This window comes from Nocardia sp. NPDC088792, assembly GCF_044750615.1.
GTDB lineage: Bacteria > Actinomycetota > Actinomycetes > Mycobacteriales > Mycobacteriaceae > Nocardia.
In genome coordinates, this window is the sequence record NZ_JBIVKC010000010.1 from 57,672 (window position 1) to 173,014 (window position 115,343).

Here is a 115,343-nt window from a genome sequence, read left to right on the forward strand (position 1 = left end):
CGGTCAGATCGGACACGATCGGGATGCGGGGCGCGGCGTAGGTCAGCCGCGCGGCCACGCGCCGGAATTCGTCGAGCATCGGGTCCATGCGATGCGAGTGGAAGGCGTGACTCACCGTGAGCCGCTTGGTCTTCCGATCCGTGAACCGCCCGGCGATCGCGGCCACGGCGTCCTCGTCCCCGGAGACGACGACGGCGTCCGGCCCGTTGATCGCCGCGAGGCCGGCCCGGTCGGTGAGCAACGGCGTGATCTCGTCCTCGCTCGCCGCGATGGCGGTCATGGCGCCGCCGGTGGGCAGTGCCTGCATCAGGCGGGCGCGCGCCGCGACGAGGGTGCAGGCGTCGGCGAGGGTGAGCACTCCGGCGACATGCGCGGCGGCCAGTTCGCCGATGGAGTGGCCGAGCAGGAAGTCCGGGACGATCCCCCAGTGTTCGAACAGCCGGAACAGCGCTACCTCGACGGCGAACAGGGCGGGCTGGGTGAACTCGGTTCGATCGAGTAGGGCGCCGTCGCCGAAGAGCACCGCACGCACCGCGGGATCGAACTGCTCGCACACCGCGTCCAGGGCGGCGGCGAAAACCGGGTAGTGCGTGTGCAGTTCGCGGCCCATGCCGATGCGCTGACTGCCTTGCCCGGCGAAGAGGAAGGCGAGCCCGCCCTCGTTCACCACCGCGCTTGTCACTCCGGGCGCGGCGGCGCCGTCGGCGAGCGCGGCCAGCCCGTCCCGCAAGGCGTCGCGGTCCGCGGCCACCACGGCGGCCCGGTGCTCGAAGGCGGTCCGAGTGGTGGCCAGCGCAAAGGCCAGATCGGGCAGCGTGGCGTCCGGGTGGGTGTCCACATGGGTGCGCAGCCGGTCGGCCTGGGCCCGCAGCGCGGGGACCGACCGGCCGGAGACCACGAACGGAAGCACCTGTGGCACAGTGACTTCCACATCAGGGACCGGGATGTCCTCGGCTTGTTCCACGATGACGTGCGCATTGGTGCCCGAGACACCGAAGGAGGAGATTCCCGCACGGCGCGGCGCACCGGTCTCGGGCCAGGGCCGGTGTTCGGTGAGCAGCGAGACCGCCCCCGCCGACCAGTCCACGTGCGGGGTCGGGGCGTCGACGTGCAGGGTGCGCGGCAGTTCGCCGTGCCGGATGGCCATGATCATCTTGATCAGGCCGGCCGCGCCGGCGGCGGCCTGGGTGTGCCCGATATTGGACTTCACCGACCCCAGCCACAGCGGTCGCTCACGATCCTGCCCGTAGGTGGCGAGCAGAGCCTGCGCCTCGATCGGATCACCGAGTCTCGTTCCCGTGCCGTGTGCCTCGACCGCGTCGATATCGGCGGCGCCCAGGCGGGCGTCGGCCAGTGCGGCCCGGATGACCCGCTGCTGGGAGGGGCCGTTGGGGGCGGTGAGCCCGTTGGACGCGCCGTCCTGGTTCACCGCGGAGCCGCGTACCACCGCCAGCACCTGATGGCCGTTGCGGCGGGCCTCCGAAAGTCGTTCCACCAGCAGCACTCCCGCGCCTTCACCCCAGCCGGCGCCGTCGGCGCCGGCCGCGAAGGCCTTGCTGCGGCCATCGGCGGCCATGCCACCCTGGCGGGAGAATTCGACGAAGATGGTCGGGGTCGACATGACGGTGACGCCGCCGACCAGCGCCATCGAACATTCGTCGCGCCGTAGCGATTCCGCCGCCAGATGCAGCGCCACCAGCGATGACGAGCAGGCGGTGTCGACGGTGAGGGCGGGCCCTTCGAAGCCGAACGAGTAGGAGATGCGCCCCGACAGCACCGCGGCGGCCGTGGCGGTGGCCAGATAGCCCTCGGTGGTCTGCGGCACGGCCGCCAGCAGGCCGGCGTAGTCCTGCCCGTTGGTGCCGGCGAACACGCCGATCCGCTGGCCGCGCAAGGCCTCCGGGTCGATTCCGGCGCGTTCGAAGGCTTCCCGCGAGACTTCGAGCAGCATCCGCTGCTGTGGGTCCATGACCAGCGCCTCGCGCGGCGAGATCTTGAACAGGCCCGGATCGAAGGCGCCGGCATCGTGGACGAACGCGCCTTCGCGGGCATCGGATCGGCCCAGGCGGGCCGGGTCGGTGTCGTACAGCGCGTCGAGGTCCCAGCCGCGATCGGCGGGGAATTCGCCGACGGCGTCGCGCCCGGCGGCCAGCAGCTCCCACAGGTCTTCGGGAGTGCGCACGCCACCGGGGAACCGGCAGCTCATGGCGACGACCGCGATCGGTTCCCGCTGGCGATCCTCGACCTCGCGCAGTCGCTGGTGGGCCTGGCGCAGTTCGGCGGTCGCCCACCGTAGGTTCTCGAGCAGTTTGTTTTCATCCGTCATTGCAGGTCACCCACTGACTTCCCGAATTCCTTGTGGAGAATGTCGAACAGTTCTTCCGCTGTGGCGGATTCGATTTCCTCGCCCGCGGCCTCGGCGGGCGGTCGCTCGTGCTGCTTACAGGTCGCGAGCAGCGCCTCGAGCCGGGTCGTGAGCGCGGCGGCCGTGTCCGGACCGGTCGCGGCCAGGATGGCTTCCAGTCGTTCGAGTTCGGCGATTCCCGCCGCGGCCGGATCGGCCGGTGCGGGAACCAGTTCCGCACGCAGGCTGGTGGCCAGCGATTGCGGGGTCGGGTAGTCGAAGACCGCGGTCACGGGTAGCCGGATACCGGTCGCGGCGGCGAGCCGGTTGCGGAATTCGACGGCGGTCACCGAGTCGAATCCGAAGTCGCTGAACGAGCTTCCCGATTCGATCCCGGCGATGTCGCCATGCCCGAGCACGGTCGCCACCTGGGTGCGAATCAAGTGCACCAGCACCCGCTGCTGTTCGGCTTCTCCGGCTCCGGCGAGCTGTTCGGTCAGGGCCGAGGCGACGGGTTCATCGTCGCCGCCCGCCCGCGCGAGCCGGGCGGCCTCGGGCAGGTCGGCCAGCAGCGGGCTGGGGCGGGTGGCGGTGAACGCCACATAGAAGCGGTCCCAGTCGATCTCGGCGACGGTCAGTGCGTGCTCGCCGTGCTCGAGTACCTGGCGCAGGGCGCTGATGGCGCGCTGGGGAGCCATTTCCGGTACTCCGTGGCGCCGGGCGGTTTCGCCGACACCGCGTTCGGCCATGCCGCCGCCGGCCCACGGACCCCACGCGACGGCGGTCGCGGGCAGGCCCTGTGCGCGGCGGTGTTCCGCCAGTGCGTCCAGATAGGCATTGCCGGGCGCGTAGTTGCCCTGCCCGGGTGTGCCGACCACACCGGCCAGCGACGAGAACACCACGAACGCTTTCAGATTCATGGCCATGGTGAGCTCGTGCAGGTCCCACGCGGCCCGGGCCTTGACCCGCAGTACTCGATCGACCTGCTCGAGGGTCAAGGCGTCGATCACACCGTCCTCGAGTACCGCTGCCGTGTGCACGACGGCGTCGAGTGCGGGCAGGCTCGCGATCAGTTCGGCCAGCGCCGCTCGATCGGCCACATCGCAGGCACGCACCGTGACTTCGGTACCGAGCGCGCGCAATTCGGCCGCCAATTGCGTGGCACCGTCGGCCTCGGGCCCGTGCCGGCTCACCAGCACCACGTGCTCGGCTCCCTCGGCGGCCAGCCAGCGGGCCGTATGCGCTCCGAGAGCACCGGTTCCGCCGGTGATCAGCACGGTTCCCGAGGGCGTCCAACCCTCGAATCCGTTGCGGCCCAGGTGTGCGTGGACGAGTCTGCGGCCGAAGACTCCGTCCGGTCGCACCGCGACCTGGTCCTCGGTTCCGATCAGGACGTTCGCGACGCGTTCCGGGGTCTGCGCGTCCCACTGCTGCGGCAGGTCGATCAGCCCGCCCCAGCGGTCGGGAAGTTCCAGTGCCGCAACCCTGCCCAGGCCCCACAGCAAGGCTTGGTCGGGCCGCATGGCCTCGCCGGAGACCGACACCGCGCCACGCGTCACGCACCACAGCGGAACGTCGATTCCGGTGCTGCCCAGCGCCTGTACCAGTGCCAAGCTCGTCGCGTAGCCACGCGGCACCGCCGCATGCTCCGGGTGCGGCAGATCATCGAGCGCCAGCAACGACAGCACGCCGCTGAAGGGCGTCTTCGGCAGGCGTCGCGCGAGGGCGTCGCGGTCGGCGCCCGCCGTTTCGAGTTCGACGATCGCGGCACCGTGCGAGGCCAGAGCATCCACGATCGCGCGGCGATCGGTACCCGGCGCCGAGACCACCAGCCACGTTCCCGCCAATCGCGGGAACTCACTGTGCGCCAGCGGTTTCCAGTCCACGCGGTAGCTCCACGAGTCGACGATCGACCGGTCCCGCAGGCCGCGCCGCCACGACGACAACGCGGGCAGCACATCGCTCAGTGGTCGATCCGCCGCGAGGTTCAGGGCCGACTCCAGGAAGGTCAGATCCTGCTGTTCCACCGCCTCCCAGAAGCGGGCGTCCACCGGATCCGCGTTACGGCGGGTCTCGAGCCAGAATCGTTGCCGCTGGAAGGGATACGTCGGCAGCTCGACGGGTGCGGCGGCGGGCAGGATCGGTGTCCAGTCCACCGCCGCCCCGCGCACGAAGGCCTCGGCCAGCGAGGTGAGGAAGCGAGTCATCCCGCCGTCCGCGCGGCGCAGCGAGCCCACCGTCACCGCATCGGGGGCGGTGTCGGAGACTGCGGCGGTGAGCACCGGATGTGCGCTCGTCTCGACGAAGATCCCGTATCCGTCCGCAGCCAGCGTGCGGATCGCCTCTTCGAAGCGCACGGTCTCACGCAGGTTGCGGTACCAGTAGTCCCCGGTCAATTCGGTGGTGTCGATGGCCTTTCCGGTGAGCGCGGACACGAACGTGATGTCCGAGGGCCGCGGAGTGACCGGCGCGAGCGCGGTCGCCAGTTCCGCCTGGATCGCCTCCACCTGGGCGGAGTGCGAGGCGTAGTCGACCGGAATCAGGCGGGCGCGCACACCTTCGGCGGTGAGTTCGGCGAGCAATGTGTCCAAAGCGTCCGGGGCGCCGGACACTACGACGGCATTCGGCCCGTTCACCGCGGCGAGCGACAGGCTCGTACCCAGCCGGTCCTGAATGTCGTTCGCGGACAGGGCCACCGACATCATGCCGCCGCGCCCGGACAGCGCCAGCAGCGCCTTGCTCCGCAGCGCCACGACTCGTGCGCCGTCCTCCAGCGACAGTCCACCCGCGACACAGGCCGCGGCGATCTCGCCCTGGGAGTGTCCCGCCACGGCGGCGGGGCGCACACCGAAGGACTGCCACAGCGCGGCCAGCGAGACCATGACGGCCCACAGCGCGGGCTGCACGACGTCGACACGCTCCAGCAGTTGCTCGTCGCCGAGCGCGTCGGTCAGCGTCCAGTCGGTGAAGGGCCGCAGACTCTGCGCGCAGTCCGCCATGCGGGCCGCGAAAACCGGTGCGGAGTCGAGTAATTCGAGTGCCATGCCCGCCCATTGCGAGCCCTGGCCGGGGAAGACGAACGCGGTCCTGCCCGGGACGGCGGTGGCCGTGCCGAGGACGACATGTGCCGCCGATTCGCCGCGCGCCAGCGCGTCCAGACCGGCCCGGAATCCCGTCTCGTCCGCCGCGATCACCACCGCGCGCCGATCCAGCAGGGACCGGGTCGTCGTCAGCGAGTACCCGATCTCCGCGCTCGATGCGCCATGCGGGTGGTCCGAAAGCCGCTGCGCCGCCGCCCTGATCGCCTGATCGGTCTTCGCCGAGATGATCCACGGCAGGCTCGCCGATACCGGACCCCGGCCCTTGTCCGGTGCCGCGGAGCCGTCGGCGAGCGTGTGCGGATTCGGGACCGGCACCGCGTCCGAGGGTTGCGGGGCCTGCTCGAGGATCGTATGCGCGTTGGTGCCGCTCATCCCGAACGCCGATACCGCGGCTCGGCGGGGCCGTCCGGTCTCCGGCCACGGAATCTGTTCGGTGAGCAGCGACACCGTGCCCGCCGACCAGTCCACGTGCGGGGTGGGTTCGCCGATGTGGAGGGTGCGGGGCAGTACCGCGTGGCGCAGTGCCAGCACTGTCTTGATGATTCCGCTCATGCCGGCGGCAGCTTGTGCGTGGCCGATGTTCGATTTCACCGAGCCCAGCCACAGCGGTCGCTCGCGGTCCTGCCCGTAGGTGGCGAGCAGGGCCTGCGCCTCGATCGGATCACCGAGTTTCGTTCCCGTGCCGTGTGCTTCGACGGCATCGATATCGGCGGTGCCGAGTTGGGCGTCGGCCAGTGCGGCCCGGATGACTCGCTGCTGGGCGGGACCGTTGGGGGCGGTGAGCCCGTTCGACGCGCCGTCCTGGTTGATGGCCGAACCCCGCACCACCGCCAGCACCCGGTGCCCGTTGCGGCGTGCGTCCGAAAGTCGTTCCACCAGCACCATACCGACGCCTTCGGACCAGCCGGTGCCGTCCGCGGCCGCCGAGAACGCCTTGCAGCGGCCGTCGTCCGCGAGCCCGCCCTGCCGGGCGAAGTCGATGAACGCACCGGGCTGCGACATCACCGCGACACCGCCGACCAGCGCCATCGAGCATTCGCCGTGGCGCAGCGAGCGACCGGCCAGGTGCAGAGCGACGAGCGAAGACGAACACGCCGTGTCGAGCGTGACCGCGGGTCCCTCCAGCCCGAAGGTGTAGGCGATGCGGCCCGAGGCGACCGCGGTGACGCTGCCGGTCAGCGCGTACCCCTCGGCGCTGTCCGCGGCCCCGGTGAGGCCGGGCCCGTATTCCGAATTCGCGGCGCCGATGAACACGCCCGCTTGGCTGCCACGCACCGAGACCGGGTCGATGCCGGCTCGCTCGAACACCTCCCACGCGGCCTCGAGCAGCAGGCGCTGCTGCGGATCCATCGTCAGCGCCTCGCGCGGCGAGATGCCGAAGAAGGCGGCGTCGAAATCGGTGGCGTCGCGCACGAATCCACCCGCCCGCGGTTCGGCCGGCATGGACCGCAGATCCCAGCCGCGATCGGCGGGGAACTCCGAGAGCACGTCCACGCCGTCGCGGACCACCTGCCACAGGTCCTCGGGAGAGGCGATCCCGCCCGGGAACCGACAACTCATTCCGATGATCGCGATCGGGTCATCGTCCACGGCCACCGTCGCGGGCGCGGCGGGCACCGACGATCGTCCGCCGTGAAGTGTCGCGGAAAGGTATTCGGCGACCGAGACGGGAGTCGGGTGGTCGAAGACCAGTGTCGCCGGCAGCGCCAGCCCGGTATCCGCGCTGAGCCGATCCCGCAGTTCGACGGCGGTGAGCGAGTCGAAACCTATGTCGTGGAAGGACCGTCCGGGTTCGACGGCCTGCGCGCCGGTATGGCCGACGACCTCGGCGACCCGGGCACAGACCAGGTCCAGCAATGCCGTCGCGTCCAGCAGCGCCGTATCGTCCACGGCCAGCGGCTCATCCGTCCGCACGGGACCGGCGGGTTCCGGGGCGGGACCGGCCTCCGGGATACCGGCGAGCATCGGGCTGGGACGTTCGAGGGTGAACAGTCGCGCGAATCGCGCCCAGTCCACATCGGCGACGGCCACGAAGGTCTCGTCATGGTCGAGCGCCTGCTGCAGGGCGGCGATGGCTCGCGTGGGCGCGAGCACCGGAACTCCGCGCCGCCGCAAGGGATCCCGTTCACCCTGCGCCTCGACCATGCCGCCGTCGTCCCACGGTCCCCACGCGATGGAGGTCGCCGTGAGCCCGCGGGCCCGGCGGTGCTGTGCCAGCGCGTCCAGGTAGGCGTTGCCGGCCGCGTACGCGCCCAGGCCGCCCACACCCCAGACCGCGGAGACGGACGAGAACAGTACGAAGGCATCGAGTTCGCGGTCACCGAGCAGTTCGTCGAGATGCTGTGCGCCGAGCAGCTTTCCGGCCGCGATCTCGGCGATCTCCTCCGGCGTGGTGACGGACAACGGCGCAATGTGACTCAGTCCGGCGGCGTGCACCACGGCGTCGACCGGATGGTCCGCCAGGACGGCCGCCAGAGCTGCACGATCCGCGACGTCGCACGCGACGACGGTGGCTCTCGTGCCCAATGCGGTGAGCTCGGCGACCAGTTCGATTGCGCCGGGCGCGGATGCGCCGCGACGGGAGGTGAGCACCAACTGCTCGGCGCCATTGCGCGCCAGCCAGCGGGCGACGTGCGCGCCCAGCGCACCGGTCCCGCCGGTGATGAGCACGGTGCCGCGCGGCCGCCAGGTCCTGGCGGCCAATGTCTTCCGGATCGCGCGAGTCAGACGGCGCCCGTACAGACCCGACGGTCGCACCGCGACCTGATCGTCACCGGCCGCTCCGGAGAGCACCTGGACCAGGCGGGCCTGCGCGTGTTCGTCGAACACCTCGGGCAGGTCGATCAGACCGCCCCACCGCGCCGGGAATTCCACCGCCGCCACGCGGCCGAGGCCCCAAACCTGCGCTTGTGCAGGACTTTCCAGCACATCCGCGGCGCCGATGGAGACCGCGCCCCGGGTGACGCACCACAGCCGCGCGCCGACCTCGGAATTCAGCAGGGCGAGAGTGTCCGCGAGCGCCCGGGTTTCGTCCAGCGCGAGGAGCGACAGCACGCCGTCGGCGTCGGTGCCGCGCGCCTCGGCGAGGTCCGTCACGCGGCGGACCGTGGCGCCGTGGCGGGCCAGCGCTGCCGTACAAGCATCGACGAGGTCGTGGTCCGCGGGTCCGGCCACCAGCCAGGTGCCGGAGAGCGCGGGCGGGTCCGTCTCGGCAAGCGGCCACCAATCGATTCCGTACAGCAGCGAGTCGAGACCGGATTCCGTGAGTTCGGGCCAGTAGCGCTGCCGTTGGAACGCATAGGTCGGCAACGCCACGGTGCGCGCACCCGGGAACATGGCCGCCCAGTCCGGGCTGATCCCCCGCGTATACAGCTGTGCCACTGCGGATATCACCGTTTCGGGCTCGGTCCGGCCCTTGCGCAGCATGGGCGCGAATCCGGCCTCGGGCAGACAGGCGCGGCCCATCGCGGCCAGCGTGCCGTCGGGGCCCAGCTCCAGGAAGGTGTGTACGCCCAGCTCGGCCAGGCACCCCATGCCGTCGGCGAACCGCACCGCGTCCCGTACGTGCCGCACCCAGTACTCGGCGTCGTAGCGTTCGATCGGCTGCCCGGTCACGTTGGATACCAGCGGGATTCGCGGCTGTTGATAGGACAGGCCGGAGGCCACCTGCCGGAACTCGTCGAGCATCGGTTCCATGCGCGCCGAGTGGAAGGCGTGCGAAACCCGCAGCTGCTTGGCTTTCCGGTCACCGATCACCGAGCGCACCGCGTCCTCGTCACCGGACAGCACGACGGCATTCGGGCCGTTGACCGCGGCGATACTCACTCCGTCGACGAGCAGCGGCCGCAGTTCCGCCTCCGGCGCCAGTACCGCGACCATCACGCCGCCGAGGGGCAGCGCCTGCATCAACCGGCCGCGCGCCGTCACCAGTACGGCCGCGTCGGACAGTGAGAGCACGCCCGCGACATGTGCGGCCGCCAGCTCGCCGATGGAATGGCCGAGCAAGAAGTCCGGATGCAGACCCCAGCCTTCCAGCAACCGGAACAGCGCCACCTCGACCGCGAACAGCCCGGATTGCGCGTAGTCGGTGCGATTCAACGGCTCCGGATCGTCGCCCCAGATCACTTGCCGCAGTGGCAGATCCAATGCCGCGCAAACCTCGTCGAAGGCGTTCGCGAACCCGGAGAAGGCTTCGTACAGTTCGCGGCCCATGCCCAATCGCTGTGCACCCTGGCCGGAGAACAGGAATGCCAGTTTGCCCTCGGTCGCCGTTCCTTCGATGACTCTCGTCGAGGGGGTTCCGTGGGCCAGTGCGCGCAGGCCTGCGAGGAGCTCGGCCCGGCTCGTGCCCAGCACGACCGCGCGGTCCTCGACGGCGGCGCGCGTGGTCGCCAGCGAGAACGCCACATCCAGCAGGTGCGGCTCCCCGGATTCCACAGCGTCCGCCAAGCGGGCCGCCTGCGCCCGCAAGGCGTGCTGACCCTTACCTGAGAGCACCCAAGGCACAACCTCGCGCCCGGCCACGCCGGACACCTGGGAGCGGCCTACATCGGCGACCAGTGCGCCCGTGGCCTCCGGATCCGCCCCATCCCCGCGAACGGGATCGAGTGCTCCCGCGGTGGCGTCCGCTTCGAGGACGACGTGCGCGTTGGTGCCGCTGATGCCGAACGACGAGATCCCCGCGCGGCGCGGGCGATTCACCTCCGGCCAGGCGCGTGATTCGGTCAGCAGCTCGACCGCGCCCGACGACCAGTCCACGTGCGGCGTAGGCGCCTCGGCATGCAGCGTGGCGGGCAGGATGCCGTGCCGCATGGCCATGACCATCTTGATCACCCCCGCCACACCGGCGGCGGCCTGCGTGTGACCGATGTTCGACTTGATCGAACCCAGCCACAGCGGGTGCTCACGGTCCTGCCCGTAGGTGGCGAGCAGGGCCTGCGCCTCGATGGGGTCGCCCAATGTCGTTCCGGTGCCGTGCGCCTCGACCGCGTCGACGTCGCGCGCCGACAGTCCGGCGCCGGTCAGCGCCTGGCGGATCACTCGTTGCTGCGCCGGTCCGTTCGGCGCGGTGAGGCCGTTGGAGGCGCCGTCCTGGTTCACGGCCGAGCCGCGCACCACCGCCAGCACCGGATGCCCGTTGCGGTGCGCATCCGAAAGTCGTTCCACGATCAGCACACCCACGCCCTCACCCCAGGCGGTGCCGTCCGCGTCGGCGGAGAACGCCTTGCAGCGGCCGTCGGGAGCGAGTCCGCCCTGGCGGGAGAATTCGACGAACAGATCCGGGGTGGACATCACCGTCACGCCGCCGGCGACCGCCAGCGAGCAATCGCCCTTGCGCAGCGATTCGGCCGCCAGGTGCAAGGCGACCAGTGCGGACGAGCAGGCGGTGTCGACGGTGACCGCGGGGCCTTCGAACCCGAATGCGTAGGCCACCCGCCCGGACAGCACCGCCGCCGAGGTGCCGGTGGCCAGGTAGCCGTCGAACCGCTCGCCGCCGTCCGCGCGCAGCACCGAGGCGTAGTCCTGTCCGTTCGTGCCCGCGTACACGCCGACCGCGTCACCACGCAGCGCGCTCGGATCGATACCCGCCCGTTCGAAGGCTTCCCAGGTGGTCTCCAGCAGCAGCCGCTGCTGCGGATCCATCGCGACGGCCTCGCGTGGCATGACGCCGAAGAATCCGGCGTCGAATTCCATTGCGTCGTAGAGGAATGCGCCCTGGCGGGTGGCGAGGCGACCGGACTCGGCCAGTTTGCCCGCGTCCCAGCCACGGTCGGCCGGGAAGCCGGAGACGACATCCTTCCCGTCGACGACCAGACGCCACAGTTCTTCCGGTGACCGCACTCCCCCGGGGAACCGGCAGGCCATCCCGACGATGGCGATCGGCTCGTCCTCGGCGGCCGCCGTTGTGGGCCGCTCTGTCGTTTCGGCTGTGCCGCTGAGGAATTCGGCGAGTGCGTGCGCGGTGGGATAGTCGTAGACCGCCGTGGCGGACAGCCGCTGCCCGGTCGCCGCGACGAGCCGGTTGCGCAGGTCCACCGCGGTCACCGAGTCGAGTCCCAGGTCCTTGAACGCCTTTCCGGCGGGTACCGACTCGGCGTCGGCGTAGCCCAGCACGGTCGCGGCCTGCTGTCGTACGACATGCAGCAGCGACCGTGCGTCGCGTTCGTCGGCGACAGGTGCCTCGACGGCGGGGATCAACTCAGTCAGCAGGGGGCTGGGCCGGGTGGCGGTGAAGGCGACGCCGAAGCGGTCCCAGTCGATATCGGCCACCAGCGCGCCGGATTCGTCGGATTCGAGGATCTGCCGCAGCGCGGTCACCGCCGCCGCGGGCCGCATCATCGGCACCCCGTGACGGCGAGCGACCGCCCCGAATTCGCCGCGTCCCATGCCTTCTCCGGCCCAGGGCCCCCATGCGATCGCCGTGGCCGGCAATCCCAGCGACCGGCGATGCAGCGCCAGCGCGTCCAGATACGCGTTGCCGGGTGCGTAGTTGCCCTGCCCGGGTGTGCCGACCACACCGGCCAGCGACGAGAACACCACGAACGCTTTCAGATTCCTGGTTTCGGTCAGCTCGTGCAGATCCCACGCGGCTCGCGCCTTGACCCGCAGGACCCGGTCGACCTGCTCGAGGCTCAATGCGTCGATCACACCGTCGTCGAGCACCGCCGCCGTATGCACGACCGCATCCAGAGCGGGCAGGCTCGCGACCAACTCGGCCAACGCAACTCGATCGGCGATATCGCAGGCACGCACGGTGACTTCGGTACCAAGCTCACGCAATTCGGCCACGAGTTCCGGGACGCCCTCGGCCTGCGGCCCACGCCGGCTCACCAGCACCACGTGCTCGGCCCCGCCGGCGGCCAGCCATCGGGCCGTATGCGCTCCGAGGGCACCGGTTCCGCCGGTGATCAGCACGGTTCCCGACGGCGTCCAACCCTCGAAACCGGTGCGGCCCATGGGAGCACGCACGAGCCTGCGTCCGAACACTGCGTCCGGACGCACCGCGACCTGGTCCTCAGTCCCGGTCAGGACGCTCACCATGCGTTGCGGAATTCGCTCGTCCCAGTGCTGCGGCAGGTCGATCAGTCCGCCCCAGCGGTCGGGAAGTTCCAGTGCCGCAACCCTGCCCAGGCCCCACAGCAAGGCTTGGTCGGGCCGGACGGTCTCGCCGGAGACCGATACCGCGCCACGCGTCACGCACCACAGCGGCGCGTCGATGCCGGCCATGCCGAGGGCTTGGATGAGTGCGAGGGTCATCGCGTATCCACGCGGCACGGCGGGGTAGTCCGGGTGCGGCGCGTCGTCGGCGGCCAACAGCGACAGCACGCCGTCGATCGAGCCGATTCCGGCGAGCTTCGCGGCCACATCGTCGCCGGGCACGAGCCGCAGCACCTTGGCCCCGCGCTCAGCGAGCTGGGCGGTGAGTTCGGTTTCCTCGGGCGTGGCTACGACGAGCCAGGTCCCCGGCAGCAGTATCTGCGGATCGGGAGCACCGGTGGCCGGCGCCTGCGCATCCGATGCGCTCGGCCAGGATGGCTGGGTATCGCTGTGCGCCAATGCTTTCCAGGACACCTGGTACCGCCACGAGTCCGCAGTGGACCGGTCCCGAAGGTCTCGGCGCCACGAGGACAGCGCGGGCAGGAACTCGCTCAGCGGCCGATCCGGCGCGATGCGCAGGGCCGACTCGAGATAGGCCAAGTCTTGCTGTTCCACGGCCACCCAGAACCGGGCGTCGACCGGATCGGCCGCGCGTTCCGGGTGCAACCAGTACCGTTGCCGCTGGAAGGGATACGTCGGCAGGTCCACTCGCCGCGTGCCTGGGAACAGCGTCGCCCATCGCACCGACACCCCGCCGGCGAACGCCTCCCCCAGCGAGGTCAGGAATCGGCGCAGGTCTCCCTCATCGCGGCGCAGCGATCCGGTGACGAGCCCGTCGCTGTCCGTGGCGTCGAGGGATTCCTGGACCGCCGCCGCGAGGACCGGGTGCGCGCTCGTCTCGATGAACACCCGATGCCCGTCGGCGATCAACGCTCTCGTGACGCGCTCGAATTGCACCGTCTCGCGCAGGTTCCGGTACCAGTACTCGGCATCGAGTTCGGCCGTATCCATCGGCGCGCCGGTGACGGCGGAGTAGAACGGGATCGCGGCGCTACGGGGCCGCACCGGCGACAGCAGGTCGGCCAATTCCGCGCGGATCTCCTCGACATGCGCGGAATGCGACGCGTAATCCACCGGAATACGCCGTGCGCGTATACCTTCCGCCGCGCACCGCGCCTGCAAGGCGTCGAGTGCGTCCGGGTCCCCGGACACCACCACCGACTCCGGCCCGTTCACCGCCGCGAGGGACAGGCGCTCCCCCAGTCGGTCGCGGATCGCATCAGCGGGCAGCGACACCGACAGCATTCCGCCACGACCGGACAGTGCCAGCAGGGCCCGGCTACGCAATGCGACGATGCGTGCGCCATCGGCTAGAGAAAGCCCACCGGCCACGACTGCAGCCGCGATCTCACCCTGCGAATGTCCCACTACCGCAGCGGGTTCGACACCATTGGAGCGCCACAGCGCCGCCAGCGACACCATGACCGCCCACAGCGCGGGCTGCACCACGTCGACCCGTTCCAGCGCGGCCTCGTCGGCGAGCACGTCCACCAGCGACCAGTCGACGAATTCACTCAGCGCCGAGCCACATTCGCGCAGTCGCTCGGCGAATACCGGCGCCTGCGCTGCCAATTCCAGCGCCATGCCCGGCCACTGCGAACCCTGACCGGGGAAGACGAACACGACCTCGCCCCTGTCGCCTGCCGTAGCGACGGTGATCGGGTCCTCGGCGAGCGCGGCCAGGCCCGACAGCATCTCGGCACGATTCGCGGCGATCACGACCGCACGTGTGTCGAAGACCGATCCCGTGGCCAGCGTCCGGCCCGCGTCCGCGAGATCGAGATCGGGTTCCCGCTCGGCGAGCGAGCGCAGCTGATCTGCTCGAACACGCAGTGCCGCATCGGTCTTCGCCGAGAGCACCCACGGCACAACCGGCGATCCCGCATCGGCGGATACGTCGGCAGCGGCGGTGGGCTCTTCGATGATGAGGTGCGCGTTGGTGCCGCTGATACCGAAGGAGGAGACACCGGCCCGGCGCGGGCGGGTCGTCCGCGGCCACGGTGTCGGCGCGGTCAGCAGCTCGACGGCGCCCGCCGTCCAATCCACGTGCGGCGAAGGGGCATCCACGTGCAGGGTCTTCGGCAGCATCCCGTGCTGGAGCGCCAGCACCATCTTGATCACGCCCGCGACACCGGCGGCGGCCTGCGTATGTCCGATATTGGACTTCAACGAGCCCAGCCACAGCGGATGATCGCGATCCTGGCCGTAGGTCGCCAGCACGGCCTGCGCCTCGATCGGATCACCCAGCGTGGTCCCGGTACCGTGCGCCTCGACCGCATCCACCTCACCGGCCGAGAGACCGGCATTGGCCAGCGCCTGCCGGATGACCCGCTGCTGCGACGGCCCGTTCGGCGCGGTCAGGCCATTGGACGCGCCGTCCTGATTGATCGCCGAGCCGCGTACCACGGCCAGCACTCGGTGACCGTTGCGCTGTGCGTCCGAAAGTCGTTCCAGTACAAGCAGTCCGGCGCCTTCACTCCATCCCGTGCCGTCGGCCGCGGCGGCGAACGCCTTGCAGCGTCCGTCCGGCGAAAGTCCGCGCTGCCGCGAGAACTCCACGAACATGCCCGGGTTGGCCATCACCGTGACACCGCCCGCGAGCGCCAGCGAGGACTCGCCTTGGCGCAGCGATTGGCACGCCAGATGCAGGGCCAGCAGCGAGGACGAGCACGCGGTGTCCACCGTGACCGCCGGCCCCTCCAGGCCGTAGGTGTAGGCCAGTCGCCCCGAGGCGACCGAGGTCAGGTTGCCGGTCAGCAGGAAGCCGTCGGAGGTCGCCTCGTGCAGGCGCGGACCGTAGTCCTGCGCCATCGCACCGATGAACACACCGGTTCGTGTGCCGCGCAGGGCCACCGGATCGATCCCGGCCCGCTCGAGGGCCTCCCACGAGAGCTCCAGCAGCACCCGCTGCTGCGGGTCCATCGCGAGCGCCTCGCGCGGTGAGATCCCGAAGAAGGCGGGATCGAATTCTGCTGCGCCGTCGAGAAATCCGCCGAATCGGGGGTGGTCCGTGCCCGCATTCTCTGGGTCGGGGTCGTACGGTCCGGCCCCATCCCAGCCGCGATCGGCGGGGAACTCACCGATGACGTCGCCGCCCTCGGCGACCAATCGCCACAGTTCCTCGGGCGAATCGACGCCGCCGGGCAACCGGCAGCTCATCGCGACGATCGCGATCGGATCGAGCGCGACCGCCGACCGCGATTCCGGGGCAACGACTTGGGTGTGCTCGCCGGAGCTCTCCTCCTGCAGGAAGGCGGCCACCGCCGTACAGGTGGGGTAGTCGAACAGCAAGGTCGCGGGCAGGGCGAGCCCCGTCTCGGCGCTCAGCCGATTGCGCAGTTCGACCGCGAGATGCGAGTCGATGCCCAGGTCCTGGAACGGCAGCCCGGCATCGATCTCCTCCGGCGCCGTCTGCCCGAGCACGGCCGCGGCATGCGCGCGCACCAGGTCGAGCTCTCCGCCCGGCGCGCGGACGGCGGACGGAACCTGTTCGGCGACAAGGCCTTCGGCTTCATCGAACCAGTAGCGCCGACGTTGAAAGGCGTAGGTCGGCAGCTCCACCGGCCGGGCCCCGGTCCCGGCGAACACCGCCTTCGCATCGACCTCGACGCCGTGCGCCCACGCCTGTGCCAGCGAGGTCAGGAATCGCCGCCGGCCGCCGTCGTCTCGTCGCAGGGATTCGACCACGACGGCATCCGCGGAAGTCTCCTGAATCCCGGTGGCCAGCACCGGATGCGGAGCGGCTTCGATGAACACCCGCCGTCCGGTGCCGGTGAGCGCCCGCACGGCGGTGTCGAGCCGGACGGGTTCACGCAGATTCCGGTACCAGTACTCGGCATCCAGCGCCGTGCCCTCGGCCCATTCTCCGGTCACGGTCGAAAGCATCGGAATTCGGACCTGCCGCGGGCGAATAGCGGCGAGCTCGGCCAGTAGCCCGGCCCGGATCGGTTCGACCTCCGCCGAGTGCGACGCATAGTCCACCGCGATCCGCCGCGCGCGCACGCCCACGGCCTGATACCGGCTCACCACCGCGTCCACCGCAGCGGACTCGCCCGACACGACAACCGCATTGGGCCCGTTGATCGCCGCGATCGACAGCCCGTCGCCCGGCTCGACCCGGTCGGCGGGAATCGCGATCGAGGCCATTGCCCCGCTCCCCGCCACCGTGGACAGCAGCCTGCTGCGCACCGCCACGATGCGCGCCGCGTCGGTGAGCGACAGCGCGCCCGCCACACAGGCGGCGGCGATCTCGCCCTGTGAGTGCCCGATCACCGCGGACGGCCTGACACCGAGCGATTGCCACAGCTCCGCCAGCGACACCATGACCGCCCACAGCGCGGGCTGCACGACATCGACCCGCTCGAGCGCCTCCGCGTCCTGCAGCACCTCCGTGAGCGACCAGTCGACATGCGGCGCCAGTGCGTCGGCGCAGTCCCGCATCCGATCCGCGAAGACCGTGGAGTACGAGGCCAGTTCGACCCCCATACCCGCCCATTGCGAGCCCTGCCCGGGGAACACGAATACCGCTGTACCGTCTCCCGCCACGCCACGCACCAGATCCGGCACGGGCGCGCCGTCGGCGAAGGCGTCCAGCAGCGCCCGCGGATCGTGCCCGACCAGCGCGGCGCGATGCTCGAAGGCCGTACGCGTCGCGGCCAGCGAGTAGCCGATGTCCGCCACATCCAGATCCGGATGCGTCTGCAAGTGTGCTCGCAGTGATTCCGCTTGTCCTCGAACAGCTTTCGCATCCCGCCCGGACAGCATCCACGCCACCGGCGCGACCGCCGGCGGGTGCTGCTCCCGTTGGCTCTCCGCGGCGATGTGCTCGGCCAGTACGACATGGCAATTCGTGCCGCCGACACCGAAGGAACTGACTCCGGCCACTCGTGGCTGCTCGGTGTTCCAGGGTGTCGTGGATTGCTGGACGCGCAGGTTCAGCGCGTCCAGCGGGATGCTCGGGTTGGGGGTCTCGAAGTTGAGGCTGGCGGGCAGGGCGCGATGATGAATGCTGAGAACTGTCTTCAGCAGTCCGGCGATGCCGGCCGCGCCTTCCAGATGGCCGATATTGGTTTTCACCGAACCCACGGCGAGCGGCTCGCCGTCCGGCCTGGCCGTGCCGATCACCGCGCCCAGCGCCGCGGCCTCGACCGGATCACCGACCTTGGTTCCGGTGCCGTGCAGTTCGACGTAGTCGACCAGGGCCGGGTCCACGCCGGCCTCGCGATAGGCGAGCCGCAGCAGTTCCTGCTGCGCGATCTCGTTCGGTGCGGTCAGGTTGGCCCCGCCACCGTCGTTGTTGACGGCGCTACCGCGGATGACGCAGTAGATGCGATCACCATCGTCGAGAGCGTCGGCAAGCCGCTTGAGCACGACCAGTCCGCCGCCCTCGCCGCGGACGAAACCGTTGGCGCGCGCATCGAACACGAAGCAGCGCCCGTCCGGTGACAGTCCGCCGAAGCGGTCCGCGCGCAGCGTGCTCTGCGCTGAGAGGTTCAGCTGCACGCCGCCGGCCAGCGCGAGGCCGGTCTCGCCGCGCCGCAGGCTTTCCACCGCCAGATGCACCGCCACCAGCGAAGAAGCCTGGGCCGCATCGATCGTCATGCTCGGCCCGCGCAGGCCGAGCACATACGACAACCGGTTGGCGATCAGTCCCCGGTTGGTCCCGGTCAGGGAGTGCTGGGTGATGGCGTCGTGCTGCTGTGTCAGGGTGGCGTAGTCATCGGAGATCGCGCCGACGAAGACACCGGTCGCGGTATCGGTCAGCCGGGCGGGGATGATCCGCGCGTCTTCCAGCGCCTCCCAGCCCAGTTCGAGCATCAGCCGCTGCTGGGGGTCCATGGCGGCGGCTTCGCGGGCGGAGATTCCGAAGAATTCCGCGTCGAATTCGCCTGTGTCCGTGAGGAATCCGCCACGCATCCCGAAACTGGCGGGGTTGCGGCGGTCGGCCGGAGTGTCGGTTACCGCGTCGCCGCCGTCATGCAGCAGACGCCAGAATTCCGCCGGTCGTGCGGCTCCCGGAAAACGGCAGGAGGCACCGACGACCGCAATGGGGTCGGAGAGCATTTGTTTGTGACCTCGTCTAGAACGCTTCGATCAGCGCGGGTGTCCGGATTCAGGAATCGGAGCGAGTGACGGGTATGACGCGTGCGTCGAAATCGATGTGGTGTCCCTGTATCCACATCAATGATCTGCCACCGTCTTTGGCGGTCTTGCCGAGCATGACGGGCATTATCAGATCCCGTATGAAGCGGCCGATCGCGCCGGGTGGCTCGGGGTTGCGGCCGTGCTTGACGATCTTCGTCACGCGGTCACGGCGCAGGGCGTCGAAAGTGGTGAGCGCGGAGGGCAGGTCGGGACAGTCGCGCAGGCATTGCGCGAGCACGACCGCATCCTCGATGGCGAGGGCGAGGCCCTGACCGGCGGTGGGCGAGGTGACGTGCGCGGCGTCGCCGATGATCACCATGTTGCGGCCGTCGTGCCAGCGGGAGGCCACGGGCATGGCGTAGCTGGACCAGGCGAGCAGCGGTGCCGGTGCGGCGTCGACGATGTCGTGAGCGGGCCCGATTTCACCGGCCATCAGCTCATGGAGCCGGCGCCGCAGCGCGGCGTCATCGGTCTCCGAATCGACACTGTGGATGTCCCTGGGCGGGTTGGCGAACCAGGCGGTGCCGCCATCGGAGGTGCGCAGCCAGGCGAAGGAGCAGCGCATCCCGAGATGGACGTGCAGATCTCGATCGGGCGCGTCGACGGTGAAGTCGGGGATGTAGCCGCCGGTGGTGAGCACGGCGACCGGGCTGGGCGCGGGTGCGTGCGGGTCGATCAGGCTACGCACGGTGGAATGCACACCGTCGCAACCGATCAGCAAGTCGCCGTCGGCGGTGGTGCCGTCGGCGAACACTGCCTGCACGCCCCCGCCGGGTAGTCGTACCGCGTCGATGAGCCGCTTGCCGTGTTCCACGGCGATGCCGCGTTCCCGGGCGGCGCCAGCGAGTGTTTCGTTCAGGGCCGTACGCGGCACCATCATCGATTTCAGGCCATCGGGCCGGACGGGAATCGGCATCCGTCCCAGCGTCCGCCCGCTGCTATTGGCGAAACTCATGGTGTCGACCTCGTACCCGAGTTTCTCCACCGCTCCCGCGGCGTCGATAGCCCGCAGGGCGTCGATCCCGTTGGCGGACTGGAAGTTCAGCCAGGACCCATCTTCCGCGGCCCCTGCCGCATCGCCTTCGAAGATGCTGGATTCGATGCCTGCCTGCTGTAAGGCCATCGATAACACCGGGCCGGCGACGCCGGCCCCGATGATCAGTGCGCGGGGCATACGCGCTCCTAACGGGAATGCGGTCGAACATGTGGACGCCGTGTTCCATGGCAGCTTGTGGCCACCATCCGCCTACCGAATTGCCCTGGTGTGGAACATGATTCGTCAGCGGTTAGGATCACCCGCTCAGCGCACGTCAGCACGCTCGAACGTTTGAGCCGTGCGAACAGACGAAGAGCCTAGCCACCACATTCGAAGCGTGTCAATCAATTCCGTCACCACTGAACAATATGCGCAGAACGAGTTCTCAGCTTCGGTTACCCCGAAGCAGAATGATCAAACCGACCACCCGGCCGCCGCCACCGTGCTCAACCCGTATCCGATCAAGAAGACTGCACCACAACGCATTTCACAGACAATCCGGTAGCCGTTCGATTGCCGATACACGGACCCCTGCCTACAGGTTGCCATGGACATTTCTTCTACGCCGACATCTCCAGCCTCCATACGCCGCCGGAGACGATTCCCCGGGCCTGTCTCGCCGAACTCCATAAGCACCCCATACCGGCTGGTACGGTCATTTTCAATGGCGGCGATCGGGAGAAGCAGGTGACAGCGCGGACCGTGCGCGGTGATATCGCGCGGACCGTGCCGATCGATTTCGTGCGGGCCGTCGTGGCGATGGCAAGTCGGCGGGGCGTGGACGCCGAACAGCTGCTGGGTTCGGTAGGGGTGGCCCCTGAGTTGATCGTGCAGGAGCGTGCCCGGGTGACCGTTGCGCAGATGACCAGCACTGTGCAGCAGCTGTGGCGGATCAGTGACGATGAGATGTTCGGGCTGGGTCCGCGGCCGGTTCCGCGTGGGACATTGCGGCTGATCTGTTTCGGTTTGCTGGCATGCCCGGATCTCGGGGCGGCGTTGGCTCGGTTCAACGAGTATCAGCGGTTGACGCCCGGTTTGCCGCCGATGGTTGTGGTGACCGAGCGGGCCCGTACTCGATTCACCATCGATACCTCGGTGCTCGAGGATCCCGAGCATCTGATGACCTCTTTTCTGCTGGCGGCGGCGCATCGCATCATGGCGTGGGGAATCGGGCGCCGAATTCCGTTGCGGCAGGTAGAATTTCCGTTTCCGAAGCCTCGCAACATCCAGGATTACGACCTGTTGTTCGCGGCACCGCTGGTTTTCGGCGCGGGGACCGCCGCACTTGTTTTCGACAGTGCGGTGTTGTTCTCCCCGCTCACCCGGACCGAGGAAGCGCTCATCGCTTGGATGCGCGATGCGCCCGCCGATCTGCTGTCGCGGCGCGAGTACGGCACGTCGCTGTCGGAGCAGGTGCGGCGGATACTCGCGCGTGGTCTGAGCGGCGAGTGGCCCGGCGCCGATGAGGTCGCACATCGGCTGGCCATGAGCCCGCAGACGGTGCGGCGCAAGCTGGGCGAGGAAGACACCTCGATCACCAGGATCCGCGAGGACATTCTGCGCGACGCCGCCATCGCCAGTCTGGTGCGCGGTGCGGAGACCGTGGAGGAACTCTCGGCGCGTCTGGGATTCTCCGAACCCAGCGCCTTCCGCCGCGCTTTCCGGCGCTGGACGGGCAGCCCACCCGGGTCCTACCGCTCCGGCGCGTAATCGCCACTCCCCCAACGCGGCCGAGACGCTGTGGTCGACCATAGGAGTTTCCGCGGCGCCGCGGAATGACCGCATCTCTCACAAAATATGACCGCAGCGCTCAATTCGGAAATTGTGCCGTCTGCCCTGGTCAACGCCTGCAAAGAATGTTTAGGCTCACTGCTGCGACGGATCCGTCTGGGACGGTCGCGCCTCGAGTTTCTTCATTCATTCGGAAAGGCAGTCAGGATGAACGTGCGCAGAGTCGGGCGCGTCCTCGCAGTGGGCCTCATCGCCGTGATGACGCCCTGGGTGACAACGGTTTCGGTCCAGGCGGCGCCGATCGAGCGGGCCGATGTCCAGATCGAACCGGCGCCGGCACTGACCCTGCCACCGGAGCTGGACGACTTCTATCGCCCGGCCGCCGGCGCGGTCACCGCGGCACAGCCCGGCGAGATTCTGCGCGTGCGCCGGATCAACCCGGCCTTCTTCGGTCTGCTGCAACTGAATGTCGATGCCTGGCAGCTGCTCTACCGCACGACCAACAGCCACGGCGAGGCCATCGCCACCGTGACCACGGTGCTGAAGCCGCGCGGCGCAGCGCCCGCGGGTGGTCGCAAACTGCTGTCCTACCAGATCGCCGAGGACAGCGGAGCACAGTATTGCGCACCGTCGTATGTGATCCAATCCGGTGCCATCCCAGCCGATTACGTCAATGCGGCCGAAACGCTCATCCCCCTCGCCGCCGGCGTCGGCCAGGGCTGGACGGTCGCGCTGCCCGACTACGAGGGAGCGAATTCCGCCTACGGCGCCTCGCGAATGAATGCGCAGGCCACCCTGGACGGAATTCGCGCCGTCGAGAATTTCGAGCCCGCACAATTGAGCGGTGCGAGCACTCCGGCCGCGCTGTGGGGTTATTCGGGCGGCACGATCCCCACCTCGTTCGCCGCCGAGATCAAGGACAGCTACGCGCCGGAACTGAATATCGTGGGCACCGCATCCGGTGGCACGGCGCCCACCGATTACGCGGCGGTGGTGCGGCACAACAACAATGGCGTCTACGCGGGGCTGATCTCGGCCGCGTTCGTCGGATTGGCCACCGAATACCCCGATATGGCACAGGTACTGCGGGACCGGGTGGATCTGCTCGGTCAGCTGGTATTGGGGTCGAAGAAGGTGTTGTGCCATCCGCAAGGGGCGGCACTGTTCCCGGGATTCAACTATCTGGGCACCTTCCAGGGGGCCGATCCGCTTGCGCTACCGGCGATTCGCGACGCTATCGCGGACAACTCACTGGGACAGCACACGCCTTCGCTGCCGGTGTACTTCTATCACGCGCAGAACGATGAATTGCTCCCGATCGCCGGGACCGACGCTGTGGTCGACAAGTACTGCCACGACGGCGCACCCAGCGTCACCTACGTGCGCGAATTCGCCGCCGAACATATCTCCGGCGTCGTCACGCACCTGCCCGGCGCCTTCCACTGGCTGCGTGATCGGCTCGATGGCGTGCCCGCACCCACCGGATGCACCATCACCGATCCGACGACCACCCTGACCGATCCCGCATTCGGTCAGGCTTTGGGCGAAATACTGCCACCCATGGCGCAGGCCCTCGTCGGACAGGCCATCGGACAGCAGTAGAGCCGCACCGAACCCGAACCATCCTGCGAGCCAACGGGTTCGCGACGATCGACAGGTGAGCGATGAAGATGGCCAACGTCTCCGGCGGCTCGACGGCGCGCGACACGAGCGCCTTACCCCGGACGACCACACGAAGGTTCTGCAAGGCCACCGGCATCGCGGCGATGGTCGTCGCGGCGATGCTGTCGACGGCCGTCCCCGCGAACGCCGACCCGCAACCCGGCAATGCATTCCCGAAAGCCAATGCCCGCACCGGATTACCGGACGGCTGGAATCCCGGACCGGAGAGTTACGGTGTCGGCGAGCACAAGAATGTGGAAATCCCGATGGCGGACGGAGTGGTACTGCGCGCCGACGTCCGCTATCCCACCGACGCCTCCGGCGCACCCGCACCGGGACCGTTCCCGATCGTCATGACCCAGACCGCCTACGGCAAGGACAGCGCCGGATTCCTGCGGTTACTGTCCTATGACGGCGTCGGTCCGGCGCTGCAGAACGCGCTGCCATCGGTCATCGACGTGGCCAAGCAGATCACCGACGCGGCCGGCTATGGCGACTACTTCGTCAAACGCGGCTATATCAGCGTCATCGTCGATATCCGCGGCACCGGATCCTCCGGCGGGCAGTGGAGCATTCTGCAGCCGCAGGAACGCGAGGATTCCAAACGGGTCGTGCAATGGGCTGCGGGACTGCCCGATTCGACCGGCGAGATCGGCCTGTGGGGGCTGTCGTACCTCGGCATGAGCGAACTGCTCACCGCCGGGGTGATGGAACCCGGTTCGCCGATCAAGGCCTTGTTCCCACTCATGCCGGGCAACAATATGTTCCAGGATCTGCTGGACCATGACGGGTTCCTCAATATCGCGTTCCTCTCCTCGATCCTCGCGGTTCCGGTCACCGCACTGCCGCAGATCGACCCGATTCTGGGCCTGTACCAGCAACCGGACAAGATGCTCAGCGTCTTCGTCGACCATCTGATCTCACATTTCCGTGACGACGGCACCTGGCCGTCGATCATCAACGCGCTCATGGACGGCGACAAGCTGTACAACAGCCCGTACTGGGAATCGCGCGCCATCGACAATGTGGTCGACAAGATCGCCGCCAATGACATCCCCACCTATCTCATCTCCGGACAGTACGACCTGCTGCAAGACGGCACCCCGCGCACCTTCGCCGGATTGCAGAACGCCTACGCCGGCCGCTCACACAATGGCCCGATGCCCGCGGACGCACCGTCGAGCGGGCGCTACCAAATGCTCACCGGCCCCTGGTTCCACATTCAGCCCGGCAGCCAGCGCAACACCAATGATGTCGATATGCACGCGATCGAACTGGCCTGGTTCGACCGCTGGCTCAAGAACGACCACAATGGAATCGACGAGACCGGGACGCCGCTGCACGCCATCGACGTCAACGGCAATGTCCTCGAAAGCGCCACCTACCCGATGCGCGAAACTCCGGCCCAGCGACTGTATCTCGCAGCGGGCGGCCAGCTTTCGACCGGCAAGCCCGCCGACGCGACGGGATCGGACCGCGTCGATTTCACCCCGGTCAACGCGGGCACCATCTGCAATGCGTCCTTCTCCCGCAACTTCTCCGGCGTCTTCCAGCTGCTGACCTCCCTCATCGGTGTCGACGATCCGTGCGCACGATTCCCCGCGAACCCGAGTGTGCCTCCGCTACTGGTGAATCCGACCTACACGACCGACGCCTTCACCGAACCGACCGTGCTGGGCGGCCCCCTCGGCGCCACCCTCTACGCCGTCTCCGACAAACCGGCCTCGGCCTTCAACGTGACCGTGCAGGACATCGCCCCCGACGGCACCGTCACCGCCCTGACCGACGGCCAACTGGCCGGTAATTACCGTGCGCTGGACGAGGACCGGACCTGGCGCGCTCCCGACGGCAGCGTGCAGGGCCCATTCCACCCCGGCAGCCGCGAATCCCTGCTGCCCGTGGTGCCCGGCGCGGTGACCGAATACAACATCAAGGTGCGCCCCGCCTTCCACGTCTTCGCACCCGGCCACCGCCTCCAGATCACCATCGGCACAGGCGATTTCCCCACCCATATCCTCAACCCGAAGGACTATCCGGCCCTGCTGGGCAGCTCCTACGACATCGAACGCAATGCCGACGCGGCCTCGTTTCTCACGGTACCGCTGGCGGGGGTGTCCCAGATTCGGCGCTGAAGGTGTTCAGGTACACCACGAGGTCGCGAGGCAGGCCGTGGGTGTCGTGCAGGTAGCGGTAGTCGTCCTCGCTCAAGGGCCCGCTGAAACGCCTGTGCGACAACACCTGTCGTCCCCGTTGTAGTAACAGCCCGAATTTGCGCTCCTCGTCGAGCAGGACGGTGCGCACTTCGTGCGGATCACGCGACTGCCGAAAGTGCCCGAGAGTGTGTTCGATCAGTTCCATCGGCAGATCGGACAGTGTGCGGGTCGGACCATCGCGCCACAATGTGGTCAGCACACGACGGATCAGGCGGCGCAGCACATAGCCGCGTCCGGTCGCGGAGGGCATGATTTCGTCGCCGAGAACAACGATGCTGGAACGTAAGTGATCGGACAGCAGCCGCAGCGACGGCTCATCCAAGGATCCCCAGAGTCGCGGCAGTGTGGTGAGCCACGGCTGGAAAAGGTCGATCTCGAAGACGGAGGGCGTGTCTTGCAGAATCCGCACCAGCCGCTCCACACCCAGGCCGGTGTCGACGTTGGGCCGGCTCAACGGCTCGAGGCTGCCGTCGGAATACCGGACGTATCGCATCATGACGTGATTCCACACCTCCACCCACCTGTCATCGGAAGTCGGTGTGCCCTGCGGTATTTCGGGCCCGGTCCAGACGAAGATCTCCGAATCGGGCCCGCACAGTCCGGTGGGACCGTTGGACCACCAGTTCTCGTGAGTCGTCGGTTCGACCGGCACACCGAGCTCCTCCCACGTTTGCCACGATTCGCGGTCAGGCCCGACATGTTCGTCTCCGCCGAAGACCGTGACGTGGATCCGCCCGGGATCGATGCCGAAGCCGTCACGCAAAAGCTCCCACCCCCACCGCAGACTCTGCGAGCCGCCATAGTCGCCGAGCGACCACGAGCCGAGCATCTCGAAGACGGTCAGATGGGTAGTGTCGCCGACCTCGTCCAGATCGGTGGTGCGCAGACACCGTTGCGTACCGGTCAGCCGCCGCCCCAAAGGATGTGGGCGGCCCAGCAGATACGGGGTCAACGGGTGCATGCCGGAGGTCGTGAACAACACCGGATCCCCCGGCGGCGAAACGAGCGACTCGCTCGGCACAAGTTCATGACCGCGCTCGCGGAAGAACTCGAGGAACGTACGAACGGTTTGATCGGTGGTCATCATGGCGTTACTCCATCGAGGTGAAATCGACCGGAAGCGACCGCACATGGCAAGTCTCGCAAGAAGACCGACGCACACCGGCGGACCGTTTCCGGTCGCCGGCTGGGAAAGAGGTCAGGCGGCAGCGACCGGCGAGCGGTGAGCTCGCGCGGCAGCGGCGGCAGTACGTGGATAGACCTCCATGGGCTTCACGGTAGCAACGAGGCCGGCCGGAGCACGACCGATTATCAAGTCACCCATGGCAGGTTCCGCTCCGCGCCGGCCAGGGTGACGACGGCGCAATTCATCCACACCAGCGCCACCACGGTCGCCCCGAGCAACGCGACCCCGGGCGCCGCCCCCGAATTCACCCACCGCAGCAACACCGACACCCTCACTCCTCGACCCGACCTTCCCGGCACATCACCCCGCTAACGGTACTATGACACTTGTGCTATATCTGGAGTGGAATGCCGCCGCATTCCGCCGGCAGCGGATCTGATTCCGACACAGAAGGACTCACCCATGTCATTCGGCGATCGACCCAACATCCTCTGGATCGTCAGCGAAGACTGCCCGCCGCGTTTCGGCTGCTACGGCGACTCGCTGGCCGAAACCCCGAACCTCGACCGGCTCGCCCGGGACGGGGTGGTGTTCGATCACGCCTTCAGTGTCGCACCGGTCTGCGCGCCCTCCCGGTTCGCCTTGTTGACCGGACTGGGCCCGGAAAGCCACGCACCGGCCAACCACATGCGGGCCGACGCGCCGATGCCCCCGTGGCTGCGCACCTACCCGGAAATCCTGCGTGAACGCGGCTATTACTGCACCAACAACGCCAAGACCGACTACAACGCCGATGTCGATCCCGACGCGATCTGGGCCGAATCCTCACGGAACGCGCACTGGCGCAACCGAAGCCCCGGCGACCCGTTCCTCGCGGTCTTCAATTTCGACGGCACCCACGAGAGCTCGGTGTTCCCGCGCACGAAGCCCAGCCTCGATCCGGCGCTCGTCCGGATACCCGCTTACCTGCCGGACACTCCCGAGATCAGAGCCGATATCGCCCGCTACTACGACCGAATCGCCGAAATGGATGCGTTCGTGGGAAGCCTGCTGGCGCAACTGGACGAGGACGGCCTCACCGATTCCACGATCGTCATCCAGACCTCCGACCACGGCGGCGTCAACCCGCGCTCGAAACGCTTCTGCTACGACGAAGGACTCCGCGTCCCGCTCATCATCAGAGCCCCGCAGCGCTACGCAGAACTGTTCCCGCCCACGGGCTCCCGGGTACAGGCCGCCGTCACCACCGACCGCATCCCCGCCACGCTGATCGAACTGGCCGGAGCGTCGCCCCCGGCGCACCTGCACGGCCGCAGCCTCACGCACGCCGACCTCGACCCGGCCACCTCACTGGCCTTCGGCGGCCGCGGCCGGATGGACGAGCGCTACGACCTCATTCGTACCGTTCGCGACCAGCGCTACCGCTACATCCGCAACTACCTTCCGCACCGGCCCTACGGACAACACCAGCCGTTCGCGTGGCTGGCCGCCGGTTATCAGTCGTGGGAGACGGAACACCTCGCCGGACGACTGAACGAGGCCCAGTCGGCGTTCTGGAACACCAAGCCGGGCGTGGAGCTGTACGACCTGCACACCGATCCGGACGAGGTGCACAACCTGGCCGGCAATCCCGACTACGCCGACGTGGAGAAGCGGCTCGCCGGGGCACTGCGCACACACATACTTGCCGTGCACGACAACGGATTCCTGCCCGAAGGCTCACCGCACGAAGGATACGACGCGAGTCGTGAACCGGGCGTCTACCCGCTGGATCGCGTACTGGATATCGCGGACGCGGTGGCCCAGCAAGAACCCGGCAGCGTGGCGGCATTCCACACCGCCCTCGCCGACACGGACGCCACAGTGCGCCGCTGGGCAGCGATCGGCATCCTCGCTTCCGGCGCGAGCGACGACACGACCCTCACCCTGCTGGACGCCGTCACCGCCACCGAGCCCGACCCGTTCGTCATGATCCCCTGCGCGGAAGCCCTTGCGCGCCACAGGAACAACCCTGATGACGTCCGCCGACTCGTCGACTTCGCCGATCCCGCTCAGCCACGACCGATTCGGCTCGAGGCCCTCGCCGCTCTCACCGCACTGCCGATCGCCCGGCTCCACGAACACCGCGCGGCCATCGCTGCTTCGGCAGACCCCAACGGTGGGTACGTCTCCGGCGCGGCGCGATATCTCCTGGCTCGCATCGACGGCACCTATACCCCGAGCATGATCCTGTTCACCGCTCCACCCGAAATGCTGAAGCACGCAGCCCAATTCGGCCCTGCCGCAAGCCAGATGCTCGCCCGGCTGCAGGGAGCGACGCCCGACCCGGCACAGTAAGCCGGGCCGCGTCCTTTCCGGCGGCCGGCCCAGCAGGGCCGGCCGGCGGTGCGTTGCTATCGCACGTCCACAGTGACGGGTTCGCCGAGATCGTTCACATGCGAGCCGGCGTGCACCGCGAAGGTGCCGGGTTCGCTTACCCAGGTGTGCCGCTCGATCGACCAGTGTTGCAGAGCACGGGGTTCGACGAGGATCGCCGCGCGCACTGTCGCACCTGGATCGGCGTGAACCACAGCGAACCCGGCCAGCCAGCGCACCGGCCGATCCACCGCCGAGTCGGATTCCCGCGAAAGATACACCTGTACAACATGTTTGCCGTAGCGCGCACCGGCGTTTGCGACGTCGACCGAGACATTCAGTGATCCGTCCGCATTCGCCGTGACTTCCGGGGCGCCGACGGCCCATTCCGTGTACCCGAGGCCGAAGCCGAACGGAATCGCCGGTGCCGGGCCATCGGCGCGGCGCAACCAGGCGCGGTAGCCGACATGGATGCCCTCGGTGTAGTCCAGCCGCCCATCGACCGGTTCGACCTGCCATACCGGGACATCCGCCTCGCGGACCGGCCAAGTGGTCGGGATACGCCCGCCCGGTTCGCGGGCGCCGCTGAGGACATCCGCAAGGGCCGCACCGAATTCCTGGCCGGGGAACCAGGTCAGCAATGTGGCGGGCACCTCGTTCAGCCACGGCATCAGCACGGGGCCACCGGAATTCACCACGACGACGGTGCGCGGGTTGGCGGCGAGCACGCGGCGCACCAGCTCGTCCTGTCCATCGGGCAGCGCCAACGTCGGCCGATCGAAGCCCTCGGACTCCAGATTCTCCGTGGTACCGACCACGACAACGGCGACGTCGCTATCGGCCGCCAAGGCCACCGCACGCTCGAATTCCGTTGCCGTATCCTCGAATACATCCTCCACACCCAGCGTGAACCGGGCCAGCGGATACCTGCCGAGCAACTCCGCACGGAACTCCACCCGCAGCTCGACCGGGCGGTCGGCCGCGAGATCGAGGTCGAACACCCGCGACGGCGGCCGCAGGATCGCCTGGATCGGGTTGTCGCTCTCCGAAACCACGGTCTCGGCGGTGAGCACCCGGCCGTCCACGGCGAAGACCACACTGCCGAGCCCGGCGAAGCCGAGACGATGTCGTCCGCCCTCAGCGGGTGTGAAGCGGGCGAGAATCTCGAGAGATGTTGCGCGAGCCAGCCGTTCGTCACCCAGCCAGCCGAACATTCCGGCGGGAAAAACCTCTTCGTCGAAAACAGCGCCGTCGGCGTCGAGATAACGCAGCCGAGCTCCCGGCACGCCGGTGACCGGGTCGGTGAGATCGCCACGCTCGAAGGCATGCAACTCCGGTGCGGGCACCAGCCCGGCCGCATAGCGCACCGCACCCTGCCCGTAGGCGGCGCGGATGCCGGCGAGCGGGGAAACCACCGCCTTGGGGAACACCATCGCGGACCCGCCACCTTGATTGCGACCCCGGCGCGCGTGCGGCCCGATGACGGCGACGCGCGGCGCGGTCTCGGGTGTGATCGGCAGCAGCCCGTCATTGCGAACCAGCACCATGCCGTCCGCGGCGACCTCGCGCACCAACGCCCGGACCTCCTCGTCGGACCACTGGGCGGGCGCGGGCGCGGCAGCCGTGACATCCTCGAGCGCACCCACCCGGGCGGCCAAGCGCAACAGCCGCAACACCTTGTCGTCGATCGCGTCCTCGCTGACCCGCCCGGCCCGCACCGACGCGAGCAGGGCGTCACCCCAGAACGCTTCGGGTCCGGGCATAGCGAGGTCCTGGCCCGAGGCGCCGGAGGCGTCGGTATCGCGCACGGCCGTCCAGTCGGAGACGACGACGCCATCGAAGCCCCATTCGTCCTTGAGCGGATCGCGCAGCAGCGGGTTGGCGCTCATGGTCGCGCCGTTGACCCCGTTGTAGGACGACATGACCAGCCACGCGCCGCCCTCGGCGACCATACGCTCGAAGGGTGCGAGATATACCTCCCGCAGTGTGCGCTCGTCGACTCGCACGTCGACGGTCATGCGGTCGGTCTCGCTGTCATTGGCGACATAGTGTTTGGCGGTGGCGGCCACGCCGTGGGCCTGCACACCGCGTACATAGGCGGTGCCGATGACGCCCGACAGCCACGGGTCCTCACTGAACGCCTCGAAATGTCTTCCGCCGCGCGGAGATCGGTGCAGATTCACGGTCGGGCCGAGCACCACATCGACGTGTTTCGCGCGGGCCTGCGCGGCGATCAGCTCGCCCAGCCGCCCGATCTTGTCCAGGTCCCAGGTCGCGGCCACCGCCGTGGCCGACGGCAGACTCGCGGAGGGATCGCGATCGTCGGCGGCCGTGCCGCGCACGCCGGACGGGCCGTCGGACATGACGATCGGCCGCAGCCCGATCGCGGGCTCCTCGTGCAGCGACCACACCGACGCGCCGCTGAGCAGCCGGACCTTCTGTTCGAGGCTCAGTTTCCCGGCCAGATCGGCCAGCTGCGATTCGGGATCGGGTACGTGGCGGGCAGTCATTCGGACTCCTTCGTCTTCGCGGTCCGCAGGGTCGCCATCGATTGACGACCACTCGAGTATGCCACTAGTCACATACCCACGCATTCCACTAGTCATATAGTGAAGAGGTACCCACCCGGAAAGGAGATCGCACAGTGAAGGCGATCATGGTCATGTTCGACAGCCTCAATCGGCGGCTGCTCCCGCCCTACGGAGGCGACTGGACACACGCCCCGAACTTCGCACGCCTGGCACAGCGAGCGGCCACCTTCGACAACGCCTGGGCAGGTTCGATGCCGTGCATGCCCGCCCGGCGCGAAATCCACACGGGCCGGTACAACTTCCTGCACCGCAGCTGGGGACCCCTGGAACCGTTCGACGACTCCATGCCGGAACTGTTGCGGCAGAACGGAATCCACACCCACCTGGCCAGCGACCACCCGCACTACTGGGAGGACGGCGGCGCGACCTACCACGGCCGCTACTCCACCTGGGAATTCTTCCGGGGCCAGGAGGGCGACCCATGGAAGGGCCACGTCGTACCGCCGGAGACCCCCGAGGACGATTTGCACACCCAGCGGATGCCGCACTACTTCCAGGACTGGGTCAACCGGCAGTACATGACCACCGAGGACCGACACCCCCAGACGCGGACCTTCGACGCCGGACTCGAGTTCATCAATACCAATGCCGCCGCGGACAATTGGTTCGTCCAGATCGAAACCTTCGATCCACACGAGCCGTTCTTCAGCCACAAGACCTACAAGGACCTCTACCCGCACGAGTACGACGGCCCGCACGGCGACTGGCCCGACTACAAACGAGTCACCGAGACGCCGGAACAGGTCCAGCACATGCGCTACGAATACGCCGCGCTGCTCTCGATGTGCGACCACTCCCTGGGCCGGGTGCTCGACACCATGGACGAGCTGAACCTGTGGGACGACACCATGCTGATCGTCAACACCGACCACGGGTTTCTGCTCGGAGAAAAGGGCTGGTGGGCAAAGGGCGTCATGCCCTGGTACAACGAACTCGTCCACCTGCCGCTGTTCGCCTGGGACCCGCGCCACCCACAGGCCGCCGACACCCGGCGGCAATCGCTGGTGCAGACCATCGACCTGGCGCCGACCCTGCTGGACTGGTTCGGCGTCGCCATCCCCACCGACGTCCAGGGCGCACCGCTCCCGATCGAGGACGATGCACCCGTCCGCACCGCGGGCCTGTTCGGGATGCACGGCGGCCATGTCAATATCACCGACGGCCGCTACGTGTACATGCGCGCGCCCGCCACCGCGAGCAACACGCCGCTACAGGAACACACCCTCATGCCCACCCACATGCGAGGCCGTTTCACTCCACAGGAACTCGCCGACCTGACGCTGGCCGAACCGTTCGGATTCACCAAAGGCGTTCGCACCCTGCAGATGCCGGGCCGCAACTTCTTCAACCCGTACACCCACGGCACCCTGCTGTTCGATCTGTCCACCGACCCCGAACAGCTCGCCCCGATCGTCGACGACGCGGCCGAGTTGCGCATGGCGACACTGATGGTCGAGCTGATGCGCACCAACGAGGCCCCGCCCAGCCAATACGAGCGACTCGGGCTCCCCGCGGAGGGACCGGTCGAGGAGAAGCATCTACTGGTGCGCGCCCAGCGTTCACAGGCGGAGTCCGCCGTCACCACACTGCCCCCCGAGAGCGAATTCCCTTCGGGCCGTTTGTCCGTGCACACCCCGATCCAGGGTCTACTGGCCGACCCGGCCGCCCTCGAGATCCTCCGCCGGCACCTGCCGGGCATCGCGGATACGGAGTTGCTACAGCTGGTCGGTCCCATTCCGCTGTACCGGGTCGCCGCCTCGGCCGGCGGTATGGTCCCGGTCGCGGCACTGCGCAAGGTCGCCGAGGAACTGGCCGCACTCTGAGATCCGCGACGCCCGAAGCCCCCGCCGGCACCTCGATCCGCCGGCGGGGGTCTTTCCGTTGTCCGAATCGGGCGGCCCGCCCGGCGCTTTCGCGTGGCCGGGCCGCCCGGGTGTTACGGGTCAGTGCTTTCCACTGCCGCTGCTACTGCCGCCGCTGGAGCCCGAGGGCAGCCTGGGCACTCGCAGCAGCGAGTCGGGGACACCGGCCTGGTCGGTGCCGAATCCGTCCTTCGCATAGGGGCTCTGCCCCGGCGGGGCGGTCAAGGTGCCGAGGTAGTTCCCCGCCGCCCAGGCCGCCACGGACCCGCCGATCAGGACCGTTCCCGCCAGGGCGCCGCCGCCGGCGAAGACGCCGATGATCGGCAATCCGGTCACCAGGCAGCCCACCGCCAGCACGGCACACGAGGCCAGCGCCACCACCACACCGACGAGTGCTCCCGCGACCGCGCCGACGAGCGGGCCGACCGCCGCGGCGAGACCGAACTTGCCGAGGCCGTCGTTGGCCGCGAGCGAATTCTCGAGCGGGGAGGCGACGGGCTGCGCGGAGGCGAGGTCCGGTGCCAGGCGCACCGTCCGGCCGTCGTCCGAAATGGACTGCTGGATGCCGTATCTCAGGCCGGCGAGGGCGAATGCCAAAGGTATTTCGCCCACTTGCCGGCCCGCGTCGTCGGTGACCACGATCGATGTGCCGCCGGGTGTGCCGGTGAAGCGCCCGGTGTCGATGGTCGTGACCACCGCGTCGCCGGAAACCACTGCGTGGTAACCGACTTCCGGATGCTGCCCGTCCTGCGGGGCAGCGTTCGCGGTGCTCGTCCCACAGGCCACGGCGAGCGTCACGCTTGCGCCGGTGGCGAGGGCGACGAGGCCGACGCGCGCCCTCATCGACCGGCCGCCGGGCTCGGCGTCGCGGGATTCGCGAGCGCGGGGATCTGACTGGCGTACGGGCTCTGGCCCGCGGGCGCGGTGAGGGTCCGGTAGTAGTTCCACACCCCCACCGCGAGACCGGGACCGCCGCCGCCGATCAAGCCCAGCAGACCGCCGAAGGTGCCCATCAGGGTCACGATCGGGACCACCGCCAGCACGCACCCGATCGACAGCACGACACAGGAGGCGCCCGAGACGGCCAGACCCGCGCCGACCCCGACGACCGCGCCGACAATGGTGCCGATCAGCGCACCGGCGGACAGCCCGAAGTTGGACGAGTTGATGAGATCGTTCATGGCCAGCTGGTTCTCCAGCGCCGAGGCGATCGGCTGCGCCACAGGGTGATCGGAGGTGGTCGCGTCGGGAAGCTGGGGAGTCAGCCACAGGGTGTGCCCGTCCGGGGAGACCTGCGCCCCGATGCCGTAACGCTGCCCATCGAGCATGAAAGCCATTGGGGCGGTGTCGATCACCGCGCCGTCGGCGCCGCGCAGTGCGACCGTGCCGGCGACCGGATCCGTCGTGAAGGAACCGTCGTCGACCGCGGCGACGACCTTGTCGCCCTGGATCGCGGCGTGAAATCGCCCGACCGCGGCGGGGTGCGGGTCCGCGGTCGCGGGACTCGCGGTGGTGACCGACGCGATGCCGATCGCCGCGGCCACCGTCCCGGTATAGATACCTTTTCGAAGATTCATTTGATCCTCATCGTTTCCGAATACGCTGACGAAGATTACGTCAGCATTTTCGAGAATGTCGCGTTTTCGGATCATCGGAATCATAATTTCACAGCGAAATGAAATGGGCATGACAAAGCCCTGGTACGGCTTTCAGAAAAGCCGCCCAGACACCGATCGCACTGGATTGTTTACCGAGTAGTCCGCTCTACCAGCTCTTTACGGAGCTGCTCCATATTTTCGACATGCCTGTCGAGGCCGGCGCTGCCGAATTCATGCAGGCGCCGGCCCACCAACTGCGACAACCCTCGGTCGAAGTCGAATTCCGATTCCGGTGTCAGCACTATTTCGCGGTCACGGAACCGCGCGCGCTGATCGTAGCGGGCCGCCAGCTCAATATCGATGAGCCGCAGGATTTGTTCCCCGTTCATGAATCCAGCGAATACCATCCGGCCCAAGAATTCACGGTCGGTGAAGATCGACGGCGGAATGTAGGGCCCGGTGAGCCAGTCCAGGAAGACCGTCATCCCCTCCGCGGTCACGTAGTAGGTCTTCGCATCCGGCGGCCCTTGCCGAGGCCGGACATCGAAGCCGACCCAGCCCTGTTCAGCCATCTTGCCTAGGGTCCGATACACCTGGCTCATCTGTGTATTCGAACGCAGGAACCGCCCGTGCGAGTCGAAGAACTTCTTCAGGTCGTAGCCGGTCGCCGGTTGGGCCCCGAGCACTCCGAGCAACAGGTGTTCCAGCTTCATTCCCGAGCCTTCCGGAAGTCAGGGTGGCCTGTATTCCACTAGTTGAGTACTCTCACTATGTCACTAGTGACATAACGAGTCAATCAGTCCCGGCGCCCAGCGAACGATCACCCCGGTCCGCAGACCGGGCGAAGGAATCCCCTCCATGAACCCACGTGACACCACCCCCGTGGTGGTATCCACCGACTCCCCCGACGGCGCGCCACCGCGAGATCGTCACCTGCGCCGCCTGTTCGCCATGGCCCCGTTCGCCGCCGCCTGCCCCCAGCTCACCTACGCCGCCGTCGGCTATTTCGCCGCCCTGCAGATCCAATCCATGGACAGCGCCCACAAAGTGGAGAAGCTGGCCCTGGTCCATGCCGGCGTGGCCGCCGCGTCGATGATCGCGCAGCCGTTGATCGGCGTGCTGTCCGATCGCACCCGCACGCGATTCGGCGCACGCACACCGTGGATGTTGTCCGGTGCACTCGTCGGCTGTGTGGCACTGGTCGCCGCGGGGCTGTCCACTTCGGTGGCGATGCTGCTGGGCACCGCGATCATCGCCCATATCGGATTCAATGCCTTCGGCGGACCGTTCAGCGCACTGCAATCGGACCTCGTACCGGTCGAACGCCGGGGCCGCTACTCCGCCCTGGCCGGATTGGGCACCATGTCCGCCGGCATCCTGGGCCCGGCGGTCGGCGCCTCCTTCGCCATGCACATTCCACTGGGCTATCTGGTGGTCTCCGGTGCGATCCTCGTGGTTGTCCTGGTTTTCCTCGCACTCAATCCGGGCATCGACAATCGCGGTGAACCACGTGCGGCATTCTCGTTCGAGGCCTTCGCGAAAGCGTTCTGGGTCAACCCGATTCACCATCCGGACTTCTGGTGGGTGTTCCTCGGACGGTTCCTGCTGTGCGGCGGCTTCTACATGGTGACCACCTATCAGCTCTATATCCTCGAGGACTACATCGGGCTCACCGTGCACCAGGCCACCAAACTGACACCACTGATGAGTATCGCGAGCCTGCCCGGATTCTTGATCGCGATCACGGTGTCCGGCCCGCTATCGGACCGCATCGGCCGCCGCAAGCCGATCGTCCTGGTCGGCGGGCTCATCATCGCCGCGTCCGCCCTGGTTCCGCTCGCCTTTCCGACCGTGCCAGGCATGTTCGCCTCGATCATGGTCCTGACCATCGGCTTCGGCACCTTCCTCGCCGTGGATCAGGCCCTGGTAACCCAGGTGCTGCCCAGCACGGACGATGCGGCCAAGGACCTGGGTGTCATCAATATCGCGGCAACCCTGCCGAATACGATCTCACCGATGGCCGCCGCCGCGATCGTGACGGCCACCGGGGGTTACGGTTCGCTGTATCCGATCGTGGCCCTGATCGCCGGACTCGGTGCGCTGGCTATTCTGCCGGTCAAGGTCCGATGACAGGAGAGACAGTGCAAGACAACGATTCCCGCCCCAGCTGCTGCACACCCTCGAGGTCCGGTACCAGCCCCGAACCGCTCTCGATCACCCTGCCGAGCCGCCACCTGCCCGACACCGCCGGCATGGTCGCCCTGCCGGGCGGTGAGTTCGTGATGGGGACCGACGACAGCGCGGGCTATCCGACAGACGGCGAAGGCCCGCCGCGCACGGTGCGACTATCCCCGTTCCTGATCGACGCGTGCGCGGTGACCAACGACGCGTTCACCGAATTCGTCGACGCCACCGGCTACGCCACCGAGGCCGAGCAGATCGGCTGGTCCTACGTCTTCGCCGGCTTCCTCCCCGCCGCCCTGCGCCGCGACTCCCCCCGGCCCGAACGCACCCCCTGGTGGTGCGGCGTCTCGGGCGCCACCTGGCGGCATCCCGAAGGCCCCGGCAGCGATCTCGCCGACCGCGGCCGCCATCCCGTCGTGCACGTGTCCTGGAACGACGCCCACGCCTACGCCGGCTGGGCCGGTAAACGCCTGCCCACCGAAGCCGAATGGGAGTATGCGGCGCGCGGCGGATCGATCGGCACCCGCTACCCCTGGGGCGACGACCTCGACCCCGACGGCGAATACCGTTGCAATATCTGGCGCGGCACCTTCCCCACCAAGAACACCGCCGACGACGGCTACCGCGGCACCGCCCCCGTGGACGCCTTCCAGCCCAACGGATTCGGCCTCTACAACACCTGCGGCAATGTCTGGGAATGGTGCGCCGATTGGTGGACCACCGACCACGGCGCAGCGCCCCTCATCGACCCGCACGGTCCGGAAGCCGGTAGCGGCAAGGTGATTCGCGGCGGGTCGCACATGTGCCACGACTCCTACTGCTTCCGCTACCGAGTCGCGGCCCGCTCCGCGAACACTCCCGACAGCTCCGCAGCCCACACCGGCTTCCGCTGTGCCCGAAACGCATGACTCAGCGGCGGCCGTGGCGGCTTCGGATCCGAAAGTTCTGCCGCTCCAACGAAAAAAGCTCCGCACCCTTGACGGTGCGAAGCTTTTTCAAGTCACGCTGAATCAGATAGCGCGGACGTCCTGCGCCTGCGGGCCCTTCTGGCCCTGCTCAACCGCGAACTCGACACGCTGACCCTCTTCGAGGGATTTGTAACCCGAGCCGGTTACGGCCGAGTAATGCACGAAGACGTCGGGGCCGCCTCCGTCCTGAGCGATAAAGCCGAAGCCCTTTTCACCGTTGAACCACTTCACACTGCCTTGAGCCATGCTGTTTGCAACTTCTTTTCTGTAGGTGAGCCAGGCAAATTTCTTTGTAAGAAGCCCGTTCTCATCCTCGACTATGCCATGCCCGTCGCCGATCCAGTGCCCACGCGCTCAGACTGTGAGCCATCAGACATGCCCTCGCGGTGTGGGTCATTGCTGCGCAGCGCGTTCCTCGGCGATCCTGCGCTGGACGTCCTCCCACGACATGGGCAGCTCTGCCGCCGGCGCGGTGAAGAAGGCAAATGTGGCCTCGCGCATGACCTTTCGCTTGCGCGCGACGGTCGACTTGTGCGGCTCGGCGGACGCGTAAGCGTAGATGGCCGCCTTATCCGTCCACGCGGAGCTGGTCCAGAAGACGCCCTTCAGCATTTCCGCCTTCAACGCGACGCCGACAATGCCCGGCGAGCGGCGAGCCTGCCGCCACAGACTCATCGAAGAGATCAAGAACGCCGGGGCGTGCAGCACGGATTTCACCTCGAGGCGGGAGACCATGCACTGCACCTCCGGCGTAGCGGGCGGGTTGATTGTCATCCAGGGCAGCGTGGGCATGTGGTCCACCTTTTCGGTGAGGTGTCGATGAGCCGTCCTGTCGACGACCTCCACCTATGTTCCACAATGGAAGATAACTTGTCAATGGCAAGATCCACAGCCCAACCCGGCCGGGCCCGGTAGCAGCGGACCGGATCAGGTGCGGATCTTCGCCTTGCCGGCCTCCGCACCGTGCATGCGTCCGCGCAGGAAGCGAACGTAGGCACTATGGCGGCTCCTCGGGGCAGTACCCGGAACCAGAGCGGTCTCGGCGAGGTCGAGGGAGTCCTCCAAGAGCGCGTCGTGCATCCATCGCCACAGCAGCGACCAGCTTGGCCCGTCCACTCCGTGTGTCCGCATGACCAACTCGTGCGTCAGCCGGGTATGGGTGGCATCCAGCTCTTCCACGATGAATCGGTGTGTCCCGTCGAAGCCGCGCGGGCGCTGGAAGCGGAATTCCACCTCACGGCCGGGAACGTATTTCACGCAGGTGTAGCGGATCGGCCCATGCCCGCCCACCGCGCCGACGCCCAGCGGCCGATCGAACAGCATCGCCGGCCACTGGGCGACCGGCCACAGCCGGTCGTCATCGGTCGCCAGCGTATCGAGTAGCCGGCCGACCGCCTCGGCGTCGGCGGCGATCACCCGAGTGTGAACATTGCGCACCATGAGCTGCACCTTTCATTTAGCGAGCACTCTCTAATTCCAATTAGAGGCTACTCTCTACAACGTGTCAAGGAAACCCGCGCACACCACCGACTCACTGCTGGACGCCGCGGCCGACCTCGCTGCCGCGGAAGGCGCCGCAGCCGTGACCATGAGCGCGGTCGCCGCGGCCACGGGCGCGCCGAGCGGCTCGGTCTACTACCGCTTTCCCGATCGCGCCGCGCTGCTGGCCAGCCTGTGGCTGCGCACCGTCGACCGATTCCAGAGCGGATTCCTCGCGGCATTGGCAGCAGACCCGCCACAGCAGGCCGCCATCCAAGCCGCCCACCACGTCACCGACTGGTCGCGCCGCCACCCGACCGACGCGGCCGTGCTGCTGGCGGGCCCGGCAGCCTTCGGATCAGCTCAATGGAACGCCGACGCGCACGAGGCCGCCGCTACGCAGCAGGCCCGCGTGGACGAGGCCATGCGAAATCTCGGCGATCGCCTCGGCTACCACAGCCGAGCCGATCGAGAACGCTTGGCGCTGTTGATCATCGAGCTGCCGTACGCGGCCGTGCGCCGCAGCGCCCGCAACTCCGGCGCCGACCTGACCCACAGCACCGAGGCGGTCGACCGAATCGTCCGCGACGCAATGAACGCGACCACCACGCCATCAGAGGATCCCGGCGGCTCAGCTCACCGATAGAGCGACACGATCGTTCACAGCATTTCGAGTGTCTCCAGCAGGATTCGGACACGGTCCGGGTCGAGGCGGTCGAGACGTTGCGCGAGTCCCGGCCGGACGCGGGCGGCGATCGAGGCATTGGTGCGCGCACCCTCCGCGGTGAGCGCCACGCGCGATCGCCGCGAGTCCTCGGGATCGATACTGCGATCGACGAACCCGGCCTTGGCAAGTTTGGTCAGCGCGCGACTCACCACCGCAGGATTGAGGCCGAGATCCCGGACCAGATCCCCGGGAGTATCGACGCCCAATTCGATGCTGCGCAAGACGAGAAAGTCGGCGAGGTCGAGATCCGCGGCCGCCACCACATGCGTTCGGGCGTCGGCCAGCACGGTCTTGCTGAGCCGGAACAGGGCGTCGAGAAGTCGCAATTCCGACGCCGGGGTGGGGTCGCTCATGGACACACCCTACCACCCGATCAACTATTGACATTTATCAAGTAAATGATTCACTGGTAGGCACGACCACGAACTCTTCCGGCCCGGCTCGGGTCGACTTCCACCATCACATCTTTCCCGGCGGCGAACTGGCCGAGCTGTTGCAGGGCTCGCTGATCGCGCAGTCGGGCTGGCGTTTCCCGGGCGGCGGGGCGCGCTGGACACCGGAGTCCAGCCTCGCGTTCATGGACGGTCTCGGCATCCAGACCGCGATCCTGTCCCTGCCCAACGATCTGGAGCAGACACTGCCCGCGGAGCGACGCCCGGACTTCGCGCGCAGGGTCAACATGCTGGCCAAGCAGACGGTCGAAGACCACCCCGGCCGGTTCGGCTTCTTCGCGCACCTGCCGACGCCCACCGATGTCGATGCCGCACTCGAGGAACTGACCTACGCCCTCGATGACCTCGGCGCCGACGGCATCACCCTGACCAACGTCTACGGCACCGGCGAGAACGCGCGATCGCTCGGCGACAAACTGTTCGAGCCGCTCTGGGCCGAACTCGATCGGCGCGGCGCGCTCGTATTCCTGCACGGTGAGCAGACCCCCGGACGCAACCCCATGCCGAACCGTTTCCTGCCGACCCCGGTCAGCGAGGTGCCGAACGAAACCTACAAGGGCGCAGCGGATCTGGTCACCAGCGGCCGCAAACGACAGTTCCCCAATGTGCGAATCATCCTCTCGCACTCCGGCGGCAGCACACCGTTCCTCGCCGCACGCGTGGCGGTGCTCTCGAACTACCTCGGATGCGAACTGACCCCGGAAGAGATCATTGCCGATTTCCGCACCTTCTACTTCGAAACGGCGCTGTCGGGCTTCGAGACGAATCTCGTTGCGCTGGAAAACTTCGTGCCCCCGGAACAGATCCTGTTCGGCACCGACTTCCCGGCCGTGAGCCCGGAAATGGCCGGCTGGTACACCGACAATGTCGACACCTATTTCACCGCCCGACCCGAGCTCCTCGCACAGGTCATGCACGGCAACGCACACACCCTGCTGCCGCGACTCGCGCCGGCCACCAGATGATGGCAGCGCCTGCTCGTCGAGCAGCCCCGTCCCGTCGCGTGCATGCACCCCGTCGAGCATTACTCGCCGCATGGTTCGCTGGCGCTGCACCGACCTGGGTCCAATCGGTACGCTGATCTCTGGACCGGGGGTCGTGGTCTGTTTCCGATAGTGCAGAGTCGATCGAGGGGAGGATGCGCGCTGATGGATCCCGAGAAGGCCGATGTGCGCCCCGAATGGGCACCGTTGACTGTCGATCTCGATCAGCCGAGCGTGGCCCGGGTATGGGATTTCTATCTCGGTGGCTCGCACAACTTCCAGGTCGACCGCGCATTCGCGCGCGAGGCGATGGCCCAGATGCCGGATGCGCCGGTGATCGCCCGGGAGAATCGGGCCTTCCTGCGGCGCGCGGTCCGGTTCCTCGCCGCACAGGGGATCACCCAGTTCATCGACATCGGTTCCGGAATCCCGACTGTCGGCAATGTGCACGAGGTGGCGCGAGCGACTCAGCCCGACGCGCGAGTCGTATATGTGGACAGCGATCCGGTCGCCGTCACGCACAGCCGCGCTCTGCTGCGCGATGATCCCGGCACGCTGGTGCTGGAAGCAGACCTGCGTCATCCCGAGGAGATCCTCGGCGCCGACGGTGCGGCCCGGCTGATCGACTTCTCCCGCCCGGTGGCCGTATTGCTCATCGCGGTCCTGCATTTCATCCCCGATGCCGACGATCCGTCCGGGATCATCGCGCGGATCAGCTCGCGGCTGGCGCCCGGCAGCCATCTGGTCATCGTGCACGCCAGCGCCGACACCAGCGCTCACCATGCCGCCGCGAATCTGTATCAGCGCACGTCGAACCCGTTCACCATGCGCACTCGCGACGAAATCCTCGCTCTCTTCGACGGATTCGAGCTCCTCGCACCGGGTCTCGTCGCGCCGACGGCGTGGCGGCCGGATCAGCAGCCCGGCGCCAACCCGCCGCTGCGCACCCCCGGATACGCCGGCGTGGGACGCCTGCGATGAACCTGCCGACGGCCCACACCACCCGGTCGGGTCCCCGCGACCGCGATTGCGCGCTGCGCCGCGCGGCGCAGGAGTATCTGCAACTCCTCGCGGCAGCCGGCTACACCGTCACCGACGACTCGGCGGCCACCGCGTCGGCGCTCGAGTTCCTGCGCGGTCTGGACCGCCTCACCGGAGACGATGCCGCCGCCGCACGCATTCTCGGCGCCGGCCTCGCGACCAGCTTGCCGGGACTGGACACCAGCCCCCGATTCGTCGGCCCGCTGGCCACCGCGGTACTCCTCGCAGCTCCGGCAAGCTCCGCCGAGACGGCAGCGGCGTGGGCCCGCAATGCCGGGCACGCGGTCACCGGCTATGCCGAGGTCCTGTCCGAACGCGCGCTGGGACAACACGAAGCGATCCTGCGCGCCGCCGTCGCCGCCCGCGAACATCGCATCACCGAGCTGCAGGATCGCCTCCACCACGCCGCCACTCACGATCGCCTCACCGGACTGGTCAACCGCGCCGTCCTGGAGGAATGGATAGCCGAACCGCGCCCCGCGGAGGAACCGGTATCGGTGCTGCTCGTCGACCTGGACGGCTTCAAACAGATCAACGACACCCACGGCCATCGCGTCGGCGACGAACTACTGGTCGCCGTCGCCGAACGCCTGCGCTCGGTGGCCCGCCCCGAAGACTGCGTATGCCGTTACGGCGGCGACGAATTCGTCATCGGCACCCTCGGCGGCGAGAACGCGGCCCGCGAGAACGCCGACCGCATCCTCACCGACCTCGCCCGGCCCTTCACCCTCTCACCCGGCCGAGTCCACATCCAGGCCAGCATCGGCATCGCCACCGCCGCACACGACAACCGCGATGCCGCCGCCCTCATCCACGCCGCGGACCGCGCCATGTATGCCGCGAAATCCCTTGGCGGACACCGCTACCGCACCCAGTCCTGACGTCCGTGGCATCCGGCCGTCCGGATCGCCGGACAGGTGATGGTAAAAACCCGCCACCAACCGGGCTTCTCGTCGACCATTGAATCATGCGTGCACTCACTGTCATTCCCGAGAAGTCAGGCTCGCTGGAGGTTCGCGATATGCCCGAGCCGGTGGCCGGGCAGGACGAATTGCTGGTCGAGGGAATCGCTTTCGGCGTGTGTGCCACCGATCGGGAGATCGCTGCCGGTAACTTCGGCTCGGCGCCACCCGGCGAGGATCGTCTCGTCCTCGGGCACGAGTCGCTCGGGCGAGTGCTGACCGCACCGCACGACAGCGGCTTCACAGCGGGAGATCTGGTCGTGGGCATCGTGCGCCGACCGGACCCGGTGCCGTGCGGGGCCTGTGCGCGCGGCGAATTCGATATGTGCCGCAACAACCGCTACACCGAGCGCGGCATCAAGCAGCGCCACGGTTACGGGTCACAGCGCTGGACGGTCGAGACCGAATACGCCGTGCAACTCGATCCGGCACTGGGTGCGACCGGCGTGCTGATGGAACCGGCCACCATCGTGGCCAAGGCCTGGGAGCAGATCGAGCGGGTGAGCACCCGATCCTGGTCCGAGCCCCGGCGGGTGCTGGTGACCGGCGCCGGTCCGATCGGCCTGCTCGCGGCATTACTGGGCACGCAGCGAGGCCTCGACGTCCATGTCCTGGCGCTCCCCGACAAGGGAATTCAGCCCGCGATGACCCACAGCCTCGGCGCCACCTACCACAGCGACCCGCTTCCCGAGGTCGCCGACCGCATCGAACCCGACATCCTCATCGAGGCCACCGGCGCACCCGCGATCGCCATGGCCGCCATGACCCACACCGCACCGGCCGGAATCGTCTGCCTCACCGGAATTTCCCCCACCGGCCGCGAACTCACCATCGACGCGGGCGCCACCAACCGCCGCATCGTACTCGAGAACCACCTCATCTTCGGCTCCATCAACGCCAACAAACGCCACTACCGCCAGGCCGCCCACGCCCTCGCCACCGCCGATCAGAACTGGCTGACCGGACTCATCACCCGCCGGATCCCTTTGGAGCAGGCCACCGAAGCTTTCACTGCAGGTCGTGACGACATCAAGGTCATGGTCGAACTCTGAGCAGTTCCAGGCTGGGCAATTATGCAGGCAATGCTGTTGGGCGCTCGGACGGTGGGGCACTCAGGTACGCACTGGTGCAGGACACTCCAATTCCGACACTGAGCGAACTGGAGGCGGTCGTCTGCTCGCGCCGCCGTGTGCTTCCCCTACAACCCAACTTCTGTCGGCTCCGTCGCGATGTGCCGAGTCAGCCATAAGTGGTACGGGCAGAACAGAATACGCCTATCATCGTCAACTGGCTGCATCAGTCAGGTACACGAGGCCGAGCAGAAGGGTACTGCTGTGGGCGACGACACCGACGGCTCTAGCATCGAAAGCTCTCCCGCCGCCGAGTCACCGCGCCGAAGGTGGCGAGACGTCACAAAGCACCCATTGATACTCGCCCTTGTACCCGCAATAACCGCGATTATCGTGGCCACCATTGCGCTTATTCCGAAATCCACCCCAGATAAACCACCTAACAACACGACGACCGCAACTATGCAGCCAATAGGAACTGTCGCATTCCGCATAGAACCCGACTATGATTCAATCAAAGGCTGGGCTGGCGCATTCGATTCTCCACTTCCATCGACCACCGGCTTGTTGAACGAGATACAGGGTGTACAGAATTATAATTCTGCCATCGCCAGATGGGCCAAAACCAGAGGCGCAGTAGACATTTATCAATCCAAATACCGCCTCTACCTGCAGAATAACGGAGCGACCCGGGTTACGATACGGTCCATCTCAGCCAAGGTCGCGGAACCGTAGGCAACCTATCGCTACCACATACCTGGAATCGCCTTCTCAAGGCGTGAACGATGTGATCGATTTGGCGTTTGATCTGAACAAGGGGGATCTTGTACCTGCGGTTCCGGAAGTTGACTCGACGAATAAAACAGCGAAATCCCCCGATGTGGCGGCCATGCCGTTCTTTTCCGATAAGGACGCGACTCTCGATCCTCGGGAGTCCATCGACATGAAGCTGACGACTCGCACGCAAACCTGCTTCTGTCTATATTCTTTCGAAGCCGTTATTATCACGCAAGACTCAACCGAAACTATGGAGATAGGCGACCTCGGTGGCCGCCCTTTCTCGATTACCTCCAGAGCCAACAGCTATGTGGATAAATATACCGCCCAAAACGGATGTCCCCAACTTGGCATCTATCACGTTGCAAACGTTTACGATGCCGGACTGCTCAAGGCCAGGCTGAGAATCGTTAGGGGTGGCGTGGCATTGTTGGCCCCGGCGAGGCTGGCGGATCTTCGCTTGGCCTGCGCTGGAACAGCGGATTGTAGAGGTTCGAATCCTCCTGCCCCAGTGGAACATTGAGATTTTCGCCTAACGGCAGGACAACCGATCGACGGCGCACGGTACTTGATCATCACGACCGAGAAGTGATGGCGACGCTATGTGGATCTGAGGGCGCTGGATCCGGTTACCACGTAGAATTACACGTCCTTCTCAAGGTCCATCTGGACGCGCCGCTGGATGTCCAGCCGATTCTGCATAGCATAGAGATCATCGAGGATCGGATTAAACTCATCAGCGCCTGGACCGTTGGTCAACCGTGCTTCCAAGTCGGCGCAAGACTTCACTGTCTCCGCGATTGCTTCTGCGATGAGTGCCCTAACTTGGGGAAGCTCCCGTAGCACCTCGCGTTCCTCGCTCCGGAGCTCCAGTTCTTGTTGAGCATCCTGACGTGCCGCCTTCGCGTGGTAGCGCGCGGTCCGTGCCTCCTCAAGTTTCGTGAGCTGCTGCACGAATCCAACCACGACCGCAGGGAAGTATGCGCCCAGGGCCTTCGGGTTTCTGGCGAGGTAGCGCACCCCTGCCCCAAATATCGGCAGGGATACCAGCTCGGCGACTGCGGTCCAGGTTTCGGGCATGCTCGTCGCTGGGTGGGGAATCTCGAATGGTCTGGGAATCTCGCTCCCCTGCAGATCGCGAGGGGTCCCATGCAGGAGGTCTTCGCCGCAGTGGTCGCAGAACCTCTGGTTCGTCGGTCCGTGCCCATTCGGGCATTCAGCCCGCTTCCGCACGACGTTCGGCGCCCCGGCGGGCGCGACGCTCTCTTCAGCCACCTTTGAAGTGTGCTGAAGCAGTTCCGATTTCTCAAGGAAGAGGGGTGATTTGCGTGCCACCTGTAGCTGAGGACGTGATCAAGCTGATCGGTGACCTGATTCCTCTGGTCCTGCCGCTGCTCCGTTTCTGACCCAAGTTCCCGGTGCGGTGCCGGGTTACCAACCACCGCACCCAACTGAATAGCGCAGGATGGGGCGTGCTGCTGAGAGGGCGGCATGCCCCGTCCGGGCATAACAACAACGTAGGAGTGCCGTCGCGGCACAGGATTTCCTGGGCACTGCTACGGCTGGCGTTCCTCATCGACGGTTCACCGATCCCCCGCCTCGACGACCGGATCGTATCGACATCCCCCGAGGCCGGCTGGGTTCCACAGGTGCCGACCGTGGAGCGTGTCTGATGGCAAGTCGTTGGCATAAGCATCCCGGCGTCGCCTACATGGTGTTGAACCTTGTTTGGCCGTGGTGTCGGGCATGCAGGGTCTTCAGCTCATGGATGCGGGGCAGTGTCCAGCAAGCCAACATTTCGAGACATCCTCGGCTTATCCTGCAACGAAACCGGAGGAGGATGCGGCGCCTGTGGCCGGGGCATCGGATAACATCTGAGGGCCGCGTGGTCCAGAAATCGGCTGCCGGGCAAGCTGTTGCGCTGCTCCACCTGTATTGGAAGGCAGGCAGGTGACCGATGCACTGCAAAGCACAGACCGGACTCGTGGGCCCGGTCGGCTCACCACTCGCGCCTGGTTTCAGCTGGTCCTGGGTTCGATGATCTTCGTGGTGATCATCGGCGCGGTATTGGGCGCCCGGGTCATCGCCACCACCGCCGACGCCACCAGTAGGTTGATCGATCATTCATTGCCCGCGCAGCGCGAGGCCCTGCAATTCCAGTCCACCCTGCTCGATCAGGAGACCGGCGTGCGCGGCTACGCGATCACCGGCGACCCGCAGTTCCTGCAGCCCTACCAGGACGGCCTCACCACCGAGCAGGAGTCGGCGGACCGGATGCGAAAACTATTGGGGCACGAGGGCGGTCGGGTCAACCTCGATATCGACGACATCGAACGCGCCGCAAGACAATGGCGCAGCACGTACGTGGCTCCCCTGCTCGCCTCCCCCGCCACCGCGCGGGCGCAGGGTGACGCCACCGCCGCCGAGGGCAAGCAGATGTTCGACAATCTGCGGTCCCTGTTCACCCAGCAGAACCAGAACCTGGCCGACGCGGTCACCCGGGACACCGATCGGCTCAATCACGATCGTGCGGTGCGCGACAGCATTCTGATCGGCTTGCTGGTGGTCTATCTGCTCACCGGTGTGGGCTTGGCGGTGCTGGTGCGCCGGCTCATCGATCGTCCGCTGAAGTACCTCACCGAGTCGTCGCGGCGAGTCGCCGGCGGTGACTTCGGATTCCGGATCGATGTGCACGGTCCCGCCGACGTCGCCGCGGTCGCCACCGCGGTCGACGATATGCGTCGCCGCATCGTCGCGGAACTGGATTCCTCGCGCGTCCAGCAGGCGCAACTGCACGAGCAAAAGCTGTTCCTCGATGCGCAGACGGTCGAATTGCGCCGCTCCAACGCCGAATTGGAGCAGTTCGCCTATGTGGCCTCCCACGATCTGCAGGAGCCGCTGCGCAAGGTCGCGGCGTTCTGCCAGCTGCTGGAGAAGCGCTACGCCGGCCAGCTGGACGAAAGAGCCACCCAGTACATCGATTTCGCGGTCGACGGCGCCAAGCGCATGCAGATCCTCATCAACGACCTGCTGACCTTCTCCCGGGTCGGCCGCGTCACCGACGGCAGCACCGAACTGAACCTCGCACAACCACTGGACCGCGCCCTGGCCAACCTCGCGGCCGCCATCGAGGACAGCGACGCGCAGATAACCCGCCCCGAGCAGCTCCCGCAGCTCATGGGCGAGCCGATCCTGCTGACCATGTTGTGGCAGAACCTGATCGGCAATGCCATCAAGTTCCGTGCGCCCGATCGCACCCCGCGGATCCTGATCACCTGCGAACCCGACGATGCGGGCTGGCTGCTCTCGGTGCAGGACAATGGCATCGGCATCCGGCCCGAATTCGCGGAGAAGGTGTTCATCATCTTCCAACGGCTGCACAACCGCACCGAATACGACGGCACCGGCATCGGCCTGGCCCTGACGAAGAAAATCGTCGAACATCACGGCGGCCGAATCTGGCTAGACACCGACTACACCGGCGGCACCCGCATCTGTTTCACCCTGACCGGCGCACCCGCGGCGGTCGACGTACTCGCCGCCGACACCGATATCCGAAGCGAAGGAATCCGTCCATGACCGTGCAGGCGCAGCCGATCGATATCCTCCTGGTCGAGGACGATCCCGCCGACGAACTGATGACGCGGGAAGCGTTCGAGGACAACAAGATCGGCAACACCCTGCACGTCTGCCGCGACGGCGAAGAGGCCCTCGATTTCCTCTACCGCAAGGGCGCGCACCAGGACGCCTGCCGCCCCGATCTGATCCTGCTGGACCTCAATCTGCCCAAATACGACGGTCAGGAGGTGCTGGCGCGCATCAAATCCGATCCGAGCCTGGCCTGCATCCCGGTCGTCATCCTCACGACCTCCGCGGCCGAGGAAGACATCCTGCGCAGCTACGAGCTGCACGCCAACGCCTATGTCACCAAACCGGTGGACCTGAATCAGTTCATCGCCGCCATCAAGAAGATCGACGACTTCTTCGTCCAAGTGGTCCGGCTCCCGCCGCGCCGCTGATTAGAGTAAAAGCCGGCGGGGGCATTCGGTTCGCGTCCACGCCAGGTGTCCGGAGGTAGCGAAAGTCATGACTCGCGAGCTGATCGTCTCGACGCGCCCGGCCGGTGCCGCGGTCGTCGTCTCCGTGTCGGGCGAGGTCGATATTCTCTCGGCGCCGGCGTTGTCGACGGCCCTGTCCGAGGCGCTCACCACCGGTTCGGAAGTGGTGGTGGTCGATCTTTCCGAGGTGGGTTTCTTCGGTTCGGCGGGGTTGAGCGTGCTGGTCGAGGCACTCGCGGCAATCAGCGGCCAGCAGTTGCGGATCGTCGCGTCGACGCAGGTCCGCCGGCCCATCGAATTGACCGGTCTGGACGCGATGCTCAGTGTCTACGGCACGCTGCCGGAGGCGCTCACCGACGGCGGATAGTCAGCGGCGATCGCGGTGCCGCAGCCACCGGAACTCCACGATCGTGGGATATCCGCCGGCCTGCAACGCGTAGGCGGCCTGGGTGGCGTCGAGGGAGTCGGTCAGCGAGCGCACGATATGCCAGCTCAATCCGGTGTCCTCGAGCGCGTCCTCCGAGACGGCGATCACGGTCACCCGCACGGTGACCTCGTCCGAATCGAAGGTGACATCGCAGTCGAGCGCCGACCCGGGTACGGCGTCCCCGATCAGCACGGTGGCCACTTCGTCGAGCGCCAAGCGGAGATCGTTGACCTCGCCGATATCGAAATCGGCTACCAGAGTGACGGTTTCGGCGAGTGCGCGCAGCATCGTCAGTTGTTCCGGCTCCGCATGTACCCGCAGTCCTACCGTCGTGCCCACACCGCCCACCCTTCCCCGCATGCCCGGTGCGGGAAGACTACCTGTTCGGCGTGGACGGTCCACCGGCTGTGCCGACCGGGCTCACGCGACGCCGGCGAGTGGACGCGGAGATAATGCCTGTTCACGCAGCAGCGCCAGGGTCTGTGACAGCAAGCGGGAGACGTGCATCTGCGATACTCCGATCACCTCGGCAATCTCGGCCTGTGTCTTGCCATCTCCGAAACGCATGACCAGGATGCTGCGTTCACGCTCGGGCAGGGCCGCCAATAGCGGTGCCGCGGTGAGGGTCTCGTCGACCATGCGGTAGCCGGGATCCTCGGCGGCGAGGCGATCCAGCGGTGAGGCGGTCTGCTCGCCCTCGTCGGTCAGGGATCGGTTCGCGTCCAGGGAGTCGGCGCTGTAGCAATTGCTCGCGATCAATGCCTGGGTGATCTCGGCCAGATCGGCGTCGAGATGAGTCGCGAGTTCCCGCGCGGTGGGCGGATGCCCCAGCCGCTGGGACAGTTCCGGCACCGCGGTGGCCAGGCGTTGCTGAATCTCCTTGAGCCGCCGGGGTACTCGCACGGCCCACGTGCTGTCGCGGAAGTACCGTTTGACCTCGCCCATGATGGTCGGCACCGCGAAGGACAAGAAGGTGGCGCCATTACTCGGGTCGAAGCGATCCACGGACAGGATCACCCCGACCGCCGCGATCTGGGCCAGATCATCGAACTCGACGCCGCGCCCGCTGTAGCGGCGCGCGATGTGCTCGCCGAGGGGCAGGCATTTGCCGACGATCTCGTCGCGCAGTCGATCGCGTTCGACCGTTCCGGCAGGCAGGGTCGCCAGTTTCGCCAGCCAGGGCTCGATATTGTCGTATGAATCGCCCTTACTCTCGTCGTCGACAGCTGTCTCCGACTGGGCCGCGTATTCAGTTGACATGTCCAGTTCCTCACTGTGGGATCCGAAGATTCCGGCGTATTCGGGCGGTTACCCCCTCCCGGAGGCCTGAAACGGACAGTGAACCGAACAGGCAGCAGCGCCGCCGGTTTCGGCTATGCGCGCGGCAGCAGGATGTGCAGGACGGTTCCCCGCGGACCGGTATAGATGCGTACCAGGTCAGCGAGCTGGTTGACGATCAACAGCCCGCGACCTCCGACCATGCGCGCGTGGGCCGGTAGTCGTCCAGCGAGGGGATCGGTGATGTGTCCCGAGTCGCGAATCCGGCAGCCCACCTGAGCCCCGTCCAACCACACTGTGAGGCGGCCTTTTCCGCCGCCGTGAACCACCGAGTTCGTGGTGGTCTCGGCAATGACCAGTTCGAAGTCGATGAGCCGTTCGCCGGTCACACCGGCCTGTCGCGCATAGTCGACGGCCAGGTGCCGGATCGGGGACAGCGTGACGGCGTCGAAGTCGAACACCGCGGCCTCCGCGGGCGGTTCGGGCGCCGGCCGGTTGTAGGACGCGACAATGCGATCGGGATCGTATGCGCTGCTGGATTTTTCACCATCACCGTCGATGACGACGGGATGCGTCGCATATGCGTCGGCCAGGATCCGGGCCGGGAGGGTCGCCGTGTCGTACGGGCAGAGAATGGTGACCTCACGCCCCGCGAACGCGGCGTTGATCAGCGCTTCGTGCTGGACACAGGCGGGATATTCGACGTCGGAGCGGTCTGCCCAGATCGGTTCACCGATGATGCGCACCCGCCCCGCCGGATGCGCGTCGGCGAAGGCGCGCAGCACACCCGGAATGATCCGTCCCGGATTGCGGCCTTCGATCGTCATGTCCATCCACTGCACGGCGTCGCCCTCGGATCCGAGGGCGTTCCGCAGTAGAGCCAGGTTGGCGGTCGGCACCGAAACCGCCACGGGCTCATCGTTTTCCAATCCGGACCGGATGAACCCGAGTGTCCCCGCCAGGTACTCTTGACTGTCGCGATACAGCAGCGCGGGATGTAGGAAGGGCGGTCGTGTGGTCACCGATGCGCCACTCTTTCTGCCGTTCTCCGCGATTGGGAACCGTCCCTCATGCTACGCGCCGCCGATGGGACACCCCGGCGCCGATTCGCCCATCGGCCGCGAACCGGGTACACATGCTGTGGTCGTAGCGCTTTCCATGGTTGGGTTGTGGGTATGGCGGTTACGGACGCCGGCGAGTGCACGCCGAGATACGCAGATGGACTTCTGGTCGATAAGGGGGAGCAATGACCGAATCCGAGAGCCTGAGCAGCGAGAACCCGAACAGCGGCGGGGCCCCGAAGCCGCCGCAGCGGACGCGGATGTGGCTGCTCATCGGCGCTGCCGTAGTAGTGGTCATCGTGATCGCCGGGGTACTGATCGGCATTTCCGGCCACAGCGGGCGGTCGGGGCAGAATAGTGCCGGCGCGCCCGCGGCGCCCCCGGCCGCGACCCTGAGTGTGCCGGTGGCAGGACAGAATCCGATCAACCCGGCCACCCCGATCGCGGTGACGGCCGCCGGCGGGCAGCTGGCGAGCGTGACCGTCCAGTACGAAAAAGGCCAGATCGCCGGCGCGTTCGCGCCCGACCATCAGTCATGGGCGACCACCGATCCACTCGGTTACGCCACCACCTACACCGTCACCGCCGATGCGGTGAATTCGGCTGGGGCACATACCAAGCAAACGTTCACGGTCACCACGCTGACGCCGGGTAAAACCGCCTACGCGAATGTCGTGCCCGCACCGGACGTGGTCTCCGACACCGGAATCGGCGTCGGCCAGCCGATGGTCTTCCAGTTCACCGCACCGGTCTCCAACAAGGCCGAGGTGGAGAAGCACCTGCACGTCACGGTGAGCCCGCCGCAAGAAGGCGCCTGGTACTGGGTCGACGACAAGGACGTGCACTACCGCGCGGAGAACTACTGGCAGCCCGGCACCAAACTGCACATCGAAGCCGACGTGCTCGGCCTGGACCTGGGCGGCGGCGTGCTCGGCGCGGAGAACGACAGCGCCGACTACACCGTCCACGACGCCTGGGTCGCCAAGGCCGACGGCAGTACCGATGAGCTCACCATCTTCGACAACGGCAATCAGGTCAACCAGATGCCGATGAGCCTCGGATCGCCCGGCTTCCCCTCCCATGAAGGCCCGCATGTCATTTCCGACAAGCAACCCTCGATCGTGATGGACTCCTGCACCTACGGCACCTGCCAGGGCCAGCCCGGCTACTACAAGGAAACCGTCGCCCTCGACGAACGCATCTCCAACGACGGCGAATTCGTCCATTCGGCCCCCTGGTCGGTAGGCCAGCAGGGCAGCAGCAATGTCTCGCACGGCTGCGTCAACCTCTCCCCCGCCAACGCCCAATGGTTCTACAACCACTTCGGGATCGGCGACGTCGTCGAGATCACCAACTCCGGCGGCCCCAGCCTGCCGGTCTGGGACACCTACGGCGACTGGGAAGTCCCTTGGGCGACATGGAAAGCCGGTAACGCCAACGGCTGAACCACGGCAAGGCGCAGTCAGCGGAAGAGGCGGAAGAACCCGCGCACCTGCTCGACCAGCGACTGCGGCTGCTCCAGCGCGGCGAAGTGGCCACCCCGCGGCATTTCCTCGAACCAGCGCAGGTCGGTGAACCGCAGCTCGGCCTCCCGCCGCGACGGGCGGGTTATATCGCGCGGGTAGACCGACAGCCCGGTCGGCGCGGTGACCTTGTCCCGGAAGGCCGCGAAGCTCTCCCAGTACAAGCGCGCCGACGACGTGGCCGACGCGGTGAACCAATAGACCGAGATCTCATCGAGGATCTGCTGCCGCGATACGGCGTCCTCGGGATGGCCGTCGTTGTCCGTCCAGGCCCAGAACTTCTCGGCGATCCAGGCGGCCTGGCCCGCCGGGGAGTCGGTGAGGCCGTAGCCGAGCGTCTGCGGCCGGGTCGACTGCTGCGCCGAGTACCCCCGGCCGGTCCGCTGGAACTCCTTCGCGACCTCGATGTTCGCCAACTCCGCGGGCGTCGGGTCGTCGAACGTGCCCAGCGCCACGGACCCCAAATTCAGGTGCACGCCGGCGACCCGCTCGGGTGCCACCTCGCCCAGCGCGCCGGACACCGCCGAACCCCAGTCACCGCCCTGCGCGCCGTATCGCTCGTAACCCAGCGAAACCATCAACGTGTCCCAGGCGCGCGCGATGCGAGTGATGCCCCACCCGGTCGTCGACGGCTTGTCACTCCAGCCGTACCCGGGCAACGACGGCGCGACCACGTGGAACGCGTCCGCCGGGTCCCCGCCGTGCCCACGCGGATCGGTCAGCGGGCCGAGGACCTCCAGGAACTCGAGCACCGAACCCGGCCACCCGTGCGTGAGCACCAGCGGGAACGCATCCGGCTCCGGCGAGCGGACGTGCAGGAAGTGGATGCCCAACCCGTCGACTGTGTCGCGGTACTGCGGGAAGGCGTTCAGCCGCTCGGCGAACCCGAAGTCGTAGTCCTCGGCCCAACTGCGGCAGAGCTCCTGCGCATAAGCCAGCGGCAACCCCTGCGACCAGTCGTCCACCGGCTCGGGCTCGGGCCACCGCGTCCGTCGCAACCGTTCACGCAGATCCGCGATCTCGGCTTCGGTGATGCTGACCTCGAACGGCTCTGCGGCCATAGCGGTGCTTCCTTCCTCGCTCAGGCGGCGGCCCCAGCGCGGCGTGACACGTAACAGCTATTATGCGTGTCACGCTACGGAACGGCGAGGAGACACGTCAAATGATCGATGCATGTGACAGCTCATCGGCGGTCGAGACGGCCGTCGATCTCGCCAACACCTTGAAGCCGATCAAGGGTGAGGACGCGCTCGAGACGGTGGAGCAGCTCCGAAACTTCCTCGACGACCATTCGCCGGACGCGGGCCGAGGCACTCGCCCGCAGCGTCTCACTCCTACCGACCTGGCCGAGGTCCGCGCGGTGCGCGAGAGGGTGCGTGCTGTCCTCGAACGAGCGAGCACCGACGCGGCGGCAGCGGCGACCCTGATCAATGACGGTCTACGCGACAGCCGCGCCACGCCGATACTGCGCCACGATCGGGATCGCTGGTGGACCGAGGTCACCTCCGACACCGATCGCTGCTCGGCGCACCTGGCCGCGACCACGCTCAGCGCACTGGCCTCCGTGATCGCCACGCTCGGTCCGGCCCGTCTCGGCGTATGTGCCGGGTCGAACTGCCGGGCCACTTACGTGGACCTCTCGCGCAACGGCTCGAAACAGTACTGCACCCGAACCTGCGCGCACCGGGCCAGCGTCGCGGCCTACCGAAGTCGGCACAGCCCGCGCTGAGTGCTGGCACCGGGCACCGATAGTCCAGATAATTCTGAATACAGATTTACATGTACCATCAACGCGTGGACACCCTGCTGCACCGTGACGCACTGGCACGCTTCGGACACGCCCTCTCCGACCCGACCAGAACGCAAATTCTGCTGACCCTCAGCAGCGCACCGAGTTACCCCTCCGACCTGGCGGACCGGATCGGCGTCTCCCGCCAGATCCTGTCGAATCACCTTGCCTGCCTGCGCGGTTGCGGCCTGGTCGTAGCCGTCCCCGAAGGCCGCCGATCCCGCTACGAACTCGCCGACCCCCGCATCGCCCGCGCCCTCGACGACCTCACCGGCCTCGTCCTGGCCGTCGACCCCGCCTGCTGCCCCGCCTCCGGCACCGACGAGTGCTGCTGATGACCCGATCCCTGGGCATCCCCCAATTCGCGCCCCAGCCGATACTGTCACCCCAGCGCCGAGCCGTCCTGACACGCCGTATCCGCTGGTTCGTCGCAGCGACCATCTCCTACAACGTGATCGAAGCCGCCGTCGCACTCACCGAAGGCACCCGCGCCTCATCCACCGCACTCATCGGATTCGGCCTGGACTCGGTCATCGAAGTCTCCTCGGCAGCCGCGGTGGCGTGGCAGTTCGCCGGCCGCAACCCACAACAGCGCGAGAAGATCACCCTGCGAATCATCGCGTTCTCCTTCTTCGCACTGGCCGCCTACGTCGCCACAGCCTCCGCAACCTCCCTCCTCGGCGTAGCCGAACCCCACCACTCCCCCATCGGAATCGCCCTGGCAGCAGCCAGTCTCGCAATAATGCCTCTGCTCTCCTGGGGCCAGCGCCGCACCGGCCGCGAACTCGATTCCCCCACCGCCGTAGCCGACTCCAAACAAACCCTCCTCTGCACCTACCTATCCGCAGTCCTCCTACTCGGACTCCTCCTCAACACCCTGCTCGGCTGGTCCTGGGCAGACCCCCTCGCCGCTCTGGCAATCGCAGTCATCGCCGCCAAGGAAGGCATCAACGCCCGGCGCGGCGACATCTGCTGCCCGCCCCTCGGTGCACAGACCACCCACCAGACCTGCTGCCACGAGCACTGAGAGCGATCAGGCGCGACGGCCGGCTATCGCGATGATCGTGTAGGACAGTTCGACGAAGGACGGGTCGTCGAGGCGAGCGGCGAGGGCCATCAGGTCCGCGGCATCGTGATGGCCGGTGCGGGTGCGCAATTCGGCCAGTTGGGTCAGGGTGGCTCGCCAGAATCGGTCGACCGGGCCGCCCGCGCCGATCACGAGGGTGGCCGGGGCGAGCATGAGGTCGGTGAAGCCCAAGGCGGACAATGCTTGTGGCAGGGTGCGAGCCCACTGTAGGTCTGTGCCGACTGTTCGCGACAACGTGTCCTCGACCACGCCCATCACGCGTCGGTACTGCGCGTCCGGCGAAGCGGCGGAGGTCGATACCGCGTCTTCGATGACGAGCCAGCCGCCGGGCGCGACCCATTCCGCCAGTCGCGGCAGCACCTCATCACGCTCGGGTAGATGCTCCAGCACCGATCGCACATGCACCAGGTCGAAGGAACCCGCAGGGAAGTCATCGGTTCGCATATCGTGTTGCCGGACTTCGGCATTCGCACCCAGGTCGACGAGAAAGCGAGTGTCGAGGTCGGTCGCCACCAGCCGCCCCGCCGGGCATCGCCGGGCGAGCCACCGCGCGATCGATCCCGCCCCGGCACCGAGCTCGGTGCACCGCCAGTCGGCGCCTACTTCGATCCGCTCGAGCAGCGCAATGGTGTGCGGGTCGGCAATGGCTTCCAGGGCCGATAGTCGTTCCAGTTCGGCCTTTTCCTGCTGGGCCAGCACCCGGCGGTATCCGTCGCGGGGCGGTATGGACTCCGAACTCGGTCTTGTCGAATCACCCATGGCTGCACCACCTTCGCAACCATCGTTACGACCTAGTGGTCGAATCGTCAACGCTCGGCGGGCGGGCCACCGCGGAGCAGGGAGGCCGCTGCGGCGAGGAGGGCCATGCCTGCCGCAGCGGCGAAGACGATGGTGAGGCCGTGGTGGAAGGGGGCGGAGATCAGATTGGGGAAGAAGGTGTCGCCGGTGATCGTGTCCCGGTCGGCCGGTGAGAGGGAGTCGAGGACGCCGGTGGGGCCGAGCAGGGTTTGCATCGGGTTGGCGCCGAGGAAGGCGGTGAAGACGGTCGAGACCGGTGGTAGCGACGCGGCGTGGGCGGCAGCGGCTGCTGGAACGCCTTGGGCGCGTAGGCCGGTGGCCAAGGTCTCGGGTAGTCGGCTGGCCAAACCTGCGATGAGCAGGGAGAAGAAGATGCCGATCGACAGTGACATGCCCGAGTTCTGGAAGGTGGCGCGCATCCCGGAGGCGGCGCCGCGGTGTTCGGGCGGCACGGCGCTCATGATCGCGGAGGTGTTGGGTGCGGAGAACATGCCCGACCCGATGCCGTTGAGCAAGATCAGCAGCGCGAACGCCCAATAGGGGAAGTTCAGTGGTAGCAGCAGCAATCCGATGAAACTCGCCGCGAAGACGAGCAGTCCACCGGTGGTGAAGTACAGCACGCCGTACCGATCGGACAGGTAGCCGCACAGCGGTCCCGCGAGCAGGAACCCGACCATGAGCGGCAGCAGGAAGATCCCCGCCCACAACGGCGTATCGGCGTAGTCGTAGCCGTGCAGCGGCAGCCAGATGCCCTGCAGCCAGATGATCAGCATGAATTGCATCCCGCCGCGGGCGATCGAGGCCAGCAGTGCCGCAAGGTTTCCCGCCGTGAAGGCGCGGCTGCGGAACAGTGCCAGCCGCACCATCGGCTGCGCCACTCGCGATTCGATGAGGACGAAAACCGCCAGCAGTGCCACCCCGCCGATCAGCCCGCCGAGCACCGTGGGTCTGGTCCAGCCCATCGGGTGCCCGCCGTAGGGCTGGATGCCGTAGGTGATGGCGATCAGCAGAATCCCGAGGCCCACCGCGAAAGTCGTGTTCCCCCACCAGTCGATCCGCGCCGGGTGACGGGCGGAGACCTCACGCAGGCTGCGGTACGCCCAAATGGTGCCGATGATCCCGAACGGCACATTGATCCAGAACACCGCCCGCCAATCCCACACGGACAGAATCCCGCCCAGTACGAGTCCGATGAATTGCCCTGCCAGCGCGGCGATCTGATTGACTCCCAGCGCCGTGCCACGCTGACTCGCCGGGAAGGCGTCGGTCAGGATCGCCGCCGAGTTCGCCATCAGCATGGATCCGCCGATGGCCTGAACGAGCCGCCACACGATGAGCCATATCGCCCCGGCCGTGCCCAGCGCCGGGTCCAGCGACAGCGCGACGGAGGCGAGCGTGAAGATCACGAACCCGAGGTTGTAGATCCGCACCCGCCCGACAATGTCGCCCAACCGCCCGAGCGTCACCACGAGCACCGCCGTGACCAGCAGGTATCCCATGATGATCCACAGCAGATAGCTGATGTTCCCCGCCGCGAACGGATCGAGGTGAATACCGCGGAAGATCGCCGGCAGCGAGATGATCACGATGGACGCGTCGACCGTCGCCATGAACATACCGAGCGTCGTGTTCGACAATGCCACCCATTTATAGCGGTCCGGACGCGCACTGCCGGGCTCGGCCGGCATCCCGGAAGGTGGCATGACGGGTGTTGCGGGCCGGTTGGACATTTCGGCTCATCCTTTCCGGCAGAGATATCGCGGCGACCGGATGCCGTTGCGGCCCGGTCGCCGTCATCAGATGCTCTGCGCCAATCTTTCGAGAAGCGGTCCCGCCGCGCTGAGGTGACCGATCTCCTCGGGTGTGAAGCCGTTCGCGAGTGCCTGGGCCAGTAACTGGGTCTGCGCATCGCGCTTGTCGCGCAACGCTTGCAGGCCGGCCTCGGTGATGGAGACCCGCGCGCACCGCCCGTCCTGCGGGTCGGGTTGCCGCCCGACCAGGCCGCGGTTCTCGAGCCCGCCGACCGTCGTCCCCATCGACTGCGGACTGATCTGCTCGAGCCTGGCCAGAGTGGCCGTGGTGGCCGGGCCACCACGATCGAGTCGCCCGAGCAACGACCGTTCGGGCAGGGTCAGCCCGCCGTCGGACTGCGCCTGCCGCAGTCGCCGCACCACCAGGCCGATACCACCCCGCAGCCCCGCGGCGACGTCCCGGAGGTCGGGCGCCTCGTTACTCATGATTAGAAGGCTAGACTGATAAGTTTGACTTGCAAAGTCCCAGACCGCGGACCACCATCAACCCCACGGCGACCGTCGCGGTCGCGACCGCGACGAATACAACCTGCGGCCGATCCAGAGTGTTGTCACCAGCCAGCAGATAGCACGCGATATTGATCAACCAATGCCCGATCGCCGCGGTCAGCACCCGCTGACGGAAACTTCCGATGCTCAGGTATCCGAGCACGATGGCCAAAGCCACGGCCGAGACGAAGAAGCAGACTCCGGTTACCGGACCCGCCGTGAATGCCTGGACATGCCACAGCGCCCACGTCGTCCCGGTCACCAAAATCGCTGCGCCCCTCGCCATTCGAGATTCCAGCACCGGCTGCAAGAAACCCCGCCAACCGATCTCCTCACCACAAGCACCGATCAGTTGGAGCACCACGAACACAACGAACGGCACACCGCCGACAGCTACGGCACCAACCAGGGCAGTACCCGACACAACAGCCGCGAGCGTGACCAACACCCAGAACAACACGCACACAAAGACGGTCACGAGCACATTCACACCGACTCGCCGCCAGGAAACCGATACGGGCAGCAGCCGAGAAACGGTATTCCGGAACGCCAGCCACGTCGCCAGCGCACCCAACGCCGGACCGAACTGAACAAGCGACAACACATCCGGATCGATCCCCGAAAGCGGCTGCACCGCAAGCAACAAAACCGACGCAACAAGGGTGGACAGCACGTAAACCGCGACCGCCGCCCAAACCCTCCCCGCAGCCGGTGACTCCGCTCCCCCGGCCGACGTGTTGCTTACATGAACGAGCCTGCTGCGCATGCAAATTACTCTGTCGGCCAACACCCGCTCGAGCATCACTCCAAGGTCTGATCGACCAGTAGCTCCGGAGTACTAGACCCCAGACAGAGACCGCAGCATCCATCGAAGGTTGCCTGCCACAGCACTAACCGCCATAGAGCCGAATGAAGTCCTGGGTCGGATCGACAGCAGGCACCGTATAGCTCGACGAACTCCCGTCGACGTGAGTCTCCTCGACGTAGTGAGCGGGTTCCGCAGGCAGATGGCGCCACCGCGCGCGCGGATCATCAACCTGCTCCCGGTGCCTGTTCAACGACATGATGCCCCCTCCGGAATCGTGTCACCACATGCTACCCGCAGTTACACACCCGGACAGGTATGCGCTGCGGCAAAGGCCAAGCCAGGCTGTTAGTTCCAGGCAACTGGTGTCGGGCCTGAGTCGCGGCGATAGTCCCCCGCCGACCGCGTCCGCCTGTACCTCGCCGCAAGGCCACCGCAACCAGCACGCGAGATGTGATCGGTGCCATGCCCGCTTCGCCGGACCACCCTGGACCTGCCGAATAAGCTCAGGATCGGGAGGGGGTCATGGCGGTCGGTAAAAGGCGGGCTGTTGTCGCTTCAGAGGTACAGGAAATTCTGAACTACTTTGGGCAGTGCCCGATCTGCGGCCATCCCGCCCGTGCATGGCACATCAGGGCGGAGTTCGATGACAATCGTGTCAGCAGCCAAGACGTCGCTGAGTGCGGCGGCTGGTGTGGTTGGAAGGGGCCGGTACAGCCTGTCGCGATGACGGACGGCGCGCTGGTACTTACGAAGCAGCATAAGGCGATCGGACCGCGAGTCCCGGGCCTGCCCTCCGCTGAGGTTCGGCGGGCCGGCGTCGATTAGTCGGCCGGTTGCGGCGAAACGATGGATACGGTCGTCGGCTGGCTGATTTCCGGCTGGACATCCGGGATCAGGAGGTGACCCGCAAAACCACCGACCAGGAAGAGCCCGATGACGATGGCTGCGATTTTCGAATTGATTCGGCGGGGCTGCTGAACGGCGAACAGGCCGAAGTTCTTTACTGAGCCACGTGTCTGGTCGTACATGGTTCCTCCAAGCTTCTGGGCCGCCCCGGCGCGGTGGTTCCACACCGTCGAATACCCAATGCCCCTCTCCGACTGTGTTTTCGGAGTTCGAGACGTCAACGCGAATTACGCACCTAGTAGTAGCACGCCGACACGAGTCGATCCATAGGTGAGCCGCGCCACAATCGGCCCCGCCCGATCCCGAATATGACCCGCAGGACAGCCCTTTCGTAGACCCTCGACAAATCGCCACCGACAATCGACGGTCCGATTCGGAGAATCACACCAACGAACAGGCGATTTCGCCAGGCACGACCCCGCCCGCGTGTGCACGCTGTCACCATGAGATCTCGGACACGCTCCCGACGTGCCGAACGCTTCCCACATCCGGGATCCCACCCGCCGGCCAGCCCGCGACCTGTAGGTTCGTGCCGAAAGTTGGGATCGGTAGGAGGCACCCGCGCCATCTACTTACCCCATGACATCTTCTCAACACCCCACCAACCAACCGCAATCCACCGGCTTGGACAAAAAGACCAGCGCGATCCTGTCCTACGCGCTGGGCTGGCTCACCGGAATCATCTTCCTATTTGTGGGAAGAAACGACCCCGATGTGAAATTCCATGCCTCACAATCGATCGTCTTCTTCGGGGCGGTCTCGGTGGTCAATATCGTTCTGAGCATCGTCGGCTCGCTCCTCGGAGCCCTGGGGATCATCTTCAGCCTCGCCGGACTCGCAGTCGCAGTCTTCGCGGTCGTCGTCTGGATCATGGCCATGATCCAAGCCAACAACACAGGCGGTGTCCGCACAGAACTTCCCATCATCGGAAAATTCATTGCCCCTTACGCCGATCGGTTGGCCAACTCGGTCAAGTAGCGGCGTACCCGAAGTCCCCAGCCGGACTTCGTAATCGATGATCCCGTCGGCACCCCTGCACGACGCCCAGATGCGATAGCCCGACGTTCAACGGCCCGAGGTCACTCGGGCCGTTGGCGCCCGCTCGGAACATCCGGAACTGCCGAATTGAGTGCGGTTCAGTGTGGTGCCGAGGCTTCGATCGCCTGCTTCATCTCAGTAATGCCGAACTCGGTGCGGAGGCGGATCTCGGGCGCAGCGGTTTCGGGCAGGATGTCGGTGATCCAAACCAGCCGCCCCCGCTCGCCCTCGTCCTGAACCTCGAACGAGGCATGGTGGTAGTCCAGTGGGGGCCGGGCGCCCTCCACGACGGCGTATGCCAACCGGCGTGACCGATCGTCGATAGTGATGATCAGTTCCCGGATCACGTGTCCATCGGGGAATGTCAGGAATCGTTCGTCTCCGTCGATCCGGGTGGCGGCGACTCGACCGGGCAGCAGGCGCTCGTGCACAGCGGCGACGTCACGGATGACGTCCCAAATATGTTGTGGCGAAGCATTGATCAGGATTTCGTGGCGGACGGATGCCATAGCGTCGAGAACTCCACCCTTCTCGGGACAGGACAGGGCCGACCTGTCCACACCACACGCACTATGCCGACTTCAGATTGCATCGGTCAGCAGCGAATCAGATTATGAAACCATGACAGAGAACGAGCAACTGCTGGCACGAGTTGCAGCAGCGGCCCGCCCGACCCGCACCTCGGATCGGACTGCTCTACCCGAACCCGTGGACACGGAGACACTCTCGCGCGCCGAGGCCAGCCTCGGCTTCTCGCTCCCCCCACTGCTCGCAGCGATCTACCTGCGCATCGGAGACGGTGGATTCGGCCCCGAGTACGGACTGCTACCACTGCTGGACAATCCACCGGACAGCGAGCCCGCGGCCGTCACCCAGTACCTCGCCAACCGTGACGGCCACCGGGATCCCGACTGGCCATGGCCCGAGGGAGTTCTACCGATATCCCACTGGGGCTGCGCAATGTATGCCTGTGTGGACTGCCTGACGCCGGGAGCCCCGGTCCTGCTTTTCGAACCGAACGCGGGCGATCCCGACAGCGCATGGTATGTAGACGCCCCGAGCCTGGCCGACTGGCTGAACGCCTGGATCGACGGAACAGGCTGGTACAACAGAACTCTCGACGAACCCGACATGCTCCCCTGGACAGACTTCCGTGCCCGCACCAGCCGCGCGTCGGAATAAGCAGCCCTACCGCAGACGAGGCGCTCGGACCGGCATCCGCCCATGCCGATGACCAAGTGGCACCTGACCCGTCCAGAAATCGTGCCGAACGCCGTGCACTCGCGTCTGAGAGGATTTTCACCCGGGCTAGTGGCAATGTCGCCGTTACGCTGGCGATGCAGCAGCAATGGGAAGGGGAGCCATGGCCAAGGAATTCTCGCGTCTGGATGGGCCCTTGCGGCAGTTCATCGAGGCGCAGGCGATGTTCTTCGTCGCTACCGCGCCCTCGGAGGGTGGGCGAGTCAGCCTCTCACCCAAGGGATATCAGGATACTTTCGCCGTTCTCGATGATCACACCGTCGCGTATCTCGATCTGTTCGGCAGTGGAGTCGAGACGATCTCGCATTTGCGTGAGAACGGGCGGATCACCATCATGTTCTGCTCGTTCACGCGTAACTCCCGGATCCTGCGTCTATTCGGTTCAGGGCGCGTCGTGCGACCCGACGATCCCGAATTCATTACCCTGCGAACGAATTTCGGTGTCGAGCATCCGGGGATTCGTGCGGCCATCGTCGTCGACGTCGAGCGTATCGCCGACGCGTGTGGATACTCGGTCCCCTATTACGATCTCGTCGGCGAGCGGCCGGTGCTCGACGCGCACCATGCCAGACAGCCGGACGAGAAGTTCGCAGGTCGGATCGCTGGGGACAATGGCCACAGCATCGACGGGCTACCGGCTCTGGACCCCGACCACCCGGTGCCGTCCCAAGTACCGCGCTAGAGGCTGCGGCTGCGAACTACTCCGCCGCGGACGACCCGGCCACCGGAGTCATGCTGCGCGAGATCGGGATTCATCACGGACGTAGATCCACAACGCCGGTTGTGCGGCCGCCCAGGTCTGGGATGTGTCCAGGTGCGGGGCTGGTAGGCCGCGGCGGCGGATCATGAACTCGGCGATCACCAGGTTGGGCAGCCAGCACAGGAACGGCAGCGGATCATCCAGGCCTGATGGGAGGCGATGTCGCGTCGGCGGACCGCGCGGTAGGCATGCCATCCGGTCCACATCCAGAACAGCGCGAGGGCGCCGAATCCGAAGAAACCCCGTTCGGCATCGATTGTGCCGCCGATACCCCGACTCGTGGCGCTGCCCGTCGGCTAGTCGTCAGGGGAGGCGCGGCGGTTGCGTTTGGTGATGCCGCGCCGCTTCTTCGCGGCGATGCGACGTTCCTTTGCTCCGCGCGAGGGCTTGGTGGCGCGGCGGTCCGGTGGCGGGGCGGCCGCGGCGTCACGCAGTAACGCGGCGAGGCGTTCACGGGCGGCCGCGCGGTTCTGTAACTGTGCGCGTTGCTCCGATGCGGCGATCGTGAGCACCCCGTTGACCAGGCGGGTGGCCAGGCGGTCGAGCATCCGGGTGCGCAACCGCTCCGGCACGGAGGGCGAATTGGCGAGGTCGAACGACAGCTCTACCCGGCTGTCGGTGGCGTTGACGTGCTGCCCTCCCGGACCGGACGACCGTGAGAACCGCTCGCGCAACTCGGACGCGGGTATCACCAGCCCCCGAGTCACGGTGAGGTCCTCTGCCATGGTCCGACGCCGCTCTTTCCGATCCGCGAGTCGACTGGGCCACATCGGTCCAGTCGCGACTGCATGGTGACCTTGTCATTCACGATAGCGGCCACCATGTCGACGTGTGACAAGCAGGCCGTCCGCACAGTCCACGACCCCGGGTTCGAGCTGCTCGCCTGTGCGCTGTCGCGCTCAGAGCCCCTCTGCTGGTGGTTGATTGGAAGTTTTCCGCTCGGTGAGGTGGTCGATGATCGATCCGTCGTGGGGTGTTGCGAGGGTGAAATGAGTGGTGGGCGTCCCGCCGGTGAAGACATTGCGGACATTGTTCGCGGCCAGATAGGCGGTGGCCTGCTCATCCGTGCCACCGAGGATGGCGAGTGAGAGGGTGCGCCCCAGACGGTCTGGTCCTGTGTCGGGTCCCACGGGGTGGAGCACGATTGCGGGAAACGGCAGTTCTGTTGCACACAAGGGTGTTTCGGGGTCAGCGAGGGAGACCACGGGGCGCAGGGCAGCCGATCCGTCGGCGAGGTCGATCAGATGATCAGCCGGCCCGCCACCGTGCACGCTCGCGGTGAGTTCGGCGAGGCGGCGGGCCTGGTCGAGGGGGAATACCGGAACCTGTGTGGACGGGTCGTCCGGTCGGCCGATCGTGAGCCGGGCCAAACCCGTTGCGACGGTTCGGCTCAACGCGGCGGGGTCACGGACGAGGCCCGCGCTGGCGTTGAGGCACTGTCCGCCGCCACCCGCGGCGGTGGAAGTGACCAGCAGTTCGGTCAGCCGATCGTGGTCGGCGCCAGGCAATTCGAGAACTTTCGAGTTCCCCGGACCTTGGACGAGCACATCCGGCCGATTCCGGTAGCGGCGGGCGAGGTCGGGCCCGCCGTAGACCAGGGCCCGATCGGCCTCGTGCACCAGCCGATCTGCGCCGTCGTGGCCGGTCGGCAGGAGCGCGATAGTGTCCTCGGCCAAGCCGGCATCGATGAGTGCCCGCACGATTCGCGCGGGCGTGAACGGGTCACGGCGCGACGGTCGGACGATGACCTTGTAGCCGAGCGCGACCGGTTCGAACAGCGCCAGGTGCACACCCGGATGATTGGCGGGGGCCAGCACGGACATGAGCTCACCGCGGCGGTGCACGCTGACCGTGGCACGGTGGTCTCCGCCGTAGTGGCGAGCGGCCAGTTCCTCGGGAACGATCTCGATCACCTGCTGCGCCGCCGGTAGCACCTGCTGCAGAAACCCGGTGACCACCGACAACGGCGTGCCCGAAGTCGCCGCCTGCGCTCGCGCGTACGCCCCGGGTGTGAGTCCGTCGACTACTTCTTCGGCGATCCGCCGGGCCGCCTCGGCGATCACCTCCAGCCGCGTCGCCAGTGGCTGCGGACGGGCGGCACGCAATCGCTTCATGCACAGTCCGGCCAGCAGATCCGAGGCGAAGTCGAGCCGGCCGATATCCTCGCCACGCACGGTGCGGATCGGCTCACCGGTGTGAGCGGGCCGGTAGTCACCGCCGATCAGCGGGGAGATTCGATGACCGTCCATCAGTACACCCCCTCGATCACGGGTTCACCGGCGACAGGCAGGGGTTGCACATTCTGCACCAGGTCGGTGCCCTCGACCCCGGTCGAACGGATCCGGGTCGCTTCGTCGCGCTCATAGCTGACCGGCAGGAAGATCTCCGGAGTCAGTACATGGATGGCGACGAGACCGCGGTCGCCGTAGCCGACCTCTTCGCGGTTTTCATCGAGCACCGACCATGCCGTGTACGGGAAATAGGCTTGGAACGTGGGCAATTCGTATCCGGGGAGTTCGAGCGCCGATCCCATCATGGTGTTGCCGTACCCGCCGATGATCTGCGTGCCGGGAAACACCTCCCGCAACAACTCCAGGGTGTCCGGGTTCATCGAAGTGCTGCCCCACACCGCGAAACGCACCTTGTCCCGGAACAATGCGGCGACCTCCGGCCGCATCGCGAGCGCGGCGAAGATCGGCGGAGTCAGGTAGACGAGCCGCACATCCTGCGATTCGAGGATCCAATGCGCCTGCCGCACAACGTGATCGACGTACAACTCCGCGACCTCGTCATGCCCGCCCTGCAGCGCTAGGCGCACGAACCTGGGATCGACATCGATACTGAACAGCGTCAAACCGAGCCGCCTGGCAATCACCGCGTTGCTGTACCCGACGACATGCGGGCCGGTAGGCCCGAGAAACAGCATGCCCCCGTCATCGACCGGAGCCCCGAGCTCTCGCAGGCGGTCGGCCATCCACACCGATGTCTTCTCCCATTGGGTGGCATCGATGATCCGCTTCGGGGCGCCTGTGGTGCCGCCGCTCTCGAAGACCGAGGGCCGGATACCGTGCCGGCGCATCGCGCGGGGCACCAGCGCATCGACCGGCACCGATCGCCATTCCGTACTCACGTCGGGGAATCGCAGCAGGTCCGCACGCGTCCGCACCTCGCTCAGCCGGAAATCGAACGACTTCGACTTCTCGATCCAGAAGTCCGAACCCGTCTCGGACGAGAAATGAAAATCGATCGCGCGCTGCATGTGCTCGGCGTAGGAAACCGCCTCCGGCCAGTTCACCTCATCGAGGTAGCCGCGGCGTGCCTGCGTATCCGTATCCATGAAAGTCCTTCCCTCACACCCGAACCCGGCCCCGGATCACCGAAATGATCGCGGCGCCTCCATGTCCGAGCACGCTACGAGCAGACCGCTACCCTTGTCGACATGGACGTAGTGCGGATAGACCATTACAAGTGGTGGGCGATCGGCCTTGCGATCGCGCTGGTGAACAGTGATCCGGAGGTAGCCGGTACGGAAACCCTGGACTCGGCAGCGGCGGTCGACCAGCTGCTACGCGCGCACGGAGCCACCGAGGTGCAGGTCTCCGACATCGACCTGCCGCACCTGCGCCGCATCCGGCCCTATCTGCTGCAGGCCGTCCGTGATCCCGCGCCCGACCGGGCCGCGCCACTGCTCAACCACGTGGCCGCCGAGGCCGGCGCCACCCCCAGGCTCACCGACCACGACGGCCTGCCCTGGCACATCGACTTCCACACCCCCGCCAGCACCGCCTGGCGCCATATCGCCGCCGAGGCCGCCGCCGCACTCATGGGATTCCTCATCACCCGGGGCCCCGACCGCATACGCCTCTGCTCCGCCCACGACTGCCACCGCTTCTACGCCGACACCACCAAGAACAACTCGATGCGCTACTGCCCCGACCGCGGCTGCGCCAACCGCGAACGAGTCCGCCGGCACCGGCAACGTAATGGATAACCGTCCTCACCCGAGAGCAGGATCACCCGAACTCACCCCGCGCTGTGTTCCTCCGAAGAGGGTGCCGTCGTTCGCCATCGGGCTCGGTTGAGCAGGTGGCGGCCGGGGTCGGCGGCTTGTTCGGTGAGTAGAAAGGCGATGCGGTCGTTCACTGCGTCGCGGACGAGGTCGCGGGCCGTGGCGATCGTGTGATCGTCTGTGCGACCGGCCCATTGGGTCGTGTCTATCGGGTTGCCGAAGGCGAAGTAGAAACGCTCCGGCCGTGGCAGCGGGGTGGGGCCGATCCCCCGGGGGATCGGCGGGATGATGTCCCACCGTCCGCCGAACCGCTCGACGAGGCCACGGATCGGAGCCAAGGTGGGATGGTCGGCGTCGAACAGAATGTCATAGCTGTCTTCCGCACCGACCGCGCCGAAAGGCACGATGGGACAGCCCGCTTCGATGGCGAGGCGCGCGAAACCGGTGCGCTGCTGCCAGATCAGCTGGTATTTCTCGTTCTTTCGTTTGGCGACTTCGCGTCCGCCGCCGGGATAGACCAGAACGGCCTCACCGGCGGCGAGCAGCGCCCGGCAATTGTCGCGGGTGCCGCGGGCGGCTCCGGCGCGCGTGAGCAATTCGCGCCAGCCGGGGATCAGATAGTGGACGTGGTCGGCCAATCCGCGGACGAACCGGCCACGTTCGCGGTAGATCTGCTCGATCATCAGCGGGGCGTCGAGCAGGCCGAAGGTGGTGTGATTACCGACCAGCAGTACCGCGCCCGAGGCCGGGATGTTCTCGAGGCCATGGAACCGCGGATCGGTCAGGAACCGCCACGGCGCCAGCGCCCGCCTCAGCGTGTCCACATCGGCAGCACCGGGACGGTGCGCGATCCGGGCGTGGTCACTGAGTTGTCCCGGATTCTGCTGCTGGTCGACACTATTCACTTGAATTTCCTTCTGCGCGGTATCAGTTGAAGGCGAGGAGAGCCCGGCTGTCGTCGACGGCAGCATGCTCGGGCAACGATTCGTCGGCTCGGGCCGCTCGGATCCGGTCATATTGTTCCGCCGGGGTGAGCTTTCCGTAGTGGGCGCGGGCTTCCTCGGGTGTCCAGACCGTAGGGTCCTTCGGTGGCACACCGCACAGGATCGGGTCGACAACAGGATAGGTCAGCGGGCTCGCCACCCGGAAGAGGAACCGTTGTGCCTCAACACTTTGCGCGATCAGCCGGAAGTAGGCCCGCAGCGTGAGAGTCGCCAGCGCACCGGTCACCGGCGATTGCCGCACCCCGCCCATCTTTCGCATCCATTGCGGCAAGGTCGAGATCGTGGCTTCCCGGAATACCGCCTGCATGAATTTGGCGACCGGCCACAGCAGCACGGAATCGGGCAGTACCGTGTCGGCGCCGTCGAGCAGCTGCTCGATATGCTCCTGGGTTGTTTCGGTGGCCGCGAGAATCGGGCGCATGCGCGCATAGTAGGCCCGCATCTCCGCCCGGGAGCGCGGCACGTCCTCGAGATTGATGGTCTGGAATTGGGCGGCGCGTGCGCATTCGGCCCAATATCGGTCTTCCTCGTCCGGCGCGAGTTTGCCCGGCCCGAACTTCTCATAGGTGTAGAGCACCGAATGCCAGGCGGTCAGATGAATCCACAGTTGCGCTTCGGGATCGTTGGCGTCGTACCGTAATCCGCTGATCGGCTCGGTCCCGGTGATCTTCGAATGGATCTTCACCAGAATCTCCGACGCCTTCAGTACCGAGGCGCTGTCGCCGAAGGCGACGGTCGCCATGTATTGCAGAGTCCGCTCGTAGCGGAGCAAAGGCCGTTTGCTGACCGCGCCGGTATCCTTCACCGATGCCAGCAGGAACGGTTCGTACATTTCGGTGACGACCGTCCGCTGGAAGCCGATCGACATGGCGGTCGGATACCCGAATACCTTCCAGGACACCGAATCCGGACCGAAGAAGCCGTAATCCTCGTGCGGGACCACGTCATTGTGGTGGCTCATCGTCTGCCTTCCTCTCCTGCGCGGGCGCTCGGCCCGAAAACCATGGGCGCCAGCGTGCGTCGCGCGTAGGCGCGGACCGATTCGTCGGTGCGCAGGTCGATGCCCTGTGCGGTCGGCATCAGCACGCAGGCCGCGAACAGCATGGCGATGCTCTGACCGGCCTCCTCCGGGTCGAGATGTGTTGCGTGCCCATTGTTCTGGTCGAAGCGGATCTGCTCGGCGACCACCGCGCTGCCGAGTCGCAGCAGTGCCGCGTCATCGGCCATGCCGGCGGCGATGAGCCGGTCCGGTTCCAGCGCCGCGGTCCGCGCGATGACCGGATGCTCACGCGCCATCCGCATACAGGCGACAAAGCCCTCCACCAACCGGTCCGCCGGATTGTCGAGCCCCTCGACAGCGTGCACGACGGTGTCGGCCATCCGCTTCCCCTCACGCATGGTGACCGCCTCGATCACCCCGTCGAGGTCACCGAAGCGCCGATACACCGTCGCCCGATTCACCGCCGCCCGCCGCGCGATCGCATCGATCCGCACTCGCGAGACCCCCACCGAAGCCGCCTCCACCAGCGCGGCGTCGAGAATCCGCTCCCGGGTCCGATCGGTGTCCTCGTCCACACTGCCGAGAATCCCGGCCGCCAGAAGAGCGGCGATGCTCTGCTTCATACGCCCCACCGTAAGCCCGACCATGCAACAAGTGCAACACTTGCAGCCCAATCTGTTGCTTTCGGCCGAACCGACCACAGCTTGATCGAAGCGGCCTACGCACACCCACACGTACAAATGCTGTCCCGCTCATCAGCATGAGCAGGACTCTGCACCTGAGCCGCTGCACGCGGCACTCGGTCAGTGGTGGTGCGGGAGCTGGCCGTTGCCGTGGCACGCGGCCGACGGGGTTGGGGCCACGTCCAGGGCCGGGTTGCGGTCGAAGAAACCCACCGGCTTCAGCCAGAAGTTCACGGTGTCGACGGGCATGATCGGCCAATCCTCCGGTCGGGGAATGTGGTGGATGCCGAAGACGTACCAGAGGACCACATCGGTGTTCTCGATGGAACGATCGGCGGCGGTCCACTCGGGTAGGCCGAGGCCGCCGCCGCTCTGGGTGACGAATTCGCCTGCGGGCCAGCGCTCCTCGGGCGAGTTCGGTGTCACCCACAAGGTGTGTTCGATGGCGCCGCAGCGGGCCAGGATCGGTGAATCCGGTGCGAACATGGATGGAATCGCACCGCCCGGAACCACTTTGTAGGCCGGTGCTACGCCGAGGCCGGTGCGCACATTGTCGTTGACGACCTTCCAGGCCCGCTGCGTGGCGAAGTTCATATCCTGCTTGCCTTCCGCCTCGGTGCGCAAGGGAGTGTTCTTCTGCCGCAAAGACAATCCGTACGGATTGTCGGGACCTATCGGCACGATCTCGGTTTCGGTTACATAGACGGTGTTTTCGGTGCCGTCGATATCCATGTCCAGGCGGGCGACCAGAAAGTGCTGATGGAACGGCGCGTAGGTGCGTTCGTCGACAAGAGTCCCGTGCGGGTGTCCGTCACCCGCCGGGAAGTGGCTGACCACCATGATCCCCGTGGCCCGCACCTCGCATTCGATGCTGCCGTCCTGATGCAGCCGCCAGTACACGAGGTACTCGTAGTTGGCGACGGTGACATGGAAGGAGATGGTGAGCCGCCGCATCCGCCGCACCTCGGCCCCGTCGTGGTGGTCGACGTGCTTCCACAGGACGGCATTGTCTTCCTCGTGGATGCAGATGGCGTTCGCGATCGTGAACGACTCCCCCGCTGAATTGTGCAATTCCGCATCGAGATACCGGATTTCGCCGAGGCAGTCGCAGCCCAGGGACAGCGAGGTGGTCATGAAACCGATGCCCCACTCACCGATATCGAAGGCCGTCCGCCGGTAGTGGTCGACGCAGTGATCACGGTAGGGCACGAACAACTCGGCGAACGACATGCGATGCGCCACGGACCGCACCCGGCCGCCATCGTTGTAGGTCACCTGATGCAGCGTCATGCCCTCGCGGTGATTGAATCCGATGCGCAGCGACCAGTTCTGCCACTGCAGCAGGTGCCCGTCGAGCGTGAACGAGGGACCCTCCGGCTGCGTAATGTTCAAGGGCCGCAAAGTTTCCCGGACACTGGCGCGCCGAATCCGTTCGGGGATGTGGCGGGGCACGTACTCCCCCATGATCGACGGGGTCTCGACGGTGAAACTGTCCTCGATCTCGAGCAGCTCCATCGTGTTCATATCGATCAGGCAGTGAAACCCGTTGACCGGCCCCGCATAAGGATTCGCGCCCGCCTGGGACCGCACCCAGGCATCCGACCAGCCCAGCCGCCGGTCGCGATACTTCTCCGGCATGACGACCGCACCGTAGGTCCAGGTGTCCATGAACACCAGGCTCAGATCGGTGATGCCCCGCCGGGCGAGCGCGGCGATCACGTCCGGATGCGCGCGCAGCGCCGCATCGGATTCCTCCCACTCGTCGATCGTGAAGTTGGCCTGCACATCCGGAATATGCGTCCAGGACACCACCGCATCCGCACTCAACGACACGTCCGCCTTGTACGTCCGATTACTCGCCCGCTCGAAGCACACCACCAGCGCCCGCCGCTCCGGCACGACACCGTCGCGATCGAAGGCCGCCACCGCCGCTTTCGAGGGCTCGACCAGCTCGATGGACGCATACCGCCAGCCCGCTCCCACACCGTGTTCCCGGCCGAGTACCCGCACCACGGCCCGGAACTCCTCGGACGCCAACGGATCGAGCGGATGAAAGTTGTCGCCCACAGCGGTCTCCTGCCTGCTCGTCTGACTTCGCGAATCCCCATGGTGCGCCCACCTCCCGCGCATGCCAGACGATACGGCTAATCCCCCGCGAACTCAGCCCACGGCCTCAGTGTTCATCCGGAATCCAATGCCCGTGGATGCCGGCCGGGACATGCTGCGGCAGCTCGACTGCGGCGATGGGTTCCTTGGACAGGTCACCGGCATCGAGGACGAGCAGCTGGGACGCACCCGCAGCGAGATCACTCACGATGGTGAGCAGATAGCCGTCGTCCTCGCTGGTAGCCCCCGCCGCGGGCGCGAAGACCGCCTCGCCCGGCATGCGCGACTCACCGTGCGCGAACAGTTGCCGCTCACCGGAGCGGGTGTCGAACTTGACCGTGTGATAACCGCTGAGGCCCGCGCCGGGGAAGGCCACCGCGTAGCTGTAGCGATTGGACGCACCCGTGAAGTCATCGTTGATGGCGGGGAATTCGATCACCAGATCGTCGAGCGCCTCCTCGGTGACGCTACGGGTGGCCGGATCCAGGATCCAGCGGTGGAAGGTGGTGCCGGTGCCCGGAGTGTCCGGGTAGCCGGGCGCGCCGACCCACCACTTCCACGAGGTCTCCCACGCCGAGCGATCGAAACGCGGGCACTCCAGCACGATTCGTCCCCGCGCATCCACATACGAATTCGCGACATGCAGGATCGCACCCGGGCTGTCGACATCGAACCAGACCACCTCGCCGTCGCCGTGCCGCGGCAGCACACCGAGCCGGAACTGCACATCGTCATGCCACCGGTAAGGGATGCCGGAGGTTTCGGCGAAGTCGGCCACCACGGGAGAATGCAGGAAGATCGCATGCTCACCGGTGATCGCGAAATCGTGCATGAGCGAGGGACCCGCACCCTCGACCGGAGTCGCCCGGATGATCTCCCCCGCGGCGTCGGCCACGTAGTAGATCAGGTACGGCGGAAACGGGCTGTAGGAGAAGAAGTGCAGTTCACCGGTGATCGGATCCACCTTCGGATGCGCGGTCATGGAATTGGTCAGCTTGCCGCCGAAGTCGTAGGCGCCCACCGTCTCCAGTTCACCGGTCACCTCCCACGGCAGGTTGGCCTCCTGCAGCGCGAGGTAGCGGCCGCCGTGGAAGATGATGCTGGTCGCGGCGGCGCTGACCTCGAGTTCGGTGCCGGTGAACGGAACCCCGTCCAGGTAAGGCGTTTTCACCCAGCGATTGCGGTACCACTCGGCGCGGCCGCCGCTCAGCCGGATGCCGTGCAGCATGCCGGCGCCGCGGAACCAATGCGTGGGCGTCACACCGGGCTTGGGATTGTGGCCATTGCGGAAGTAGCGGCCGTCCAGCTCCGGCGGCAGCGTCCCGTGCACGGTCAGCTCGAAGGCGGTGAGCTCCTCGGCGGTCGGCGCGTAGTGGCCGGAGATGAAGGGCTTCGTCTGTTCAACCATGCGACCAGCCTCGCAATCGCACGGGTCTGCTCGCGTCGGTAGTTTTCACCTATCCGGGCATGCGGCAGATGTTTTCATCCGCAATGATCGGGGGGTGAACGAGTTGGTCGGACGGCAGAGCGAATCGGCGCAGCTGCTCGCATTGCTGGACGGCGCACGGCAAGCGCAGGGCGGCGCGGTGGTGGTGCGCGGCGAACCCGGTATCGGCAAGAGCGCCCTGCTCGGCGGGCTGGCGGCGGCCGGCGCCGACTTCCTGATCGTGCGGGCCTCGGGCGTGGAATTCGAGACGGACCTGCCGTATTCGGCCCTGCACCAGCTGTGCCTGCCCCTGCTGGACAATCTGGCAGCGCTGCCCGCGCCACACGGCCAGGCCTTGCGCATCGCCTTCGGCATGGAAACCGGGACCCCGGACCCGTTCCTGGCCGGGGTCGCCACGCTGGGCCTGCTGCTGGAGAGCGATCGCCCACTGCTGTGTCTCGTGGACGATGTGCAGTGGCTCGACGACGCATCGGCCCGAGCCCTGGCTTTCGCGGCCCGGCGCATTGCCGCCGAACGAGTGGCCATGGTCTTCGCCGCCCGCGAGAGCGCCACCGAACTCGACCGGCTCCCCCAGCTGAATGTCGAGCGGCTCAACGAGACCCATGCCCGCGCCCTCCTGGCCCGCGAAATCCGCGCCCCGCTCGACGAACGCGTCCGCGACCGCATTCTCGCCGAGGCCCGCGGAAACCCCTTGGCCCTGTTGGAATTGCCCCGCACCGCGGATCCCGCCAGCCTCGCCGGCGGCTACGACCTGCCCGCGCCGCTGGCCGCCGAACGCAGCTTCCGCACTCGCCTGCAAGCACTTTCGCCCGAGGTGCGACTGCTGCTGACCGTGGCCGCCGCGGAGCCCATCGGCGATCCGGGCCTGTTGTGGCGGGCCGCCGCGCTGCTGGGCGTCGAAAACGCCGCCACCGCGGACCTGCCGCTGGTCGAGTTCGATACCCGGGTCCGTTTCGTCCATCCGGTCGCGCGTTCCGCCGTCTACCAGGCGGCCACCGAAGCCGAGCGACGGCAGGCGCACGCCGCCCTCGCCCGCGTCAGCGACCCGGTCACCGACCCCGACCGCGTCGCCTGGCACCGCGCCAGGGCCGCCACCGGACCCGACGAGGACGTGGCCACCGCCCTCGCCCGATCCGCGGCACGAGCCCAGGCCCGCGGCGGTGTGGCCGCGGCCGCCGCATTCCTCGAACGAGCCGCGGCCCTGACACTCGAACCCGCACGCCGCACGGATCGGACACTGGCAGCGGCGGAAGCCAAACTCTCCGTGGGCGATTTCGACACCGCCGCCGAACTGCTCTCCACCGTCGATCCCGAGGATCCGCGCGTCGACCTGCTGCGTGGCCGGATCTCCTTCACCCGCTTCCGCGGCGACGACCGGCCGACCGACCATCTGCTCCGCGCCGCCGCCAAGCTGGCCGAGCACGAACCCGCCCGGGCGCGCGAATGCTATGTGGACGCAATCGAAATGGCGACCCTCACCGGCGACCGCGAGACGGTCATCGCCGCCGCGCGCACGGCGCCACCACCGCCCGGCGAACACCGCGGCGCGGATGTCCTGCTGGACGGCATGGTGGCCCTCGCCGTCGAAGGGCATCGCGCGGCCGCAAAGCTGTTGCGCCCCATCGTCGCCGACAGCACCGACGACGTCTGGGCACGCTGGCCCACGCTCGGCTACCTGCTCGCCCTCGAGCTGTGGGACGGCGACGCGATGCACGCCATCGCGTCGAGGGTCATCGCCTCCGGCCGCGAATCCGGCTCCTTCCACGCGCTGCCGATCGGTCTGGCCATGCTCGCCGCCGGCACCGCCCACTTCGGCGACTTCGGCGCGGCCAAAGAACTGATCTCGGAAGAGGAAGCCATAGCGGAGGCCACCGGCGCGGCCCCGCTCGTCTACCCGCGCATCCACGTGGCAGCGCTGCGCGGCCACCGCGGCGAGGCCGAGGAACTCTTCGCCGATATCGGCCCGCAGATGACGCTCAGCGTCCAATACGCCACGGCCCTCCTGAACAATGCCCTCACCGATTACCCCGCGGCCCAGCAGGCCGCCGAGCGTGCCGTCGCCTTCGGCGATCTGGGTCTCGCGGGCCAAGCGCTACCCGAACTGGTCGAGGCCGCCACCCGCACCGGCGACACAGCCACCGCCCGATCCGCGCTCACCGCACTCTCCGAACGTGCCGGTGCCGGCGGAAAACCGTGGGGTTCCGGCGTCGAGGCCTACGCCACCGCACTACTCGACGAGGACGAGGACGCGTACCGCCGCGCCATCGACATCCTGCAACCCACCCGATTCGCCATCTGGCACGGCCGCGCCCGCCTCGTCTACGGCGAATGGCTCCGCCGCCAGGGCCGCCGCCGTGAGGCCCGGACCGAACTGCGCGCCGCCCATACCCTGCTCTCCGCCCTGGGCGCAGCCGGATTCGCGAACCGCGCCGCCACCGAACTCAAGGCGACCGGCGAGCACGCTCGCCCGCGTTCCACCCCGGCCACCGACGCTCTCACCGTCCAGGAAGTTCACATAGCCCGTCTGGTCGCCGAGGGCGCCACTTCCAAAGAGGTCGCCGCCACCCTGTTCCTGAGCCCCCGCACCGTAGATGCCCACCTGCGCAATATCTTCCGAAAACTGGGCATCACGTCCCGCCGCCAACTCCGCACCCTCCCGGCCATCCAATGACCCGGTTCACCTCCTAGCGCGCCTTCCGGCAGCGTCGCCTCCAGGTGAAGGAAACTATCCGGTCCGATAGGCTCACCGGCTTGTGACCGATCGAGATCCCGAACCGGCACTGCGGCTTCCGGATGACAACGGGCACGAAGTGAGCAGTCTGGTACCGCGCCGCGCCACCTGGTTCGAACTGTTCGGCGATCTGGTGTTCGTGGCAGCGATCGGCCAGATCACGCATCGCGTCGGCACCCACCCGACCCCCGGTTCGATCGCCGCGGCCGCCGGGCTGTTCGTACCAGTGTGGTGGGCCTGGGTGCTCTACGCCGTGCAAGCCAATCGCGCCGATCGGGATACGGTCGCACACCGGCTCATCGCCATGGCGGGACTCACGGGGGTCGTCGCCATGGCGGTCTTCGCCGGTGCGGTCGGCCGGACGGCGGGCGCGGACGCGGGGTTCGTATTCGGATATCTCTGTGCCCGTGCGGGTGTCGCCGCGCTGTATGCCTGGGATGCACGGGGCGAGCAGGCGCTGCGACCGGTGTTCCGCAACTTCACCCGCGGCTCACTGATCGGCGCCGCCGGCTGGCTGGGCGGCCTGTTCCTGCTGCACGGCGCGGCACGATACGGAGTATGGGCAGCGGCAATGGTTTTCGAACTGCTGCTCCCGCTGATCGTGGGCCGCTCCCTGACGCGGGTGGCACACGAGGCCGATCATCTGCGGGAGCGGTTCGGCGCGTTCACGATCATCGTGCTGGGTGAATCGGTGACCGGCTTCACCGGCGGCCTGACGCAGGCCCGCTCGCTCCTGTCCGCCGGACTCACCGGCATCGCCGCCTTCGGCGTGATCGCCTGCCTGTGGTGGACCTACTTCAATGCCAGCGGCACCCGCCCCGGCGCGCACGCCGCCCTGGACCACGGCGGAAAGCTGCTGCACGCCTACACCTTCGGGCACCTGCCCCTGCAGCTGGGTCTCGCCCTGACCGGAGCGTCGATCGGAATCGCGGTCTCCAACGGCGGCAGACACCTCAATGACACGGCGGCGGCCTGCATTCTCGGCGGTGTGGCGATCTTCCTCGCCGCCAGCGCCCTGACGCGGGGCGCGTTCCTCGGCTTCACCGAAGCCGTTGTGCTGCACCGCCTGATCACGGCCCTGCTCATCCTGGCCCTGCTGCCGGCGACCCCTTACCTCCCGGTCGCCCTCGTCCTCACCGCGCTCGCCGCGCTACTGGCAACGAGCGTCATCCTCGAATCCCCGGCCCATCGCCGATGGCAGCGCGCCGCCTGACTCGCCGGAGTCAGGGGCCGGAGTGGCCGATCACCTCGCGGGCGAGTTCGCGGTACTGTTCGGCGCCGCGGGACGTCGGGGCCCAGGTGGTGATGGGTTCACCGGCGACACTGGCGTCGGGAAAGCGGACAGTGCGGGAAATGACCGTGCGATAGAGCTTGTCGCCGAAGGCGTCGGCGACGCGAGCCATCACCTGGCGGGAGTGCAGCAGCCGGGAGTCGAACATGGTGACGACGATGCCCCAGAGGTTCAGGCGCGGGTTGAGCCGGTCGCGGACCTTGTCCATGGTGTCGGTGAGCAGCGCCAGCCCGCGCAGGGAGAAGAATTCGCACTCCATCGGGATGATGACGCCGTCGGCGCAGGCGAGGGCGTTCACGGTGAGCAGGCTCAGCGACGGCTGGCAGTCGATGAGGATGTAGTCGTAGCGGTCGCGGATCGGATCCAGCACCCGGGCCAGGGAGTGTTCCCTCGAATACTCGTTGACCAGCTGAATCTCGGCCGCGGACAAGTCGATATTGCTCGGCAGCAGATCCATATTGCCGACGCCGGTCGGCACCAGCACCTCGTCGATGGGCGGCGCCTGCTTGCCGAGCAGGTCGTAGATCGTGAGGGTCAGATCGTGGTGCGCCACCCCGAGCCCGGCCGACAGGGCGCCCTGCGGGTCGAGGTCGACCAGCAGTACCCGCTGTCCGGTTTCGGCAAGTGCGGCACCCAGATTCACCGTCGACGTGGTCTTGCCGACGCCACCTTTCTGATTGCACAAGGCGACGATCTGCGCTGCGGCCGGTGCAACTTCAGGTGTTTCCAGGTTCGCCGACATCTCGCCAGATTAGCTGGGGGTTCGCGCTGGCGATCGACAGGCCTCGATGAGTCCTTGCTCACGCCAACCGTTCCAGGTTGCCCGGCGGTGGTATTAGGGTGGGAAACCATGGACCCCAACTTCTTGTCGGTCTACAGCGATCTGGCCGCAGGATTGGTCGTGGACACCCTCTACGGCTTCTTCAGCGCCATTTCTCCGCTGGTCGGCGATGCTTTCGGAGCGGTGCAGCACCCGGAATGCCTCATCGGCACGCTGTACTCCTCCACGCCCTGCACACCCTGAGCGCATACCTCACGAGCGAAAAAGAACGCCCCCGCAGCCGATTCGACGGCTGCGGGGGCGTACTCGTATGGATCAGGCGTGCTCAGCCGCGACGACGACCGCCGCCACCGGCCCGGGAGAAACCGGACAGGCCACCGGTGCTGCCCGCAGGTGCGGCCGCACCGCCGCGCCGACCGGACTGACCGCCCGAGGTGGGACGCTGATGCCTGGTGGTCGAGGCCGAGTTCGCACCGGTGCGACCGTCCCGCTCACCACGCGACTTCTGCTGCGGTCCACCGTCATTGCGGGCCGCGCCGGCACCGCCACGGTGTAGCTCACTGCCGCCACGTCTCGGAGCGCCGCTATTGCCTTGCGCCGCACCACCGCTGCGACGCCGGGCGCCGCCCTCGCCCTGCGCGGCGGAGCCGGTGCGCTGCCGCGGGCTGCGATCGCCTTGTGCGGCACCCTCGCCGCGACGCGGCGCACCACCACCATTGCGGCGGCGCGGGGCCGCGGCCGGGCGGCGCGGCTCGTCCAGTTCCTCGCGACTCGCGCGCGACGGCGCCACCAGCGGCGCGACATCACCGACGAGCTCGGCGACCGCGGGCGAGTTGGCGTTCACCTTCTGCGGGGTGACATCGATCGCGGCCTTGCGCATGAGCGCCGCCAGGTCACGCCGCTCGGCGGGCAGCACCAGGGTGATCACGTCACCGGCATTGCCCGCGCGGGCGGTACGGCCCGAACGATGCAGGTAGGCCTTGTGATCCGCGGGCGGATCCACGTGCACGACGAGTTCCACGCCGTCCACGTGCACGCCGCGCGCGGCCACATCGGTGGCGACCAGCACGCGCGCCTTACCGGCGGCGAAGGTGGCCAGATTGCGGTCACGGGCGGCCTGGGAGAGGTTGCCGTGCAGGTCCACCGCGGGAATTCCGGCGACGGTCAGCTGCTTGGCGAGCCGGCGGGCCTGATGCTTGGTGCGCGTGAACAGGATTCGCCGTCCGGTGCCGGAGGCGAGCTTCTCGATGATTTCACGCTTGGGCTCGACGCCCGATGCTTCGAAGACGTGGTGGGTCATGGCCGCGACCGGTGAGGTCGCCTCGTCCACGGAATGCCGCACGGCCTGCGGCAGGAACCGCTTGACCAGCTTGTCGACGCCATTGTCCAGCGTCGCCGAGAACAGCAGCCGCTGACCATCGGACGGAGTGGCCGCCAGAATGCGGGTGACGCCGGGCAGGAAGCCGAGGTCGGCCATGTGGTCGGCCTCGTCGATGACGGTGATCTCGACCGCGTCGAGGCTGATCGCGCCCTGCTTCATGAGGTCTTCGAGCCGCCCGGGGCAGGCGACGACGATATCGACGCCGTTCTTCAGCGCCCGCACCTGACGGTTCTGCGGCACACCACCGAAGATCGTGGTGACGGTCATGCGGTACGCGGAGGCCAGCGGCTCCAGCGCGGCCGCGATCTGGGTGGCCAGTTCGCGGGTCGGCGCGAGCACCAGCCCGGCCGGGCGCTTCGGGATCCGTGCCCCGGCGAGCTCTCCGGACAGCCGCTCCACCATGGGGATCGAGAAGGCCAGCGTCTTACCGCTGCCGGTCCGCCCGCGGCCCAGCACATCCCGTCCGGCCAGCGAATCCCGCAGGGTGGAGGTCTGGATCGGGAACGGCTCGGTGATTCCGGCCCTGGTCAGGGTGCGGACGAGGGGTTCGCGCACGCCGAGCGCGGCGAATGAAGGAGAAGCTGAATTCATAGGTATTGCAGTGCCTTTCGGGCAGGGGGTGCCCGACCGGTGCGCGGACTTCGGGTCCGCGCCGAGGGCACGTGTGGCGAGATTGCCGATGGGCAAAATCGATCGCCGTTAGAAATGCGTTGCCACGCAGCTGGGGCTGGTCGCGAAATGATTGCGATCTACGACGCAGGCGCGAGCATGCTCAGCGCCGCAATCAAGGATAGCTGACGATCTCAGTCCCGCACACCGGGGGTCGGTTTGCCACCGAATCGCCACCGCGCGACGCGCCAATCACGGCGTTTTCCCACGCGAGGCGGGACGCCGCGGGCAGGATGGAACATGCCGCGCGGTCTGGCCGCGCGCGTTTCTCGCCCTGTTCAGCGCTGCATTTCTTCGACGTATCAGCACGCAGGAAATCGTCCGCAACACAGGAGGAACGAAAAACCATGCGAACCATTCGAATTCGCCGGCGCGGCGCGACCCTCGCTCTGACCGCCGTGGCGGGGTGCGTGGCCCTGGGGTTCACCGCGGCTCCTGCGCTGGCCGACAATGCCATCGACGTCACGAATGTGGCGTCCGACGCGGTCGCCGTCGGATACAGCTGCGATGCCGGCTCGGGCGCGACCAGCGTGCAGGTCATGGTCGGCGAGCCCACCGCGGCGGGTCCCTCGGCAACGGGCGGGCAGAACGGCCTCACCTGTGACGGCTCCCAGCACACCGCGACCGTCGTGCTGACCACCACCGCGGGTGGGTCGCCGCTGCAGGCCGGTCAGCAGGTGCAGATCCGCGCCGCGCTGGTCGATCAGAACGACAATGTGGTGACCGGTCAGAACAAGCTGGTCAGCCTGGCGTGATCGGCTCGCCCGATCCGGCGTGATCGGCGTGGGCGTTCGCGTTGCCGCTCAGTGTTCGCGTTGCGGTAGTTGCGCGAGCGCCCATTGCGCCCACTCCTGATTCATGGCGAACATGCGCTCACCCCACTCCAGGGCGATCCTCCCGTAGCGGGAGAAGTCGTCGTCGTTCCAGTCGATGGATTCCTTCAGCGCGTTCAGTTCGGCGAGGGACTTGGCAGCGGTCTCCTCGATGCCGGCCAGGTATTCGTGGGCGGCCGCCGGCGACAGCTCGCCGAGGAAGAACACGCGCAGCAGCATCTCGTTGCGGGTGCGCGGCTTCGGTTTGGTGGTCTCCAGCCAGGTGCGCAGGCTTTCGTGGCCCGCGTCGGTGATCGTGTACTCCTTGCGCCCGCGCGGGCCCTCGTCGGTGACGGCGATCAGCGCGTCGTCGGCGAGCTTGGTGAGCTCGGTGTAGATCTGGCTCTGGGTGGCAGGCCACACGTTCCCCAGTGACTCCTTGAACCGACCCAGCAGGTCGTAGCCGCTGGCGGGTTTGGAAGACAGCAGTCCCAGCAGCGCGTATCGGAGGCTCATACCCCTGAGTCTACATTCCAGTATTGACATGTCGAGAACTGAGGTTCAAGCTTCGACATGTCAGAACTGGAATGTCGCCGTGGAGGAGCTCCCGGAAATGATGTATCTCCGCACTTTCGCCCCCTGGATCGTCTACGCGATCATCCCCACACACTATTGGGAGTGGTCGGCCCTCATCGCCCTCTGCATCTCGCTGGCGGGCATCGCCCAGCAACTCCGCGCCGGACAGCGTCCCGAGGCCCTGATCATCGACATCGGATCCGGCGTGTTCTTCGCCGCGCTCACGGTGCTCGCCTTCGCGGATCCCGATACCGCCCTGCACGCCTACACTCCGGCGCTGTCCTCGGGTGTGCTCGCGCTCATCGCCGGCATCTCGCTGGCCGTGCGCGTGCCGTTCACCCTGCCCATCGCCAAACAGACCACGCCGCAAGAGCTCTGGGACAACCCGCTCTTCATCAGGACGGCCTACATCCTCACCTCGGTGTGGACCGCCAGCTTCGCCATCGGCTGTGTCGCACTGGCCTTCCTCGCACACGACCAGGGCCCGCGCACCATCGTGCAGGTACTGGCCTTCGTCATCCCGGTGGTCTTCACCCTGCGCTACGTCGCCTACATCCAGGCCAAGGCGCGGACCCTGCTCGCCCAGCCGGCCGATCCGGCCCGGCCGTCCGATCACCTCGAACAGAACAGGTACGACGCATGAACGTCCCCTCCTACCTCACCGGCAACTACGCGCCGGTCCTGGACGAGATCACCGCCATCGAGCTACCGGTCACCGGGCAGATCCCGCCCGAACTCGCCGGCTGGTACCTGCGCAACGGCCCGAACCCGCACGCCGCCGCCTCCACGCACTGGTTCCTCGGTGACGGCATGGTGCACGGCGTCCGCATCCAGAACGGGCGCGCGGTGTCCTACCGCAACCGCTGGGTCCGCACCAGCACCTTCCTGAACGGCGATCCCGGCCGCGATGCCGAGGGCCACCGCGATCTCACCGCGGGCCTGGCCAATACCCACGTCATCCGGCACGCCGGACGCATTCTCGCCCTGGTCGAATCGTCCTTCCCGTACGAATTGACCTGCGACCTGGACACTCTGGGCCCGCACGACTTCGACGGCAAACTCCGCACGGCCATGACCGCGCACCCCAAGACCTGCCCGATCACCGGGGAGCTGCACTTCTTCGGCTACGACGTGGTCGAGCCCTACCTGACCTACCATCGCGCCGATGCCGCAGGCGATCTCGAAGTCAGCCGCGATATCGAGGTGCCCGCGGCGTCGATGATCCACGACTTCAATCTGACCGCCGAGCACGTCGTATTCATGGATCTCCCGGTGCTTTTCGACCTGGAGACCGCGCAAGCCGGTGCCGGCATGCCCTTCCGGTGGAGCGATACCTACCAGGCCCGCCTCGGCGTACTGCGCCGCGACGACCCCTACGGCGAGGTCCGCTGGTTCGATATCGATCCCTGCTACGTCTTCCATCCCCTCAACGCTCACGACGAGCCGGGCCGAATCGTGCTGTACGTCATGCGCTATGCCAGCCTGTGGCGCAAGGATGCGCAGGAAGAGGAGAAGGCCAGCCTCTGGCGCTGGACCATCGATCTCGTCACCGGCGCCGTGCGTGAAGAGCAGGTCGACGATCGCGCGGCCGAATTCCCCCGCGTCGACGAACGCCTCGTCGGTCAGAACGCCGGCTTCGGCCACGTGACGGTCGCAGGTAAGGACGCGGGCGCCCTCATCCGCTACGACCTGACCACCGGTGCGAGCATCACCCACGACTTCGGCCCCGGCAGAATTCCTTCCGAGGCCTGCTTCGCCCCGGCCGACGGAAACCCCGGCGGCCCCGGCTATCTCATGACCTACGTCTACGACGCCGCTACCGACCGCAGCGATCTGGTCATCGTCGATGCCACCGATCTCACCGCGAAACCGGTGGCCACGATCCATCTGCCCCAACGTGTGCCGTTCGGCTTCCACGGCAGCTGGCTCGCCGACAACTGATCTGCTTCCGACAGCGCCGTCAGGATTCGACCGGCGATCGGTCCGCGGGTGGCTCGGCCACCCCGTTCCGGTCGCCGGTTCGCTGTTGTGACCCGAGGATTCCGTAGAGCAGCAGGTCCTCGAGGGAGGCGGCGAAGCCGTCGAGGTCGTCGATATCGCGGATGCACATGGCGAACAGGGCGGCGCCGGCGATGGTGTCGAGGAGGGTGTCCGGGTCCAGGCCCGGGCGGGTGGGTTCGCCGTCGGAGGGGAGGTAGTCGGCGAGTTCGCGGCGGGTGGGGGTGTCCAGGCGGGCGGACAGTTTGGCGTAGAGGCTGGGGTCACCGCGCATCTCGGCCATGAGGCCGGGCATGGCGGCGCGGGTTTCGGCCGAGCCGAAGAGCTGGATGGTGCCGCGGATGACCTTGCGGATCTCGCCCAGCAGGTCGGGGGCGACCACTTCGGAGCCGACATCGGGGAAGACTGCCTTCGCCACCAGGTGGGCCTTGGAGGGCCAGCGGCGGTAGATGGCCGGGCGGCTGACCCCCGCGCGGACGGCGATGGCGTCGATCGAGGTTGCGGCATAACCCTTTTCGACGAGCAGGCTGCGGGCGGCGTCGAGTACGGCACTGTCCACCGCGGGGTCGCGGCGCGGGCCCAGGCGGGGGCGTTCGGTCACGAAATCCGTCCTTGTCAGCGCGAGGTGGAGTCGTTACAGTCTGTCACATCAATAGTCGTTACAGTCTGTAACTGCTGGGGACCCGAGGAGAAATCGTGTCTGCTGCCCCGCACCTCACCGCACCCGCCGAGACCTATCAGCCGGTGCCATTGCTGCAGGACAAGGTCATCGTGCTGTCGGGCGTCGGGCCCGGCCTGGGCCATTCGCTCAGCATCGAGGCGGCCCGCATGGGCGCGGACCTGGTGCTGGTCAGCCGCACCGAGAAGAAGCTCGAGAAAATGGCCGGCGAGGTGCGCGAATACGGCCGCACCGTACTGGTCGCGCCCGCCGACATCACCGACGAGGAACAGCGCCGGTCCGTGGTCGAACGCACGCTCGCCGAATTCGGCCGGGTCGACTGCCTGATCAACAATGCCTTCGCGATTCCGCCGATGCATCCGATCACCCAGATCGAGCTCGAGCATCTCCGCACCGTGAACGAGACCAATGTGTTTGCGCCGCTGCGGCTTTCAACCCTGTTCGCCGACGCGCTCGCACAGTCCCGCGGCTCGATCATCATGCTCAACTCGTGCGTGTCCTACAGCTCGCAGCCGGAGTACTCCGGGTACAAGCTCTCCAAAGGCGCACTGCAGCATCTGGCTTCGTCACTGGCCACCGAGCTGGGCCCGCGCGGTATCCGCGTCAACAGCGTCGCGCCCTCGTATGTCTACGAGGACATCAACAAGGCCTACTTCGACTGGCTGGCGAGCCAGGCGGGCGTCACGCACGAGGACATCTACCGCCAGAAGGCCGCGCCCACGGATCTGCAGCGACTGGCCGGGCCCGAGGAGGTCGCGCGGGCCACGCTCTTCCTGGCCAGCGACCTGGCGACGGCCGTCACCGGCCAGATGCTCACCGTCGACTGCGGCGAGTTCCACCGATGAGTGCAGGAGTACACGTGCAGAAACGAATCGTCCTGTGGGGCACCGGAGTCGTCGGCTCCATGGTGCTGGCGGAGATCCTGCGCCACCCGCGTTTCGAACTGGTCGGCGTCGGCGTGAGCAATCCCGACAAGGTCGGCAAGGACGCCGGTGACCTCTGCGGCGCAGCGAAAACCGGTGTGCTCGCCACGGATTCGGTCGACGAGCTGATCGCGCTGCGCCCGGACGCCGTCGTGCACTACGGGCCCACCGCCCAGTTCGCCGACGAGAACATGCGGGTCATCGGCGCGTTCCTGCGCGCGGGCATCGATGTGTGCTCCACCGCCATGACCCCGTGGGTCTACCCCGCCATGGACAAACTGCCCAGCGTGTGGCGCGATCCCATCACTGATGCCTGTGTCGAGGGCGGCGCCTCCTGTTTCACCACCGGTATCGATCCCGGCTTCGCCAATGACCTGTTCCCGCTGACCCTCATGGGCCTGTGCGGCGAGGTGCAGTCGGTGCGCGCCTCGGAACTGCTCGACTACACCGATTACGAGGGCGACTACGAATTCGAGATGGGCATCGGCCATCCACCGGAATTCAAAGCGCTGCTGGAATATCCGGACGTGCTGATCATGGCGTGGGGCCCGACGGTGCCGATGATCGCCCGCGCCGCCGGGATCGAACTCGACGACATCACCACCACCTGGGACAAATGGGTGACCCCCGAGGACCGTGAATCGGCCAAGGGCATCGTCAAGGCGGGCACCGTCGCCGCGATCCGCTTCACCATCAACGGCATCCACCAGGGCCGTGAGGTCATCACCCTGGAACACGTCAACCGCATCGGCCTCGACGCCGCCCCGGACTGGCCCGCGGGCACCCGCGACGACGTCTACCGTGTGGACATCCTCGGCTCCCCATCGATCTCACAAGAGACCTCGTTCCGATTCACCGACGGTTCCGGCCGCACCCCCGCCGTGGCGGGCTGCCTCGCCACCGGCATGCGCGCCCTCAATGCCGTTCCCGCGGTGAACGATCTGCCACCGGGCTGGGTCACCGCACTGGACCTGCCCCTCATCCCGGGCGTCGGCACCATTCGCTGAATCACCGCACGGTTACCGCAGATACATCACGGCGATGCCTGCGGCGACCGCGCAGGTGGCGATGATCCGGGCGCGGCCGAAACCCTCCTTGAACAGCAGGGCCCCGATCAATGCGCCGATGATGATGCTGGACTCGCGGAGCGCGGCGATATCGGCCAGGCCGCCGCGCGTCTGCGCCCACAGGATCAGGCCGTAGCCGAGCACGCTGAACAGTCCGCCGGACAGTCCGAGAATCAGGTACGGCCGCAAGTCCTTCCAGAGTCCGCGCCCTCGCTGGGCGACCGCGAGCACCGGAACCCCGAACTCGCCGAGCAACATCAGCCAGCCGATATACCCGAGGGTGCTGTCCGCCCCGCGCACGCCCACGCCATCGACGGTGGTGTAGGCCGCGATCATCAGGCCGGTGCCCACCGCGGTCCGGATCGCCGCCGGCGATGCGGGCCGCGTGTGATAGCCCCAGAACACCAGCAAGGCCAGTCCCCCGGAAATCAGCAGTACACCGGCGATCTGGCCCGCACTCGGTAACTCCCTCAGGAAGATTGCCGCGACGATCGTCACCGCGAGCGGTGAAGTTCCCCGGGCCAGCGGATACGTCTGGCTCAGATCACCGAGCCGATACGACGCCATCAGCAGGCCGTTGTAGGCCAGATGCAGTACCGCCGAGGCGCCCAGCCAGATCCAGCTCCGTGGATTCGGCGGGGCGGCAAGACATATCAACGGCACCGCACACAGCATGCTGCCCAGGTTCACCAGCGTGAACGACACCGTCTTGTCGGGAATCCAGTGCGCGATGGCATTCCACGTCGCGTGCAGACATGCCGCGCCGAGTGTGGCGAGCAGAACCGACACCGGTATTGATTGCGAATCCAGAGCGGCCGAGGCGGTGACAACACCCATTGCGAGGAACTCCAGTCAACTTCCCCGGGTAGCCAGGGCATGCCGATGAGAGTCCTCCAGGCTTTTGTCCCTTCAGATGTCGGCGCTTCCCATGGGGGAAGCGCCTAGGTGCAGCTCGGACCAGTCCACGCAGTACCTGATTGTGTTGTCTCGCGGGCGGTATGCGTACGGAACCCTATGCACGATCTCGTACGCCACCGTAACACCCTCAGCGGACAGCAGGATCCGCGACCTGCGCGACGGCCCGGGCGGTGAGCTCCACCGAGTGGATCCGGTCCTCGATCCGCTGTGCGTAGTGCGCGGTGATGAGCTCGTCGGCGCCGATCGAATCCGCGAAATCGGTCAGGTACGAGCCGATTTCCTCCGGTGTGCCGACGGCGGTGTACTTGGTCATGGACGAGAGCTGCGCGCCGTTGGGCGAGGCGAGGAACGCATCGATCTCGTCATCGCTGAAATCGTGCTGCCCCGGACCGCGCTGGATCATCCGGCGGGCACGGTCCCGGTAGGCGATGGCGCGGTGTTCGGCGGCCACCTCGTGATCGTCCGCCGCGAACACATTGACTCCGGCGATCACGTACGGCTCGGCCAGCTGCTCGGAGGGCTGGAACTTGTCACGGTAGACGGCGACGGCCTCGTGCAAGGCGCCCGGCGCGAAGTGCGAGGCGAACGCGTACGGCAGGCCCAGATGTGCGGCGAGCTGGGCGCCGAACAGCGATGATCCCAGAATGTAGAGCGGCACAATGCCTTCCGCGCGCGGGACGGCCTGCACACCCGGTATGCGCGAATTTCCGCTCAGAAAGCCCTGCAGTTCCAGCACATCCTGCGGGAAGCTGTCGGCGGAGGCGTTATCGCGGCGCAGCGCGTACATGGTCTTCTGGTCACTGCCGGGCGCGCGGCCCAGGCCGAGATCGATGCGGCCGGGGAACAGCGTTTCGAGGGTGCCGAACTGTTCGGCGATCACCAGCGGCGAATGGTTGGGCAGCATGATCCCGCCGGCGCCCAGTCGAATCGTTTTGGTGTGCTCGGCCACGTGCCCGATGACCACGCTGGTCGCACTCGAGGCGATCGAATCCATATTGTGGTGCTCGGCATACCAGACCCGCCGATAGCCGCTGCGCTCCGCGGCCTGCGCCAGTACCACGCTGTTGGCGAAACTCTCCCGCGCCGACTGGCCGGGGGCGATGGTCGCCAGGTCGAGGATGGAAAGCGCGATGGGCATGCGGCGCAGCCTTTCAATGGTGAGCGAGCAATTTCAATCTATGACAGCGCATACAACCCCGGTGGCATTCCCGGCCGATTCCTGACCGTCTCCGGGCGGGCGTCACCGCGACGATTCGATGCGGGCGGCGCAGTCGACCAGCAGTTCGGCGGGACCTTCCGGGGGCGCGCCCGGACGCCAGACCGCCCGGAACTGCCGGCTGAACACGGTGGCATCGGCCAGCGGGACCTCGTGCACCGCACCTGTGCGCAGATCCGGACCGGCGACGAGACGGCTCAGTACGGCCGGGGCGACACCGGCCCGGACGGCGGCGAGGATCGCGACCGCCGAGCCGAGTTCGGCTGCCGGTGCGGCCGGCACACCGTAATCGTCCAGCACCTCCCACAGGGTGTCCCGGGTCCCGGAACCGGATTCCCGCCACAGCAGCGGCGTTTCGGAGAGTTCCCGCAGCGACACCGCACGCTTGCGGGTCGCCCACGGATGGCCGGCCCCGACCACGATCACCAGGTCATCGGAGCCCAGTTCACGGCCACTGAGCCCGTCGGGCAGATGCGGCCCTTCGACGAAGCCCAGATCCGCACCACCCGAACGCACCAATTCGGCCACCTGGCAGGAGTTCTCGACCTCCAGCGCCACCGACACCTGCGGCTGCACCGCCCGCAGTGCCGCCAGCCAGTGCGGAATCCGGTAGTCGGCAATCGTTTTCGACGCCGCGATGCGCAACCGCGATGCCCCGGCATTACGTACTTCGGCAACGCCTTCCACCAGCGCCGCAGCCGCAGCCAGCACCGCGCGCGCATGGGTCACGACGGTCCGGCCCGCATCGGTGAGGACGGATCCGTTCGGTCCGCGCTCGAGCACGTGCAGGCGCAGCCGCCGTTCGAGCGCGCGAATCCGCATGCTGGCCGCGGGCTGGCTGATGCCGTGACGCCGGGCCGCCGCGCCGAGACTCCCCAGATCCGCGACCGAGACGAGCAGATCGAGCGCCTCGAGGTCGGGTGTTCCGGGCGGCAATGGCATAAGTCCTGATTAGCAGGCGCGCGGTCGATCGCGCCAGCCGGTACCCGTGCGATCGACCGGTCGGGCGCACACCGTGCCCGGCCGGACCCGCCGCCGGAGCCTGATCCGCCCGCACGTACCACCCAGCCGGTTTCCCCGCAGGCGGCCCGGTCACCACTTGCGGTGTCAACCCGGGTCCCGCTGTGGAACCAACTCCGCCGGCGCCCCCGGTTACCGTTTCGGCGACGCGCCGCGGGTCCGGTCGGTGCGGTGGCAACCGCTCGCCGCCCGGCTCGCGGACTCATAACTCCGGTTTATGAGTCCTTTCGAGATCGGTGGCTACTCGTGGCCGCGGTCACAGGAGATCGTGTGCACCATGCGCTCGTACCTTCCGGGCGTGGCTCTCGCCGCGGCCCTCGCAACTCTCGCCACCGTGCTCGGGCGGGTATTACCCGTCGTGGGGGCGCCCGTACTCGGATTGGTCGCGGGCGCGATCGTGGCGGCGGTCGGCGGGAAGGCCTTTCGCGAGGACGGCCCGTTCGCGCCCGGGCTCGCGTTCGCGCGACAGCGGTTGCTGCAGGTCGCGATTGTGATGCTCGGGCTCGGGCTGCCGGTGAGTGCGGTGCTCGCCGTCGGGAATCGGACGGCTCCGGTGCTGATCGGGACGCTGGCGATCGGAGCGATCGCCGCGTTCGCGGTGGGCAGGATGCTCGCCCTGGATGCCGAATCGGCCACGCTGGTCGCGGTGGGCACCACCATCTGTGGGGCGTCGGCGATTGCCGCGGCCACGGCGGTCATGCGGCCGCGCCGCGATACCGTCGGCTACGCGCTGGCCACCATCTTCGTGTTCAATGTCGTTGCCGTGCTGGCGTTCCCGCCGGTCGGACGGCTGCTGGGCATGTCGCAGGACGCTTTCGGTCTGTGGGCGGGGACCGCGATCAACGACACGTCCTCGGTGCTGGCCGCCGGGGTGATCTTCGGTGCGGCCGCAGCGCATTTCGCGGTGATCGTGAAGCTGGCGCGCAGCCTGATGATCGTCCCGATGTGTCTGGGCCTGCATATGCAACGGCGGCGCACGGCCGAGCCGGGGAGCGAACGGCTCTCGGTGCACAAGATCGTTCCGGTGTTCGTGTTGTTGTTCCTCATCGCGTCGGTGATCGCCGGAACCGGTGCGATTCCGGCGTCGTGGCATTCCGATATCTCGCTGGCCGGCGGCTGGCTCATCGCGGCGGCGCTGGTCGGCATCGGCACCTCGCTGACGTGGGCGCAGATCCGCCGCGCGGGGACGCGTCCGCTGCTGTTCGGCGGGATCCTGTCCGTCACCTTGGCCGTCGGTAGTCTCGCTCTGCAGTCGGCCACCGGCTGGCGCTGAGTCCGCAAATACGAACGGAGTCGGCCACCGGTGCTCGGTGGCCGACTCCGTAAGTGTCTGTGGCTATTCGGCGTTCAGGTACACCGGCAACGCGATGTGCCCATTGGAGATGAAGCTGCCGATCGGGGTCAGCTCGCTCGGGTCGACGGCGAAGCGCAGCCCCGGGAAGCGCCCGAACAGGGCGGGCAGCGCGGTGGTCGCCTCCATGCGGGCCAGCGGTGCGCCCAGGCAGTGGTGCGCGCCGTAGCCGAAGGCCACGTGCTGTTCCTTGGTCTTGCGGTGGATGTCGAACTCGTCGGTGGTGTCGCCGTGCAGCTGCGGATCGCGGCTGGCCCCGGCGTAGGAGGCGAGAATCGCCTCACCCTTGGTGATGATCTGGTCGCCGATCTCGATGTCCTCCACCGCATATCGCAGCGGCAGGTGCGCGACCGGCGCCTGGTAGCGCAGCGATTCCTCGATGACATCGGACCACGGCACCTGCTCGCCGGTCACCTCGGCCAGCTGCCCCGGATGGGTGAGCAGCGCGGTGATGGCCTGATCCAGCAGGTTCACGGTGGTCTCGTGCCCGGCATTGATGACCAGCATCAGGGTGTCGACGAGTTCCTTCTCGGTCAGCGCCGAGCCGTCGTCGTCACGGGTCGCGATGAGCACGCTGGTGACATCGTCGCCCGGGTTGTCGCGACGGTAGGCCACGAGTTGCCCCACCAGGCCGTACATTTCGACATAGTTCGCTTGGGCCTGCTCGGCGGTGAACGAGCCGTCGAAGAAGCCGTCGACGCAGCGGTGCATATCGGGGCCCAGATGTGGAGGCACGCCCATCAATTCGCTGATCACGCGGATCGGCACCGGGTAGCAGTAGCGGGCGCGCAGGTCGACGACCTCGCCGGCGGGCAGGACTGCCAGCTCGTCGAGCAGTTCGGTGACGATCTCGTTGACGCGGTCCTGCATGACGGTGGTGCGGCGGTGGGTGAAGGCCGGGGACACCAGCTTTCGCAGCCGCCGGTGGTCGCCGCCGTAGGCGGTGAACATATTGTCGACCGCGACCCACGGCAGCAGCGGCCAGGCCTCGGTGATCTCGCCGTTGATGAAGGCCGACCAGTGCTGGCGCGGGTCCTTCGAGACGCGGGGGCCGGCCAGCAGGTCCTTCAGCACGGCCTGATCGGTGACCGACCATGCGGGTACGCCGCCCGGAAGTTCCACCAGGGCAACCGGTCCGCGCGCGCGAATCCGGGCCGACTCGCCCTGGATATCGGTGCCGGAGGGATCCAGGACGATCGGTTCTTGTGACATCAGCGTCTCCTTAGTGCATGTTCAACGCGGAAGAAGTCGGGAAGCGCACCGGCAACGCCACCATCGCACGGTGGAAAGGCCCGGGCCGCCAGCCGATCTCGTCCTTCGGGACGGCCAGCTCCAGATCGGGCAGCGCGTCCAGCAGCTGATCGATCGCGTTCTGCGCCACCAGGTAGGCCACCGAACGGGCCGGGCAGGCGTGCGGGCCCGCGGACCAGGCCAGATGCGAGCGGTTGCCGGTGCGGTCGCCGCCGGCGATGGCGGGATCGTTGTTGCACGCGGCGAAGGAGACCAGCACCGGCTGATGCGCGGGCAGCCAGGTGCTGTCGATGAGGATCGGCTGGCGCGGGTAGCTGATGGCGAAGTTGGCCATCGGCGGGTCGTTGAAGAGCACCTCGTCCAGGGCGTCGCGGGTGGACAGGCTGCCGCCCAGCACATCTCCGCCGAAGCGTTCATCGGTGAGCATGAGCAGCAGCGCGTTGGCGATGAGGTTCTGCATCGGCTCCAGACCGGCGCCGTAGAAGCTGACCAGCTGGTACAGCATCTCCTCGTCATTGAGATTCGCCGGGTGGTGCGCCATGCGCGAGGTGACGTCGTCGCCGGGTTCGACGCGGCGCAGGGCGATCAGTTCCAGCAGCGCCTCACTGAGCGTCTGCATACCCCAGGCGGCGTTCACGGTGTCGAACAGCGCGGCCATACCGGTGGCGACCCGCTGCCCCAATTCCATTGAACAGCCGACCATCCGATTGAGCGTCTCGAAGACCAGCGGCAGGGCGTACTGCGAGATCAGGTCGGCGCCGCCCTCGGCCGCGAAGGACCCGATCACCGGCGCGGCGATGGCCTCGACGGTGGAATGCAGTGCATGCAGGTCGATTCCGTCGATGGCGGCGGTGTAGGCCTGGCGGTAGCGCACGTGTTCGGCGCCGGCATTGCGCAGGGCGTTCGGGTACCACTGCATCATCGGGCGGATGGGGGAATCCTCGGCGATGCCCTGCTGCCAGATGCGCGGGTCGGCCGGAAAGTGTTCCGGATCGTTGAGGATTCGGACCGCGGTGCGGTAGTCGACAACCAGCGTGGCGGGCACGTCGGGGGCCAGGTCGATCGGCACCATGGAACCGTGCTGCCGGCGCATCTCCCGGTAGGCGGCGTGCGGGTCGGCGGCAAACTCCGGGGTGCCCAACATGATTCGCGGGCACTGGTTGTAGGGCGCGTAAGAGCCTGTCGGGTGCAAGAACGAAACTCCCTACCGAGGAACAGTTTTCATCGAGCAGTCCGGCCGGACCGGTCATTTCGACGCTTCGCACACTAGCAGCACCGCAGCACACGCACTTCTTTTGTGAAACGTATGCAGGTCGCGGGCGTCGCGGCGGGGGTCCCGCACCCTCGCCGACCAGTCGGTCCGATCAGGCAGGTAACGGTTCAGCGACAGGCCGTGGTCGCGGTCACAATCCCCTTCCTTCTGGACGCCTGATCCAGAATCCTCGAATCACACGATTTGCTCAAAGTTCGCTGGATCGGGGGATCCGCGAAACCTGCCACCCAATTCCCGAGGTGACATCTTCCATCCGTAAGGAGTCTCGTCATGCGCACCCGTACCCTCTTCACCGCTGCCACCGGCCTCGTCGCCACCGCCGCCGCCCTCACCGTGCTCGACGCGGGTACCGCCGCCGCATTCCAGCCCGTCTCGGATCCGGACTTCGGAGCCACGGGCGTCTGGCTCAACCCGGGAGAGACCGCCGCGATCGCCAACAGCCCGATTCCCAACCTCATCGACGCCGCGGTACCGCCACAGGGACACGTCATCTGGCTCGAGGACGACTCCACCATCCCGGCCGACGAGAACGGGGTCTTCGCCTCCGACGCCCAGATCATCGGCGAAGCCGCCTCGCATCCGGGCGGCACGGTCGGACTGTTCCTGCTCGACCCCTCGAACCCGTACACACCCGGCGGTCAGGTCGGCATCGTCCAGGACTGGTGACCCGAATCATGAAGCTCCGCACCGTACTCGCTCTTACCGCGACGGCCGGCGCCGCCACTCTCGTCGGCACCGCCACCGCACACGCGGCCACCCCCGTCACACTCGGCGGGGGCTCGGGCATCATCCTCAGCAATCACTCCGTCTGCTCGCTCACCACCATCGGCCATGACAATGCGGGCCGCCTCGTCGGCCTCACGGCCGGGCACTGCGGTCCCGCGGGCACCCTGGTCTCCGCCGAGAAGGATCGCTTCGCCGGACCCGTCGGCACCATCACCGCCGCCGATGACGGACTCGACTACGCCGTCATCGAATTCGAGCCGGACAAGGTGGTGCCGGTGCGCACCATCGGGGCCACCACCATCGCGGGCACCGCGCCCGTGCCCGGACCCGGCGCCCAGATTTGCAGTGACGGCCGCACCACCGGTTTCAATTGCAGCGTGAACTGGGGGCCGCTCGAGGACATCGATCTCGGCCAGACCTGTTCCAACCATGGCGATTCCGGTGGGCCGATCACCTCGGGCGACCGGCTCGTGGGGATGCTGCAGGGCGGACTCATCGGGTACGGCGCGCTCACCCTCGACATCCCTTGTGTGACGGCCGCATTCCCCATTCACTCCCCCACCTATTACCGGCCGATCGATCAGATCCTCTCCTCGATCGACGCGACCGGCGGGCCGGGGACGGGGTATCAGCCCATCTGACGCGGCGTCAGCGCTGCGTACCGGGCTGCACCGCGGTCTGCAGATCGGCCACGGCCGTTGCGGATTCGAGGACTATCTCCCGCATGGCGGCCTCCGCGGCGGCGGCATCGCGGGCTCCGATCGCCGCCGCCACGTCGATGTGCAGCTGGACGGCGACCGGATCGGCATGCTCGGGCATGAGGGCGTGTTCGGTCCGGCCGGCCAGCACCTCGCGCACGATCGGGGCGAAGACCTGCAGCAGCGGATTGCCCGAGGCGGCAAGGAGAGTGGCGTGGAAGTCGACATCGTGGCCGAGATAGGCGGCCTTGTTGGCGGCGCGGGCGGTGGCGGACATGCCCACCACAGCCGCGGTGAGCGCGCCGCATTCGTCGGGAGTGGCATTGGTGGCGGCCAGGCGGGCGGCCAGGGGTTCGACGCCCGACCGTAGTTCGGCGAGCCAGGCGAGCTGAGCGAAGCGCTCGGGGCCGGCGAGTCGCCAGCGAATCACCTTGGGGTCCAAGGCCTGCCATTGGCGCTGATCGAGCACGGTGATGCCGGCGCGGCGGCGGATGCTCACCATGCCCAGCGATTCGAGGACCCGCACGACTTCACGGGCGACCGTGCGGGAGACGCCGAAGCGTTCGGAGATCTCCTCGGAGGAGATGCGCGCGGCGGCCGGGATGGCACCGCTGGTGATGTCGAAGCCCAGACGGTCCAGTACCGATTCGTGCAGTTGCCGTGTGTCGGCGCCCTCGACCATGGGTTCAGTCTCACACACTCGGCGTATGTATGGTCGCGGCCTGCTCAATACGTAGTACTTATTCTTCGATCGGCTTGATATAGTCCTCCATATTCGGACATAGTGCCGTGGATCACTCCACCCCGACTCGAAGAAGCGTCATGCACTACATCACCCCGCTCGCCCTGCCGAGCCTGGCCGACAAGGCCCTGCCGCACGCCGGCAATGCCCAGCTCATCACCGCGGCGCTCATCGGCATCGCCCTGATCGTCGCCCTCATCACGTGGCTGAAACTGCATCCGTTCCTGGCGCTGGCCATCGGCGCGGTCACCGTGGGCCTGATCGCCAAGCTCGGCGCGGCCGATACCGTGGCCTCCTTCATCAAGGGCTTCGGCGCCACGATGGGCAGCGTCGGCATCCTCATCGGCTTCGGCGCCATGTTCGGCAAACTGCTCGCCGATTCCGGCGGCGCCGATCAGATCGTCGACACCCTCGTGGGCCGCGCCGGGCCGCGGGCGCTGCCCTGGGTGATGGGCCTGGTGGGCGCGATCATCGGGCTGCCCATGTTCTTCGAGATCGGCGTGGTGCTGCTGATGCCGGTCATCCTGCTGGTCGCCACCCGCTCGCGACGGCCGCTGATGTCGATCGCGATCCCGGCGCTGGCGGGACTGTCCGCCATGCACGGGCTGGTGCCGCCGCATCCCGGACCGCTCGTCGCGGTGGCCGCGTTGAAGGCCGACCTGGGCCTCACGCTCGGACTGGGCGTGCTCGTGGCCGTACCGACGGTGATCCTGGCCGGGCCGCTGTTCGGCAAGCTCGCCGCCCGCTGGGTGAATGTGCCGGTGCCCGAACTGTTCTCGGCGCCCGATCAGGCCGAGCAGGACCGCGAAAAGGAGACGAAGCCGCGGCCCAGCTTCACCGCTACGCTGGCCACCATCCTGTTGCCGGTGGTGCTCATGCTCGGCAGCGCGGTCGTCGATGTGGTGTCGCCGAAATCCGGCGGCGAGCTGAAGAAGGTCCTCGATGTGCTCGGCACGCCGCCGGTCGCGCTGGGTATCGCGCTCATCGTCGGCATGATCGTGCTCGGCCGCGGCGGGCGCATGACCCGGGAAGCCGTGTCCGCCACCATGAGCAATGCCCTGCCGCCGATCGCGGGCATTCTGCTGATCGTCGGCGCGGGCGGCGGTTTCAAGCAGGTGCTCGTCGATACCGGGATCGCCGACACCATCGCCGATGCCATTCGCGACAGCAGCCTGCCGGTCTTGTTGCTGGCCTGGTTCGTGGCCGCGCTCATCCGGGTCGCCACCGGTTCGGCTACCGTCGCGACCGTGACCGCCTCCGGCATTCTCGCGCCGGTGGCCGCGAGCCTCACCAATTCCCATGTGTCGCTGATGGTGCTGGCCATCGGCGCGGGCTCGCTGTTCCTGTCGCATGTGAACGATGCCGGGTTCTGGATGGTGAAGGAGTACCTGCGCATCAACGTGGTGCAGACCCTGAAATCCTGGACCGTCATGGAATGCATGATTTCCCTCGCGGGCCTGGCCGGTGTGCTGGCGCTCAGCGTGATCGTCTAGGAGGTCCGGTGTCGTCGGAGACTGCTGCTCGTCCGCAGATCGTGGTGCTCATGGGCGTATCCGGGTCCGGGAAGTCCACGGTCGCGGGGATCCTCGCCACCCGGCTGGGCTGGGATCTGCTCGAGGGCGATGATCTGCACCCGCCGGCGAATATCGCCAAAATGCATGCGGGCCATGCCCTCACCGACGCCGATCGCCGGCCCTGGCTGGAAGCGATCGCGCGCTGGATGTCGGGCGAGGTGACCGCGGGGCGCTCCGGCCTGGTCACCTGCTCGGCGCTCAAGCATTCCTATCGGGACATCCTGCGGCAGGCCATGACCGGGCATCCGGAGGCGGTGCTGACCTTCGTGCACCTCACCGGTTCACGAGAGCTGTTGCAGCACCGCCTCACTGCGCGCATGGATCACTTCATGCCACCGGGTCTGCTGGATTCTCAGCTGGACACCTTGGAAGCACCGGCGACGGACGAGCACGATGTGGTGAGCATCGAGATCGGGCCGCCGCCCGCCGAGGTCGCGGCCGCCACCCTGACCGCCATCCAGGCCCGGGCCTGATCTCAGCTGTGCTCAGTACGCTTCAGGTGTGTGAAAGTCTCGCGAATCCCGCGGTGATCGACCGCATCGCTCTTCTCGGCATTCCACCGGTAGAGGGGGCGGGCCTGCCGGCTACTTCGCACACGTGAACTGGATGACATCGAATCCGGCCGCCTCGGCGAATTGTTCGACGCCATCGAAGACAGTCCTGTCGGGAAGCGGGAGACATCCGCCGGGGAAAATCACCTTGCGGATGTATTTCAGGAAGTCGAGATTCTCGCGAGTGTAGGAAATCCCGCGGTCGTGCGGATAATCCTGGGTGGCTCTGTATTCGCCCGCTCTGTGAGCGCCCGCTCTGCGTTCCAGCAACTCCCCCACGTATTCGTACTGGTGCCGACTCGAGGTGAGTCCGATGCCACTCATCCGTTACCTCCGTAGTCCCGCTGCTGTGGATAAGACAGAGCCACCCGACCGCCGGCCGGGGAATAGCACGAAGATGATTGAACGAACCGAAGACTTCCGGCGACAAAGTATAAACACACCAACCGGTTTCAGCCCGCATCCCCAAAGGCCCCGTCAACCAGAACCGGAACACTTTCACTGCCACCGACCTCGACAGCCACCGCAACATCATCAGCAAACCCCTGACTCCGCAACTCCCGCCCCGACGCACAGTCCCCGATCAACCCCGCGATATCGCCACACCCGTCATAGCAAGCCTTTGCCGCCAGCGCTTCCGGGGACAGCGGCCCCGCGCCGCGCTCGGCGAGGGCGGTGATGACCGCACCCGCCCCGAGGTAGTCCTCGACCGCGGGACGCAGGACGTCCCGGCCCGGCCAGTGCTCACCGGCGGCGATCACCGAGACGGGCCGTTCGGCGGTCCCCCAGCCCTGCCCCACGATCCAGGCGGCCACCGCCGCGGCATTGCGCAGGCAGGCCGCGATGACCGGAATCCCGTGCGCCGCGGCCGAAATCGCGGAGCCGTTCGGTGAGGGCAGTACCAGCCGAGCCGGAGCCGGAGCCCGCCGCAAGGCCGCCGGGGACAGTGACCACGGCTGTTCGGCGGATACCGCTCGCCGTCCCACCGCCAGTTCCGCGGCATGCGCCGCCGCGAAATCCACGGCCGATCGCTCGCGGGAGGGATATGGGAGCACCTGGGTGCCCGCTTCGACTGCCACCGAGACTGCGGTCGTGAAGGACAGTACGTCGATCACGACGAGCGCCGCGCTGCCGGGACCGATGGCCTGCGCACCTGCCGCGCCCCAGTCGATGCGGACGCCGTGTGAAATCTGCTGTGCCCATTCGGGAATCGACGACATGTCTTGCACCCTCCCAGCTACCGATACCGTGCTGCGGGGTTGATCATGTCATTTGGTGGGTCCGTTTGAATCGGTGCGGAGGGGGAATGGCGGGAACGTCAGTTTCAGCACTACAAGGGAGTTGCCGTGATCATCCTCGGCCTCATTTTGCTCGTAGTCGGCTTTGTCGTCGGCTTCCATGTTCTCGTCGTGCTCGGGGTGATTTTGCTGATCGTGGGCGCGGGCCTGGCGCTACTGGGCGCGACCGGCCGGGCCATCGGCGGGCGGCGGCACTACTACTGATCCTCAGACGCCGGTTGTGGAGCCCGGGCGCACGATCATCAGGATGGTTACGGTCGCCCACAACAGGTTGAAGATGCCGGTCAGCATGGCGAGCCGCGCCGCGGTGGGCAGGTCGGGAACCGCGACGCCCGCCGTGCGGGCACCGGTGAGGGTGGTGAGCACCGCGTCCTGGGCGGGCAGTATCAGCAGGCCCAGGATGAGGGCGGCCGCCACGGTGAGCACGATGGACGTGATCACCCACGCACTGCCTAGCACATTCATGCTCTGCGCCAACCCGAAACCGACGACCGGCACCACCAGGCCGAGAAAGGCGTAGACGCGGCAGATGCGATGCAGGACACGGACTGTCTCCAAGGACGCGTCCACTCCGGTGGCATGCCGCGCGGCGGCCGGATACATGCTGGCGGCCACTGTGACCGGGCCGATGGCAATGATCGCCGCCAGCACATGAATGGCGAGAAGGGCTTTCGTCACCGGACCGAGGCTAGAGCCACTCGTCCCGGCCGCCCAGAGGCTGGAATGACAAAGATCAACTGATTCTCGCCACCGCCGATGACATCGTGTTTCAGCTCACAGTGAGCTAAACATCCAGGTCGCGTCCTTGGCGAGAATCCGCCTATAGTGCCCCTTGTGCACACCGTCGCCGTCTTGGCCCTCGATCGGGTGGTCGCCTTCGATCTGGCCGTTCCGCTCGAGGTCTTCGGCCGCGCGCGGCTGCCCGACGGCCGCAACCCCTATCGCGTCCGCGTCTGCGGACCGAGCACGGAAGTGGATGCCGGGGCCTTCGCGCTGCGCCCGCCCTGGCCCCTCGACGCCCTGGCCACCGCCGACACCATCATCGTCCCGGGGCGATCGGAAATCGCTGTGCCCGAACCGGAACCGATAGTGCAGGCGCTGCGCGCGGCAGCCCGCCAGGGCGCCCGCATCGCCTCCATCTGCACCGGCGCCTTCACTCTCGCCGAGGCCGGACTCCTCGACGGCCTGGCGGCGACCACACATTGGCTCGCCGCGGATCATCTCGCACGCGCCTATCCCGCCATCGACGTGAAACCCGATGTCCTCTACGTCGACAACGGCGCCATCCTCACCTCGGCGGGCGCCGCCGCGGGACTCGACCTGTGCCTGCACATGGTGCGCCGCGACTTCGGTTCCGCGGTGGCCGCCGACGCCGCCCGCATGGCGGTCATGCCGCTGGAACGCGAAGGCGGGCAAGCCCAATTCGTCGTGCACGACCAGCCGCCCACACCCGCCGGCTCACACCTGGAACTGGTGTGCGCCTGGATCGAGGACCATCTCGACGATGACCTGACCCTCGCCGAGATGGCCGCCCGCGCCGGCATGAGCGAACGCACCTTCAGCCGCCGCTTCCGGGAACAGCTGGGCACCACGCCTTTACAGTGGCTGCTGCGCGCCCGCGTCCGCCGCGCCCAGCACCTACTGGAGAACACCGACCACTCGGTGGACCGGGTCGCCGCCCTCGCCGGATTCGGCTCCCCCACCGCCTTCCGCGACCGATTCAAACGCATCGCCGGTGTGTCCCCGAACAGATACCGGTCCTCGTTCCACGTCCGCTAGCGCTCGTCCGATATTTCGTCGAGCCCGAATCGGCGCCGAACATCGGGTCGTAACAGTAGTTTTCGCGGATACCCGGGGCCGGGGCGCGGCGTGACCGTACCGGCTTCCAGTGGTTGTTTGCAGTGGGAGCACACCACTTCCGCTTGGCCGTCGTGCCCGCAGGTCTCGTGGTGGCCGATGATGGGTGGTCCGGCCTCGCCCGCGAGCCAGCGGTCACCCCAGGTGGTCATGGCGGCGATCACGCCGTAGAAATCCCGGCCGGACTCGGTGAGCAGGTATTCGTGGCGGACGGGCACGGTTTCGTAGACGTGTTTCTCGAGCAGTCCCGCGTCCACGAGGCGGCGTAGTCGTTCGGCGAGGGTATTGCGGGCAATGCCGAGCTCGCGCTGGAACTCGTCGAACCGGCGGACGCCGTAGAAGGCCTCGCGCAATACCAGCGGGGTCCACCAGTCGCCCAGCAGGTCCATGGTCCGGGCCACCGAGCAGGGCCAGTTCGCGAACGAGGTGCGCTTCATGCCGCAATCCTATCGAACAGGGGCTTGTGCTGGTAAGTCTATCTACGCAACTATGGTGGTAGTCGAGAGAAGGAGTCCGCAATGGAGTGGACCGGCCAGGTCTACGCCGATACGCCGACGGTGTCGGCGCAGGCATACATCGAGGCAGCGCCCGAGCGCGTGTGGGACTGTGTGAGCGATATCGGCCTCATGCCCCGGCTCAGTGCCGAGCTGCAAGAGGTCCACTGGCTCGACGAGGCCACCGGGCCCGCGCTCGGCGCCCGGTTCAGCGGCCGCAATGCGCACGAGGCACTGGGTAACTGGGAGACGATCAGCACGGTCGTCGAGTACGACCCGCCGCGCAGCTTCGCCTGGGCGATCGGCGATCCCGAACATCCCTCCAGCACCTGGCGTTTCACGCTGCGCCCCGAAGGCACGGGTACCGTGCTGGAGCAGTGGACCCGGATGGGCCCGGCGCGCTCGGGTCTCAGCTTCGCCATCGACGCCATGCCGGACAAGGAACAGAAGATCGTGTTCGTCCGCCTGCGCGAGTTCGAGACCGGTATCAAGGCCAACCTCGAGGCAATCCGCGAGCTCTTGGAACGGGAGGCGTAATGCGCACCGCCACAACGATCGAAGGCTCCGCGGGCAACTGGCGCGATATCACCGAATTCGTCGTCGAGGCCGAACGTCTCGGCCTCGACGTCTGCTGGGTGGCCGAGGCGTGGGGCACCGACGCCCCGTCACCGCTGGGCTTCCTCGCCGCCCGCACCGAGCGAATCCTGCTGGGTTCGGGCGTGATCCAGCTCGGCACCCGCTCCCCCGTCACCATCGCACAGACCGCCATGACCCTGAACCTGCTGTCCGAGGGCCGATTCCTGCTCGGCCTGGGCGCCTCGGGCCCGCAGGTCATCGAGGGTCTGCACGGAGTCCCCTTCGCGCGTCCGCTGACCCGCATGCGCGAAACCGTGGAGATCATCCGCAGCGTCTTCACCGGTGAGAAGATCACCTACCAGGGCGAGCAATTCACCATCCCGCGCCCTGGCGGCGAGAGCCGGCCGATGCGATTGAGCATCCAGCCCGACAGCGTCCCGATCTACCTCGCCACCCTGTCGCCGAAGATGCTGGAACTGACCGGCGAGATCGCCGACGGCTGGCTGGGCACCAGCTTCGTTCCCGAAGGCGCGCAAGCCTATTTCGACCATCTCGACGCCGGTCTCACCCGCGCCGGCCGCACCCGCGCCGACCTCGACGTCTGCCAGGGCGCGGAGATCAATATCGTCGCCGACGAGGCACAACTGGCCGAGGTCCTGGGCAGCCGCAAGCTGGAATTGGCTTTCTCCTTGGGCGGCATGGGTTCCGGATCCACCAACTACTACAACAATGCCTACAGCCGCCAAGGCTGGGCCGACGTCGCCGCCCAGGTCCATGAGCACTGGCAACGCGGCGACCGGGCAGGCGCCACCGCCCTCATCACCGATGAAATGGTCCTCGCCACCACTCTCATCGGCACCGAAGACATGGTCCGCGACCGCCTCCGCACCTGGCAGGACACCGGCGTCGACACCGTCCGCCTCTACCCCGCCGGCGACACCCTGGCCGCGCGCCTCGACAACCTCGGGCGCGGCATCGATCTGGTCCGCGGACTCACCCCCGCGAATCACCGGTGAGCGCAACCATTTCTTCGGTCTACGGCAGGCTTTGACGGCCGGTCCGGACGCTGGGCCGCTCGGCCAGCTCACGCAATGCGGTGACGTCGCGGTCGAGGTTGCGTTGCAGCATGCGAGCCAGCAATCGCCCGATCGGCCGTTGCATGCCGTGCGGTGTGACATGCAGTTCGAGGTGGACCCGGCACCGCTCGGCGGACAGCGGCGTCACCGTGCGCGTGCCCTGCGCATCGGCGCCGGAGGTGGTTCGCCAAGCCATTCGGGTGCCGGGCTCGACAGCCAGGACCTCACCGACGTTGTGCCACGTTCGCCCGGCGAACCGGAGTTGTTCGAGCGTCCTGGCTCCGGCGGTGACGATGCCGGGCGGGTCGGCGGTCATGGCGACAACGCCGGTGCGCCAGACGGTGTCGTTCGCGTAATCGGCGAGCAATGCCCAGACGATCGAGGCGGGCCGCTCGACTGTCGTCTCGGCGGACAGGTCGAAGGTGGTCACTGCGCCACCTCCAGCGCGGCCAGCAGCACCGGGGTATCGATATAGGCGTCGTAGCCGACGACCCGTCCGGCACGCAGATGCCAGACATGCACCTCGGGGACATCGAACGGGACACCTCCGGACCGGGTGGTACCGGCCGTGCGCCCGATCTGCACGACATCCTCACCGGCGGCGAACAGGTACTCGGAGCTGACCTTGCTGTCGATCGCCGCCAGCAAGGTGGTGAAGAATTCGATCGCGCCCTCGTGGCCGCGATAGATTCCACCCCAAGGCAATTCGGCGGTCTGATGGATTTCGATGCCGGGATCGAACAGACGCGGGATCACGCCGAAGTCGCGAGTGTCGAACGCATGGTAGACCTGCGCGATGATGTCGAGGTTGGTGTGCGACATGGATAGGTTCCTCGCCACGGAGTCGGTGGATATGCCGCCGGTCGGCGACTCGGACGACTATCACGCGCACGCGTTTCAATTCTGCTACAGCCGGCCGCGGCACCGCGCGGCGTCCACCGTCAATCCGTGCGCTGTGCGGCCTCGCCTATCAACGTGACCATTGCGGCCCAGCTCATCCGGCGCCCTTCCGCCTGCGCGGCCCGATGGTTCGCGGCGGACACCAGCCGATCCACCCGGTCGGCGATGGCGGGGTCGGCGAATTGTGCGTAGCGCCGCGGATCCGCACCGACGCGCTCGGAATGGAATTCCGCCGCCGCATGCAGCCGGACCGCTTGCTCCAGCGAGCCCCGCACCACGAGGGCGTAGGCCCCGGCATACATCGCACCCAGCGCATCGGAGATGTTCGACTGCCGCGCGAAGACTTCCAGGGCACGGTCGACGGCGATCAGTGCGGCGGTTCCGTCATCGTCCGGTTCGGCCAGGGTCGACCAGGCCAGCACCACATCGGCCATGCCCTGACACCAGAGGTGGCCGCAGTCGGCACTGAGGTCCCGCGCGGTCCGCAGCCAGTCCATCGCCTCCGTGCGGCGGCCTTCCAGCAACAGCGCGGTGCCCTGCCCGAATTGGGCGCAGCCACGGATCCAATCGGGGGTGGGACCACGGTCTACTTCCGCCATGAGTTGATCCACGGCAGTCCGGGTGGCGAGCGGGTCACCGAGCGCGGTCAAGGCCAGGGCCCGATACATCAAGGCGTACAACCACAATGCGCGCTCGTCCCGCGGGCCGCCGAGCAGCGCCATCGCGGCCTCGGCGCGGGCCAGTGCTTCACCGGGGTTCCCCGCGTGGAACGACACGATCGACAGGGCGAGCAGCCCGTTCGCGCGATCCGGGACCGCGGCGTCCGGCGCGGCGTCGAGTGCGGCACGTATGAGATTGCGGCCATCGGCCAGGACTCCGAGCACACCCCAGGCGAATTGCAGTGCGGCCGTTGTGCGCAACGCAGCGGCGGGGTGGTGGGTGAGGTCGTAGGCGATCCCGGCCCGGATGTTCGGCAGTTCGGCCGCCAGGACGCGGTAGGCGGGTCCGGCACGATGCCCGGTCAGCAGCGCCGATTGGTCGGCGACGAACGTGCGCACCCAGCGGGCGTGGGCGGCCACCGTCGCGTCCGGATCGGCGTCGGTCTCGCGGCAGTATCGGCGGATGGTTTCCAGCAATCGATACCGCGTCGTACCCGAGACGGTGGGATCGGTGGTGATGACCGAGCGGTCGAGCAGCGACGCCAAGGTGGCGAGTACCCCGGTGCCGAGGCCGTCCGGTTGCACCGCGTCGGCGGCGTGCCAGTCGAACCCTCCTTCGAAAGGCCACAGCCGCAACAACATCGCGCGATCGGCCGCCCCGAGATGATCGACGCTCCAGCCGATCGCCGCCTGCAGACTGGCGTGCCGCGACAGCGATCCGCGCGGCGTGGGGCCGAGTACATCGAGCCGGTCGCGAATGTGGGTGGCGATGCCCGTCAGGCCGAAGGCGCGTTCACGTGCGGCAGCCAGCTCGATGGCCAGGGGCAGCCCGTCCACCGTCGCGCAGATCTCACGCGCGGCGTCCCGATCGTCGCCGGTAGGCTGCCAGCCCGGGCGAGCGGACCGCACCCTGTCGATCAGCAGCTCCATCGCGGCGCCGTCGGTGCCGTCCGCGGCGCGGGTCGGCAGTGGCTCGACGACCAGTACCTGTTCGCCGTCGATGCCCAGCGGCTGCCGACCGGTGGCCAGAATGCGCAGGTCCGGGCAGTTCGCGAGCAGCATCATGCTCAGTTCGGCGATCGGCTCGATGAGATGCTCGCAATTGTCGAGTACCAGCAATCCGGGCTGCATGGTCAGCGCCCGGCATACCAGGGGCAGCACGCTTCCGGTGAGATCGACCAGCCCGAGCGCTGCGGCGATCGCGGTCGCCGCGCCGTCGCCGTCATGCACATCGCCCAGCCGCACCAGCCATCGATCCATCGAATCCACTTGCGCCGTACAGTATTCGACTGCCAATCGGGTCTTGCCGACGCCGGCGGGGCCGACCAGGGTGACCATGCGGCGCTCGTTCGAAAGGTTTGCCAGCAAACCCATTTCGTGGCGGCGGCCGACGAATGCCGACAACGGACGACCGATAGACTGCTGCGGCCGGGGCGGGGTGACCGTATGCGAGTGCGGTGATTCCACCAGGAGCAGGCCGGGATCGTGATCGAGCATGCGCCGCTCCAGATCACGCAGCGCCGGGCCCGATTCGACGCCGAGCTCCTCGACCAGAAGCTCCCGTACCCGCCGCAGCTCGGCCAGCGCCTGCGCCTGGCGGCCGCTGCGATAGAGGCCCAGGGCGAGCAACTCCCAGCGACGCTCCCGGAACGGCGCTTCGGTCACCGCCTCGCTCAGGTCCGCTACCGCCGCCGCGGTCTCACCGCAGGCCAGCCGCGCTGCCTGCAGTTCCTCCACCGCGACATCACGCAACTCCCGGAGCCGGGTTCGCTCGGCCGCGGGCCCGTGAGCTTGGGCCTGGTCCAGCTCCGGCCACGGCTCACCTCGCCACAGCTCGAGCGCCTGCTGCAGCAGCCGCCCACCTCGTTCGGCATCGCGGGCGGCCAGCAACCGCACCCCGTCGGTCACCAGACCGGTGAACCTGCCACGATCGGTCCGGTCCGGCGGCACCACCAGAAGATATCCGGACCCGTTCCGCTGCAAAAGCTCTCGACCATCCGGTCCCAGCGCCGAACGCAGCCGTGAGGCGACGACCCGCAACGTACCCAACGACTGCCGCGGACGATCCCCACCCCACACCAACTCCGACAACACCGCATCGGAAACCGGAACACCGACCGTCACCGACAAGGCCGCCAGCAACCGTCGCGGCACCGGCCCACCCAGATCTATGGTGCGGCCGTCCGCTTCAACCTCAATCGGGCCCAGCACCCGAACGAACAGCACCCCGAAAGCCTAACCGGGGAGATACGCGCTTTCGGGTGATCTTGATCGTCCCGGTCGCGGCATGACAGGCTGGCCCGCATGGAGAGCGGACTACTGCCGGTCGCGGTGATCGGGCTGGGTGACATTGCGGAGAAGGCCTACCTGCCGGTGCTGGCGGCCGAGCCGGGACTGGATATCCACCTCATGACCCGCAATCGGGAACGGCTGGATCGCGTCGCGGACCGATACCGGCTGCCGAACCGGCATTCCACGCTGGACAGTGTGCTGAGCGCCGGGGTGCGCGCGGCCTTCGTGCACGCGGCCACCAGCGCGCACGTCGAATTGGTCGAGGCCCTGCTGCACGCGGGGATCGACGTCTACGTCGACAAACCGCTCGACTACACCTTGGCGGGTTCGCGCCGGTTGGTGGAGCTGGCCGAAAGCCGGGAGCGCAGCCTCATGGTCGGCTTCAACCGCCGGTACGCCCCGGCCTATACCGAGGCGGCGCGCCGTGGTGGATCGCTGATCGTGTTGCAGAAGAACCGATTCGGGCAACCGGAGATCGCGCGCACCTTCGTCTACGACGACTTCATCCATGTCGTGGACACGCTGCGATTCCTGGTGCCCGGCAATATCACCGAGGTCCGGACGCATTTTCGCAGGTCTCCCGACAGCGGGGAACTCGAGCACATCGTCCTGCAACTGTCCGGGGACGGCGTCACCGCCCTCGGAATCATGAACAGGTGCAGCGGCATCACCGAGGAGATCCTCGAAATCTCCGGCGGGAACGGCAAATACAAGGTCGTCAACCTCGGCGACAGCATCGAATACTCCGACGGCGCCGCGACCGCGCACCCGCGCGGTGACTGGACTCCGGTCGGCAGCCGGCGCGGCATCCAGCAAGCAGTCGATCACTTCCTCGACGCGGTCCGCACCGGGAAGCGGCTCGACGCCCGGGACGCACTCCGCACCCACGAGATCTGCGAACAGCTCGTCCAGGAAATCGACGGCTGAGGCGTTCACGAAACGTTCACGATCGCCCCGGCATGCTCGCTTCTCGCAAGCACACAACGGGAAATCGGGAGTATCCAAAATGCGTAAGTTCCTGCCCAGCGCCCTCGCCGCGGTCGCCGTCACCACCGCGCTGCTGACCCTGCCGACGGGCACCGCGGCAGCTCAGTCGACCGCATGCAGCACCGCCGTGGACCTCATCAACGCCGCGAACACCGCGAACAATGGAACCCTGGACGACGCGGCTCAGAAGGATCTCGCCAACAAGCTGCTCGCGGTCAACGCCAGCGGCCCGGACCGGGACGCCATCACGGCCTTCGCGAAAAGCCTGCTGGACGACAATGTGACCGACATGAACGCGGCGATCGCCAAGTTCAACACCGCATGCGCGTAGCCCGCCCTGCTGCGCCTGACCAGAATCCGAGCCGAACCTGCTTCTCAGCCGTGGTGGCGGCGGTAGGCGGCGGCCGCGCCGGGGTGTAAGGGGACCGTGCCGGTGCCGATGAGGGAGCGGGCGTCGAGGAATTGGGTGCCTGCGGCCTCGGCGGGGACGAGGGCATCGGGGTGGGTGAGGAGGACTTCGGTGAGGGTGGTGACGGTGGGGTCGGGGAGGGTGGGGGCGGCGACGAGGAGGTTGGCGACGCCGATGGTGTGGACGGCCGGGGCGCCGGGGTAGGTGCCGGCGGGGATGAGGACCGGGTCGTAGAGGTAGCCGAAGCGGTCGCGCATGGTCGCGGCGAGGGGGTCCAGGTCCAGTAGGCGCAGCGATTCGAGGGCGGCGGTGGGGACTCCGCCCGCCCACAGGAGCGCATCGAGGCGGCCTTCGGTGACCGCGGTGACCGCTTCGCGTAGTGGCAGGTGGGTGCGGGTGACGTCGGTGGGTGCGAGATCGGCTGCGGCGAGCAGTTTTTCGCCGATCCCGGCGGCGCCCGAGCCGGCCGCGCCGAGATTGATGCGGGCGCCGCGCAGGTCGCTCACCGAGTGGCGGGGGCCGGCGGGGGCCACCGCGAGTTGCAGGTAGTTCTCGTAGACGCGGCCGATCGCCGGGGGACGGTCGGGGTCCTCGGCGAGCGAATCGGCCAGTACCAGTGCGGTATCGGCGGCGCCGCGGGACAGCATGGCCAAGTTGTCCACCGATCCAGCCGTCTCGATCACGTCGATGTGCAGGCCGGATGCGGCCGCCGCGCGGGCCAGCAACAGCGCGAAGGCGTGATAGAAGCCGCCCGCCTCGCCCGCCGCGAGCCGGACCGTGGTGTCACCGCTCCCCCGCCCGCACCCGACTGCGCCCGCAGGCAGCGCCAGCCCGGCGACGAGTACGGCGGCGCCGCGCAGCAGATTCCGGCGCGAGCAGCGACAGGAGCGGTGCGGCACGTCGAGCACGAAGTCCTGCCCGTCGCGGCGGCCGGTCACGAAGCATCCCATGACAACGGGGCAGGTATATCTGCCGCGGGCAGCCGGATGATGACCGCCAAGCCCTGCGGGGCAACGGCTTCCACGGCGAGGCTGCCGTGGCGGGCGTTCACCAGGGCCGCAGCGATAGGCAGGCCCAGCCCGGAACCGCCGACATCGGCGGCCGACGCGCCGCGGAAGAAGCGGGTGGTGAGTTGATCGAGTTCGCCCGGGGCGACGCCGGTTCCATTGTCCGCGATGGTGAGGATGACCTCCCCGGAGCTGGCGGTGACGGTGATGCGGGTGGCGGCGGCAGGCCCGGCATAGCGGCAGGCGTTGCTCAGCGGCACGTCCAGGATTTGAGCCAGGGCGTCGGCGGAGATGGCGGCCTCGGCGCGCGGGTTCCCCGATGACGGCGCGTTCGGGCCGGACCGGCCGGCGTCGTGGGCGCCCGCCGCAGTTACCGGGGGCGGGTAGTCCGCGACCTGGATGAGGGTCATACCTGCGGCTTCGAAGGCGTTGCGCCAGGCATCGATTCGATCCTTGACGACCTGCACCGCATCGCAGTGTTCGCCCGCCGGGACCGTGGCCGGGTCGAAGTCGGTGCCTTCGGCGACGGCGAGGGTGAGCAGCCCATCGAGCAGCCCGGTGAGCCGCTCCACCTCCCGGGTCGCACCCCGGAAGGTCGGCGCGGCCCGCTCGGGGATGGCGGGTTCGAGTGAGTCGAGTCGAATGGTCAAGGCGGCCAGCGGGTTTCGCATGGCGTGCGCGGTGTCGTCGACGAGGCGGCGTTGCGCGAGCGCGGAATCGCGCACGGCCGCGGCCATGGAGTCGAAGGATTCGGCCACCGCGCGCAGTTCCGCGGGTCCGCCGTGGCGGCGCGTGACCGGCGTGCCACCGCGCGGTTTGGGCAGGGTGGCGGTGAGTTCGGCGACCGCGCCGGACAATCCGGCCAGTGGCCGCAGCACCCACCGCGACAACACCAGCGCGAGTGCGGTGAACACGGCCATGGCGACCAGTGCCCCGACCGCGACGATCGTCCACACCCCGGTGATATCGCTGCGTGCCGCAGCAGTGGAAGCGGTGATCAGGACCGCACCCTGGACATGCGTGTCCGAGCCGACCGGGCGGGCGATGAGCACCGTGTGCGGACTCCACGGCAGCAGCCGCGTCACCGGCGCGGGACGTTGATTCCGGCGCGCCGCGGCCAGCGCGGCGGCCACGGCCGTATCGGCGGTGTCGACGCCCGCATTGACGATCGGGGTCCCGCGCGCATCGACCAGCAGCACCGATTCGCCGTACAGGTCGCGATAGCGGTCGACCTCCACACTCAGCGCACGATTGTCACCGAGCCGGTCGGCGGTGACCGCGAGGCCGGCGAAGCGGTCGGCGTCGCCGGTGCGAGCCAGCACGAATTGCTGGGTGCGGCTGGTGGCGGCGGTCAGGCACAGCGGCACCGCGAAGGCGAAGACGGCCAGGGTGGAGAACACGGTCAAGGCAATGAGCAGGCGGCGGCGCATGCGGTCAGGTACCCCACCGGTAGCCGTAGCCACGGATGGTGGTGATCAGTCCGGGCCGGTCGAGTTTGGCGCGCAGCCCGGTCATGTGCACATCCAGCGATCGCGATACCGCCACGAACGCGTCACCCCAGATCCGGTCCATCAGCTGCTGGCGGCTCACCGCCGCCCCGGGTCGTTCCACCAGTACCCGTACCAGCTCGAATTCCTTTGGTGTGAGCGGTATCTCGACTCCGCCGACATCGACGCGGCGGGCAGCCAGATCGACCAGGACGTCCCCGGTGTGCACCGTATGCGCCGTGGTGGCCGGTGCGGGTGGGGTGGCGCGGCGGGTGACGTTCTCGATGCGGGCGAGCAGTTCGGCGATGCGCGGCGGTTTGACCACGTAGTCGTCGGCGCCGCCGCGCAGTCCGCGCACGATGGAGCGTTCGTCGCTGCGTGCGGTCAGGATGACCACCGGCACCGTGCTGACCTCGCGCAGCCGCCGCAAAACGGTCAGCCCGTCCGCGTCGGGCAGTCCGAGGTCCAGGACGACGGCATCGAAGCCGCGGTGCGCGGTCAGCAGATCGGCGCCGCGGCGCATCCGCACCGCGTGATGTCCCCGGACCCCGAACGCCTCGATCAGGGCATCACCTACTCCGTCGTCATCCTCGACCACTGCCAACCGCATGAGGGCGATTCTCTCCTGCATAGGAAACCGACTGGTTCTCGGGCTGGCCCGGGTCGGTATCGGCGGCCTCGGCATCGATGGTGGAGTCGGCGGAGGTTTCGCGCATGAAGAAGTAGGTGAGCAGCGAAACCAGCACGCACGCCGAGACGTACCAGAAGTACACCGATTCGTGCCCGGCCTTCTTCAGGGCGAGGGCGATCATCTCCGCGGTGCCGCCGAAGATGGCAACGGTGAGCGCATAGGGCAGGCCGACACCGAGAGCTCGGATGCGGGTGGGGAACAGTTCGGCCTTCACGATCGCATTGATGGAGGTGTAGCCGGTGATGATGACCAGCGCCGCCAGCATCAGCGCGAACGCCGCGTAGGGGTTTCGGGTGTCACCGAGCATTGTCATGATCGGGACGGTGCACAGCGTGCCCGCCACCCCGAATCCGATCAGCAACTTGCGCCGGCCGATCCGATCGGAGAGCGCACCCGCGATCGGTTGCAACACCACGAACACCAGCAACGCCACGAAGTTGATCCACGCCACCGTCGACTTCGAAATGCCGGAGGTGTTGACCATGTATTTCTGCATATAGGTGGTGTAGGTGTAGAACGCCACCGTGCCGCCGATGGTCAGACCCACCACCAGCAGGCATTCACGCGGATACGCCAGCAGCGCCCGCAACGAACCGTGACTCGAGTTCGATTGCGCCGCACCGGATTCACTGCGGAACGAGGCGGATTCATCCATACCGCGGCGCAACCACATCACGATCAGCGCCCCGGCCGCGCCGATCAGGAACGGAATCCGCCACCCCCACATCGACATCTGCGCCGAGCTCAGCACCTGCTGCAACACGATCTGCACCCCGAGCGCGATCAACTGCCCCGCGACCAGCGTCACATACTGGAAGCTGGAGTAGAACCCACGCCGCCCCGCCGAAGCCACCTCCGAGAGATACGTTGCGCTGGTGGCATATTCACCACCCACCGACAACCCCTGCAGCAGTCGCGCCAGCAGCAGGATCACCGGCGCCGCCAACCCGATCGAGGCATAACTCGGAGTCACCGCGATCAACAACGATCCGGCCGCCATCACCGTCACCGACAGCGTCAGCGCCGACCGCCGCCCGAACCGATCAGCGTAACGTCCCAGCGCCCACCCACCGATCGGTCGCATCAGGAATCCGACCGCGAATACTGCCGCGGTAGACAACAATTGCGCCGTGGCATCCCCATCGGGAAAGAAGGTCTTGGCGAAATACACACTGAATGCCGCATAGACATACCAGTCGTACCACTCGACGAGGTTGCCGATCGAGCCACGCAACACATTCGCGATGACCCGGCCCTCACCGGCCGGCGCTGTCCAACTCACGGGGTTCTCCTTACTGCTGCGAATGCCCCATCGCATTCGCCCCCCACTGTGTCGGCCGACACACCCCATACAGAAGAGCCACCGCGTTTTCCTAACCATCCCTTAGGACGATCGCGACCCCACCACAGCAGGAGCAGGCGAGGCGCCCGTAGCCTCGCCGAATCACAACGCCCCCGTGACCGGGCCCGGCGTCGGCGGCTTGGTCTCCACCGATCTACCGGAAGTTGCGAACGACGACGGGCACGACCTCGCGCTCACTACCGGGGGGCTGACGATTCACCGAATACACCAGCTATCAGCCGATTCCGGCTGGAAGCGGAAATCAGCGTCGCCTCGTGGTGCGCCAGGTCCCGGAATCGACTTGCCGGAAACCCGACGGCACGGTGTGATGGGGAAGCTTCCAGGTGGGGGATGGGATCCTGATGGCGTTTCGATGAAACCGCCTGTCCGACCGGAAGCTTCACTATTGGGGGAGTGCGCACACTCCGTCGATGAAGGGTTGTGAGTTGGCTGTCATTATCGGGATCTTGGTCGTCGTCGCACTGTTGATAGTGGCCAGCGTGGTGGTGGAAAAGTCCTCCACCTTCAAACACCAACAAGCCGTGACCGCCAAGGTGGGAGGCTCGCCCGGGTGGCCGACACCGACATGGGAATCCGACCACAAGCCATTGGGTTTGGGCCCGTATCACCTCAACGGCGGAAAGAACACGGTGCCGGTGCACGGCCAGGTGGAAGTCCCCGGCGTGGATACCACGCTGCCGTTCGTGACCTACCGCAGCCACACCTCCCAAACCCAGGAAGGCTGGACCTCGCGCACCACCCGGACCTGGACCTACACCTCTATCGCGATTCCCGCGCTGAACAGCGCGATCGCCGATATGGAGGTGGTTTCCACGGCGCACACCACCGCCGGCGATCCGGTCTGGAAACCGATGTGGGAAGGTATTTCGTTCGCCGATCAGCTCTTCCCCACCGGCGCGGGCCAATTCGGCGAGTTCTACACCGTGTATTCCCCCCGTCACCGCGACGTGGCCGCAATTCTGACCGACCGAGTACGCGGCTCGATGCTGCAGCTGTACAAATATGGCGCCGCCCCACGAATCCGTATCAAGGGCGGAGTCCTGTTCGCATGGGTACACCAGCCCCACGGCACGGAAACCCGCAACACCGACCAATTCCAGAACCTGTTGTCCG

99 protein-coding genes (2 of these 99 cut by a window edge) are annotated in these 115,343 nt (G+C 67.3%); 45 read left to right on the forward strand and 54 right to left on the reverse strand.

Features of this window, described 5'->3' with window-relative positions; translation table 11 throughout:
* The 3 genes in view from ACIP5Y_RS46875 to ACIP5Y_RS46885 are tightly spaced (at most 49 nt apart) and all read right to left on the reverse strand, a layout consistent with a single transcriptional unit that may run on beyond the window.
* Positions 1 to 2,326 carry the 5' portion of a type I polyketide synthase gene (locus ACIP5Y_RS46875; protein ID WP_400360316.1) on the reverse strand. It extends 16,550 nt beyond the left edge of the window, so only the first 2,326 of its 18,876 coding nucleotides appear in the window; its start codon is at positions 2,324 to 2,326; its stop codon lies off the left edge, out of view.
* The gene (locus ACIP5Y_RS46880) at positions 2,323 to 18,666 is read right to left on the reverse strand and encodes a type I polyketide synthase (RefSeq protein WP_400360317.1); all 16,344 of its coding nucleotides are present in this window, start codon (positions 18,664 to 18,666) and stop codon (positions 2,323 to 2,325) included. The genes ACIP5Y_RS46875 and ACIP5Y_RS46880 overlap by 4 nt, the downstream gene beginning before the upstream one ends.
* A gap of 49 nt (positions 18,667 to 18,715) precedes the next feature.
* The gene (locus ACIP5Y_RS46885) at positions 18,716 to 19,921 is read right to left on the reverse strand and encodes an FAD-dependent oxidoreductase (RefSeq protein WP_400360318.1); all 1,206 of its coding nucleotides are present in this window, start codon (positions 19,919 to 19,921) and stop codon (positions 18,716 to 18,718) included.
* 199 nt (positions 19,922 to 20,120) lie between these two features.
* Between ACIP5Y_RS46885 and ACIP5Y_RS46890 the strand changes: the two genes are divergently transcribed.
* The 4 genes from ACIP5Y_RS46890 (at position 20,121) to ACIP5Y_RS46905 (ending at position 25,308) form a co-directional block, all read left to right on the forward strand.
* Entirely contained in the window at positions 20,121 to 20,288 is a 168-nt protein-coding gene (locus ACIP5Y_RS46890; RefSeq protein ID WP_400360319.1) for a hypothetical protein, read from the forward strand.
* A gap of 182 nt (positions 20,289 to 20,470) precedes the next feature.
* The gene (locus ACIP5Y_RS46895) at positions 20,471 to 21,493 is read left to right on the forward strand and encodes an AraC family transcriptional regulator (protein WP_400360320.1); all 1,023 of its coding nucleotides are present in this window, start codon (positions 20,471 to 20,473) and stop codon (positions 21,491 to 21,493) included.
* A 228-nt stretch (positions 21,494 to 21,721) separates the two neighbouring features.
* On the forward strand, positions 21,722 to 23,116 hold the full coding sequence (locus ACIP5Y_RS46900; protein WP_400360321.1) for a lipase family protein: 1,395 nt from the start codon (positions 21,722 to 21,724) through the stop codon (positions 23,114 to 23,116).
* A 62-nt stretch (positions 23,117 to 23,178) separates the two neighbouring features.
* Positions 23,179 to 25,308 (forward strand): CocE/NonD family hydrolase, encoded by a 2,130-nt coding sequence (locus ACIP5Y_RS46905; RefSeq protein ID WP_400360322.1) that lies wholly within the window; start codon positions 23,179 to 23,181, stop codon positions 25,306 to 25,308.
* On the opposite strand, the gene ACIP5Y_RS46910 is transcribed toward ACIP5Y_RS46905, so the two are convergent.
* Both ACIP5Y_RS46910 and ACIP5Y_RS46915 read right to left on the reverse strand, forming a co-directional pair.
* Positions 25,268 to 26,476, reverse strand: a complete 1,209-nt coding sequence (locus ACIP5Y_RS46910) for an alanine--tRNA ligase-related protein (RefSeq protein ID WP_400360323.1) — start codon at positions 26,474 to 26,476, stop codon at positions 25,268 to 25,270. The genes ACIP5Y_RS46905 and ACIP5Y_RS46910 overlap by 41 nt on opposite strands.
* A 224-nt stretch (positions 26,477 to 26,700) precedes the next feature.
* Positions 26,701 to 26,844, reverse strand: a complete 144-nt coding sequence (locus ACIP5Y_RS46915) for a hypothetical protein (protein WP_400360324.1) — start codon at positions 26,842 to 26,844, stop codon at positions 26,701 to 26,703.
* 133 nt (positions 26,845 to 26,977) lie between these two features.
* Between ACIP5Y_RS46915 and ACIP5Y_RS46920 the strand changes: the two genes are divergently transcribed.
* The gene (locus ACIP5Y_RS46920; RefSeq protein ID WP_400360325.1) at positions 26,978 to 28,852 is read left to right on the forward strand and encodes a sulfatase-like hydrolase/transferase; all 1,875 of its coding nucleotides are present in this window, start codon (positions 26,978 to 26,980) and stop codon (positions 28,850 to 28,852) included.
* Between the two features lie 56 nt (positions 28,853 to 28,908).
* Here the strand turns inward: ACIP5Y_RS46920 and ACIP5Y_RS46925 are convergent, their stop codons facing one another.
* Complete coding sequence (locus ACIP5Y_RS46925) at positions 28,909 to 31,380, reverse strand: beta-glucosidase (protein WP_400360326.1); 2,472 nt, start codon at positions 31,378 to 31,380, stop codon at positions 28,909 to 28,911.
* Between the two features lie 134 nt (positions 31,381 to 31,514).
* Here ACIP5Y_RS46925 and ACIP5Y_RS46930 point away from each other — a divergent pair, with 134 nt between their 5' ends.
* Positions 31,515 to 33,284: a sulfatase gene (locus tag ACIP5Y_RS46930; protein ID WP_400360327.1), complete on the forward strand. Its 1,770-nt coding sequence runs from the start codon at positions 31,515 to 31,517 to the stop codon at positions 33,282 to 33,284.
* A gap of 120 nt (positions 33,285 to 33,404) precedes the next feature.
* Here ACIP5Y_RS46930 and ACIP5Y_RS46935 read toward each other — a convergent pair whose 3' ends face one another.
* From ACIP5Y_RS46935 to ACIP5Y_RS46945, 3 genes are all read right to left on the reverse strand, one after another.
* Positions 33,405 to 34,166: a hypothetical protein gene (locus ACIP5Y_RS46935; RefSeq protein WP_400360328.1), complete on the reverse strand. Its 762-nt coding sequence runs from the start codon at positions 34,164 to 34,166 to the stop codon at positions 33,405 to 33,407.
* Entirely contained in the window at positions 34,163 to 34,900 is a 738-nt protein-coding gene (locus ACIP5Y_RS46940; protein ID WP_400360329.1) for a hypothetical protein, read from the reverse strand. The genes ACIP5Y_RS46935 and ACIP5Y_RS46940 overlap by 4 nt, the downstream gene beginning before the upstream one ends.
* Before the next feature lie 170 nt (positions 34,901 to 35,070).
* Entirely contained in the window at positions 35,071 to 35,634 is a 564-nt protein-coding gene (locus ACIP5Y_RS46945) for a PadR family transcriptional regulator (protein WP_400360330.1), read from the reverse strand.
* 145 nt (positions 35,635 to 35,779) lie between these two features.
* Here ACIP5Y_RS46945 and ACIP5Y_RS46950 point away from each other — a divergent pair, with 145 nt between their 5' ends.
* Complete coding sequence (locus ACIP5Y_RS46950; RefSeq protein ID WP_400360331.1) at positions 35,780 to 37,051, forward strand: MFS transporter; 1,272 nt, start codon at positions 35,780 to 35,782, stop codon at positions 37,049 to 37,051.
* Positions 37,052 to 37,062: 11 nt separating this feature from the next.
* Positions 37,063 to 38,013: a formylglycine-generating enzyme family protein gene (locus ACIP5Y_RS46955; RefSeq protein ID WP_400360332.1), complete on the forward strand. Its 951-nt coding sequence runs from the start codon at positions 37,063 to 37,065 to the stop codon at positions 38,011 to 38,013.
* 102 nt (positions 38,014 to 38,115) lie between these two features.
* On the opposite strand, the gene ACIP5Y_RS46960 is transcribed toward ACIP5Y_RS46955, so the two are convergent.
* From ACIP5Y_RS46960 to ACIP5Y_RS46970, 3 genes are all read right to left on the reverse strand, one after another.
* Complete coding sequence (locus ACIP5Y_RS46960) at positions 38,116 to 38,319, reverse strand: cold-shock protein (RefSeq protein WP_397004852.1); 204 nt, start codon at positions 38,317 to 38,319, stop codon at positions 38,116 to 38,118.
* 147 nt (positions 38,320 to 38,466) lie between these two features.
* Positions 38,467 to 38,919 (reverse strand): hypothetical protein, encoded by a 453-nt coding sequence (locus ACIP5Y_RS46965; protein WP_400360333.1) that lies wholly within the window; start codon positions 38,917 to 38,919, stop codon positions 38,467 to 38,469.
* Between the two features lie 81 nt (positions 38,920 to 39,000).
* Positions 39,001 to 39,513: an SRPBCC family protein gene (locus ACIP5Y_RS46970; RefSeq protein WP_400360334.1), complete on the reverse strand. Its 513-nt coding sequence runs from the start codon at positions 39,511 to 39,513 to the stop codon at positions 39,001 to 39,003.
* A gap of 61 nt (positions 39,514 to 39,574) precedes the next feature.
* On the opposite strand from ACIP5Y_RS46970, the gene ACIP5Y_RS46975 reads away from it, so the two are divergent.
* Positions 39,575 to 40,198 (forward strand): TetR/AcrR family transcriptional regulator, encoded by a 624-nt coding sequence (locus ACIP5Y_RS46975; protein WP_400360335.1) that lies wholly within the window; start codon positions 39,575 to 39,577, stop codon positions 40,196 to 40,198.
* Between the two features lie 14 nt (positions 40,199 to 40,212).
* On the opposite strand, the gene ACIP5Y_RS46980 is transcribed toward ACIP5Y_RS46975, so the two are convergent.
* On the reverse strand, positions 40,213 to 40,632 hold the full coding sequence (locus tag ACIP5Y_RS46980) for a MarR family winged helix-turn-helix transcriptional regulator (RefSeq protein WP_400360336.1): 420 nt from the start codon (positions 40,630 to 40,632) through the stop codon (positions 40,213 to 40,215).
* A gap of 53 nt (positions 40,633 to 40,685) precedes the next feature.
* Here ACIP5Y_RS46980 and ACIP5Y_RS46985 point away from each other — a divergent pair, with 53 nt between their 5' ends.
* The 5 genes from ACIP5Y_RS46985 (at position 40,686) to ACIP5Y_RS47005 (ending at position 46,087) form a co-directional block, all read left to right on the forward strand.
* Positions 40,686 to 41,696, forward strand: coding sequence for an amidohydrolase family protein (locus tag ACIP5Y_RS46985; RefSeq protein WP_400360490.1), 1,011 nt, complete (start codon positions 40,686 to 40,688; stop codon positions 41,694 to 41,696).
* 183 nt (positions 41,697 to 41,879) lie between these two features.
* Positions 41,880 to 42,695, forward strand: a complete 816-nt coding sequence (locus tag ACIP5Y_RS46990) for an SAM-dependent methyltransferase (RefSeq protein ID WP_400360337.1) — start codon at positions 41,880 to 41,882, stop codon at positions 42,693 to 42,695.
* Positions 42,692 to 43,636 carry a diguanylate cyclase domain-containing protein gene (locus ACIP5Y_RS46995; protein WP_400360338.1) on the forward strand — a complete coding sequence of 315 codons (945 nt, stop codon included), beginning with the start codon at positions 42,692 to 42,694 and terminating at the stop codon, positions 43,634 to 43,636. The genes ACIP5Y_RS46990 and ACIP5Y_RS46995 overlap by 4 nt, the downstream gene beginning before the upstream one ends.
* Positions 43,637 to 43,722: 86 nt before the next feature.
* Positions 43,723 to 44,769: a glucose 1-dehydrogenase gene (locus tag ACIP5Y_RS47000; protein ID WP_400360339.1), complete on the forward strand. Its 1,047-nt coding sequence runs from the start codon at positions 43,723 to 43,725 to the stop codon at positions 44,767 to 44,769.
* Positions 44,770 to 45,565: 796 nt separating this feature from the next.
* Positions 45,566 to 46,087 (forward strand): hypothetical protein, encoded by a 522-nt coding sequence (locus ACIP5Y_RS47005; RefSeq protein WP_400360340.1) that lies wholly within the window; start codon positions 45,566 to 45,568, stop codon positions 46,085 to 46,087.
* A 119-nt stretch (positions 46,088 to 46,206) separates the two neighbouring features.
* Here the strand turns inward: ACIP5Y_RS47005 and ACIP5Y_RS47010 are convergent, their stop codons facing one another.
* Positions 46,207 to 46,839: a hypothetical protein gene (locus ACIP5Y_RS47010; RefSeq protein WP_400360341.1), complete on the reverse strand. Its 633-nt coding sequence runs from the start codon at positions 46,837 to 46,839 to the stop codon at positions 46,207 to 46,209.
* A 762-nt stretch (positions 46,840 to 47,601) separates the two neighbouring features.
* Here ACIP5Y_RS47010 and ACIP5Y_RS47015 point away from each other — a divergent pair.
* From ACIP5Y_RS47015 to ACIP5Y_RS47025, 3 genes are all read left to right on the forward strand, one after another.
* Entirely contained in the window at positions 47,602 to 49,143 is a 1,542-nt protein-coding gene (locus ACIP5Y_RS47015) for a CHASE3 domain-containing protein (RefSeq protein ID WP_400360491.1), read from the forward strand.
* A complete protein-coding gene (locus ACIP5Y_RS47020; RefSeq protein WP_400360342.1) occupies positions 49,140 to 49,583 on the forward strand; it encodes a response regulator in 444 nt (147 codons plus the stop codon). The genes ACIP5Y_RS47015 and ACIP5Y_RS47020 overlap by 4 nt, the downstream gene beginning before the upstream one ends.
* A 67-nt stretch (positions 49,584 to 49,650) precedes the next feature.
* Complete coding sequence (locus ACIP5Y_RS47025; RefSeq protein ID WP_400360343.1) at positions 49,651 to 49,989, forward strand: STAS domain-containing protein; 339 nt, start codon at positions 49,651 to 49,653, stop codon at positions 49,987 to 49,989.
* On the opposite strand, the gene ACIP5Y_RS47030 is transcribed toward ACIP5Y_RS47025, so the two are convergent.
* The 3 genes from ACIP5Y_RS47030 to ACIP5Y_RS47040 all read right to left on the reverse strand — a co-directional run bounded on the left by ACIP5Y_RS47030 (position 49,990) and on the right by ACIP5Y_RS47040 (position 52,349).
* Positions 49,990 to 50,388, reverse strand: coding sequence for an anti-sigma factor (locus ACIP5Y_RS47030; RefSeq protein ID WP_400360344.1), 399 nt, complete (start codon positions 50,386 to 50,388; stop codon positions 49,990 to 49,992). It abuts the gene before it with no gap.
* Positions 50,389 to 50,469: 81 nt separating this feature from the next.
* Positions 50,470 to 51,309 (reverse strand): SigB/SigF/SigG family RNA polymerase sigma factor, encoded by an 840-nt coding sequence (locus tag ACIP5Y_RS47035; RefSeq protein ID WP_400360345.1) that lies wholly within the window; start codon positions 51,307 to 51,309, stop codon positions 50,470 to 50,472.
* Between the two features lie 113 nt (positions 51,310 to 51,422).
* Positions 51,423 to 52,349: an anti-sigma factor RsbA family regulatory protein gene (locus ACIP5Y_RS47040; RefSeq protein ID WP_400360346.1), complete on the reverse strand. Its 927-nt coding sequence runs from the start codon at positions 52,347 to 52,349 to the stop codon at positions 51,423 to 51,425.
* A 299-nt stretch (positions 52,350 to 52,648) separates the two neighbouring features.
* Here ACIP5Y_RS47040 and ACIP5Y_RS47045 point away from each other — a divergent pair, with 299 nt between their 5' ends.
* Positions 52,649 to 53,833, forward strand: coding sequence for an Ig-like domain-containing protein (locus ACIP5Y_RS47045; RefSeq protein ID WP_400360492.1), 1,185 nt, complete (start codon positions 52,649 to 52,651; stop codon positions 53,831 to 53,833).
* 17 nt (positions 53,834 to 53,850) lie between these two features.
* Here ACIP5Y_RS47045 and ACIP5Y_RS47050 read toward each other — a convergent pair whose 3' ends face one another.
* Positions 53,851 to 54,972, reverse strand: a complete 1,122-nt coding sequence (locus tag ACIP5Y_RS47050; RefSeq protein ID WP_400360347.1) for an epoxide hydrolase family protein — start codon at positions 54,970 to 54,972, stop codon at positions 53,851 to 53,853.
* Positions 54,973 to 55,073: 101 nt separating this feature from the next.
* On the opposite strand from ACIP5Y_RS47050, the gene ACIP5Y_RS47055 reads away from it, so the two are divergent.
* The 3 genes from ACIP5Y_RS47055 (at position 55,074) to ACIP5Y_RS47065 (ending at position 56,727) form a co-directional block, all read left to right on the forward strand.
* On the forward strand, positions 55,074 to 55,640 hold the full coding sequence (locus ACIP5Y_RS47055; protein ID WP_400360348.1) for a CGNR zinc finger domain-containing protein: 567 nt from the start codon (positions 55,074 to 55,076) through the stop codon (positions 55,638 to 55,640).
* 65 nt (positions 55,641 to 55,705) lie between these two features.
* Positions 55,706 to 56,035, forward strand: a complete 330-nt coding sequence (locus ACIP5Y_RS47060) for an ArsR/SmtB family transcription factor (protein ID WP_400360349.1) — start codon at positions 55,706 to 55,708, stop codon at positions 56,033 to 56,035.
* Positions 56,035 to 56,727: a cation transporter gene (locus tag ACIP5Y_RS47065; RefSeq protein WP_400360350.1), complete on the forward strand. Its 693-nt coding sequence runs from the start codon at positions 56,035 to 56,037 to the stop codon at positions 56,725 to 56,727. The genes ACIP5Y_RS47060 and ACIP5Y_RS47065 overlap by 1 nt, the downstream gene beginning before the upstream one ends.
* Positions 56,728 to 56,733: 6 nt before the next feature.
* On the opposite strand, the gene ACIP5Y_RS47070 is transcribed toward ACIP5Y_RS47065, so the two are convergent.
* The 5 genes from ACIP5Y_RS47070 to ACIP5Y_RS47090 all read right to left on the reverse strand — a co-directional run bounded on the left by ACIP5Y_RS47070 (position 56,734) and on the right by ACIP5Y_RS47090 (position 61,721).
* Positions 56,734 to 57,546: a class I SAM-dependent methyltransferase gene (locus tag ACIP5Y_RS47070; RefSeq protein ID WP_400360351.1), complete on the reverse strand. Its 813-nt coding sequence runs from the start codon at positions 57,544 to 57,546 to the stop codon at positions 56,734 to 56,736.
* Between the two features lie 47 nt (positions 57,547 to 57,593).
* Positions 57,594 to 59,273 (reverse strand): MFS transporter, encoded by a 1,680-nt coding sequence (locus ACIP5Y_RS47075; RefSeq protein ID WP_400360493.1) that lies wholly within the window; start codon positions 59,271 to 59,273, stop codon positions 57,594 to 57,596.
* Positions 59,274 to 59,381: 108 nt separating this feature from the next.
* Positions 59,382 to 59,822, reverse strand: a complete 441-nt coding sequence (locus ACIP5Y_RS47080) for a MarR family winged helix-turn-helix transcriptional regulator (protein ID WP_400360352.1) — start codon at positions 59,820 to 59,822, stop codon at positions 59,382 to 59,384.
* Positions 59,823 to 59,832: 10 nt separating this feature from the next.
* A complete protein-coding gene (locus tag ACIP5Y_RS47085) occupies positions 59,833 to 60,651 on the reverse strand; it encodes a CPBP family intramembrane glutamic endopeptidase (RefSeq protein ID WP_400360353.1) in 819 nt (272 codons plus the stop codon).
* An 863-nt stretch (positions 60,652 to 61,514) separates the two neighbouring features.
* On the reverse strand, positions 61,515 to 61,721 hold the full coding sequence (locus ACIP5Y_RS47090; protein ID WP_400360354.1) for a hypothetical protein: 207 nt from the start codon (positions 61,719 to 61,721) through the stop codon (positions 61,515 to 61,517).
* A gap of 457 nt (positions 61,722 to 62,178) precedes the next feature.
* Between ACIP5Y_RS47090 and ACIP5Y_RS47095 the strand changes: the two genes are divergently transcribed.
* A complete protein-coding gene (locus tag ACIP5Y_RS47095; protein ID WP_400360355.1) occupies positions 62,179 to 62,577 on the forward strand; it encodes a DUF4870 domain-containing protein in 399 nt (132 codons plus the stop codon).
* Positions 62,578 to 62,735: 158 nt separating this feature from the next.
* On the opposite strand, the gene ACIP5Y_RS47100 is transcribed toward ACIP5Y_RS47095, so the two are convergent.
* Positions 62,736 to 63,146 carry an SRPBCC family protein gene (locus ACIP5Y_RS47100; protein ID WP_400360356.1) on the reverse strand — a complete coding sequence of 137 codons (411 nt, stop codon included), beginning with the start codon at positions 63,144 to 63,146 and terminating at the stop codon, positions 62,736 to 62,738.
* A 112-nt stretch (positions 63,147 to 63,258) separates the two neighbouring features.
* Here ACIP5Y_RS47100 and ACIP5Y_RS47105 point away from each other — a divergent pair, with 112 nt between their 5' ends.
* Both ACIP5Y_RS47105 and ACIP5Y_RS47110 read left to right on the forward strand, forming a co-directional pair.
* Entirely contained in the window at positions 63,259 to 63,819 is a 561-nt protein-coding gene (locus tag ACIP5Y_RS47105; protein ID WP_400360357.1) for an SMI1/KNR4 family protein, read from the forward strand.
* 181 nt (positions 63,820 to 64,000) lie between these two features.
* A complete protein-coding gene (locus tag ACIP5Y_RS47110; RefSeq protein WP_400360358.1) occupies positions 64,001 to 64,579 on the forward strand; it encodes a pyridoxamine 5'-phosphate oxidase family protein in 579 nt (192 codons plus the stop codon).
* Between the two features lie 176 nt (positions 64,580 to 64,755).
* On the opposite strand, the gene ACIP5Y_RS47115 is transcribed toward ACIP5Y_RS47110, so the two are convergent.
* The 4 genes from ACIP5Y_RS47115 to ACIP5Y_RS47130 form a co-directional block, all read right to left on the reverse strand.
* On the reverse strand, positions 64,756 to 64,926 hold the full coding sequence (locus tag ACIP5Y_RS47115; RefSeq protein ID WP_400360494.1) for a DUF2306 domain-containing protein: 171 nt from the start codon (positions 64,924 to 64,926) through the stop codon (positions 64,756 to 64,758).
* A gap of 27 nt (positions 64,927 to 64,953) precedes the next feature.
* Complete coding sequence (gene arfB / locus ACIP5Y_RS47120) at positions 64,954 to 65,382, reverse strand: alternative ribosome rescue aminoacyl-tRNA hydrolase ArfB (RefSeq protein WP_400360359.1); 429 nt, start codon at positions 65,380 to 65,382, stop codon at positions 64,954 to 64,956.
* Positions 65,383 to 65,556: 174 nt separating this feature from the next.
* The gene (locus ACIP5Y_RS47125) at positions 65,557 to 66,906 is read right to left on the reverse strand and encodes an aldehyde dehydrogenase family protein (RefSeq protein WP_400360360.1); all 1,350 of its coding nucleotides are present in this window, start codon (positions 66,904 to 66,906) and stop codon (positions 65,557 to 65,559) included.
* Positions 66,906 to 67,994 (reverse strand): AMP-binding protein, encoded by a 1,089-nt coding sequence (locus ACIP5Y_RS47130; protein ID WP_400360361.1) that lies wholly within the window; start codon positions 67,992 to 67,994, stop codon positions 66,906 to 66,908. Before ACIP5Y_RS47130 ends, ACIP5Y_RS47125 begins: the two co-directional genes overlap by 1 nt.
* Before the next feature lie 102 nt (positions 67,995 to 68,096).
* Here ACIP5Y_RS47130 and ACIP5Y_RS47135 point away from each other — a divergent pair, with 102 nt between their 5' ends.
* Complete coding sequence (locus ACIP5Y_RS47135) at positions 68,097 to 68,648, forward strand: CGNR zinc finger domain-containing protein (protein WP_400360362.1); 552 nt, start codon at positions 68,097 to 68,099, stop codon at positions 68,646 to 68,648.
* Positions 68,649 to 68,680: 32 nt separating this feature from the next.
* On the opposite strand, the gene ACIP5Y_RS47140 is transcribed toward ACIP5Y_RS47135, so the two are convergent.
* The 5 genes from ACIP5Y_RS47140 to ACIP5Y_RS47160 form a co-directional block, all read right to left on the reverse strand.
* Positions 68,681 to 69,571 (reverse strand): lysophospholipid acyltransferase family protein, encoded by an 891-nt coding sequence (locus ACIP5Y_RS47140; protein ID WP_400360363.1) that lies wholly within the window; start codon positions 69,569 to 69,571, stop codon positions 68,681 to 68,683.
* A gap of 22 nt (positions 69,572 to 69,593) precedes the next feature.
* Positions 69,594 to 70,631 carry an oxygenase MpaB family protein gene (locus ACIP5Y_RS47145; protein WP_400360364.1) on the reverse strand — a complete coding sequence of 346 codons (1,038 nt, stop codon included), beginning with the start codon at positions 70,629 to 70,631 and terminating at the stop codon, positions 69,594 to 69,596.
* Positions 70,628 to 71,293 carry a TetR/AcrR family transcriptional regulator gene (locus ACIP5Y_RS47150; protein ID WP_400360365.1) on the reverse strand — a complete coding sequence of 222 codons (666 nt, stop codon included), beginning with the start codon at positions 71,291 to 71,293 and terminating at the stop codon, positions 70,628 to 70,630. The genes ACIP5Y_RS47145 and ACIP5Y_RS47150 overlap by 4 nt, the downstream gene beginning before the upstream one ends.
* 180 nt (positions 71,294 to 71,473) lie before the next feature.
* Positions 71,474 to 73,420, reverse strand: coding sequence for a primary-amine oxidase (locus tag ACIP5Y_RS47155; RefSeq protein ID WP_400360366.1), 1,947 nt, complete (start codon positions 73,418 to 73,420; stop codon positions 71,474 to 71,476).
* A 106-nt stretch (positions 73,421 to 73,526) separates the two neighbouring features.
* Positions 73,527 to 74,867: a carotenoid oxygenase family protein gene (locus ACIP5Y_RS47160; protein WP_400360367.1), complete on the reverse strand. Its 1,341-nt coding sequence runs from the start codon at positions 74,865 to 74,867 to the stop codon at positions 73,527 to 73,529.
* Positions 74,868 to 74,961: 94 nt separating this feature from the next.
* Between ACIP5Y_RS47160 and ACIP5Y_RS47165 the strand changes: the two genes are divergently transcribed.
* A complete protein-coding gene (locus ACIP5Y_RS47165) occupies positions 74,962 to 77,577 on the forward strand; it encodes an AAA family ATPase (RefSeq protein WP_400360368.1) in 2,616 nt (871 codons plus the stop codon).
* An 82-nt stretch (positions 77,578 to 77,659) separates the two neighbouring features.
* Positions 77,660 to 78,850: a low temperature requirement protein A gene (locus tag ACIP5Y_RS47170; protein WP_400360369.1), complete on the forward strand. Its 1,191-nt coding sequence runs from the start codon at positions 77,660 to 77,662 to the stop codon at positions 78,848 to 78,850.
* Positions 78,851 to 78,860: 10 nt separating this feature from the next.
* On the opposite strand, the gene ACIP5Y_RS47175 is transcribed toward ACIP5Y_RS47170, so the two are convergent.
* The gene (locus ACIP5Y_RS47175) at positions 78,861 to 79,670 is read right to left on the reverse strand and encodes a ParA family protein (RefSeq protein ID WP_400360370.1); all 810 of its coding nucleotides are present in this window, start codon (positions 79,668 to 79,670) and stop codon (positions 78,861 to 78,863) included.
* Positions 79,671 to 79,778: 108 nt separating this feature from the next.
* On the opposite strand from ACIP5Y_RS47175, the gene ACIP5Y_RS47180 reads away from it, so the two are divergent.
* Positions 79,779 to 79,952, forward strand: a complete 174-nt coding sequence (locus tag ACIP5Y_RS47180; protein WP_400360371.1) for a hypothetical protein — start codon at positions 79,779 to 79,781, stop codon at positions 79,950 to 79,952.
* Between the two features lie 82 nt (positions 79,953 to 80,034).
* Here the strand turns inward: ACIP5Y_RS47180 and ACIP5Y_RS47185 are convergent, their stop codons facing one another.
* Complete coding sequence (locus ACIP5Y_RS47185; RefSeq protein WP_400360372.1) at positions 80,035 to 81,681, reverse strand: DEAD/DEAH box helicase; 1,647 nt, start codon at positions 81,679 to 81,681, stop codon at positions 80,035 to 80,037.
* A 425-nt stretch (positions 81,682 to 82,106) separates the two neighbouring features.
* On the opposite strand from ACIP5Y_RS47185, the gene ACIP5Y_RS47190 reads away from it, so the two are divergent.
* Complete coding sequence (locus ACIP5Y_RS47190) at positions 82,107 to 82,514, forward strand: hypothetical protein (RefSeq protein ID WP_400360373.1); 408 nt, start codon at positions 82,107 to 82,109, stop codon at positions 82,512 to 82,514.
* A 48-nt stretch (positions 82,515 to 82,562) separates the two neighbouring features.
* On the opposite strand, the gene ACIP5Y_RS47195 is transcribed toward ACIP5Y_RS47190, so the two are convergent.
* Complete coding sequence (locus tag ACIP5Y_RS47195; protein WP_400360374.1) at positions 82,563 to 83,087, reverse strand: PadR family transcriptional regulator; 525 nt, start codon at positions 83,085 to 83,087, stop codon at positions 82,563 to 82,565.
* Positions 83,088 to 83,184: 97 nt separating this feature from the next.
* On the opposite strand from ACIP5Y_RS47195, the gene ACIP5Y_RS47200 reads away from it, so the two are divergent.
* Together ACIP5Y_RS47200 and ACIP5Y_RS47205 are read left to right on the forward strand one after the other, a co-directional pair.
* Positions 83,185 to 83,790 (forward strand): hypothetical protein, encoded by a 606-nt coding sequence (locus ACIP5Y_RS47200; RefSeq protein WP_400360375.1) that lies wholly within the window; start codon positions 83,185 to 83,187, stop codon positions 83,788 to 83,790.
* Positions 83,787 to 85,088 (forward strand): carotenoid oxygenase family protein, encoded by a 1,302-nt coding sequence (locus ACIP5Y_RS47205; RefSeq protein ID WP_400360376.1) that lies wholly within the window; start codon positions 83,787 to 83,789, stop codon positions 85,086 to 85,088. The genes ACIP5Y_RS47200 and ACIP5Y_RS47205 overlap by 4 nt, the downstream gene beginning before the upstream one ends.
* A 19-nt stretch (positions 85,089 to 85,107) precedes the next feature.
* Here the strand turns inward: ACIP5Y_RS47205 and ACIP5Y_RS47210 are convergent, their stop codons facing one another.
* Positions 85,108 to 85,746, reverse strand: a complete 639-nt coding sequence (locus tag ACIP5Y_RS47210) for a TetR/AcrR family transcriptional regulator (protein ID WP_400360377.1) — start codon at positions 85,744 to 85,746, stop codon at positions 85,108 to 85,110.
* A gap of 95 nt (positions 85,747 to 85,841) precedes the next feature.
* Here ACIP5Y_RS47210 and ACIP5Y_RS47215 point away from each other — a divergent pair, with 95 nt between their 5' ends.
* Together ACIP5Y_RS47215 and ACIP5Y_RS47220 are read left to right on the forward strand one after the other, a co-directional pair.
* Entirely contained in the window at positions 85,842 to 86,669 is an 828-nt protein-coding gene (locus ACIP5Y_RS47215; RefSeq protein ID WP_400360378.1) for an SDR family oxidoreductase, read from the forward strand.
* Entirely contained in the window at positions 86,666 to 87,754 is a 1,089-nt protein-coding gene (locus ACIP5Y_RS47220) for a dihydrodipicolinate reductase (protein WP_400360379.1), read from the forward strand. The genes ACIP5Y_RS47215 and ACIP5Y_RS47220 overlap by 4 nt, the downstream gene beginning before the upstream one ends.
* A gap of 12 nt (positions 87,755 to 87,766) precedes the next feature.
* On the opposite strand, the gene ACIP5Y_RS47225 is transcribed toward ACIP5Y_RS47220, so the two are convergent.
* From ACIP5Y_RS47225 to ACIP5Y_RS47235, 3 genes are all read right to left on the reverse strand, one after another.
* Entirely contained in the window at positions 87,767 to 88,603 is an 837-nt protein-coding gene (locus ACIP5Y_RS47225) for an EamA family transporter (RefSeq protein WP_400360380.1), read from the reverse strand.
* 256 nt (positions 88,604 to 88,859) lie between these two features.
* The gene (locus ACIP5Y_RS47230) at positions 88,860 to 89,870 is read right to left on the reverse strand and encodes an LLM class flavin-dependent oxidoreductase (RefSeq protein WP_400360381.1); all 1,011 of its coding nucleotides are present in this window, start codon (positions 89,868 to 89,870) and stop codon (positions 88,860 to 88,862) included.
* A gap of 102 nt (positions 89,871 to 89,972) precedes the next feature.
* Positions 89,973 to 90,890 carry a LysR family transcriptional regulator gene (locus ACIP5Y_RS47235; RefSeq protein ID WP_400360382.1) on the reverse strand — a complete coding sequence of 306 codons (918 nt, stop codon included), beginning with the start codon at positions 90,888 to 90,890 and terminating at the stop codon, positions 89,973 to 89,975.
* 295 nt (positions 90,891 to 91,185) lie between these two features.
* On the opposite strand from ACIP5Y_RS47235, the gene ACIP5Y_RS47240 reads away from it, so the two are divergent.
* Entirely contained in the window at positions 91,186 to 92,241 is a 1,056-nt protein-coding gene (locus tag ACIP5Y_RS47240; RefSeq protein ID WP_400360383.1) for a YeiH family protein, read from the forward strand.
* A gap of 63 nt (positions 92,242 to 92,304) precedes the next feature.
* On the opposite strand, the gene ACIP5Y_RS47245 is transcribed toward ACIP5Y_RS47240, so the two are convergent.
* The gene (locus ACIP5Y_RS47245; protein WP_400360384.1) at positions 92,305 to 93,531 is read right to left on the reverse strand and encodes a cytochrome P450; all 1,227 of its coding nucleotides are present in this window, start codon (positions 93,529 to 93,531) and stop codon (positions 92,305 to 92,307) included.
* A gap of 10 nt (positions 93,532 to 93,541) precedes the next feature.
* Positions 93,542 to 94,714 carry a cytochrome P450 gene (locus tag ACIP5Y_RS47250; protein WP_400360495.1) on the reverse strand — a complete coding sequence of 391 codons (1,173 nt, stop codon included), beginning with the start codon at positions 94,712 to 94,714 and terminating at the stop codon, positions 93,542 to 93,544.
* A 399-nt stretch (positions 94,715 to 95,113) separates the two neighbouring features.
* Between ACIP5Y_RS47250 and ACIP5Y_RS47255 the strand changes: the two genes are divergently transcribed.
* Positions 95,114 to 95,509: a hypothetical protein gene (locus ACIP5Y_RS47255; RefSeq protein ID WP_400360385.1), complete on the forward strand. Its 396-nt coding sequence runs from the start codon at positions 95,114 to 95,116 to the stop codon at positions 95,507 to 95,509.
* Positions 95,510 to 95,517: 8 nt separating this feature from the next.
* Positions 95,518 to 96,210, forward strand: coding sequence for a S1 family peptidase (locus ACIP5Y_RS47260; protein ID WP_400360386.1), 693 nt, complete (start codon positions 95,518 to 95,520; stop codon positions 96,208 to 96,210).
* Between the two features lie 7 nt (positions 96,211 to 96,217).
* Here ACIP5Y_RS47260 and ACIP5Y_RS47265 read toward each other — a convergent pair whose 3' ends face one another.
* Positions 96,218 to 96,949, reverse strand: a complete 732-nt coding sequence (locus ACIP5Y_RS47265; RefSeq protein ID WP_400360496.1) for a FadR/GntR family transcriptional regulator — start codon at positions 96,947 to 96,949, stop codon at positions 96,218 to 96,220.
* Positions 96,950 to 97,089: 140 nt separating this feature from the next.
* Between ACIP5Y_RS47265 and ACIP5Y_RS47270 the strand changes: the two genes are divergently transcribed.
* Positions 97,090 to 98,502 (forward strand): GntP family permease, encoded by a 1,413-nt coding sequence (locus ACIP5Y_RS47270; protein ID WP_400360387.1) that lies wholly within the window; start codon positions 97,090 to 97,092, stop codon positions 98,500 to 98,502.
* Positions 98,503 to 98,510: 8 nt separating this feature from the next.
* Positions 98,511 to 99,056 (forward strand): gluconokinase, encoded by a 546-nt coding sequence (locus ACIP5Y_RS47275; protein WP_400360388.1) that lies wholly within the window; start codon positions 98,511 to 98,513, stop codon positions 99,054 to 99,056.
* Between the two features lie 111 nt (positions 99,057 to 99,167).
* Here the strand turns inward: ACIP5Y_RS47275 and ACIP5Y_RS47280 are convergent, their stop codons facing one another.
* Together ACIP5Y_RS47280 and ACIP5Y_RS47285 are read right to left on the reverse strand one after the other, a co-directional pair.
* The gene (locus ACIP5Y_RS47280) at positions 99,168 to 99,413 is read right to left on the reverse strand and encodes a hypothetical protein (RefSeq protein WP_400360389.1); all 246 of its coding nucleotides are present in this window, start codon (positions 99,411 to 99,413) and stop codon (positions 99,168 to 99,170) included.
* Between the two features lie 173 nt (positions 99,414 to 99,586).
* The gene (locus tag ACIP5Y_RS47285; protein ID WP_400360390.1) at positions 99,587 to 100,354 is read right to left on the reverse strand and encodes a 2-phosphosulfolactate phosphatase; all 768 of its coding nucleotides are present in this window, start codon (positions 100,352 to 100,354) and stop codon (positions 99,587 to 99,589) included.
* A 126-nt stretch (positions 100,355 to 100,480) separates the two neighbouring features.
* Here ACIP5Y_RS47285 and ACIP5Y_RS47290 point away from each other — a divergent pair, with 126 nt between their 5' ends.
* Positions 100,481 to 100,636: a DUF6131 family protein gene (locus ACIP5Y_RS47290; RefSeq protein WP_400360391.1), complete on the forward strand. Its 156-nt coding sequence runs from the start codon at positions 100,481 to 100,483 to the stop codon at positions 100,634 to 100,636.
* 3 nt (positions 100,637 to 100,639) lie between these two features.
* Here ACIP5Y_RS47290 and ACIP5Y_RS47295 read toward each other — a convergent pair whose 3' ends face one another.
* A complete protein-coding gene (locus tag ACIP5Y_RS47295) occupies positions 100,640 to 101,110 on the reverse strand; it encodes a hypothetical protein (RefSeq protein ID WP_400360392.1) in 471 nt (156 codons plus the stop codon).
* A gap of 156 nt (positions 101,111 to 101,266) precedes the next feature.
* On the opposite strand from ACIP5Y_RS47295, the gene ACIP5Y_RS47300 reads away from it, so the two are divergent.
* Positions 101,267 to 102,211, forward strand: coding sequence for a GlxA family transcriptional regulator (locus ACIP5Y_RS47300; protein ID WP_400360393.1), 945 nt, complete (start codon positions 101,267 to 101,269; stop codon positions 102,209 to 102,211).
* On the opposite strand, the gene ACIP5Y_RS47305 is transcribed toward ACIP5Y_RS47300, so the two are convergent.
* Positions 102,208 to 102,726: a winged helix-turn-helix transcriptional regulator gene (locus ACIP5Y_RS47305; protein ID WP_400360394.1), complete on the reverse strand. Its 519-nt coding sequence runs from the start codon at positions 102,724 to 102,726 to the stop codon at positions 102,208 to 102,210. The two genes, ACIP5Y_RS47300 and ACIP5Y_RS47305, sit on opposite strands and share 4 nt — an antisense overlap.
* A gap of 81 nt (positions 102,727 to 102,807) precedes the next feature.
* Here ACIP5Y_RS47305 and ACIP5Y_RS47310 point away from each other — a divergent pair, with 81 nt between their 5' ends.
* Together ACIP5Y_RS47310 and ACIP5Y_RS47315 are read left to right on the forward strand one after the other, a co-directional pair.
* Positions 102,808 to 103,320: an SRPBCC family protein gene (locus ACIP5Y_RS47310; RefSeq protein WP_400360395.1), complete on the forward strand. Its 513-nt coding sequence runs from the start codon at positions 102,808 to 102,810 to the stop codon at positions 103,318 to 103,320.
* Complete coding sequence (locus tag ACIP5Y_RS47315) at positions 103,320 to 104,375, forward strand: LLM class flavin-dependent oxidoreductase (RefSeq protein WP_400360396.1); 1,056 nt, start codon at positions 103,320 to 103,322, stop codon at positions 104,373 to 104,375. The genes ACIP5Y_RS47310 and ACIP5Y_RS47315 overlap by 1 nt, the downstream gene beginning before the upstream one ends.
* A gap of 19 nt (positions 104,376 to 104,394) precedes the next feature.
* Here the strand turns inward: ACIP5Y_RS47315 and ACIP5Y_RS47320 are convergent, their stop codons facing one another.
* From ACIP5Y_RS47320 to ACIP5Y_RS47330, 3 genes are all read right to left on the reverse strand, one after another.
* Positions 104,395 to 104,865, reverse strand: a complete 471-nt coding sequence (locus ACIP5Y_RS47320) for an SRPBCC family protein (protein WP_400360397.1) — start codon at positions 104,863 to 104,865, stop codon at positions 104,395 to 104,397.
* Positions 104,862 to 105,257, reverse strand: a complete 396-nt coding sequence (locus ACIP5Y_RS47325; RefSeq protein ID WP_400360398.1) for a nuclear transport factor 2 family protein — start codon at positions 105,255 to 105,257, stop codon at positions 104,862 to 104,864. The genes ACIP5Y_RS47320 and ACIP5Y_RS47325 overlap by 4 nt, the downstream gene beginning before the upstream one ends.
* Positions 105,258 to 105,376: 119 nt before the next feature.
* Positions 105,377 to 108,220, reverse strand: coding sequence for a BTAD domain-containing putative transcriptional regulator (locus tag ACIP5Y_RS47330; protein WP_400360399.1), 2,844 nt, complete (start codon positions 108,218 to 108,220; stop codon positions 105,377 to 105,379).
* A gap of 78 nt (positions 108,221 to 108,298) precedes the next feature.
* Here ACIP5Y_RS47330 and ACIP5Y_RS47335 point away from each other — a divergent pair, with 78 nt between their 5' ends.
* Positions 108,299 to 109,213 carry a Gfo/Idh/MocA family protein gene (locus ACIP5Y_RS47335; protein WP_400360400.1) on the forward strand — a complete coding sequence of 305 codons (915 nt, stop codon included), beginning with the start codon at positions 108,299 to 108,301 and terminating at the stop codon, positions 109,211 to 109,213.
* A 79-nt stretch (positions 109,214 to 109,292) separates the two neighbouring features.
* Positions 109,293 to 109,604 (forward strand): hypothetical protein, encoded by a 312-nt coding sequence (locus tag ACIP5Y_RS47340; protein WP_400360401.1) that lies wholly within the window; start codon positions 109,293 to 109,295, stop codon positions 109,602 to 109,604.
* Between the two features lie 44 nt (positions 109,605 to 109,648).
* On the opposite strand, the gene ACIP5Y_RS47345 is transcribed toward ACIP5Y_RS47340, so the two are convergent.
* The 4 genes from ACIP5Y_RS47345 to ACIP5Y_RS47360 are packed head-to-tail and all read right to left on the reverse strand — an operon-like array spanning position 109,649 to position 114,185.
* A complete protein-coding gene (locus ACIP5Y_RS47345; RefSeq protein WP_400360497.1) occupies positions 109,649 to 110,581 on the reverse strand; it encodes a TAXI family TRAP transporter solute-binding subunit in 933 nt (310 codons plus the stop codon).
* Between the two features lie 35 nt (positions 110,582 to 110,616).
* Complete coding sequence (locus ACIP5Y_RS47350) at positions 110,617 to 112,119, reverse strand: sensor histidine kinase (protein WP_400360402.1); 1,503 nt, start codon at positions 112,117 to 112,119, stop codon at positions 110,617 to 110,619.
* Between the two features lie 4 nt (positions 112,120 to 112,123).
* Positions 112,124 to 112,786, reverse strand: coding sequence for a response regulator transcription factor (locus ACIP5Y_RS47355; protein WP_400360403.1), 663 nt, complete (start codon positions 112,784 to 112,786; stop codon positions 112,124 to 112,126).
* Entirely contained in the window at positions 112,761 to 114,185 is a 1,425-nt protein-coding gene (locus ACIP5Y_RS47360) for an MFS transporter (RefSeq protein WP_400360404.1), read from the reverse strand. Before ACIP5Y_RS47360 ends, ACIP5Y_RS47355 begins: the two co-directional genes overlap by 26 nt.
* Positions 114,186 to 114,676: 491 nt before the next feature.
* Here ACIP5Y_RS47360 and ACIP5Y_RS47365 point away from each other — a divergent pair, with 491 nt between their 5' ends.
* A protein-coding gene (locus ACIP5Y_RS47365; protein WP_400360405.1) for a hypothetical protein crosses the window boundary here: on the forward strand, positions 114,677 to 115,343 show its 5' portion. It continues 68 nt past the right edge of the window; the window shows 667 of its 735 coding nt (coding positions 1-667); the start codon lies at positions 114,677 to 114,679; the stop codon falls past the right edge of the window.

Coding starts and splice junctions, on each gene's coding strand:
- ACIP5Y_RS46880 (WP_400360317.1), bottom strand. CDS start 18,666: ATGCTCTCCGACCCCATTGCGGTCGTCGGTGCCTCCTGCCGTTTTCCG.
- ACIP5Y_RS46885 (WP_400360318.1), bottom strand. CDS start 19,921: ATGCCCCGCGCACTGATCATCGGGGCCGGCGTCGCCGGCCCGGTGTTA.
- ACIP5Y_RS46900 (WP_400360321.1), top strand. CDS start 21,722: ATGAACGTGCGCAGAGTCGGGCGCGTCCTCGCAGTGGGCCTCATCGCC.
- ACIP5Y_RS46905 (WP_400360322.1), top strand. CDS start 23,179: ATGAAGATGGCCAACGTCTCCGGCGGCTCGACGGCGCGCGACACGAGC.
- ACIP5Y_RS46910 (WP_400360323.1), bottom strand. CDS start 26,476: ATGATGACCACCGATCAAACCGTTCGTACGTTCCTCGAGTTCTTCCGC.
- ACIP5Y_RS46920 (WP_400360325.1), top strand. CDS start 26,978: ATGTCATTCGGCGATCGACCCAACATCCTCTGGATCGTCAGCGAAGAC.
- ACIP5Y_RS46925 (WP_400360326.1), bottom strand. CDS start 31,380: ATGACTGCCCGCCACGTACCCGATCCCGAATCGCAGCTGGCCGATCTG.
- ACIP5Y_RS46935 (WP_400360328.1), bottom strand. CDS start 34,166: ATGAGGGCGCGCGTCGGCCTCGTCGCCCTCGCCACCGGCGCAAGCGTG.
- ACIP5Y_RS46940 (WP_400360329.1), bottom strand. CDS start 34,900: ATGAATCTTCGAAAAGGTATCTATACCGGGACGGTGGCCGCGGCGATC.
- ACIP5Y_RS46945 (WP_400360330.1), bottom strand. CDS start 35,634: ATGAAGCTGGAACACCTGTTGCTCGGAGTGCTCGGGGCCCAACCGGCG.
- ACIP5Y_RS46950 (WP_400360331.1), top strand. CDS start 35,780: ATGAACCCACGTGACACCACCCCCGTGGTGGTATCCACCGACTCCCCC.
- ACIP5Y_RS46960 (WP_397004852.1), bottom strand. CDS start 38,319: ATGGCTCAAGGCAGTGTGAAGTGGTTCAACGGTGAAAAGGGCTTCGGC.
- ACIP5Y_RS46970 (WP_400360334.1), bottom strand. CDS start 39,513: ATGGTGCGCAATGTTCACACTCGGGTGATCGCCGCCGACGCCGAGGCG.
- ACIP5Y_RS46980 (WP_400360336.1), bottom strand. CDS start 40,632: ATGAGCGACCCCACCCCGGCGTCGGAATTGCGACTTCTCGACGCCCTG.
- ACIP5Y_RS46990 (WP_400360337.1), top strand. CDS start 41,880: ATGGATCCCGAGAAGGCCGATGTGCGCCCCGAATGGGCACCGTTGACT.
- ACIP5Y_RS46995 (WP_400360338.1), top strand. CDS start 42,692: ATGAACCTGCCGACGGCCCACACCACCCGGTCGGGTCCCCGCGACCGC.
- ACIP5Y_RS47000 (WP_400360339.1), top strand. CDS start 43,723: ATGCGTGCACTCACTGTCATTCCCGAGAAGTCAGGCTCGCTGGAGGTT.
- ACIP5Y_RS47015 (WP_400360491.1), top strand. CDS start 47,602: ATGATCTTCGTGGTGATCATCGGCGCGGTATTGGGCGCCCGGGTCATC.
- ACIP5Y_RS47020 (WP_400360342.1), top strand. CDS start 49,140: ATGACCGTGCAGGCGCAGCCGATCGATATCCTCCTGGTCGAGGACGAT.
- ACIP5Y_RS47025 (WP_400360343.1), top strand. CDS start 49,651: ATGACTCGCGAGCTGATCGTCTCGACGCGCCCGGCCGGTGCCGCGGTC.
- ACIP5Y_RS47035 (WP_400360345.1), bottom strand. CDS start 51,309: ATGTCAACTGAATACGCGGCCCAGTCGGAGACAGCTGTCGACGACGAG.
- ACIP5Y_RS47045 (WP_400360492.1), top strand. CDS start 52,649: ATGTGGCTGCTCATCGGCGCTGCCGTAGTAGTGGTCATCGTGATCGCC.
- ACIP5Y_RS47050 (WP_400360347.1), bottom strand. CDS start 54,972: ATGGCCGCAGAGCCGTTCGAGGTCAGCATCACCGAAGCCGAGATCGCG.
- ACIP5Y_RS47055 (WP_400360348.1), top strand. CDS start 55,074: ATGATCGATGCATGTGACAGCTCATCGGCGGTCGAGACGGCCGTCGAT.
- ACIP5Y_RS47065 (WP_400360350.1), top strand. CDS start 56,035: ATGACCCGATCCCTGGGCATCCCCCAATTCGCGCCCCAGCCGATACTG.
- ACIP5Y_RS47070 (WP_400360351.1), bottom strand. CDS start 57,546: ATGGGTGATTCGACAAGACCGAGTTCGGAGTCCATACCGCCCCGCGAC.
- ACIP5Y_RS47075 (WP_400360493.1), bottom strand. CDS start 59,273: ATGCCGGCCGAGCCCGGCAGTGCGCGTCCGGACCGCTATAAATGGGTG.
- ACIP5Y_RS47080 (WP_400360352.1), bottom strand. CDS start 59,822: ATGAGTAACGAGGCGCCCGACCTCCGGGACGTCGCCGCGGGGCTGCGG.
- ACIP5Y_RS47085 (WP_400360353.1), bottom strand. CDS start 60,651: ATGCGCAGCAGGCTCGTTCATGTAAGCAACACGTCGGCCGGGGGAGCG.
- ACIP5Y_RS47090 (WP_400360354.1), bottom strand. CDS start 61,721: ATGTACGACCAGACACGTGGCTCAGTAAAGAACTTCGGCCTGTTCGCC.
- ACIP5Y_RS47095 (WP_400360355.1), top strand. CDS start 62,179: ATGACATCTTCTCAACACCCCACCAACCAACCGCAATCCACCGGCTTG.
- ACIP5Y_RS47100 (WP_400360356.1), bottom strand. CDS start 63,146: ATGGCATCCGTCCGCCACGAAATCCTGATCAATGCTTCGCCACAACAT.
- ACIP5Y_RS47105 (WP_400360357.1), top strand. CDS start 63,259: ATGACAGAGAACGAGCAACTGCTGGCACGAGTTGCAGCAGCGGCCCGC.
- ACIP5Y_RS47110 (WP_400360358.1), top strand. CDS start 64,001: ATGGCCAAGGAATTCTCGCGTCTGGATGGGCCCTTGCGGCAGTTCATC.
- arfB (WP_400360359.1), bottom strand. CDS start 65,382: ATGGCAGAGGACCTCACCGTGACTCGGGGGCTGGTGATACCCGCGTCC.
- ACIP5Y_RS47125 (WP_400360360.1), bottom strand. CDS start 66,906: ATGGACGGTCATCGAATCTCCCCGCTGATCGGCGGTGACTACCGGCCC.
- ACIP5Y_RS47130 (WP_400360361.1), bottom strand. CDS start 67,994: ATGGATACGGATACGCAGGCACGCCGCGGCTACCTCGATGAGGTGAAC.
- ACIP5Y_RS47135 (WP_400360362.1), top strand. CDS start 68,097: ATGGACGTAGTGCGGATAGACCATTACAAGTGGTGGGCGATCGGCCTT.
- ACIP5Y_RS47145 (WP_400360364.1), bottom strand. CDS start 70,631: ATGAGCCACCACAATGACGTGGTCCCGCACGAGGATTACGGCTTCTTC.
- ACIP5Y_RS47150 (WP_400360365.1), bottom strand. CDS start 71,293: ATGAAGCAGAGCATCGCCGCTCTTCTGGCGGCCGGGATTCTCGGCAGT.
- ACIP5Y_RS47160 (WP_400360367.1), bottom strand. CDS start 74,867: ATGGTTGAACAGACGAAGCCCTTCATCTCCGGCCACTACGCGCCGACC.
- ACIP5Y_RS47175 (WP_400360370.1), bottom strand. CDS start 79,670: ATGTCGGCGAACCTGGAAACACCTGAAGTTGCACCGGCCGCAGCGCAG.
- ACIP5Y_RS47180 (WP_400360371.1), top strand. CDS start 79,779: ATGGACCCCAACTTCTTGTCGGTCTACAGCGATCTGGCCGCAGGATTG.
- ACIP5Y_RS47185 (WP_400360372.1), bottom strand. CDS start 81,681: ATGAATTCAGCTTCTCCTTCATTCGCCGCGCTCGGCGTGCGCGAACCC.
- ACIP5Y_RS47190 (WP_400360373.1), top strand. CDS start 82,107: ATGCGAACCATTCGAATTCGCCGGCGCGGCGCGACCCTCGCTCTGACC.
- ACIP5Y_RS47195 (WP_400360374.1), bottom strand. CDS start 83,087: ATGAGCCTCCGATACGCGCTGCTGGGACTGCTGTCTTCCAAACCCGCC.
- ACIP5Y_RS47200 (WP_400360375.1), top strand. CDS start 83,185: ATGATGTATCTCCGCACTTTCGCCCCCTGGATCGTCTACGCGATCATC.
- ACIP5Y_RS47205 (WP_400360376.1), top strand. CDS start 83,787: ATGAACGTCCCCTCCTACCTCACCGGCAACTACGCGCCGGTCCTGGAC.
- ACIP5Y_RS47220 (WP_400360379.1), top strand. CDS start 86,666: ATGAGTGCAGGAGTACACGTGCAGAAACGAATCGTCCTGTGGGGCACC.
- ACIP5Y_RS47230 (WP_400360381.1), bottom strand. CDS start 89,870: ATGCCCATCGCGCTTTCCATCCTCGACCTGGCGACCATCGCCCCCGGC.
- ACIP5Y_RS47235 (WP_400360382.1), bottom strand. CDS start 90,890: ATGCCATTGCCGCCCGGAACACCCGACCTCGAGGCGCTCGATCTGCTC.
- ACIP5Y_RS47240 (WP_400360383.1), top strand. CDS start 91,186: ATGAGTCCTTTCGAGATCGGTGGCTACTCGTGGCCGCGGTCACAGGAG.
- ACIP5Y_RS47245 (WP_400360384.1), bottom strand. CDS start 93,531: ATGTCACAAGAACCGATCGTCCTGGATCCCTCCGGCACCGATATCCAG.
- ACIP5Y_RS47250 (WP_400360495.1), bottom strand. CDS start 94,714: ATGTTGGGCACCCCGGAGTTTGCCGCCGACCCGCACGCCGCCTACCGG.
- ACIP5Y_RS47255 (WP_400360385.1), top strand. CDS start 95,114: ATGCGCACCCGTACCCTCTTCACCGCTGCCACCGGCCTCGTCGCCACC.
- ACIP5Y_RS47260 (WP_400360386.1), top strand. CDS start 95,518: ATGAAGCTCCGCACCGTACTCGCTCTTACCGCGACGGCCGGCGCCGCC.
- ACIP5Y_RS47265 (WP_400360496.1), bottom strand. CDS start 96,949: ATGGTCGAGGGCGCCGACACACGGCAACTGCACGAATCGGTACTGGAC.
- ACIP5Y_RS47270 (WP_400360387.1), top strand. CDS start 97,090: ATGCACTACATCACCCCGCTCGCCCTGCCGAGCCTGGCCGACAAGGCC.
- ACIP5Y_RS47285 (WP_400360390.1), bottom strand. CDS start 100,354: ATGTCGTCGATTCCCGAATGGGCACAGCAGATTTCACACGGCGTCCGC.
- ACIP5Y_RS47305 (WP_400360394.1), bottom strand. CDS start 102,726: ATGAAGCGCACCTCGTTCGCGAACTGGCCCTGCTCGGTGGCCCGGACC.
- ACIP5Y_RS47310 (WP_400360395.1), top strand. CDS start 102,808: ATGGAGTGGACCGGCCAGGTCTACGCCGATACGCCGACGGTGTCGGCG.
- ACIP5Y_RS47315 (WP_400360396.1), top strand. CDS start 103,320: ATGCGCACCGCCACAACGATCGAAGGCTCCGCGGGCAACTGGCGCGAT.
- ACIP5Y_RS47325 (WP_400360398.1), bottom strand. CDS start 105,257: ATGTCGCACACCAACCTCGACATCATCGCGCAGGTCTACCATGCGTTC.
- ACIP5Y_RS47335 (WP_400360400.1), top strand. CDS start 108,299: ATGGAGAGCGGACTACTGCCGGTCGCGGTGATCGGGCTGGGTGACATT.
- ACIP5Y_RS47340 (WP_400360401.1), top strand. CDS start 109,293: ATGCGTAAGTTCCTGCCCAGCGCCCTCGCCGCGGTCGCCGTCACCACC.
- ACIP5Y_RS47350 (WP_400360402.1), bottom strand. CDS start 112,119: ATGCGCCGCCGCCTGCTCATTGCCTTGACCGTGTTCTCCACCCTGGCC.
- ACIP5Y_RS47355 (WP_400360403.1), bottom strand. CDS start 112,786: ATGCGGTTGGCAGTGGTCGAGGATGACGACGGAGTAGGTGATGCCCTG.
- ACIP5Y_RS47360 (WP_400360404.1), bottom strand. CDS start 114,185: ATGCGATGGGGCATTCGCAGCAGTAAGGAGAACCCCGTGAGTTGGACA.